The sequence below is a fragment of the Rubrivivax gelatinosus genome (assembly GCF_004340905.1).
Taxonomy (GTDB): domain Bacteria; phylum Pseudomonadota; class Gammaproteobacteria; order Burkholderiales; family Burkholderiaceae_C; genus Rubrivivax; species Rubrivivax gelatinosus.
In genome coordinates, this window is the sequence record NZ_SLXD01000006.1 from 55317 (window position 1) to 167743 (window position 112427).

At 71.8% G+C, this 112427-nt stretch carries 108 protein-coding genes and 1 pseudogene (2 of these 109 cut by a window edge); 66 read left to right on the forward strand and 43 right to left on the reverse strand.

From position 1 onward, the window contains the following. A protein-coding gene (lysS, locus tag EV684_RS10625) for a lysine--tRNA ligase (protein WP_132646999.1) crosses the window boundary here: on the reverse strand, positions 1-500 show its 5' portion. Its footprint begins 979 nt before the window's first position; the window shows 500 of its 1479 coding nt (coding positions 1-500); its start codon is at positions 498-500; its stop codon lies off the left edge, out of view. Between the two features lie 54 nt (positions 501-554). Here lysS and EV684_RS10630 point away from each other — a divergent pair, with 54 nt between their 5' ends. From EV684_RS10630 to EV684_RS10740, 22 genes and pseudogenes are all read left to right on the forward strand, one after another. Next, a complete protein-coding gene (locus EV684_RS10630) occupies positions 555-1619 on the forward strand; it encodes a Gfo/Idh/MocA family protein (RefSeq protein WP_132647001.1) in 1065 nt (354 codons plus the stop codon). A gap of 65 nt (positions 1620-1684) precedes the next feature. Continuing rightward, complete coding sequence (locus EV684_RS10635) at positions 1685-2260, forward strand: acyltransferase (RefSeq protein ID WP_132647003.1); 576 nt, start codon at positions 1685-1687, stop codon at positions 2258-2260. After that, on the forward strand, positions 2242-3327 hold the full coding sequence (locus EV684_RS10640) for a DegT/DnrJ/EryC1/StrS family aminotransferase (RefSeq protein WP_132647005.1): 1086 nt from the start codon (positions 2242-2244) through the stop codon (positions 3325-3327). Before EV684_RS10635 ends, EV684_RS10640 begins: the two co-directional genes overlap by 19 nt. A 16-nt stretch (positions 3328-3343) precedes the next feature. Continuing rightward, the gene (locus tag EV684_RS10645; RefSeq protein ID WP_132647007.1) at positions 3344-4630 is read left to right on the forward strand and encodes an MATE family efflux transporter; all 1287 of its coding nucleotides are present in this window, start codon (positions 3344-3346) and stop codon (positions 4628-4630) included. Next, on the forward strand, positions 4627-5208 hold the full coding sequence (locus EV684_RS10650) for an acyltransferase (RefSeq protein WP_132647009.1): 582 nt from the start codon (positions 4627-4629) through the stop codon (positions 5206-5208). The genes EV684_RS10645 and EV684_RS10650 overlap by 4 nt, the downstream gene beginning before the upstream one ends. A gap of 43 nt (positions 5209-5251) precedes the next feature. Continuing rightward, positions 5252-6316: a glycosyltransferase gene (locus EV684_RS10655; protein ID WP_132647011.1), complete on the forward strand. Its 1065-nt coding sequence runs from the start codon at positions 5252-5254 to the stop codon at positions 6314-6316. Then, positions 6313-7524 carry a glycosyltransferase family 4 protein gene (locus EV684_RS10660; RefSeq protein ID WP_132647013.1) on the forward strand — a complete coding sequence of 404 codons (1212 nt, stop codon included), beginning with the start codon at positions 6313-6315 and terminating at the stop codon, positions 7522-7524. Before EV684_RS10655 ends, EV684_RS10660 begins: the two co-directional genes overlap by 4 nt. Then, entirely contained in the window at positions 7524-8222 is a 699-nt protein-coding gene (locus EV684_RS10665; protein ID WP_132647015.1) for a class I SAM-dependent methyltransferase, read from the forward strand. Before EV684_RS10660 ends, EV684_RS10665 begins: the two co-directional genes overlap by 1 nt. A gap of 39 nt (positions 8223-8261) precedes the next feature. Beyond that, positions 8262-8510, forward strand: a complete 249-nt coding sequence (locus tag EV684_RS10670) for a ribbon-helix-helix domain-containing protein (RefSeq protein WP_132647017.1) — start codon at positions 8262-8264, stop codon at positions 8508-8510. A 13-nt stretch (positions 8511-8523) separates the two neighbouring features. Further along, complete coding sequence (locus EV684_RS10675) at positions 8524-8970, forward strand: TA system VapC family ribonuclease toxin (RefSeq protein WP_132647019.1); 447 nt, start codon at positions 8524-8526, stop codon at positions 8968-8970. Next, positions 8967-10127 carry a DegT/DnrJ/EryC1/StrS family aminotransferase gene (locus EV684_RS10680; RefSeq protein WP_132647021.1) on the forward strand — a complete coding sequence of 387 codons (1161 nt, stop codon included), beginning with the start codon at positions 8967-8969 and terminating at the stop codon, positions 10125-10127. Before EV684_RS10675 ends, EV684_RS10680 begins: the two co-directional genes overlap by 4 nt. Before the next feature lie 24 nt (positions 10128-10151). Then, positions 10152-10721 carry a Uma2 family endonuclease gene (locus EV684_RS10685; RefSeq protein WP_132647023.1) on the forward strand — a complete coding sequence of 190 codons (570 nt, stop codon included), beginning with the start codon at positions 10152-10154 and terminating at the stop codon, positions 10719-10721. 4 nt (positions 10722-10725) lie between these two features. After that, the gene (locus EV684_RS10690) at positions 10726-11316 is read left to right on the forward strand and encodes a sugar transferase (protein WP_132647025.1); all 591 of its coding nucleotides are present in this window, start codon (positions 10726-10728) and stop codon (positions 11314-11316) included. A 32-nt stretch (positions 11317-11348) separates the two neighbouring features. Beyond that, complete coding sequence (locus tag EV684_RS10695; protein ID WP_132647027.1) at positions 11349-11648, forward strand: nucleotidyltransferase family protein; 300 nt, start codon at positions 11349-11351, stop codon at positions 11646-11648. After that, positions 11645-11881 carry a hypothetical protein gene (locus EV684_RS10700; protein ID WP_132647029.1) on the forward strand — a complete coding sequence of 79 codons (237 nt, stop codon included), beginning with the start codon at positions 11645-11647 and terminating at the stop codon, positions 11879-11881. The genes EV684_RS10695 and EV684_RS10700 overlap by 4 nt, the downstream gene beginning before the upstream one ends. A 75-nt stretch (positions 11882-11956) precedes the next feature. After that, complete coding sequence (locus tag EV684_RS10705; protein ID WP_132647031.1) at positions 11957-13873, forward strand: polysaccharide biosynthesis protein; 1917 nt, start codon at positions 11957-11959, stop codon at positions 13871-13873. 33 nt (positions 13874-13906) lie between these two features. Beyond that, the gene (rfbB, locus tag EV684_RS10710; protein WP_132647032.1) at positions 13907-14962 is read left to right on the forward strand and encodes a dTDP-glucose 4,6-dehydratase; all 1056 of its coding nucleotides are present in this window, start codon (positions 13907-13909) and stop codon (positions 14960-14962) included. Then, the gene (rfbD, locus tag EV684_RS10715; RefSeq protein ID WP_132647034.1) at positions 14959-15867 is read left to right on the forward strand and encodes a dTDP-4-dehydrorhamnose reductase; all 909 of its coding nucleotides are present in this window, start codon (positions 14959-14961) and stop codon (positions 15865-15867) included. Before rfbB ends, rfbD begins: the two co-directional genes overlap by 4 nt. Next, entirely contained in the window at positions 15864-16424 is a 561-nt protein-coding gene (rfbC, locus tag EV684_RS10720) for a dTDP-4-dehydrorhamnose 3,5-epimerase (protein WP_132647036.1), read from the forward strand. Before rfbD ends, rfbC begins: the two co-directional genes overlap by 4 nt. A gap of 46 nt (positions 16425-16470) precedes the next feature. Further along, complete coding sequence (locus EV684_RS10725; protein ID WP_132647038.1) at positions 16471-17550, forward strand: glycosyltransferase family 4 protein; 1080 nt, start codon at positions 16471-16473, stop codon at positions 17548-17550. Next, positions 17547-18572 (forward strand): annotated as a pseudogene (locus tag EV684_RS24675) (glycosyltransferase); the annotation flags it as partial. The gene EV684_RS10725 and the pseudogene EV684_RS24675, both read left to right, overlap by 4 nt. Positions 18573-18702: 130 nt before the next feature. After that, positions 18703-20181, forward strand: coding sequence for a glycosyltransferase family 4 protein (locus EV684_RS10740; protein WP_207896856.1), 1479 nt, complete (start codon positions 18703-18705; stop codon positions 20179-20181). Between the two features lie 42 nt (positions 20182-20223). Here EV684_RS10740 and EV684_RS10745 read toward each other — a convergent pair whose 3' ends face one another. The 14 genes from EV684_RS10745 to EV684_RS24000 all read right to left on the reverse strand — a co-directional run bounded on the left by EV684_RS10745 (position 20224) and on the right by EV684_RS24000 (position 37531). Then, complete coding sequence (locus EV684_RS10745; protein ID WP_132647044.1) at positions 20224-20886, reverse strand: hypothetical protein; 663 nt, start codon at positions 20884-20886, stop codon at positions 20224-20226. Continuing rightward, complete coding sequence (locus tag EV684_RS10750; protein WP_132647046.1) at positions 20883-23522, reverse strand: right-handed parallel beta-helix repeat-containing protein; 2640 nt, start codon at positions 23520-23522, stop codon at positions 20883-20885. The genes EV684_RS10745 and EV684_RS10750 overlap by 4 nt, the downstream gene beginning before the upstream one ends. Before the next feature lie 59 nt (positions 23523-23581). Next, positions 23582-24724, reverse strand: coding sequence for a tetratricopeptide repeat protein (locus tag EV684_RS10755; RefSeq protein WP_132647048.1), 1143 nt, complete (start codon positions 24722-24724; stop codon positions 23582-23584). After that, positions 24724-25953 (reverse strand): glycosyltransferase family 2 protein, encoded by a 1230-nt coding sequence (locus EV684_RS10760; protein WP_200222363.1) that lies wholly within the window; start codon positions 25951-25953, stop codon positions 24724-24726. The genes EV684_RS10755 and EV684_RS10760 overlap by 1 nt, the downstream gene beginning before the upstream one ends. Positions 25954-26004: 51 nt before the next feature. Then, complete coding sequence (locus tag EV684_RS10765) at positions 26005-27249, reverse strand: class I SAM-dependent methyltransferase (protein WP_132647052.1); 1245 nt, start codon at positions 27247-27249, stop codon at positions 26005-26007. Next, on the reverse strand, positions 27246-28043 hold the full coding sequence (locus tag EV684_RS10770; protein ID WP_132647054.1) for a glycosyltransferase family 25 protein: 798 nt from the start codon (positions 28041-28043) through the stop codon (positions 27246-27248). The genes EV684_RS10765 and EV684_RS10770 overlap by 4 nt, the downstream gene beginning before the upstream one ends. Positions 28044-28062: 19 nt before the next feature. Beyond that, the gene (gene fcl / locus EV684_RS10775; RefSeq protein WP_132647056.1) at positions 28063-29034 is read right to left on the reverse strand and encodes a GDP-L-fucose synthase; all 972 of its coding nucleotides are present in this window, start codon (positions 29032-29034) and stop codon (positions 28063-28065) included. Further along, a complete protein-coding gene (gene gmd / locus EV684_RS10780; RefSeq protein WP_132647058.1) occupies positions 29031-30155 on the reverse strand; it encodes a GDP-mannose 4,6-dehydratase in 1125 nt (374 codons plus the stop codon). Before gmd ends, fcl begins: the two co-directional genes overlap by 4 nt. A gap of 105 nt (positions 30156-30260) precedes the next feature. Then, positions 30261-31757, reverse strand: a complete 1497-nt coding sequence (locus EV684_RS10785; protein WP_200222366.1) for a LicD family protein — start codon at positions 31755-31757, stop codon at positions 30261-30263. A gap of 158 nt (positions 31758-31915) precedes the next feature. Beyond that, complete coding sequence (locus EV684_RS23990) at positions 31916-33451, reverse strand: glycosyltransferase (RefSeq protein WP_165908464.1); 1536 nt, start codon at positions 33449-33451, stop codon at positions 31916-31918. After that, positions 33448-34419 carry a glycosyltransferase family 2 protein gene (locus tag EV684_RS10800; RefSeq protein WP_132647064.1) on the reverse strand — a complete coding sequence of 324 codons (972 nt, stop codon included), beginning with the start codon at positions 34417-34419 and terminating at the stop codon, positions 33448-33450. The genes EV684_RS23990 and EV684_RS10800 overlap by 4 nt, the downstream gene beginning before the upstream one ends. Next, positions 34416-35666: a hypothetical protein gene (locus tag EV684_RS10805; RefSeq protein ID WP_165908465.1), complete on the reverse strand. Its 1251-nt coding sequence runs from the start codon at positions 35664-35666 to the stop codon at positions 34416-34418. The genes EV684_RS10800 and EV684_RS10805 overlap by 4 nt, the downstream gene beginning before the upstream one ends. Next, positions 35663-37300 carry a hypothetical protein gene (locus tag EV684_RS23995; RefSeq protein ID WP_165908466.1) on the reverse strand — a complete coding sequence of 546 codons (1638 nt, stop codon included), beginning with the start codon at positions 37298-37300 and terminating at the stop codon, positions 35663-35665. Before EV684_RS23995 ends, EV684_RS10805 begins: the two co-directional genes overlap by 4 nt. A gap of 66 nt (positions 37301-37366) precedes the next feature. Next, positions 37367-37531 carry a hypothetical protein gene (locus EV684_RS24000; RefSeq protein ID WP_165908467.1) on the reverse strand — a complete coding sequence of 55 codons (165 nt, stop codon included), beginning with the start codon at positions 37529-37531 and terminating at the stop codon, positions 37367-37369. A gap of 58 nt (positions 37532-37589) precedes the next feature. On the opposite strand from EV684_RS24000, the gene EV684_RS10810 reads away from it, so the two are divergent. Further along, positions 37590-38420: a hypothetical protein gene (locus tag EV684_RS10810; RefSeq protein ID WP_132647068.1), complete on the forward strand. Its 831-nt coding sequence runs from the start codon at positions 37590-37592 to the stop codon at positions 38418-38420. A 206-nt stretch (positions 38421-38626) separates the two neighbouring features. Further along, on the forward strand, positions 38627-40456 hold the full coding sequence (locus EV684_RS10815; protein WP_132647070.1) for a WcbI family polysaccharide biosynthesis putative acetyltransferase: 1830 nt from the start codon (positions 38627-38629) through the stop codon (positions 40454-40456). Positions 40457-40500: 44 nt separating this feature from the next. Here EV684_RS10815 and EV684_RS10820 read toward each other — a convergent pair whose 3' ends face one another. The 10 genes from EV684_RS10820 to EV684_RS10865 all read right to left on the reverse strand — a co-directional run bounded on the left by EV684_RS10820 (position 40501) and on the right by EV684_RS10865 (position 54083). Beyond that, positions 40501-41244, reverse strand: coding sequence for a hypothetical protein (locus EV684_RS10820; protein WP_132647072.1), 744 nt, complete (start codon positions 41242-41244; stop codon positions 40501-40503). A 2-nt stretch (positions 41245-41246) separates the two neighbouring features. Next, entirely contained in the window at positions 41247-43667 is a 2421-nt protein-coding gene (locus EV684_RS10825) for a glycosyltransferase (RefSeq protein ID WP_132647074.1), read from the reverse strand. Between the two features lie 2 nt (positions 43668-43669). Further along, a complete protein-coding gene (locus EV684_RS10830) occupies positions 43670-45655 on the reverse strand; it encodes a glycosyltransferase (protein ID WP_132647076.1) in 1986 nt (661 codons plus the stop codon). Further along, a complete protein-coding gene (locus tag EV684_RS10835) occupies positions 45652-46641 on the reverse strand; it encodes a sulfotransferase (RefSeq protein WP_132647078.1) in 990 nt (329 codons plus the stop codon). The genes EV684_RS10830 and EV684_RS10835 overlap by 4 nt, the downstream gene beginning before the upstream one ends. Further along, positions 46638-47762, reverse strand: a complete 1125-nt coding sequence (locus EV684_RS10840) for a hypothetical protein (RefSeq protein ID WP_132647080.1) — start codon at positions 47760-47762, stop codon at positions 46638-46640. Before EV684_RS10840 ends, EV684_RS10835 begins: the two co-directional genes overlap by 4 nt. Next, the gene (locus EV684_RS24005; RefSeq protein WP_165908468.1) at positions 47759-49564 is read right to left on the reverse strand and encodes a coiled-coil domain-containing protein; all 1806 of its coding nucleotides are present in this window, start codon (positions 49562-49564) and stop codon (positions 47759-47761) included. Before EV684_RS24005 ends, EV684_RS10840 begins: the two co-directional genes overlap by 4 nt. Positions 49565-49680: 116 nt before the next feature. Then, positions 49681-51465, reverse strand: coding sequence for a polysaccharide biosynthesis/export family protein (locus EV684_RS10850; RefSeq protein ID WP_132647082.1), 1785 nt, complete (start codon positions 51463-51465; stop codon positions 49681-49683). 5 nt (positions 51466-51470) lie between these two features. After that, positions 51471-52580, reverse strand: coding sequence for a capsular biosynthesis protein (locus tag EV684_RS10855; RefSeq protein WP_132647084.1), 1110 nt, complete (start codon positions 52578-52580; stop codon positions 51471-51473). Continuing rightward, complete coding sequence (locus EV684_RS10860) at positions 52577-53245, reverse strand: ABC transporter ATP-binding protein (RefSeq protein WP_132647086.1); 669 nt, start codon at positions 53243-53245, stop codon at positions 52577-52579. The genes EV684_RS10855 and EV684_RS10860 overlap by 4 nt, the downstream gene beginning before the upstream one ends. Positions 53246-53255: 10 nt before the next feature. Further along, positions 53256-54083, reverse strand: coding sequence for an ABC transporter permease (locus EV684_RS10865; protein WP_132647088.1), 828 nt, complete (start codon positions 54081-54083; stop codon positions 53256-53258). 159 nt (positions 54084-54242) lie between these two features. On the opposite strand from EV684_RS10865, the gene EV684_RS10870 reads away from it, so the two are divergent. Genes EV684_RS10870 through EV684_RS10880 form a run of 3 tightly spaced genes read left to right on the forward strand, consistent with a single transcriptional unit; the run spans position 54243 to position 57776 of the window. Further along, positions 54243-55382, forward strand: a complete 1140-nt coding sequence (locus EV684_RS10870; protein WP_132647090.1) for an MraY family glycosyltransferase — start codon at positions 54243-54245, stop codon at positions 55380-55382. Then, on the forward strand, positions 55379-56818 hold the full coding sequence (locus EV684_RS10875; RefSeq protein ID WP_242478555.1) for a DEAD/DEAH box helicase: 1440 nt from the start codon (positions 55379-55381) through the stop codon (positions 56816-56818). Before EV684_RS10870 ends, EV684_RS10875 begins: the two co-directional genes overlap by 4 nt. A gap of 28 nt (positions 56819-56846) precedes the next feature. Then, complete coding sequence (locus tag EV684_RS10880; protein ID WP_132647092.1) at positions 56847-57776, forward strand: carbohydrate kinase family protein; 930 nt, start codon at positions 56847-56849, stop codon at positions 57774-57776. On the opposite strand, the gene EV684_RS10885 is transcribed toward EV684_RS10880, so the two are convergent. Genes EV684_RS10885 through EV684_RS10895 form a run of 3 tightly spaced genes read right to left on the reverse strand, consistent with a single transcriptional unit; the run spans position 57773 to position 59624 of the window. Beyond that, positions 57773-58228, reverse strand: a complete 456-nt coding sequence (locus tag EV684_RS10885; RefSeq protein WP_132647094.1) for an adenylyltransferase/cytidyltransferase family protein — start codon at positions 58226-58228, stop codon at positions 57773-57775. The two genes, EV684_RS10880 and EV684_RS10885, sit on opposite strands and share 4 nt — an antisense overlap. Before the next feature lie 41 nt (positions 58229-58269). Beyond that, positions 58270-59028 (reverse strand): SAM-dependent methyltransferase, encoded by a 759-nt coding sequence (locus tag EV684_RS10890; protein ID WP_132647096.1) that lies wholly within the window; start codon positions 59026-59028, stop codon positions 58270-58272. Further along, positions 59025-59624, reverse strand: coding sequence for a Maf family nucleotide pyrophosphatase (locus EV684_RS10895; RefSeq protein WP_132647098.1), 600 nt, complete (start codon positions 59622-59624; stop codon positions 59025-59027). The genes EV684_RS10890 and EV684_RS10895 overlap by 4 nt, the downstream gene beginning before the upstream one ends. A gap of 106 nt (positions 59625-59730) precedes the next feature. Here EV684_RS10895 and EV684_RS10900 point away from each other — a divergent pair, with 106 nt between their 5' ends. From EV684_RS10900 to nagZ, 22 genes are all read left to right on the forward strand, one after another. Next, positions 59731-60291 (forward strand): YceD family protein, encoded by a 561-nt coding sequence (locus tag EV684_RS10900; protein WP_132647393.1) that lies wholly within the window; start codon positions 59731-59733, stop codon positions 60289-60291. A 160-nt stretch (positions 60292-60451) separates the two neighbouring features. Next, a complete protein-coding gene (gene rpmF / locus EV684_RS10905) occupies positions 60452-60634 on the forward strand; it encodes a 50S ribosomal protein L32 (protein WP_009856512.1) in 183 nt (60 codons plus the stop codon). Positions 60635-60744: 110 nt separating this feature from the next. After that, entirely contained in the window at positions 60745-61797 is a 1053-nt protein-coding gene (gene plsX, locus EV684_RS10910) for a phosphate acyltransferase PlsX (protein WP_132647395.1), read from the forward strand. A 4-nt stretch (positions 61798-61801) separates the two neighbouring features. Next, on the forward strand, positions 61802-62785 hold the full coding sequence (locus EV684_RS10915) for a beta-ketoacyl-ACP synthase III (protein WP_132647100.1): 984 nt from the start codon (positions 61802-61804) through the stop codon (positions 62783-62785). A 36-nt stretch (positions 62786-62821) separates the two neighbouring features. Continuing rightward, the gene (fabD, locus tag EV684_RS10920; protein WP_132647102.1) at positions 62822-63760 is read left to right on the forward strand and encodes an ACP S-malonyltransferase; all 939 of its coding nucleotides are present in this window, start codon (positions 62822-62824) and stop codon (positions 63758-63760) included. A gap of 135 nt (positions 63761-63895) precedes the next feature. Continuing rightward, the gene (gene fabG / locus EV684_RS10925; protein WP_132647104.1) at positions 63896-64627 is read left to right on the forward strand and encodes a 3-oxoacyl-ACP reductase FabG; all 732 of its coding nucleotides are present in this window, start codon (positions 63896-63898) and stop codon (positions 64625-64627) included. Between the two features lie 87 nt (positions 64628-64714). Continuing rightward, positions 64715-64954, forward strand: coding sequence for an acyl carrier protein (gene acpP / locus EV684_RS10930; RefSeq protein WP_009856507.1), 240 nt, complete (start codon positions 64715-64717; stop codon positions 64952-64954). A 7-nt stretch (positions 64955-64961) separates the two neighbouring features. Next, on the forward strand, positions 64962-66206 hold the full coding sequence (fabF, locus tag EV684_RS10935; RefSeq protein ID WP_132647106.1) for a beta-ketoacyl-ACP synthase II: 1245 nt from the start codon (positions 64962-64964) through the stop codon (positions 66204-66206). Positions 66207-66213: 7 nt separating this feature from the next. Continuing rightward, positions 66214-66654, forward strand: coding sequence for a hypothetical protein (locus tag EV684_RS10940; RefSeq protein ID WP_132647108.1), 441 nt, complete (start codon positions 66214-66216; stop codon positions 66652-66654). Further along, positions 66651-67259: an RNA polymerase sigma factor RpoE gene (gene rpoE, locus EV684_RS10945; RefSeq protein WP_132647110.1), complete on the forward strand. Its 609-nt coding sequence runs from the start codon at positions 66651-66653 to the stop codon at positions 67257-67259. Before EV684_RS10940 ends, rpoE begins: the two co-directional genes overlap by 4 nt. Positions 67260-67298: 39 nt before the next feature. After that, positions 67299-67946, forward strand: a complete 648-nt coding sequence (locus EV684_RS10950; RefSeq protein ID WP_132647112.1) for a sigma-E factor negative regulatory protein — start codon at positions 67299-67301, stop codon at positions 67944-67946. A gap of 8 nt (positions 67947-67954) precedes the next feature. Next, a complete protein-coding gene (locus EV684_RS10955) occupies positions 67955-68947 on the forward strand; it encodes a MucB/RseB C-terminal domain-containing protein (RefSeq protein WP_132647114.1) in 993 nt (330 codons plus the stop codon). Between the two features lie 47 nt (positions 68948-68994). Next, positions 68995-70491: a DegQ family serine endoprotease gene (locus EV684_RS10960; RefSeq protein ID WP_132647116.1), complete on the forward strand. Its 1497-nt coding sequence runs from the start codon at positions 68995-68997 to the stop codon at positions 70489-70491. A 468-nt stretch (positions 70492-70959) separates the two neighbouring features. Continuing rightward, positions 70960-72768 carry a translation elongation factor 4 gene (gene lepA / locus EV684_RS10965; protein WP_132647118.1) on the forward strand — a complete coding sequence of 603 codons (1809 nt, stop codon included), beginning with the start codon at positions 70960-70962 and terminating at the stop codon, positions 72766-72768. 8 nt (positions 72769-72776) lie between these two features. Then, entirely contained in the window at positions 72777-73745 is a 969-nt protein-coding gene (lepB, locus tag EV684_RS10970; protein WP_132647120.1) for a signal peptidase I, read from the forward strand. Positions 73746-73785: 40 nt separating this feature from the next. Then, positions 73786-74163 carry a DUF4845 domain-containing protein gene (locus tag EV684_RS10975; protein ID WP_132647122.1) on the forward strand — a complete coding sequence of 126 codons (378 nt, stop codon included), beginning with the start codon at positions 73786-73788 and terminating at the stop codon, positions 74161-74163. Beyond that, positions 74163-74867 (forward strand): ribonuclease III, encoded by a 705-nt coding sequence (gene rnc / locus EV684_RS10980; protein ID WP_132647124.1) that lies wholly within the window; start codon positions 74163-74165, stop codon positions 74865-74867. Before EV684_RS10975 ends, rnc begins: the two co-directional genes overlap by 1 nt. Before the next feature lie 16 nt (positions 74868-74883). Further along, complete coding sequence (gene era / locus EV684_RS10985; RefSeq protein WP_132647126.1) at positions 74884-75873, forward strand: GTPase Era; 990 nt, start codon at positions 74884-74886, stop codon at positions 75871-75873. A 24-nt stretch (positions 75874-75897) separates the two neighbouring features. Then, positions 75898-76653 carry a DNA repair protein RecO gene (gene recO / locus EV684_RS10990; RefSeq protein WP_132647128.1) on the forward strand — a complete coding sequence of 252 codons (756 nt, stop codon included), beginning with the start codon at positions 75898-75900 and terminating at the stop codon, positions 76651-76653. Continuing rightward, a complete protein-coding gene (locus tag EV684_RS10995; protein ID WP_132647130.1) occupies positions 76650-77432 on the forward strand; it encodes a pyridoxine 5'-phosphate synthase in 783 nt (260 codons plus the stop codon). The genes recO and EV684_RS10995 overlap by 4 nt, the downstream gene beginning before the upstream one ends. Before the next feature lie 6 nt (positions 77433-77438). Then, the gene (acpS, locus tag EV684_RS11000; protein WP_132647132.1) at positions 77439-77858 is read left to right on the forward strand and encodes a holo-ACP synthase; all 420 of its coding nucleotides are present in this window, start codon (positions 77439-77441) and stop codon (positions 77856-77858) included. Next, positions 77855-78904 (forward strand): beta-N-acetylhexosaminidase, encoded by a 1050-nt coding sequence (gene nagZ, locus EV684_RS11005; RefSeq protein ID WP_132647134.1) that lies wholly within the window; start codon positions 77855-77857, stop codon positions 78902-78904. Before acpS ends, nagZ begins: the two co-directional genes overlap by 4 nt. Position 78905: 1 nt before the next feature. Here nagZ and EV684_RS11010 read toward each other — a convergent pair whose 3' ends face one another. Together EV684_RS11010 and EV684_RS11015 are read right to left on the reverse strand one after the other, a co-directional pair. Further along, the gene (locus tag EV684_RS11010; RefSeq protein ID WP_132647136.1) at positions 78906-79265 is read right to left on the reverse strand and encodes a hypothetical protein; all 360 of its coding nucleotides are present in this window, start codon (positions 79263-79265) and stop codon (positions 78906-78908) included. A gap of 122 nt (positions 79266-79387) precedes the next feature. After that, positions 79388-82279: an Rne/Rng family ribonuclease gene (locus EV684_RS11015; protein ID WP_132647138.1), complete on the reverse strand. Its 2892-nt coding sequence runs from the start codon at positions 82277-82279 to the stop codon at positions 79388-79390. 649 nt (positions 82280-82928) lie between these two features. On the opposite strand from EV684_RS11015, the gene EV684_RS11020 reads away from it, so the two are divergent. From EV684_RS11020 to EV684_RS11060, 9 genes are all read left to right on the forward strand, one after another. Then, complete coding sequence (locus EV684_RS11020; protein ID WP_132647140.1) at positions 82929-83846, forward strand: RluA family pseudouridine synthase; 918 nt, start codon at positions 82929-82931, stop codon at positions 83844-83846. Further along, on the forward strand, positions 83843-84502 hold the full coding sequence (locus EV684_RS11025; protein WP_132647142.1) for an HAD family hydrolase: 660 nt from the start codon (positions 83843-83845) through the stop codon (positions 84500-84502). Before EV684_RS11020 ends, EV684_RS11025 begins: the two co-directional genes overlap by 4 nt. Continuing rightward, a complete protein-coding gene (locus EV684_RS11030) occupies positions 84499-84897 on the forward strand; it encodes a Rieske (2Fe-2S) protein (RefSeq protein WP_132647144.1) in 399 nt (132 codons plus the stop codon). The genes EV684_RS11025 and EV684_RS11030 overlap by 4 nt, the downstream gene beginning before the upstream one ends. Beyond that, complete coding sequence (locus EV684_RS11035) at positions 84894-85889, forward strand: S49 family peptidase (RefSeq protein ID WP_132647146.1); 996 nt, start codon at positions 84894-84896, stop codon at positions 85887-85889. Before EV684_RS11030 ends, EV684_RS11035 begins: the two co-directional genes overlap by 4 nt. 38 nt (positions 85890-85927) lie before the next feature. Then, positions 85928-86779 carry an archaetidylserine decarboxylase gene (asd, locus tag EV684_RS11040; protein ID WP_132647148.1) on the forward strand — a complete coding sequence of 284 codons (852 nt, stop codon included), beginning with the start codon at positions 85928-85930 and terminating at the stop codon, positions 86777-86779. A 126-nt stretch (positions 86780-86905) separates the two neighbouring features. Then, positions 86906-87397 (forward strand): MarR family winged helix-turn-helix transcriptional regulator, encoded by a 492-nt coding sequence (locus EV684_RS11045; RefSeq protein ID WP_132647150.1) that lies wholly within the window; start codon positions 86906-86908, stop codon positions 87395-87397. Then, on the forward strand, positions 87394-88827 hold the full coding sequence (locus EV684_RS11050) for an efflux transporter outer membrane subunit (RefSeq protein ID WP_132647152.1): 1434 nt from the start codon (positions 87394-87396) through the stop codon (positions 88825-88827). The genes EV684_RS11045 and EV684_RS11050 overlap by 4 nt, the downstream gene beginning before the upstream one ends. A gap of 20 nt (positions 88828-88847) precedes the next feature. After that, positions 88848-90062 carry an HlyD family secretion protein gene (locus EV684_RS11055; protein ID WP_132647154.1) on the forward strand — a complete coding sequence of 405 codons (1215 nt, stop codon included), beginning with the start codon at positions 88848-88850 and terminating at the stop codon, positions 90060-90062. A 1-nt stretch (position 90063) separates the two neighbouring features. Further along, the gene (locus tag EV684_RS11060) at positions 90064-91683 is read left to right on the forward strand and encodes a DHA2 family efflux MFS transporter permease subunit (RefSeq protein ID WP_132647156.1); all 1620 of its coding nucleotides are present in this window, start codon (positions 90064-90066) and stop codon (positions 91681-91683) included. 13 nt (positions 91684-91696) lie between these two features. Here EV684_RS11060 and EV684_RS11065 read toward each other — a convergent pair whose 3' ends face one another. Next, positions 91697-91915 carry a cysteine-rich CWC family protein gene (locus tag EV684_RS11065; RefSeq protein WP_132647158.1) on the reverse strand — a complete coding sequence of 73 codons (219 nt, stop codon included), beginning with the start codon at positions 91913-91915 and terminating at the stop codon, positions 91697-91699. Beyond that, a complete protein-coding gene (locus EV684_RS11070) occupies positions 91906-92874 on the reverse strand; it encodes a magnesium and cobalt transport protein CorA (protein ID WP_132647160.1) in 969 nt (322 codons plus the stop codon). Before EV684_RS11070 ends, EV684_RS11065 begins: the two co-directional genes overlap by 10 nt. Positions 92875-93050: 176 nt before the next feature. Between EV684_RS11070 and EV684_RS11075 the strand changes: the two genes are divergently transcribed. Together EV684_RS11075 and feoB are read left to right on the forward strand one after the other, a co-directional pair. Continuing rightward, positions 93051-93386, forward strand: coding sequence for a FeoA family protein (locus EV684_RS11075; protein WP_242478469.1), 336 nt, complete (start codon positions 93051-93053; stop codon positions 93384-93386). Beyond that, the gene (gene feoB, locus EV684_RS11080) at positions 93383-95266 is read left to right on the forward strand and encodes a ferrous iron transporter B (RefSeq protein WP_132647162.1); all 1884 of its coding nucleotides are present in this window, start codon (positions 93383-93385) and stop codon (positions 95264-95266) included. The genes EV684_RS11075 and feoB overlap by 4 nt, the downstream gene beginning before the upstream one ends. Positions 95267-95331: 65 nt before the next feature. On the opposite strand, the gene EV684_RS11085 is transcribed toward feoB, so the two are convergent. From EV684_RS11085 to EV684_RS11135, 11 genes are all read right to left on the reverse strand, one after another. Further along, positions 95332-95817, reverse strand: a complete 486-nt coding sequence (locus tag EV684_RS11085; protein ID WP_132647164.1) for a hypothetical protein — start codon at positions 95815-95817, stop codon at positions 95332-95334. A gap of 92 nt (positions 95818-95909) precedes the next feature. After that, on the reverse strand, positions 95910-96557 hold the full coding sequence (gene ureG / locus EV684_RS11090; RefSeq protein WP_132647166.1) for an urease accessory protein UreG: 648 nt from the start codon (positions 96555-96557) through the stop codon (positions 95910-95912). Between the two features lie 31 nt (positions 96558-96588). After that, on the reverse strand, positions 96589-97272 hold the full coding sequence (locus EV684_RS11095; RefSeq protein ID WP_132647168.1) for an urease accessory protein UreF: 684 nt from the start codon (positions 97270-97272) through the stop codon (positions 96589-96591). Between the two features lies 1 nt (position 97273). Continuing rightward, complete coding sequence (gene ureE, locus EV684_RS11100) at positions 97274-98041, reverse strand: urease accessory protein UreE (RefSeq protein WP_132647170.1); 768 nt, start codon at positions 98039-98041, stop codon at positions 97274-97276. A gap of 65 nt (positions 98042-98106) precedes the next feature. Next, positions 98107-99834 carry a sensor histidine kinase gene (locus EV684_RS11105; protein WP_132647172.1) on the reverse strand — a complete coding sequence of 576 codons (1728 nt, stop codon included), beginning with the start codon at positions 99832-99834 and terminating at the stop codon, positions 98107-98109. 143 nt (positions 99835-99977) lie between these two features. After that, the gene (locus tag EV684_RS11110; protein WP_132647174.1) at positions 99978-102245 is read right to left on the reverse strand and encodes a TonB-dependent receptor; all 2268 of its coding nucleotides are present in this window, start codon (positions 102243-102245) and stop codon (positions 99978-99980) included. A gap of 141 nt (positions 102246-102386) precedes the next feature. Further along, on the reverse strand, positions 102387-103028 hold the full coding sequence (locus EV684_RS11115; protein ID WP_132647176.1) for a response regulator transcription factor: 642 nt from the start codon (positions 103026-103028) through the stop codon (positions 102387-102389). Beyond that, complete coding sequence (locus EV684_RS11120) at positions 103025-103999, reverse strand: sensor histidine kinase (RefSeq protein ID WP_132647178.1); 975 nt, start codon at positions 103997-103999, stop codon at positions 103025-103027. Before EV684_RS11120 ends, EV684_RS11115 begins: the two co-directional genes overlap by 4 nt. Position 104000: 1 nt before the next feature. Continuing rightward, positions 104001-104984, reverse strand: coding sequence for a tripartite tricarboxylate transporter substrate binding protein (locus EV684_RS11125; protein WP_132647180.1), 984 nt, complete (start codon positions 104982-104984; stop codon positions 104001-104003). Continuing rightward, positions 104966-106126 carry a type 1 periplasmic-binding domain-containing protein gene (locus tag EV684_RS11130; RefSeq protein WP_132647182.1) on the reverse strand — a complete coding sequence of 387 codons (1161 nt, stop codon included), beginning with the start codon at positions 106124-106126 and terminating at the stop codon, positions 104966-104968. The genes EV684_RS11125 and EV684_RS11130 overlap by 19 nt, the downstream gene beginning before the upstream one ends. Then, entirely contained in the window at positions 106123-107088 is a 966-nt protein-coding gene (locus tag EV684_RS11135) for a PQQ-dependent catabolism-associated beta-propeller protein (RefSeq protein ID WP_132647184.1), read from the reverse strand. Before EV684_RS11135 ends, EV684_RS11130 begins: the two co-directional genes overlap by 4 nt. A 531-nt stretch (positions 107089-107619) precedes the next feature. Between EV684_RS11135 and EV684_RS11140 the strand changes: the two genes are divergently transcribed. The 6 genes from EV684_RS11140 to EV684_RS11165 form a co-directional block, all read left to right on the forward strand. Then, the gene (locus tag EV684_RS11140) at positions 107620-109437 is read left to right on the forward strand and encodes a methanol/ethanol family PQQ-dependent dehydrogenase (RefSeq protein ID WP_132647186.1); all 1818 of its coding nucleotides are present in this window, start codon (positions 107620-107622) and stop codon (positions 109435-109437) included. A gap of 100 nt (positions 109438-109537) precedes the next feature. Beyond that, positions 109538-109927, forward strand: coding sequence for a c-type cytochrome (locus EV684_RS11145; protein ID WP_132647188.1), 390 nt, complete (start codon positions 109538-109540; stop codon positions 109925-109927). Beyond that, positions 109924-110763, forward strand: coding sequence for a substrate-binding domain-containing protein (locus EV684_RS11150; RefSeq protein ID WP_132647190.1), 840 nt, complete (start codon positions 109924-109926; stop codon positions 110761-110763). Before EV684_RS11145 ends, EV684_RS11150 begins: the two co-directional genes overlap by 4 nt. Next, positions 110760-111485, forward strand: a complete 726-nt coding sequence (locus EV684_RS11155; protein WP_132647192.1) for a hypothetical protein — start codon at positions 110760-110762, stop codon at positions 111483-111485. Before EV684_RS11150 ends, EV684_RS11155 begins: the two co-directional genes overlap by 4 nt. A 7-nt stretch (positions 111486-111492) precedes the next feature. Then, on the forward strand, positions 111493-111870 hold the full coding sequence (locus EV684_RS11160) for a hypothetical protein (protein ID WP_132647194.1): 378 nt from the start codon (positions 111493-111495) through the stop codon (positions 111868-111870). Beyond that, a protein-coding gene (locus EV684_RS11165) for a quinoprotein dehydrogenase-associated SoxYZ-like carrier (RefSeq protein ID WP_132647196.1) crosses the window boundary here: on the forward strand, positions 111867-112427 show its 5' portion. The gene runs 279 nt beyond the window's last position; the window shows 561 of its 840 coding nt (coding positions 1-561); the start codon lies at positions 111867-111869; its stop codon lies beyond the right edge, outside the window. The genes EV684_RS11160 and EV684_RS11165 overlap by 4 nt, the downstream gene beginning before the upstream one ends.

Consider the following 112427-nt stretch of genomic DNA (forward strand, 5'->3'; position numbering starts at 1 on the left):
GTGTCGTCGGTCATCAGGTCGACGTAGCGCTGGCGGTACTTCTGTTCCTGGTCGGTCATGCCGTGGAACTTGTCCGGCAGCGGCCGCAGGCTCTTGGTCAGCAGGCGAACGCTGGTCGCCTTGATCGACAGCTCGCCGGTCTTGGTGCGGAACAGCGTGCCTTCGCAGCCGAGGATGTCGCCCAGGTCCCAGCGCTTGAATGCGGCCAGGGTCTCGGGCCCGACGGCGTCCTGCGTGACGTAGAGCTGGATGCGGCCGGTGGCGTCCTGCAGCGTCGCGAAGCAGGCCTTGCCCATCACGCGCTTGAGCATCATGCGACCGGCCACCGACACCGTGACGGCCTGGGGCTCGAGCTCCTCGTTGGGCACCTGGCCGTGTTTGTGGTGCAGGTCCGCGGCGTGGTGGCGGGGCTTGAAGTCGTTCGGGAAAGCCACGCCTGCGGCGCGGATGGCTTGCAGCTTCTCGCGGCGTTCGGCGATCAGTTGGTTGTCGTCGGTCATGGGGGGCCCGGTGATGTGCCGCAATTTTAGGCGCAGCCTAGAATGCCCGGTTCGATGAAAGTCAGCCCCTGCCTGCCGATCGTGCAGCGCCCGATCCGCTTCGCGCTGGTCGGATGCGGCCGCATCTCGGCCAATCATGTCGAGGCGCTGCGCCAGCACGCCGAACGCGCCCAACTCGTCGCCGTCTGCGACAACCGCCCCGAAGCGCTCGCCGCCGCGGTCGCCAAGACCGGCGCCGCCGGCTACGCCAGCCTCGACGAACTGCTCGAGGCCAGCGACTGCGACATCGTCACGCTGGCCACGCCCAGCGGCCTGCACCCGCGCCAGGCGATGAAGGCCGCGCGCGCCGGCCGCCACGTGCTCACCGAGAAGCCGATGGCGACCAAGTGGGACGAAGGCATGGAGATGGTGCGCGTCTGCCGCGAGGAGGGCGTCAAGCTCTTCGTCGTCAAGCAGAACCGGCTCAACCCGACGATGCAGCTGTTGAAGCACGCGGTCGACGCCGGGCGTTTCGGCCGCATCCACTGCGTCGTCGTCAACGTCTTCTGGACCCGCCCGCAGAGCTACTACGACGACGCGCCCTGGCGCGGCCGCTGGGACCTCGACGGCGGTGCCTTCCTGAACCAGGCCAGCCATTACGTCGACATGGTCGACTGGCTGGTCGGCCCGGTCGACAACGTGCACGCCTACACCGCGACGCTGGGCCGCGACATCGAGGCCGAGGACACCGGCGTGATGTCGCTGCGCCTGCGCAAGGGCGGCCTGGCCTCGATCAACGTGACGATGCTCACCCACGGCAAGAACTTCGAGGGCAGCATCACCATCCTCGGCGAGCGCGGCACGGTGCGCATCGGCGGCGTTGCCGTCAACCAGATCCAGCACTGGCAGTTCGACACCCCGGCGCCCGAGGACGAGGCGGTGAAGAACACCAGCTACGCCGCGCCCTCGGTCTACGGCCCCGGCCACCCGCTGTACTACGACAACGTGATCGGCACGCTGCGCGGCGAGAAGAGCGCCGAGGTCGACGGCTACGAAGGCCTGCGCTCGCTCGAAGTGATCATCGCCGCCTACCGCAGCGCGCGCGACGGCTGCCGCGTCGGGTTGCCGCTGGTGTTCTGATGCAACCGCCCGCCGACTCTCGCGGTCAGGCCCCCTCTCCCGCGAGCGGGAGAGGGGGCGAGGCGGTGCACCACAGCGCGATCATCGACGACGGCGCGACGCTGGGCGAGGGCACGCGCGTCTGGCACTTCGCCCATGTCTGCGGTGGTGCGCGCGTCGGCGCCGGCTGCTCGCTGGGGCAGGGCGTCTACGTCGGCAACGACGTCGTCATCGGCGACAACGTCAAGATCCAGAACAACGTCTCGGTCTACGACGCCGTCACGCTCGAGGACGACGTCTTCTGCGGCCCGAGCATGGTCTTCACCAACGTCTTCAACCCGCGCTCCGCCGTGCCGCGCAAGCACGAGTACCGGCGCACGCTGGTGCGCCGCGGCGCGACGCTGGGCGCCAACTGCACCATCGTCTGCGGCACGACGATCGGCGAATACGCCTTCGTCGGCGCCGGCGCCGTGGTCAGCCGCGACGTGCCGCCGTACGCGCTGGTCGTCGGCGTGCCGGCGCGCCGCATCGGCTGGATGAGCCGCCACGGCGAACGCCTGGCGCTGCCGCCCAGCGGCCACGGCGAGGCCGAATGTCCGGCCACCGGCGAACGCTACCGCCTCGACGGCGACACCCTCATTCCATGCAGTTCACCGACCTGAAGTCGCAGTACGCGGCGCTGAAGGGCTCGATCGACGCGCGCATCCAGCGTGTGCTCGACCACGGCCAGTACATCATGGGCCCCGAAGTCGCCGAGCTCGAGACCGCGCTCGCCACCTTCGCCGGCACGAAACACTGCATCACGGTGGCCAGCGGCACCGAGGCGCTGCTGATCGCCTTGATGGCGCTGGACCTGCAGCCCGGCGACGAGGTCGTCACGACGCCGTTCAGCTTCGCCGCGACGGCCGAGACCATCGTGCTCGCCGGCGCGCGCCCGGTCTTCGTCGACGTCGAGCCCGACACCGCCAACCTCGACGTCGCGCGGCTGGAGGCGGCGATCGGCCCGCGCACCAAGGCCATCGTGCCGGTGAGCCTGTACGGCCAGGTCGCCGACCTCGACGAGATCAACACCATCGCCGCGCGCCACGGGCTGGCGGTGATCGAGGACGCGGCGCAGAGCTTCGGCGCCGTCTACCGCGGCCGGCGCTCGTGCGCGCTGTCGACCTTCGGCGCCACCAGCTTCTTCCCGAGCAAGCCGCTGGGCTGCTACGGCGACGGCGGCGCGCTGTTCACCAGCGACGACCGGCTGGCGCAGGCGGCGCGCGAGATCCGCGTGCACGGCCAGAGCGCACGTTACCGCCACACCCGGCTGGGCGTCGGCGGCCGCATGGACACGCTGCAGTGCGCCGTCGTGCTCGCCAAGCTGGAGCGTTTCGACTGGGAGCTGGAGCGCCGTGCGGCGATCGGCGCGCGTTACCGCGAGGGGCTGGCCGGCGTCGAGCAGGTCACGGTGCGGCCCGACCGCAACTCGGTCTACGCCCAGTACACGGTGATGGTCGACGGACGTGAAGCCGTGCAGGCGGCGCTGAAAGCCGCCGGCGTGCCGACCGCCGTGCACTACCCGGTGCCGCTGCACCACCAGCCGGCCTACGCCGCCTACGCCACGCCCGACGCCTGCCCGGTGGCCGCGCGCCTGGCGCAGCGGGTGCTGAGCCTGCCGATGAGCGCTGACCTCAGCGAGGCCGACCAGGACACCGTCGTCGCGGCGCTGCGCCGCGCGCTGGCCTGAACTCCCGCACACCCCGATGAGCCGCGCCGTCGCCCGCGGCACCGCGATCAACCTCGTGGCCCGGCTGGCCGCCGTCGGCCTGGTGCTGGCGCTGACGACGGTCGCCGCGCGCCTGGGCACCGAGCAGCAGGGTGTGTTCGCGCTGTTCACCAGCGTCGAAGGCCTGCTGCTGGCGCTGATGTCCGGGTTCGGCATCGCGCTGGCGCGGCGTGTCTCGCACCACGGCCAATCCTCGCCGGCGCTGCTGGGCGCGGTGGTCCTGGCCTGCGTCGCCGCCGGCGCCGTGGCCGGGTTGGGGCTGTGGCTGTTCTCGCGTGTCGGCCCGCCGGCTTACGCCTCGCTGTGGATGCTGGCGCTGGCCGCGCCGCTGCTGCTGCTGGCACCCAACGTCGCCGGGCTCTGGCTGGGGCAAGGGCGCATGGCGCCGATGGCGCTGGTCTCGGTGGCGCCGCCGGCCATCGCGCTGGCCGCGCTGGGTGCCGTCGCGCTGGCCCAGGCGCTGGCGCTGCCGGCGCTGCTGGCCTGCTGGGTGGCGGCCAAGGTCACGGTCGGGCTCGTGCTGCTGGGGCTGCTGGCGCGCCGCGGCCGGCTGGCCTCGCCCGACCTCGGCGCCTTGCGCGCCGAGCTGCCTTTCGTCGCGACGATCGCGCTGTCCAACCTCGTCTCGCTGGCCAACTACCGCGTCGGCCTGTTCGTCGTCGAGCGCACGCTGGGGCTGTCGGCCACCGGCGTCTATTCGATCGCGGTGATGGTCGCCGAGCTGCTGTGGTTCGTCTCGGGCTCGTTGACCCAGGCCGTCTACGGCCGCATCGGCACGCCCGACCGCGAGCGCGCGGCCCAGACGACGCTGCGGGCGCTGCACCTCAGCTGGCTGGCGCTGCTGGTGGCCGCGCCGCTGCTCTGGGCGGCGGCGGCGCTGATCCTGCCGCGCGCGCTGGGGCCGGCCTATGCCGACAGCCTGCTGCCGCTGGCGCTGCTGCTGCCCGGCGTGCTGGCCTTCGGCGGCGCGTCGGCGATGTCGGCCTTCTTCACCAACCACGCCGGCCAGCCCCAGGTGCCGGCGCGCATCGCCGCCGGCTCGCTGGCGTTGAACGCGGCGCTGGCCGTGCTGCTGGTGCCGCAGTGGGGTGCGGCCGGGGCGGCGCTGGCGGCGTCGGTCGCCTACGGGATCTCGGTGCTGCTGCTGGCGCGGCGTTTCGCCGCCGCCGCCGGCTGGCCGCTGGCGACGGTGCTGCGCCCGGGCCGCCACTGGGCCGACGGCCTGCGGGCGCTAGCATCCCGCACCGGAGGTCCAGGGCGATGAAGGAGACGCTGCAGCGCTGGTGGCGCACGCTGTTCGGCCCGCGCATGTTCTACGGCTGGCGCCGCGGCGACGGCGTCTGGCTGGCGCACACGCGCATCAGCGGGGCTTCGCGGCTGGAGGCGCCCGAGCGCCTGCAGATCGAGGACCACGTCTACATCGGCCCGTTCAACTTCATCGACGCCTCGGGCGGGCTGACGATCGGCGAGGGCTGCCAGATCTCCACCCACTGCGTCGTGCTGAGCCATTCCAGCCACCAGGCGGTGCGCCTGGCCGGCCGCAGCTACTGGGGCGAGGCCGACCCGCCCGGCTACCGGCGTGCGCCGACCTCGATCGGCGCCTACAGCTTCCTCGGCTCGCACAGCGTTGTCGCGCCGGGCAGCCGCATCGGCCGCGGCGCGCTGGTGCGCGCCTTCAGCTACGTCAGCGGCGAGGTGCCCGACTTCGCGATCGTCGCCGGCCAGCCGGCGCGGGTGATCGGTGACACGCGCGAAGCCGACGAAGCCTGGTTCGCGGCGCATCCCGACGCACGCGCCGACTACGACGAGTGGGTGCGGCGCACCGGCGCGGGCGGTTCCTGAGGGCGGCGGTCCTCCAGCCGCGCGCCCGAGCGTTCAATCTTCGATGACTTCTCCCATCCGTTATGCGCTGATCGGCGACGCCGAGAGCCCGCACCTGCTGAAGTGGGCGCGTGCGCTGGCGGCGTTGCCCGAGCTGGAGCTCTGGGTCGCGTCCAGCCGTGGTTTCCTGTCCGGTTTCGACACCATCGTGCCGCCCGCGCGGCGGCTGGCGCTGGCCACGCGCCCCGACGCCGGCGGCGGCAACATCGGCCTGTTGAAGCAGCTGCCGCGGCTGGCGCGCTGGCTGCACCGCGTGCACCCCGAGTGGCTGCACGCGCACTACCTCACCTCGCACGGCACGCTGGCCTGGCTGGCGCAGCGGCTGTACGGCGTGCGCGGCCGGCTCGTCGGCTCGGCCTGGGGCAGCGACATCCTCGTCGCGCCGCAGAAGAGCACCGCGCTGCGCGCGCTGACGCGCCGCGTGCTGCGTGCCTGCGTGCTGACGACCAGCGACTCGCAGGCGATGGCCGAGAAGATGCGGGCCCTGGGTGCCTTCGACATCATGGTCTTCCCGTTCGGGCTGGAGGCCATGCCGCCGGCACCGGCGGCCAAGGACCCGGCGCTGTTCTTCGCCAACCGCGGGCTGGAGCCGATCTACGCCCCCGAGCGTGTGCTGCAGGCTTTCGCCGCGCTGCCGGGCGACGAGCTGCGCCTGGTCGTCGCCAACGACGGCTCGCTGCGCGCCGAGCTGCAGGCGATGGCCGATGAACGCACCGCCTTCGTCGGCCGGCTCGACGCCGACACCCAGGCCGGCTGGTACGCACGCGCGCTCTGGTATCTGAGCCTGCCGACCAGCGACTCGGTCTCGGTCTCGGTGCTGGAGGCGATGGCCCACGGCTGCATCCCCGTCGTCTCGGACCTGCCGGCCAACCGCGAGCTGGTGCGCGACGGCGACAACGGCATCGTGCTCGCCGCCGGAGAACGCCTGACGCCCGAGCGCCTGGCGCCGCTGGCCGCACGCGCCGGGGCGATCGCCGCCGCCAACCGCGCCTGGGTCGAACGCGAGGCCTTGTTCGCGCCGCGTGTGCGCGCCTTCGTCGACCGCCTGCTGGCGATGGAGCCGCGATGAGACTGCTGGTGCTGAACCACTACGTCGGCTCGCCGGCGCTGGGCATGGAGTACCGGCCCTACTACCTGGCGCGCGAATGGGTGCGTGCCGGCCACGAGGCGCTGCTGCTGGGCGCCGACTTCTCGCACGTGCGCACGCGCCAGCCGCCGCCCGGCGACCAGACCGTCGACGGCATCGGCTACCGCTTCTACGAGACGCCGCCGTACCAGGGCAACGGCCTGGGGCGGGTGAAGAACATCTGGGCCTATCTGCGCGCCGTCTGGGCCGACACGCCGCGCCTGGTGCGCGAGTTCCGCCCCGAGGTCGTCGTCGCGTCCAGCACCTACCCGATGGACATCTGGGTGGCGCAGCGCATCGCGCGCCGCGCCGGCGCGAAGCTCGTCTACGAGGTGCACGACCTCTGGCCGCTGAGCCCGATCGAGCTGTCGGGCATGTCGCGCCGGCACCCGTTCATCCTGCTGTGCCAGGCGGCCGAGGACCACGCCTACCGCCACGCCGACCGCGTGATCTCGATGCTGCCCAAGGTGCACGGCTACATGGCCTCGCGCGGGCTGGATCTCGCCCGGCTGCACGTCGTGCCCAACGGCATCACGCTCGACGAGTGGGAGGCCGAGCCGCCGCCGCTGCGCGAGGACGTCGCCGCCGCGCTGGACGCCGCGGCCGCCGCCGGCACGGTGGTCGGCTATGCCGGGTCGATGGGGCTGCCGAACGCGCTGGACACGCTGCTCGACGCGGCCAAGCTGGTGCAGCACGAGCCGCTGCGCTTCGTGCTCGTCGGCAGCGGCCACGAGCAGTCGCGGCTGGCGCGGCGTGTCGCCGACGAAGGGCTGGCGAACGTGGCGATGCTGCCGCCGATCCCCAAGGCCCAGGTGCCGGCCTTCCTGGCGCGCTGCGACATCGCCTACATCGGCTGGCAGCGGGTGCCGATCTACCGCTTCGGCATCGCGCCGAACAAGCTGATGGACTACATGATGGCGCGCCGCGCCGTGCTGCATTCGGTCGAAGCCGGCAACGACCCGGTGGCCGAAGCCGGCTGCGGGCTCACGGTCGCGCCGCAGGACCCGGCGGCCGTCGCCGACGGCCTGCGCCGGCTGGCGGCGCTGCCGGCCGACGAGCGCCGCGCGATGGGCGAACGCGGCCGCGCCTTCGTGCTCGCGGAGCACACCTACCCGGTGCTGGCGCGGCGTTTCCTCGAGGCCCTGCGCTGATGGGCGGCGCCGACGACGAGCCCGCCGCCGTCGCCGCGCGCTACGCCCGCCGCCACGACGGCGACCGTTATTCGCCGCTGCGCCCCGAGGTCTGGCAGACGGTGCAGGAGCGCGACCGGGCGCTGCTGCGCCGCCTGGCCGCGCAAGGCCTGCGCAGCCTGGCGCCGCTGGCCATCACCGAGGTCGGCTGCGGCGGCGGCGGCAACCTGCTGGGGTTGCTGCGCCTGGGCGCCTCGCCCGAGCGCCTGATCGGACTGGAGCTGATCCCCGAGCGCCACGCCCAGGCCAGGCGCGTGCTGCCGCCCGCCGTCGCGCTGCACCTGGGCGACGCCTGCGCCGCGCCGCTGGCGCCGGCCAGCCAGGACCTGGTGCTGCAGTACACGGTCTTCTCCTCGCTGCTCGACGACGATTTCCAGCAGCGCCTGGCCGGCGCGATGTGGCGCTGGCTGAAACCCGGCGGCGCCGTGCTCTGGTACGACTTCACCGTCGACAACCCCGGCAACCGCGACGTGCGCGGCGTGCCGCTGGCGCGGGTGCGTGCGCTGTTCCCCGAAGGCCGCGTGCGTGCCGAACGCGTGACGCTGGCGCCGCCGCTGGCGCGCGCCGCCTGCGCGCTGCACCCGGCGCTGTACCGGCCGCTGGCGGCGCTGCCGGGGCTGCGCACCCACCTGCTGGCCTGGATCGGCAGGCCGGCGTGAGACAATGATGCGACTGCATCAACGCATCAAGGTGCTGCCATGCGCACGACCCTGGACATCGACGACGACCTGCTGGCGGCAGCCAAGGAGCTGGCGCGCCGTGAAGGCCTTTCGGCCGGCCAGGTCGTGTCGCGGCTGATGCGCCAGTCGCTCAGCGGTGCCACCACGGCCGGTGCGCGGTCGGCCGAGGGTCGCAGCGTCGCCGGTTTCCGGCCCTTCGGCGCGCGCGAAGGGGTGGTCGCGACCAACGCCCAGGTCGACACGCTGCGGGATGGCGAAGCGCTCTGAGCCTGTGTCGGCCATGCCCGGGCGCGCGCTGCTCGACGTCAACGTGCTCGTCGCGTTGCTGGACGCCGGTCATCTGCACCATCACGCGGCGATGGACTGGATGGCCACCCACGAAGCCGCCGGCTGGGCCTCGTGCCCGCTGACGCAGAACGGCTGCCTGCGCATCCTGTCGCTGCCGTCCTACCCGAACCCGCAGCCGCCCGCGTTGGTGGCGCAGCGCCTGGCCGAAGCCGTCGTGCACGAGTCGCACGCCTTCTGGCCCGACGACCTGAGCCTGCTGCAGCCCGGCCTGCTGCGCTGGGACCGCGTGCTCAGTTCGCGCCACATCACCGACCTCTACCTGCTCGCCCTGGCCGTGCGCCACGGCGGGCGCCTCGTGACGCTGGACCGCTCGATCGCCCTCGAGGCCGTGCCCGGCGCCACCCCTGAACATCTCACCGTCATCGGAGCCTCGGCGTGAGCCAGCCCTTTCTTCCCTTCGCCTTGCCGGACATCGGTGAGGACGAGATCGCCGAAGTCGTCGACACCTTGCGCTCCGGCTGGGTGACCACCGGCCCCAAGGCGCGGCGTTTCGAGAACGATTTCGCCGCCTTCCTGGGCGGCGACGAGTACCAGTGCATCGCCGTCAACTCGGCCACCGCCGGCCTGCACCTGGCGCTGGAGGCGCTGGGCATCGGCCCCGGCGACGAGGTCATCACGACCACCTGGACCTTCACCGCCACCGCCGAGGTCGTGCGCTACCTGGGCGCCGACGTGAAGCTGGTCGACATGGACCCGGCGACGCTGAACATAGACCCGGCGGCGATCGAGGCCGCGATCGGCCCGCGCACCAAGGCCATCCTGCCGGTGCACTACGGCGGCCTGGCGGCCGACATGGCGGCGATCCACGACATCGCGCGCCGCCACGGGCTGAAGGTCGTCGAGGATGCGGCGCACGCGCTGCCCACCACCTGCGGCGGCGCGCTCGTCGGCACGCTGGCCAGCGACGCCACGGTCTTCAGCTTCTACGCCAACAAGACCATGACCACCGGCGAAGGCGGCATGCTGGTCACGCGCGACGCCGAACTCGCCAGGCGCGCGCGTGTGATGCGCCTGCACGGCATGAGCCGCGACGCCTTCGACCGTTTCACCGCGACCGTGCCGAGCTGGTACTACGAGATCGTCGCGCCGGGTTTCAAGTACAACCTGACCGACATCGCGGCGGCGCTCGGCATCCACCAGCTGAAGCGCGCCCACGCCTTCCAGCAGCGGCGCGAGCAGATCGCCGCGCTCTACGACGAGGCCTTGTGCGGCCTGCCGCTGATCACGCCGCCGCAGCCCGCCGCCGGCGACCGCCACGCGTGGCACCTGTACCCGGTGCGGCTGACCGACGACGCCGGCGTCACGCGCGAACGGTTCATCGAACGCATGTTCGAGCAGGGCATAGGCTGCAGCGTGCACTACATCCCGCTGCACCTGCACCCCTACTGGCGCGAGCGCTACCAGCTCGACGCCGCCGACTTCCCGCAGGCCCAGCATGCGTTCGAGCGCATCGCCAGCCTGCCGATCTACACGCGCATGACGGACGCCGACGTCGAGCGTGTCGTCGCCGCCGTGCGGGCCGCGCTGGGGCGCTAGGATGACGCGACGGAGGTGCGCGCGATGAACGTCCTGCCCAAGCCGAAGCTGAGCTTCGAGGCCTATCTGGCCTGGGAGAACCAGCAGCCCGAGCGCCACGAGTTCCACCGCGGCGAGGTGTTCGCGATGGTCGGTGCGCGGCGCGTGCATGCCGTCGTCGTCCACAACCTCGCGCGCGAGATCGGCAACCGCCTGAAGGGCTCCGGCTGCCGCGCCTTCTCCGAGTCGGCGAAAGTCCAGATCGGCGACGACACCGTGCTTTATCCCGACGTCTTCGTCACCTGCGACAAGATCGACCTGGCGACCGACATCGTCTTTCGCTCGCCGCTGCTGGTCATCGAAGTGCTGTCGCCGGCGACCGAGAGTTATGACCGCAGCCGCAAGTTCGCGCTCTACCGCCGCATCCCGTCGCTGCGTGAGTACCTGCTCGTCGACCCGGACTCGCGCCGCGTCGAAGCTTTCCGCCGCGACGCTGCCGGCCAGTGGTTCATCCACGACATGAGCGAGTCCGACACGCTGGAAGCCGCCAGCCTCGACTGCCGCATCACGATGGCCGAGGTCTTCGACGGCGTCGAAGCGCCGCCTGCCGCCTGATCCGTTGATCAAACGCCTCTTCGACCTCGCCGGTGCCGCCGTCGCGCTGCTGCTGCTCGCGCCGCTGCTGCTGCTGGCGGCTGCCGCCGTCAAGCTGGACTCGCCGGGGCCGGTGTTCTTCCGCCAGCAGCGTGTGGGCCGCGGCGGCGTGCCGTTTCGCATCCACAAGTTCCGCACGATGCGCGACGGCGCGCCGGGGCTGCAGATCACCGTCGGCGAGGACCCGCGCATCACGCGTGTCGGCCGCTGGCTGCGGCGCACGCGCATCGACGAGCTGCCGCAGTTCATCGACGTGCTGCAGGGCACGATGAGCCTCGTCGGCCCGCGCCCCGAGGTGCCGCGCTACGTCGAGTTCTACCCGCCCGAGCTGCGCGAGCGGGTGCTGTCGGTGCGCCCGGGCATCACCGACCCGGTGTCGCTGGCCTATGCCGACGAGAGCGAGCTGCTGGCGCGTGCCGCCGACCCCGAGCGCGAATACGTCGAGGTGCTGCTGCCGCGCAAGCTGCAGGCCGCCGCCGCGTATGCCGAACGCGCCACGCTGTGGACCGACCTGGGCGTGCTGCTGCGCAGCGTCGGCGTGCTGCTGGGGCGATAGCCGCGCCTGCGGCACGCGGCTAGGATGGCCCCATGCGCCTGACCGAAGAGCAACGCCGCCTGATCCGCGACACCGTGGCCTGCGCCCTGGGGCCGCAGGCGCGTGTGTGCCTGTTCGGCTCGCGCCTCGACGACGCCCGCCGGGGTGGCGACATCGACCTGCTCGTGGAGGTTCCGGCGCCCTTGTCTGACCGGCTGCGGCGTGAACTCGAACTCGGTGCCCGCCTGGAGCGCCAGCTCGGCGGCCGGCGCATCGACCTGCTGCTGCTCGACCCGGCCACGCCGCGCCAGCCGGTGCACGAGGCGGCCCTGGCCCACGGAGTGCCGCTGTGAACGCGGCCGACCCGTCCGGGCTGGCCCGCCTGCGTTTCCTGGGCGAGACGGTCGCAGCCGAGGCCGCGCATCTCGCCAGCACTGACGGCCGTCTTTTCGCCACGCCATTCGCCGAGACGCGTGCGCGCTCGCTGGCCGCCGCGCTGGAGGCCGGACACGCCTTCGTGCCGTTGTTGCTGCAGACGGCCGCCGCCCTGGGGGCCGAACTGAAGCGCCGTTTCAGTGGCGCCTGAGCGCCCAGGGCCCGGCGGGCCGCCTCATAGAATTGCAGCCACTTTCGCTTTCGAAGAACGCCGTCCGCGCCTCCCGTGACGCCCCCTGATCACCCGCGGACCCCGCGGCCCGCCGCAGCGGGCGGCCCTCCGACGATCTGGCACCGCCTGGACCTCGTGCTGGCGCGCATCCGCCCGCACCGCGAGCCGCTGTCGCTGCTGGCCGACGCGCTGGTCATCGCCTTCTGCTGGAACGTCACCTACCTGTTCCGCCTGGGCTTCGAGCGCTGGATCGAGGCCCGGCCGAGTTACGACCCCTGGGTGATGCTGGGCGTCGTCGGCGCCTACCTCGCCGCGTTCGCGGCGCTGCGTGTGCCGCAGGCGATGTGGCGCTTCTCCGGCTTCGGCGAGGTCAAGCGGCTGACGCTGGCCTGCGTGCTGGCCGGCAGCGTCTCGGCGGCCGTCGTCATGGGCCTGGGGCTGGTGAAGGTGCCGCGTGCGGTGCTGGCCCTGCACCCCTTCGTCGCGCTGATGGGCGTGTGCGTCGTGCGCGTGGCCTACCGCATGCTCTACGAACACGCGCGCCAGCGCATCACCGGCAGCGAACGCGAGATCCGGCGCGCCGTCGTGATGGGTGCCGGCGCCGCGGCACGGCTGCTGCTGGCCGGCATCCACGAGCAGGGCTGGATCGTGCTGGGCCTGCTCGACGACGATCCGGCCAAACACGGCGCACGCATCGCCGGCGTGCCGGTGCTGGGGCCGCTGGACGCGATCACCGACAAGGCCGTGCGCGGTGCGGCCACCCACGTCGTCGTCGCGCTGCCGTCGGCGACGCGCGCGCAGCGCCGACGCGCGCTGGACCTGGCCGCGGCCACCGGGCTGCCGGTCGTCACCGTGCCCGGCGTCGACGAGCTGCGCACCGGCCAGAGCCGCATCGAACGCCTGCGCGAGATCGAGCCCGAGGACCTGCTGGGCCGCGAGCCGGTGCGGCTGGACGACAGCGGCGTGGCCGCGGTGATCGCCGGGCGCACGGTGCTGATCACCGGTGCCGGCGGCAGCATCGGCAGCGAACTCTGCCGGCAGGTGGCGCGTTTCGCGCCGGCGCGCATCGTGCTGTACGAGCTCAGCGAGTTCAACCTCTACACGATCGAGCAGGAACTGTCGCTGGCCTTCCCGAACGTCGCGCTCGTGCGCCTGATCGGCGACGTCAAGGACCTCGCGCACCTGCGTGCGGCCTGCGCCGCCTGGCGGCCCGACATCGTCTTCCACGCCGCCGCGTTCAAGCACGTGCCGCTGATGGAAGAAGAGCACAACGCGCTCGCCGCGCTGCGCAACAACACGCTGGGCACCTACCACGCGGCGCTGGCCGCGGCCGAGGCCGGCTGCGGCCGCTTCGTGCTGATCAGCACCGACAAGGCCGTCAATCCGACCAACGTGATGGGGGCCACCAAACGCGCCGCCGAGATGGTGGTCAGCATGATGGCCGCCCGCCACCCGGGCACGCGTTTCATGGCCGTGCGTTTCGGCAACGTGCTGGGCTCCAGCGGCAGCGTGATCCCGAAGTTCAAGGAGCAGATCGCACGCGGCGGCCCGGTGACGGTGACGCACCCGGACATCATCCGCTACTTCATGACCATCCCCGAGGCCGCGCGCCTGGTGCTGCAGGCCGCGGCGGTGGGCGAGAGCGGCCAGGTGCTGGTGCTGGACATGGGCGAGCCGGTGAAGATCGTGGACCTGGCGCGCGACCTGATCCGCCTGGCCGGCCAGACGCAGGACATCCGCATCGAGTTCACCGGCCTGCGGCCCGGCGAGAAGCTCTACGAGGAGCTGCTGGCCGACGCCGACGACACCCTGCCGACGGCGGTGCCGCGGCTGCGCATCGCGCGGCTGGCGGCCGAATCGGGCGAGATCGGCGCGCTGCTGCACTGGGCCGCGGCCGCGCAAGGCGCGCGCGACATCGATGTGAGGGAGATGCTGCGTCAGGTGGTGGCCGAGTACCGGCCCGCGGCGTGAAACAATCCGCGCCGGCTTTCTTCGTGACGGACCATGACGATTCTCGTGACCGGCGGTGCCGGCTTCATCGGCAGCAACTTCGTTCTGGAGTGGCTGGCCGGAGGCGACGAGACGGTGGTCGATCTCGATGCGCTCAGCTACGCCGGCAATCTGGACAACCTCGCGGCGCTCGATGGCGACCCGCGGCACGTCTTCGTGCACGGCGACATCCGCGACCGTGCGCTCGTCGATTCGCTGCTGGCGACCCACCGGCCGCGCGCCGTCGTGCACTTCGCCGCCGAAACCCACGTCGACCGCTCGATCGCCCGGCCGCAGGACTTCCTGCAGGCCAACGTCGAGGGTACTTTCGTGCTGCTCGAGGCGGCGCGCGCCTACTGGAAGACGCTGGCGCAGCCGGAGGCGTTCCGCTTCCACCACGTCAGCACCGAGGAGGTCTACGGCAGCCTTGCGCCCGACGCGCCGGCCTTCACCGAGACCCATGCCTACGAGCCCAGCAGCCCGTACAGCGCCACCAAGGCCGCCAGCGACCACCTCGTCAACGCCTGGTTCCGCACCTACGGGCTGCCGGTCACGACGACCAACTGCAGCAACAACTACGGCGCCTTCCAGTTCCCGGAGAAGCTGATCCCGCTGATGATCGTCAACGCGCTGGCCGGCCAGCCGCTGCCGATCTACGGCGACGGCCTGCAGGTCCGCGACTGGCTCTACGTCGGTGACCACTGCAGTGCCATCCGCGCCGTGCTCGAACGCGGCCGCCCGGGCGAGACCTACAACGTCGGCGGCTGGAACGAGAAGCCCAATCTCGAGGTCGTGCGCAGCGTCTGCGCTCTGCTCGACGAACTGCGGCCCGACCCCGCCGGCCCGCACGCGCGCCTGATCACGCACGTGCAGGACCGCCCGGGCCACGACCGCCGCTACGCGATCGACGCGCACCGCATCGAGCGTGAACTCGGCTGGCGGCCGAGCGAGACCTTCGAGTCCGGTCTGCGCAAGACGGTCGCCTGGTACCTGGAGCACGCCCACTGGGTCGAACGCGTGCGCAGCGGCGCCGGCCGCGGCCCGTGCGCCCAGGGCGGGGAGCGCGCATGAAGCTGCTGCTGCTGGGCTGCGGGGGCCAGCTGGGCTGGGAGCTGCAGCGCTCGCTCGCGCCGCTGGGCGAGTTGGTCGCGCTCGACCGCGACACCGGCGCCGACTTCGCCGACCCCGGCGCGCTGCCCGCGCTGCTGCACGAACACGCGCCCGACGTGATCGTCAACGCCGCGGCGCACACCGAGATCGACCGTGCCGAGCGTGAACCCGAGCTGGCGCACGTGATCAACGCCGTCGCCCCGGGGCTGCTGGCGCGCGAGGCGGCGGCACGCGGCGCCTGGCTCGTGCACTACTCGACCGACTACGTCTTCGACGGCAGCGGCGAGCTCGCGCGCGACGAGGACGCGCCGGCCGCGCCGCTGTCGGTCTACGGCCGCAGCAAGTTCGAAGGCGAGCAGCAGGTGCGCGCCAGCGGCTGCCGCCACCTGATCCTGCGCACCAGCTGGCTGCATGCGGCACGCGGTGCCAACTTCGCCAAGACCATGCTTGCGCTAGCCGCCGAGCGCGACCGGCTGCGTGTCGTCGCCGACCAGGTGGGCGCGCCCACCGGCGCCGACCTGCTGGCCGACGTCAGCGCCCATGTGCTGCGCCGGGCGATGCACGACAGCACGCTGGCCGGCACCTACCACTGCGCGGCCGCCGGCGAGACCAGCTGGCACGGCTACGCGCGTTTCGTCGTCGAGCATGCGCGCGCCGCCGGCCTGCCGCTGCGGCTCGTGCCCGAGGCGATCGAGCCGGTGCCCAGCTGCGACTACCCGAGCGTGGCGCGCCGGCCGCTGAACTCGCGCCTGGACACGCGCCGGCTGCGCCAGCGTTTCGGCCTGCACCTGCCGCACTGGCAGGACGGCGTGCTGAGGCTGCTCGACGAACTGCTGGCCGGCGCCATGGGGCGTCCCGAACGATGAAGCTGCAACACACGCCGCTGCCGGGGGTGCTGCTCGTCGAGCCCACCGTGTTCGCCGACGAACGCGGCTGGTTCATGGAGAGCTTCAGCGAACCGCGCTGGCGCCAGGCGCTGCAGGCGCTGGGCGAGCCGCTGCCGCGGCCTTTCGTGCAGGACAACCACTCGTGCAGCCGGGCCGGCGTGCTGCGCGGCCTGCATTTCCAGCGTGCGCCCCGCGCCCAGGGCAAGCTCGTGCGCGTGGCGCGCGGGCGGACTTTCGACGTCGCCGTCGACATCCGGCGTGCGTCGCCGCACTTCGGCCGCTGGTTCGGCACCGAGTTGAGCGCGCACAACCGGCGCCAGCTGTGGATCCCGGAAGGTTTCGCGCACGGCTTCGTCGCGCTCGAGGACGACACCGACGTCCTCTACAAGACGACCGACACCTACGCCCGCGACTGCGAAGGCGCGCTGCGCTGGGACGACCCCACGATCGGCATCGTCTGGCCGCTGCCGCACGGGCGGCCGCCGCTGCTGGCCGAGCGCGACGCGCTCGCGCCCGGACTGGAGGCCGTGCCCTGATCCCCCGCAACCCGACGGCGACCGCCTGAACCTGTCCCGGATCCCGATGTCGACCGTCTATCTCAACGGCAAGTTCATTGCACAGCGCACCACCGGCGTGCAGCGTTTCGCCGCGCGTGTGGTGCTCGCGCTGGACCGGCAGCTCGCGCCGGGCGGCCGGCGCTGGGTGCTGCTGTGCCCGCCCGGGGGGCAGGCGCCGGCGCTGGCGCACATCGAGCTGCGCCGCGTCGCCGGGCCCGGGCGCTCGCTGCATGCCTGGGAGCAGCTGGCGCTGCCGCGGGCGGCGCACGACGGCCTGCTCGTCAACCTCGCCGGCTCGGCGCCGTGGTTCGCGCGCCGGCAGATCGCCACGCTGCACGACGCCGCGGTCTTCGACCACCCCGAGGCCTACACGCCGGCCTTCGTGGCCTGGTACCGCCGCCTGTTCCGGCGCCTGGGGCGGCGTGCCGAGCGGCTGCTGACGGTGTCGTCGTTCTCGCGCCAGCGTCTGGCCCAGGCGCTGGGCATCGCGGCGGAGCGTTTCGCCGTCGTGCCCTGCGGCGCCGACCACCTCGACGAGGTCGTGGCCGACGATGCCGTGATCGCCCACCTGGGTCTCGAGGGGCGGCGTTTCGTGCTCGCCGTCGGCAGCGAGAACCCGACCAAGAACCAGGCCGGGCTGCTGGAGGCCTGGCGCCGGCTGCGGCCCGACGCCGACTGCCGGCTGGTGCTGGTGGGCGGACGCAACCAGCGCGTGTTCCAGGACGAAGGGGCCGGCGACGACCCGCCGGGCGTGGTGCGCACCGGCTGGCTGCCCGACGCGCCGCTGGTGGCGCTGTACCGCCGCGCCGAGGCGCTGGCCTTCCCCTCGCACTACGAGGGTTTCGGGCTGCCGCCGGTCGAGGCGATGCGCTGCGGCTGCCCGGTGCTCGTCGCGCGTGCGGCCTCGATGCCCGAGGTCTGCGGCGACGCCGCGCTCTACGTCGACCCGGCCGACCCGGCCGCCATCGCCGCCGGGCTGCAGCGTCTGCTCGGCGACGAGGCGCTGCGTGCACGCCTGCGTGCCGCCGGGCGCGAGCGTGCCGCCGGCTGCACCTGGGCGGCGAGTGCCGCCGCGCTGCAGGCGGCCGTGGAGGCGGCGGCATGAAGATCCTGCAGGTTTCGAAGTTCTACCCGCCCGACCATGGCGGCATCGAGGCCGTCGCGCGAGACCTGAGCACCGGCTTCGTGCGCCAGGGCCTGGACGTCGAGGTGCTGTGCGCCAGCAAGAGCCGCGAGCACGTCGACGAACGCGACGCGCTGGGCGTGCGCATCACGCGTGCCGGCTCCTGGGGCATGTGGCTGTCGACCTCGATGGCGCCGGCGCTGGTGCGCGAGCTCGTCGCGCGCCGCGCCGACCACGACATCGTGCACGTGCACATGCCCGACCCGCTGGCCGCGCTCGCGGTCTGGATGGCGCGGCCGCGCGGCAAGGTCGTGCTGCACTGGCACAGCGACGTCGTGCGCCAGCGTGTCGCACGCCACGTCTACGGGCCGCTGGAGCGCTGGCTGCTCGCCCGCGCCGACGCCATCATCGCCACCAGCGTGCCCTACGCCGAGAGCTCCCCGCGGCTGCGCCAGATGCGCCCGAAGGTGCACGTGATCCCGATCGGCGCGCCCGCGCCGCACCCGCCCGATCCGAAGCGCGTGGCGCGGCTGCGTGCGCGCCATCCGGGCCGGCGCATCGTCTTCGCGCTCGGCCGCATGACCTACTACAAGGGCTGGGAGGTGCTGATCGAGGCCGCCCGCGCGCTGCCCGAGGACGTGCTGGTCGTCGTCGGCGGCGGCGGCAAGGTCGGCCTGGCGCAGTACCGCGGCCAGGTGCGGGCCGCCGGGCTGGAGTCGCGCGTGTTCTTCACCGGGCCGCTGTCGTCCGAGGACGTCGAGGCCTGGTTCGAGCTCGCCGAGGTGTTCTGCATGCCCTCGACGGTGCGCGCCGAGGCCTTCGGCGTCGCGGCGCTGGAGGCCATGGCGCGCGGCGTGCCGGTGGTCGCGGCCGACATCCCCGGCTCCGGCCTGGGCTGGGTGGTGCGCCACGAACGCTCGGGGCTGAAGGTGCCGGTGCGCGACCCGGCCGCGCTGGCCGCCGCGCTGCGGCGGTTGCTCGACGACGCCGAGCTGCGCGCGCGCCTGGGCGCCGGCGGCCACGAGCGCTGGGCCGCGCACTTCAGCGCTGAGACAATGGCGGACCACACCGTCGCCCTGTACCGCCGGCTGCTCGACTTGCCGGCGGCCCTCCCCCCGACCCCTCATCGACGCCTTGAGAATCCTTCTCGAAATGCGACCGGCGCTGGATGGCCACGCCGGCATCCCGCAGGAAACCCGTCTGCTGTTCCGCGGCCTCTCGACGATCGAGGGCCTGGACGTCGAAGGGCTGCTGCAGAGCAGCAACCGCGTCATCGCGCGCGGCCTGCCGCACCCGGACAGCGGCGCCTACCGCCGCATGAGCCTGGACAAGCGCATCCACCGCCTGTCGCGTGTCGTGCTGTCGCTGCGTGCCAGCGAGCGCCAGCGCATCACCGAGCACGTGAGCGACCTGCTGCGGCTGGCCGTCGCGCCCATCGGCATGACGGCGCGCGCCGCGCTCGGCATGTCCGAGACGCTGGGCGTGTTCGACGGCGCGCAGTTCCGCGACTTCGTCTGGCGCGACCTGTTCGCGCGCACGCTGCCGGTGTCCGACCTGGACACCGTGGCCGGGGCGCGCATGCGCGTGGCCCGTGTGCCCTGGAACCTGACGCACGCCACCGCGCTGGCGACGCGGCGTTTCGGTGGCCCGCTGTACCCGCGGCTGGACACGCGCGACTTCGACATCCTGCTGGCCGAGACGCCGTTCCCGGGGCGGGTGTCGCGGCGCACGCGCATGGTCGTGCGCTACCACGACGCGATCCCGATCCTGATGCCGCACACCATCACGGACAAGTCCTTCCACCAGGCCTCGCACTACCACGCGCTGGCGCGCAACGTGAAGGACGGCGCCTGGTTCGCCTGCGTCTCCGAAGCCACGCGGCGCGACCTGCTGTCGATCTTCCCCGAGGTCGAGCCGCGCACACGGACCATCCACAACATGGTCTCGCACCACTACCACGAGGAAGCGACGAGCGCCGGGCGGCTCTACGAGATCATCCGCACGCGGCGCAACGAGAAGGTCAAGGGCAGCGAGCCCGACCCGATGCGCTGGATGGGCGCCGACCACCAGTACCTGCTGATGGTCTCGACGCTGGAGCCGCGCAAGAACCACGTCACGCTGCTGTCGGCCTGGGAGATGCTGCGCCAGGAGCGTTTCCCCGACCTGAAGCTGCTGATCGTCGGCTCGCTGGGCTGGGACCACTCGGCCATCGTCAAGCGCTTCAAGCCCTGGCTGGCCAACGGCGACGTGCAGATGCTCGAGGAGGTGCCGGCCTCCGAGCTGCGCCTGCTCTACCACCACGCCGCGGCCACCGTCTGCCCGAGCCTGGGCGAGGGCTTCGACTTCTCCGGCGTCGAGGCCATGCGCTGCGGCGGCGCGGTCGTCGCCTCCGACATCCCGGTGCACCGCGAGGTCTTCGGCGACGCCGCCGAGTACTTCCACACCTACGCCCCGGCCGACCTGGCACGCGCCGTCGGCGCGGTCATCGACGGCGAGCATGCGGCCTACCGCTCGGAGCTGATCGAGCGCGGCCGCGTCGTCTCGCAGGCCTACCTGCCCGATCGCGTGCTGCCGCAGTGGCGGGAGTTCCTGCTCGGGCTGGCCGGCGGCTGATGCCGCGGGCTCGCGGGTGCCAGGACGGCGCCCGCGTGGTCTTCAGCGGCCGCGGGCGAGCGCCGGGTTGGGGTGCGACATCAGCGCCTCGCACAGCGCGATGTCGTCTTGCAGCCGCTCGCGCAGCGCCTCGTGCTTGCCGCCCCCTGGCCCGCGGTTCAGCCACGCGGGCGGCGCCGGGCGCAGCCCCAGCAGCGAACCCACGGCAGCCATCGTGACGTCGAGCCGCTCGGCCGGCAGCACGACGAGCCGTTCGTCGACGCGCAGGTCCGCCAGGTAGCAGCGGCCGTAGAAGTGGCGCACGTGCTCCAGTTCGACGAACTCCTCGATCGTCATGCGGCCGTCCTTGATCGCCCGCACCTCGGGATGCCGGCGCACCGTGACCTCGTTGTCGGGCAGCACGTCCCGGACGTAGCCGTAGTGCGACACCACCCGCGCCAGCGGCTCGCGCAGCACGAGGATCTGGCAGTCGAAGTCCAGCCCGTAGTACTCCCGGGGCGCGAAGTGGCCGAACACGATCCACGACGCCTCGTCGCGCAAGCGGGCAATCAGGCGCGCCTGCGCCTCGCGTCCGGCGCGCAGGTCGGCCTCGCACTGCCAGGTCGGATGGTGGTGATAGTCGGCGCGGTACCGGGTGTCGGATTCCAGCGCGGCACGGATCGACGTGCCGGCGCACTTGGGCAGGTGGGGGAAGAGGACTCTCATGACGGATATCGCAGGCGCACGCCGGCGAGGCAGGCGTTGGTCTTCACGGCGGCGTACGAGATGAAGCCGAACCAGTCGAGCGAGCGCCATGCCGGGCTCGCGAAGGGCAGGTCGCGCAGTTCGACCCGGGCCCGCGGCGGCGCGTGCACGCGCAGCGTCCAGCGCCCGCGAGCGGCGTCGCTGTCGATCTCGAAGCGTGTCCAGACGCCCGGTGTCATCGGTGCGACGACCCGCCCGGCGGCCTCGACGCCGCCGGCGGTGATGCGCAGCCGCGGGCCGGTGGCGAACGGGCGCGCCGCGTCGCGCCATTCGTGCACCACGTCGCCGTCGGCGTCGATGACGAGCTCGAAGCGCGCCAGGACCTGCCCGCCCTCGCGTTTCGGGTCGACGGACAGGTAGGGCTGCACGCGCGAGGCCAGCGACGGCGAGTCGGCGAGCTGCAGGCAGCGACCGTCGGGTGCGTCGGCGCGGGCGACGACGCCGACCGTGTCGGGTGCGTTCGGCGGCTGGATGTTCCAGCCCGGCGGCTGGCCACCCAGCGGCAGCGCGGCGGCGTCCAGGCTCCATTCGACGGCCGGCGGCACCATCACGGGCCCGGTGGTCGCCGGGTCGGGGCGGGGCTGCAATCCGTCCGCCGGCTCGCGCAAGGCTGCCGGGCGCGGGCCGGCCGCAGCGACGATGGCCGCCCAGGGACCGTCGTCGCCGACGACCTCCAGCGCACGCAGCGTCGCGCCGCGGCGCAGCGAGGCCGGGACCGGCCGGCAGCCGTCGGCGCAGGCCGCGCGAAGCGCTGCCAGGCCGGTCTGCGGCAGGGCGACGCGGTTGCCGGCGGCGCTCATCTCACCCGGCGCGGCGTCGCGGCGCAGCGCCGGGCCGGTGCCGGCGAGGATCAGGTTGTCCTCCAGCACCAGCCGCGTGCGGCCGGGATCGCTGCGCACGGCGACGATCTCGCCCGCGTCGGCGCCGGCGAACAGGTTGCCGCGCACGCGCAGGTCGCGGCCGCGGTGCAGGAAGTAGCCCCCGCCGTCGGTGCCGACGACGACGTTGCGCTCCACGCTCAGCTCGCTGGAGCCTTCGTCGTTGTAGATGCCGAAGGCGGGTGAGCCGTAGCCGCGCAGGCCGCGCACCTCGCGGATCAGGTTGCCGACGATGCGCGTGCCCGGCGCGCGCCCCAGCGTGTAGATCCCTCCCAGGTCCGACAGCGAGCCGTTGCCGATGTTCAGCAGCGCGTTGGCCTCGATGCGGTTGTCGCCCGACGAGGGCTCGCCGTAGCCCCATTGCCAGCCGACGCTGATGCCGGAGTAGGTGGTGTTGGCGACGAGGTTGTGCTCGACGACGTTGCCGAAGCTGTTGCCGATCCAGATGCCGACCCCGGTGGGCAGGCGCCGCCCGGTGCCGTCGATGCGGTTGTCGGCGACGCGGTTGCCGCCGGTGGCGCCCGGGTCGTCGCGGGGCGTGCGCGCCGCGGTGCCGATCTTGATGCCGCCGCCGCCCAGGTCCTGCAGGTCGCAGCGTTCGACGGTGCTGGCGCGCACGCCCTCGCGCAGCCAGACGGCGTAGTTGCCGGTGGCGACGATGCGGCAGTCCGCCAGCGTGAAGTCGCGCGCGAAGTCGACCTCGACCGCCGCGCCGATGTCGGGGCCGGCCTGGGGGTCGATGCGGCCGGCCGCCGGCGTCGCGTCCAGCGTGTGCGCGAGATCCAGTCCCTGCAGCCGCAGGTGCTCGACGTACGGGCCGCCCGGGCCGGCGCCGCGCACGACCACCAGGCGCTCGGCCACCGGCAGCTCGGCGTACGCCGGCGCGGCCTCGCCGGGCCGCAGCCGGTAGCGCACGCCCTCGGGCCCGCCGATCCACTCGCCCGCAGCGTCGTAGGCCGCGGCGGCGTTCTCGACCCACAGGCGCTGCAGCGTCCCGAAGTGGAGGAAAGCCCAGCGCGCCGGCGGCTGCAGCTGCAGCGTCTGCGGCCGCGCCGGCGTGGCCAGCCGATGGCGCGAGCCGGTCCAGGACTGCATCAGCTGCACGACGGCGCGTGCGCGGTCGGCGGCATCGAGCCGCGCGACCCAGTCCAGCATCTGCGGCGTCGCCCCGAAGGCCTGGCGGCCGGCGGCCTTCGGGTCTTCGCCCGGCACCGCGGCTGGCGCTCCGGCGGTCCAGAACCGGCCCGCATCCGGCTGGCGCGCCAGCACCGCCCGGTGTCCGTCGACGAAGAGCTGGGGCGCGGCGGCCCAGAACGCGGGTGCCAGCCCGGGGGCGTCGAACACCGCTTCGCCGGCCGCGGCGCGAGCGGCGCGCGCTGGGAGCCGGCGCGCGCCGCTCAACAGCACCGTGCCCGGCGTCGCCGCGCGCCAGACCGTGGGCGCGTCGGCGCTGCCGGAGTCCTCGGGCGTGAAGACCAGCGGCGCCTCGAGTTCGTAGCGCCCCGGCTGCAGCACGAGCTCGACGCCTTCGCGGCGGCCGGCCCCCGCCCGCAGCGTGGCGAGCGCCTTGCGTGCCTCCTGCTGGGCCTGGGCGAGCCCGACGACGCGTCCCGGCTCGCGCGTGTCGGCCTGAGGCCAGACCTGGATCGTCAGGGCCGAGGCCGGCAGTGCGGCCAGCAGCACGATGAGGATCGGCAGGCTTCGGACGGTCGGCCTCATGGCGCATTCCTCGAAGTGGACGACGACGCCCGCGAGGTTCCCGCCTCGCCGGGCTGCGGTCAACGGCTGCCGGGGGGCGGCGGGTCCAGGCCCAGCACACGCCGCAGCCGGCGCCAGGCGCGCCGCAGGGGGTCGGGTGGCGCCGAGGGGGGCGGCGTCGGTGCCGCCGCCGGCGGCGGCGCGTCGCCGCGGCGCGCGCGCTTGAGCAGCACGAGCGAACTCGTGTCCTTCGGGTCGATCGCCAGCGCCTGCTCCAGCGCCGTGATCGCCGCCGGCCAGTCGCGGCGTTCGAGCTTGACCATGGCGCGTGTGCGGTGCGCCAGCATGTTTCTCGGGTTGAGCTTGAGTGCGCTGTCCAGCAGCGACTCGGCCCAGCCCAGGTGGCCGTGGTGCAGGCAGGCCGAGGCCAGCACCTGGTGGTAGGTCGTCGAGACGCGGCGCTTGCCGCGCCGATCGAGCTTCGGGCGTGCCGCCGTCTCGCTGGTGAGCACCGCGCGCACGAAGGGCGCGATGAAGCCGATCTCGTGCAGGAACTGGTTCGACGGATGCCCGGAATAGGGCACGCGCACGAGCTCCGCGGCGCTGAACTGCGGCAGCACCTCGCCGTCGAGGTAACGCCGGTCCATCGGGTCGCAGGGGTCGTAGAGGATGATCGCGCGGCAGCGCACCGGCCGGGCCGGGTCCAGGCGCTCGTGCAGGAAACGCTGGCGTTCCTGCCAGTGGTCGACGCCGAAGACCGGGTGCGTCGAGTTGCGCGGCGAGCTCGCGATCACCGTCCAGGGTTCGTCCCGGCCGTAGTACAGGGCCGCATAGGCGCCCAGGCTGGAGCCGTAGCTGACGACGCGCGCATAGCGTGCGCTCACCGGCCCGACGACGGCGTCGAACTGCTCACGGCTCAGCGGCTGGTAGAAGTTCTCGGTCTTCTTGCGCACCGCGACCACGTCCAGCGCCTGCTTGCGCAGGAACTCCTGGCCGAACGGCGGGCGGTCGGCGAGGTAGAGGATGGGGTCGAAGGTGACGACCAGCGTGCCGCCTTCGCCGCCGCGGCGGAAGTGCTCGATGCGGATGTCCGCGGTCTCCAGCAGCACCGTCACCGCGCTGGCGTTCTGGCGCAGGTGGTCCACCTGGGCCTTGGCGGGAGCGGGCGTGCCTGGCGTGCCGTCGGCCGGGCGCGGCGACGGGGGGCTTGCGTCGGCGCTCATCAGCAGGGCTCCGCGGCTGCCAGCTGGAAGGCCATCGGCCGCGTGTCGCGCGAGCCGGGAATCGAGTCGGCCGGCACGAAGGAGGCGTTGGCGACGACCGTCAGATGCAGTTGCGCCCCGGGTTCGGGCGGCAGCGGGATCGAGACCTCGAAAGGCCCCGGGCGCGAGGTGCCGCCCTGCCAGGCGTCGCCCTCGGGGCCGAGCCCGCGCACGCCGAGCACCAGGCGGCCGCCGCGGGGCGAGTCGTGGCGGCCCCACAGCCGCAGGCGGCGGTACGGGCGCGCCGGCTGCCGAAGGCGGATCTTGAGCTGCGGCGGCACCCAGCCGTCGGGGTAGACGTCGGCGACCAGGTCGGGCCGGGCGATCTGCCAGGCGCGGTGGCGGCGCATCTGCATCTTCAACTGCTCCACGCCGCCCGGCACCAGCCAGGGTGCGGCGCGTTCGGCGAGTTCGTTCAGGTGCGCGCGCACCGTCTCGACCTGGGCCTCGAACGGGCAGGCGGCGAGCGCCTCGCCGGCGTGCGTGACGAGCCAGTGCAGCGGCGCCTTGCCGAGGTGGCGGTGCACGACCTCCATGCCTTCGAGCGCCACCTGTTCGCGCATGCGCAGCGTGATGCCGCCTTCGTGCAGACGCGACAGCGCCTGCAGCGCGTCGACGTGGCCGACGCGGCCCGGGTAGGCCTTGAACAGGCGCAGCCAGAACTCGTAGTCGAAGGCCGTGCGCAGGCCGCGGTCCAGCCCGCCGAGCGCCTCGAAGGCGTCGCGGCGGAAGAAGGCCGTGGGCTGGCAGATCCAGCAGCCGTCGACCCAGGCCGACAGCGGGGTTTCGGGGCCGCGTGTCGGGTAGCGGCCCAGGTCGCGGCCGTCGAGGTCGACATGGTCGCCCTCGCCGTAGACCATGACGAGTTCGGGCCGGGCGGCGAAGGCCTCGAGCGCACGCGCTGCGGCGCCGCGCACGTACAGGTCGTCGGAGTTGAGCCAGCCGACGATCTCGCCGCGCGCGCGCGAGACCGCCTTGTTGACGGCGTCGGCCGGGCCGGCATCGGGTTCGGAGCACCAGCGGATGCGGCCCGGATGGCGTGCCTCGAGTTCGGCCAGCAGCGCCGGCGTGCCGTCGGTGGAGGCGCCGTCGGCGATCACCAGCTCCAGGTCGGCCGCCGCGCCTTCGGCCTGCATCAGCACGCTGTCGACCGCCGAGGGGAGGAACTCGGCCTGGTTGCGCGTGGGCATGACCACGCTGAGCGCGGGAACCCGCTCGGTTACTGCCATGGGAATGGTTCGTCAGCCCGCCTGATCCGTCGGCACCGGTCGGTCGAACTTGATCAGCGCCACACCGCTGCCGAGCTGGTCGAGGTTCACGACCTCGAAGCCCATCTTGCGGATCTCCTCGACACCTTGCCAGCAGGTCACCGACTCGTGGGCGTGCGGGCGGGTGTCGTGGAAGGTGATCAGCGCGCCGCGGCGCATCAGTGGCAAGTAGTTGCGGAAGTCCGCCATCGCGCCTTCCAGCGAGTGGTCGGCGTCGATGTGCAGGTAGTCGATGCCGACGCCCTCGTCGGCCAGCCGCCGGGCGCCGTCGGCGGTGTCGGCGATGAGGACCTCGACGTCGGGGTAGGCCTGGCGGAAGAAGGATTGATCATCGGCCCAGTTCGGGCGCCCGTATCCTCCCTTGTTGCCGTCCACGAGGATCGTCCGCGAACTTCCTGCCATGCCGATGTCGCGCTGCGCCTGGCGCATCATGCGCGGGACGAAGGCGCCGCCGGAGCCCAGGCACACGCACACGCGCGAGCGCTGCATGTAGGGGATCATGTAGTACAGCAGGCCGCCGCCCAGGTAGTTTTTGTCCTTGTTGGCGCCGTGACTGAACTCGTAGGCTGCCTCCGGGAAGACCTTCTCGGCAAGGAAGCTGGTGTTGAGCAGCGCGCTGCCGCGCGTGTCGATCTCCGCCAGCGGCTCGACGAAGGGATTGAGGCTTCCGGTCTCGTTCATGGTCTTGTGCCGTGCGCTGAGGATTCGGACGTAGCGCTGGGTGCGCGGCGGCCATTCGTTCTCGTTGCCGAAACGGCTGAAATCATTGCCGTCGAGGTCGAAATGCACCTGCAGCAGCACGTTCAGCGACAGCCGCTCGACCAGTTGATCGTAGGTCTGCCGGCTGCGCTTCCACTGCTGGTCCTCGGGATACTCGACGACCACGATCTCGGCCTCACGGATCAGTCGCTCGAGCTTGGCCGTCAGCGGGATGTCCAACCCGAGCATCACGAGCGCGTACGGCCGGCCGCCGAACACCGGCAGCGACAGGCAACGGTAGTCCATCGTCTCGCTGCGCTGGGTTGGCGAGGCCTCGGCCTCGAAGACCAGCGGGTCGACCGCGAGGATGTGCTTGGACGGGTCGTCGACGAAGCGGAACAGCGGCGTCTTGTACGAGCCCAGTTCCAGGATGTGCTCGAAGCGTCGCAGCAGCCCGGCCACCAGGAGGTAGCGAGCCTGGAACGGTTCGGACGCGAGGTAATTCCACTGTTTGCTCACGGCAAGACACCCCAGGAGGCCAGCAGTTCGGTGTAATCGGCGTCGGACGTTGCGCGCATGCGGTGCGTGGCCTGCCGTGCACGATCGGATTCGTCGATGCCCTTTGGATGGATGCGCGACTTGAATCGGGCGAAGTCGCGGTTGTAGGACAGGTCGGTGGCGAGCAGCGGCTCCAGCGTGAAGGCGTCGATGGTCGGGTCCGCTGCGACGACGGCATGCAACCAGACGTCCGAGGTGTGCTCGATCCTGCCGAACGAGCGGGCGAGGAAGGCCGCCATGGCGCCGTTCACGATGTAGGCGGCATTGCTCATCGCCACCCGCTGCGTGCGTTCCAGCGCCTGGTCGACCACCGGTCCGGGATCTTCGCCGGACTGTGCCAGGCGGATCAGCACTCGCTGAGAACGCGGTGTGTACGCGCAAAGGAACGCTTCCAGACGATCGAGGGCTCCGTCGCGGAAGTGAACGTCGTCCTCGCAGATCAGGTGGAATGCGGCCGGGTCGTCCGGCAACGAGCGCCACAGCGTGACGAACGACAGCCAGTTGGCGACCTGCGGCGGGATGAGCACGTTGTTCCGGCAGTCGCAGGCCGGCTTGCCGCAACGGAAGCACGGCGGCCAGCGCTTGACGGTGCCATCGCGAAAGGCCACGGCGACGCGCGGGTCGTCGTGGCGCACGGCGGGCCAGAACCGATAGCGTTCGAGCCCGATCGTGGCGAAGTGCTCGACGATGTGATGGCGTCTCTGGACGTCATCGCGAAGCGAGACGACATGCGTATCGGCGAGCACCATCGGCATGGTCGGCGGCCTCCCGCGTTCAGCGTCGGGCGACGGCGTGATGCTCCAGGAACCACGCGTAGGCGTCGCGCAGCCCGTCCTCCAGCCCGATGCCCGCGCGCCAGCCCAGCGCCGCCAGGCGCGAGACGTCCATCAGCTTGCGCGGCGTGCCGTCGGGCTTGCTGGCGTCGAAGGTCAGCCGGCCCTGGAAGCCGGTGACGCGGGCCACCGTCTCGGCGAGCTCGCGGATCGTGCAGTCGACGCCGGTGCCGACGTTGATATGGCTGAGCATCGGCTCGGTGTGGGCGCGGTAGGTCGCGTCGTCCAGCCCCATGACGAAGACGCTGGCCGCGGCCATGTCGTCGACGTGCAGGAACTCGCGCATCGGCGTGCCGCTGCCCCAGATGACGACCTCTTGCTGGCCGCTGCGCACGGCCTCGTGGAAGCGGCGCAGCAGCGCCGGGATCACGTGCGAGTTCTCGGGGTGGTAGTTGTCGCCCGGGCCGTAGAGGTTGGTCGGCATGACGCTGCGGTAGTCGCGCCCGTACTGCCGGTTATAGCTTTCGCAGAGCTTGATGCCGGCGATCTTGGCGACGGCGTACGGCTCGTTGGTGCTTTCCAGCGTGCCGGTGAGCAGCGCGTCCTCGCGCATCGGCTGCGGCGCCATGCGCGGGTAGATGCAGCTCGAACCCAGGAAGAGCAGGCGCTGCACGCCGGCCACGTGGGCCGCGTGCACGACGTTGCACTCCATCATCAGGTTCTCGTAGATGAACTCGGCCGGGTAGGTGTTGTTGGCGTGGATGCCGCCCACCTTGGCCGCTGCGAGCACGACGTGGCCGATGCGGTGGTCGCCGAAGAACTGGCGCACGCGCGCCTGGTCGGTCAGGTCGAGTTCGGCGTGCGTCGCCGTCAGGATGTCGGTGTGGCCGAGCGCCTGCAGACGGCGCACGATGGCCGAGCCGACCATGCCGCGGTGGCCGGCGACGAAGATCGCCTCGCCGGACTGGATCATCGGCTGTCCTCGCGCGACACGGGCATCGCGTGGCCGTGGGCGCGCAGCAGCGCCGTGCGCTGCGCGGCCTTCAGGTCCTCGGCCACCATCTCGGCGCACATCTGCTGCACGGTGATCTCGGGCACCCAGCCGAGCCGGGTCTTGGCCTTGGACGGGTCGCCCAGCAGGGTCTCGACCTCGGCGGGGCGGAAGTAGCGCGGGTCGACCGCGACGATGCAGTCGCCGGGCTTGATGGCCGGGGCCTTGTCGCCGCTGACCGCCTCGACGATGCCGCGCTCGTCGACGCCGCTGCCCTCGAAGCGCAGCGTGATGCCGAGCTCGGCCGCCGACCAGACGATGAACTGACGCACCGAGTACTGCACGCCGGTGGCGATGACGAAGTCCTCGGGCTTGTCCTGCTGCAGCATCATCCACTGCATGCGCACGTAGTCCTTGGCGTGGCCCCAGTCGCGCAGCGCGTCGAGGTTGCCCATGTACAGGCGCTGCTCCAGGCCCTGGGCGATGTTCGCCAGGCCGCGCGTGATCTTGCGCGTGACGAAGGTCTCGCCGCGGCGCGGGCTCTCGTGGTTGAACAGGATGCCGTTGCAGGCGTACAGGCCGTAGGCCTCGCGGTAGTTGACGGTGATCCAGTAGGCGTAGAGCTTGGCCACCGCGTACGGGCTGCGCGGGTAGAAGGGCGTGGTCTCCTTCTGCGGGATCTCCTGCACCAGGCCGTAGAGCTCGGAGGTCGAGGCCTGGTAGAAGCGCGTCTTCTTCTCGAGGCCCAGGAAGCGGATCGCCTCGAGCAGGCGCAGCGTGCCCATCGCGTCGACGTCGGCCGTGTACTCGGGCGCCTCGAAGCTCACCGCGACATGGCTCTGCGCGCCGAGGTTGTAAACCTCGTCGGGCTGCACCTCCTGCAGGATGCGCGTCAGGTTGGAGCTGTCGGTGAGGTCACCGTAGTGCAGCACGAAGCGCTGGTGCTCGACGTGCGGGTCCTCGTAGAGGTGATCCACGCGCTGGGTGTTGAAAAGCGACGCGCGGCGCTTGATGCCGTGGACCTCGTAGCCCTTCTCCAGCAGGAACTCGGCGAGATAGCTGCCGTCCTGCCCCGTGATGCCTGTGATGAGCGCTTTCTTCATGTGGCGGATTGTGTCTCAAGCCCTGTCGCGGGCCGGTGTCAGCCGGTGTCGGGGCGGCCGTCGGCGCCCCCCGGTGCGGGGATGCGGTTCCGGCCGCGGCACGCTTCAGTCGCTCAAGGCCCAGGGCCACTCGAAGAACTGGTTCGATACCGTCCAGCCCTCGCCGTAACGCGCGAGCAGGAAGTCCGCAGGGCGCGCCGGCGTGGGCAGCGTGCGCCCGTAGAGCTCGATCGACGCCGGCGGGTAGACGATGTCGGCGTCGATCGCGCGCACCGTCATGCGCTCCATGTGGAGGTGCGCCTTGCCGTCGACCACCCAGCACGGGAAGACGTCGACCAGCAGGCCGCCGCGGCGCGGGTCGAACACGTGCAGGTTCAGGTACGGCGGCACCTGGCGCACCGTGAAGCCGGCGTCGGTGAGCGTCTTGGTGACGGCCTTCATCTCCTGCTCGACCTCGGCGCGCGACTGGCCGCGGCAGCGGTACAGCATGTCGACGTCGTCGTCGTGTGCGATGAAGCCGCCGTCGCGCACCGCGCCGAGCAGCGTGCCGTAGCAGATCATCGGCTCGCGGCCCTCGCGCTGCAGCACCTCGGCCACCTCGGCCATCGCGTCGACGTGCTCGCGGGTGCGCGACAGCAGCTTGGAGCGCTGCACGCCGTGGCGCGTCAGCACGTAGGTGCCTTCGCCGTGGACGGCCGAGATCTCGTTCATGCGCGCCTGCAGCCGCAGCACCTGGGCACGGTCCTGCAGCTTGGCCGTGAAGGCCATCAGCGGATCGAGCACGTGGGTGTACATCAGCCGCGCCGCCAGCACGGTGAGTTCGTCGTCACCCAGCGGCGCGGCGCCGTAGAGGTCGACGATCGGCAGGATGCGCTGCCAGGGCAGGTCCTTCAGCGGCAGGGCGCCGCGCATGATGGCCGCGGCGCAGGCGGCGAGCAGGCGCTGGCGCAGCTGCGCGGCCGGCTCGTCGGCGCGGAACTCGATCGGCCCGCAGATCGACAGCACCGCGAACAGCGACTGCAGCGCCGCGTCGGCCGAGCTGCCGTCGTGGCGCAGCGTCCAGTTGCCGTCCGCGGCGCGCGTGAACACGCGCAACGGGCGGGCGCGCCGGCTCCAGGTGTCGCGCAGGTTGAAGATGCGCACCTCGTCGGCGTCGACCGGCTCGGTGAACTCCACCGCCCACCAGGGCCGCATCTCGGACTTGGTGTGCATGCCTTTGGACGCCAGCAGCGTGTCCGGGCCGAAGCGCGCCTCGTCGCGGTGGGCGCTGCTCTGGCGTGCACGCCCCTTGCCCGCGACGTCCAGCGCGCGGCCGCCCTTCAGCAGCGTGATGCCGTGCAGGTGCAGCAGGCAGGGCCCGGTCGGGTCCTCGATCTGCACGCGCAGGCCGGTGATCGGCGCGTCCAGGCGCAGCTTCAGGGCATCCGCGGGGGTGAAAGCGAAGTAGCCCAGCGACGGCAGCAGCGTGGCCGTGTCGGTGAGGGCTGACGCGTGGCGGGCCAGCGTCGGAGCAGCGGCGGCCGGCCTGTTCGTCGCGGGCGGCGGCGGGGGCGCCGGAGCCTTGGGCGGCTCGGCGGGCGCCGGTGCCGCGGGCGGCGGCATGGGGGCTGCGGGCGCGGTTTCATCCGCCGCGGGGCCGCTGCGGCCCCGAATCCAGTTCGCGAGGCGCCCCATCGCGCCAGGCTGGTCACCAGTGGCCATGTCGTTTTGTCGTTCTGTTCGTGTCAGGGGGACGCGGTTGCCAAGCTGCCCGGGGCCGTTCAGTCCGGGGCGTCGCCGTCGATGCGGCAGCCGAGTTGCGAGACACCATAGTCGTTGGCCTCGGCGGCAAAGACGTGGCGCAGCCGGCCACCATTATGGTGAACCGGCACGCGTGCCTCGCCGCGCTCGGGCTGGAACGGCACCGGCACGGGACCCGCAGCACCGTCGTAGACCGCGCTGAGGGCGAGCGTGCCGCTCGATGTCGCGGCGCGCCGCCGCGTGACCACCAGGTCGCCGGCCTCCGCACCACGCGCCGCCGGCGCGACCAGCATCTCGCGCGTGGCGGCTCCGAGGTAGTTGGACGACCACAGACCGCCGAGGCGCTCGCGCGGATCTTCGGCCGGTTCGCTGCCGACGATGCACGCGAAGGCGTCGTTGAAGTCGGCTGCGATGCGGTCAGGGGCGTGGTCGGCGATCACGCGGGCGGCGAGCTCCTCGCGCCAGAGCTCGCGCTCGTCAGCGGGCATGGCGGCGATGCCGCTCAGCGCGTCGGCGAACGCGGTGGCCGAGTACTCCGTGCATACCGTGCCGGCGTCGTAGGCGCGCGCGAACTCCTCGCAGCCGTGGCCCGGCCCGACGATCGCCAGGCAGCCATAGGCCGCCGCCTCGACGAGCACGTTGGGCCAGTTGTCCTCGTGTGACGGGCAGATCTGCAGGTCGCTGGTGCGGTAGACCTCGACGAGCCAGCGGTGGTTCGTCAGCCGGCCGTGGGCCAGCAGTTCCGCTCCGGTCGCGCGCAGCGACCTCAGCAGCGACTCGTCGGCATTGCCCGCGACGTGGATGCGCACCGGGTTGTCTCGCCCCTGCCGCATGCAGAACAGCAGCAGCGCCTCGGCCGCCAGGCGCGCGCCTTTGCGGCGCTCTGTCAGGCTGTCGGCGACCAGCAGGACAGTGAACGGACGTGGCGGGACCGCGGTCTCGATCTCCAGCGGTGCGTACGGATTGCGCAGCAGATGCAGGCGCTGCTGCGGCACCGGCGCGGCGTGAGCCGCCTGCTCCAGCATGTAGCGGCTGGGCGCGGACAGGTGGACGTTGGGCCGTGCGAGCAGCGCGTCCTTGCGCGCCTTCACGCGCTGCACTTCGGCACGCGCGAACACCTCGGTGTTGACCTGGGGGCAGGCATGGCAACCCGAGAACAGACCGGTGCAGCCTGCCGCGTAGTGGCAGCCGCCGGTCACGTAGTTGGCGTCGTGCAAGGTCAGCAGCAGCGGCACGCCGGTGGCCGCCAGGGCCTCCAGGTCGGCGATGGACTGCAGGTAGGTCGTCCAGTGCGCGTTGACCAGGTCGTAGCCGGCCAGCGTTCGCACCAGCCAGGCGCGGTGCGCGGTGCCGTAGTCGGCGGTGAACTGGGTGTTCGACAGCCGCCCGTTGGTCACCGAGCGCTGCGGCGAGACCTCCTGGGAGACCGGGCCGGCGGTTTCGATGTCGAAGATGTCGACGCTGTGGCCGCCGTGCTCGCGCAGGGCGTGCGCCACGCGGCTGGCGGCGATGCCGGCACCGCCCGCCGAGGCGCTGGTCAGGATGGCGATCTTCACGCCGACTCCAGCGCGTCGATCTCGACGAAGGCGTCGGCCAGCACTGCCAGGCGGCGCTCCAGCTCGGCCACGCGCGCGAGCAGCGCCTGCTCTCGCAGCGACGGCCCGGAGGCGGGCGCCTCCTCGAGATCGCCGATCCGCCGTTCGAGCTGGTGGTGCAGGTCCAGCAGCAGTTGCATCGTCGCCGTCGCCTCGGCCTGGCCGCCGTGGCCGGCCTGAACCAGCGCCAGCTCGCTGATCGACTCGGCGCGTGCCGAGCGCGTCTTGCAGTCCTCGTGATAGACGCTGTAGGCGATGTCCAGCGGCAGGTGGTGCAGCGTGAACTGGCCCGCCATGCGCAGGAACAGATCCGCGTCCATGGAGTAGTGCAGGTCCAGCTTCACCGGCCCGGCGGCGTCCCAGGCGCGGCGCGAGAAGAACACGCTGGGCTGCACCAGGTGGTTGCGCGCGTAGTCCAGCAGCACCGCCTGTGTCAGTCTCTCGGGGCCGTAGACGAAGTGGCGGATCGGGCGAAGGTCCAGCTCGGTCATGTAGGCGTCGCCGACGACGACCTCGCAGCCCGGCGTGTCGCGAAAGCGCGCGCGCACCGCGTTCAGCACGTTGGGCAGGAACAGGTCGTCGCCGTTGAGCCAGCACAGGATGCGCCCGGTGGCGCGCGCCATGCCCTTGTTGATGGCGTCGGACTGGCCCTTGTCGCGCTCGGACTGCACGTGCGCGAACATGTCACGGTAGTGCGCCAGGATGGCGGGCGTCTCGTCCTTGCTGCCGCCGTCCATCATGATGATCTCGACGCCGGCGAGGTCGTTGCACAGCAGGCTTCGCAGCGTCTTCTCGAGGTACTTGCCGGCGTTGTACACGGGCATGACGACCGACAGCGTCGGCAGGTCTGCGGTCGCCGGCTCGACGTGGAGGTCGGCCTCCCACGGCAGCGTTGCCGCGGGGTCCAGGGGCATGGGGAGTCGGTTCATGTCAGGGCGCCGCGCAGGTCGTGCATCAGGGCGGCGAAGAGCCGCTCCTCCTGCTCGTGGCGGCAGTGCACGCGCAGGTACTTCAGCAGGTGGAGGTTGAGCACCGCGTGCTCGTAGAGATCGATCGCGAGCAGATCCAGGATGCGTTCGCGGCGCTGGACGGCATCGGCCTCGCCCAGGAAGCTCTGCAACTGCTCGGCGTGCGCGGAGCCCTTGGGGTAGTGAGTCGTCCAGCCGGTGCGGCCCTGCTCGCGCATCAGCGCCAGCGCCGCGCGCAGGGCGACCAGGTAGACGCTCAGCCGCGTGCCCCGCGTAGCGAGGTACTCGTGCGACAGGTGCAGCGTGCGCCAGTCCGGCCGCGCCTTCTGCGCCTGCACCAGCGAGCCCGGCAGCGTCTGCTGTTCAGGCGCGCGGCCGTCGGTGTCCGCACGCACGGCGGGCGGCACGGGGTCGGCCAGCGCGCTCTGCATCATCCTGGTGTCGGCCAGATGGCGGAGGCACTGGGCCCGGATGCGGGCGACGAATTCGGCGGCCAGTTCGACGTGGTCGTTCGCGGCGTAGCGGCCGCTGGCGAGCATCGCCGCAGCCTGTTCGGCGAACGGGTCGATCGACGCGTAGCCGGCGGCGTGCCGCGGATGGAGCAGGAAGCGCGCCTCCAGCAGGCGGCCGCCGATGGCCAGCACCTCGTGGCCCACGTACAAGTCCCAGCCGGGAACGCCGAAGGCCATGCGTTCGGCGGCCGGCTCCTGGCGCAGCCGCGCGACGAGGTCGGCCAGGCCTTCGGTGCGGAAGCAGAAGGCGTCCAGGCCGCCGTGGTAGGGCGCCTTCGGGGTGCCGGCCGGCTCGTCGACGGCGCTGCAGTCGCTGCGCACGTAGCCCGAGGCTGCGGCCTGCGCGGCCATCAGCGGCAGCGGGTTGCGGCTGACGGCAGGGAAGAGGTCCGAGTTGACGACGAGCACCACCTCGGCCTGGCCTGCCAGCAGCCGTTCGAGCAGCGGCACGATGCGCGGCATCGGCCGGCCGCCGAAGGGCAGCATCGTGTCCTCGTCGCCGATCTCCACCAGGGCCTCGGCCGGCAGCCCGGCCTCGATCAGGCGTTCGCGTTCGGCCGCGTGGTTGAAGCTCAGCGCCTCGACGCCCAGCGCGCGCCAGCGCTCGAAGCAGGCCCGCTGATGGGCGATGCGGTCATGCGGATTCAGGCTGGTTGCGACGACGGCCCGCCGCGTGGCTGGCGTTGCGACGCTCATGCCGCGAACAGCCGTCCGAGCAGCGGCAGCCGTGCCAGGCGCCGCCCGCGGCGGCCCGCGGCGGCGGCCTGCGCCTGGCGAAGCCAGCGCGGGGCGAGCTCGGCGAGCTCCGCGCGGCGCGCGGCGGGCGCGCCGAACGCGGCACCCTCGAGCATGGTCGCGGCCGGCATCGCGTCGAGCACCGCGACGACCATCGCCTTGTCGTTGTCGGTCAGGGCCTGCCAGGCTGCGGCGCGTTCGGCGGCGCCGCGACTGTCGGCCACCGGGATCTGCCATTCGACGGTCGGCAGGCCCTGGGCGTCTACCGGCCAGCCGGCCAGCGGCGGCTCGGTCACCTTGTCATCGCGCCGCCAGCGCAGTCCGGCGGCAGACCACAGCAGGCGGATCCTGCCGAGCTCGACAGGCCCGAAGCTGGCCCCGGAGAACTGGATCACGGTGACGTCGCCGGCCTCGGCGCCCACCGACACGCCGTCGTAGCGAAGGCGGTGTGGCAGCTCGGCGACCTGGCGCCGCAGCCGCCGTGCGGCCAGCGTGACCGCCGTGGAGGTGGCCTCGCCGAGCTCCGGCAGCTGGCGCCCGAGCAGCGTCGTCACGCCGGTCACCACGTACCAGTCGGCCGAGCCGAGGAACTGCAGGCGCTGGCGGTCGGCGGCGTCGGCCGGCCGGAACTGCATGTAGTCCAGTCCCTGTTCGGCGCCGTCGGGCTTCCAGGCCTGCACGACCTCGGGGGATTCGCCGGTGGCGTACAGGCGCAGCGCCGGTTGGCCGTCGACCAGCAGCAGGCGAGCGTCGACCCGGGGCAGGCGTCGCAGGCCGACGATGTCCAGCGGGCGCAGTTCGACGCGCACGCTGGTCGGCGTGACCTCGGTGAGGCGCATGTGGCCGGCGCGCGCGGCGAAGCGGCCGGAGACCGCGCCGCCCCGCATCTGGCTTTCCAGGTCACGCAGGCGCAGGTAGGTGTCCTCGAGCTCCTGCTGCGCGTCGGCGAGGCAGCCGCGCAGAGCCTGCTCGCGGTCCTCGGGGAGGGCGGGCAGAACCGCCGGCGGCGCGGCGGGCTCGGGGCTGCCAACGGCGGTGGGCGCGGCGGCGGGCGTGGCCTCGGGGCCGGCGACGATGCCTGACATTCGGAGTCGTTCCTTGAGGTGTTGGACGCCCGGGTGCGCCCGGGTCAGGCGCAGGGCGGCCTGCCAGAGGGCGGGGTCGGTGACCTGCGGGATGGGCTGGTGTCGCACGCGGATCCGGGACAGGCTCGGTGCCCAGGCTTGCAGGCGCTGCGCGAGAGCGCTGCTCTCGAGTGCGGCCGACTCTATCAGCACGACATCCAGCGGGTTCTGCTCGGCGGCCACCACAGCCTGTTCGGCCCGGGTCAGCCAGTGTTCGAGCGCCTCGCGAGGCGCTCGGCCGGCCGCCATCAGCCTGCAGATGGACGCCTCGGCAGATTCGATCAGGTAGAGAGCCCGGCTGCTGGCAGTCGGGGCGAGCGCCGACTCCCGCGGGACGGCCGCGATGTCTGCGTCCGCTTCCTTGATCGCCGCGGCCACGGCCGCGGCCTCCGCGCCGTCGCGGCGCCAGCTGACGATCTGGATGAGCGTGACTTGGGCGAGGGACTGGAGCGCAGGGGCGGAGGGGGTCATCAGATCGGTAGTGGGCGCGGACCCGGTCGAAGCAAATCCGCGGTGAACAAGGCGTTTGGCGCGCCGTCAACTGCCGCCGGACGCAAACCGGCAATGATAGTCGCGCAGGCTTGCGCTGTCGAAGTCCGTCGCCCTCTCCACGGTTGATCGTGTAGTATCGTCCGGTTGCTCGTGTTTTTTCTTTTTTCGCTTGTCGGTGATTTTCGAGGGGATGATCGGATTCGTCGGCATTTGTTTTCGTGGCGCTCGCCCGTTTTCGCACTCCGATGTCAACTGAAGAATTCGAGTCATGAGTCTGGTCGTTCTTTCGTTTGCCCGCTCCGGTAGCACCCATCTCATGTCGCTCTTGCGTCTCGTGGCGCCGCTGCGGGTTTACATGGAGATCTTTCACTACCGCCTGGAAATCATGAAGCAGGGCCTCGGGGTGGATGCTGAACGGATATTCCAGGATCTTCCGTGGGCTGTTTCCGGGGATGATTCGGATTCTCTTCGAAAGAGGATTGTCGATAATCCCGTGGAATATATTCGACGCCTTCGCGCGATCGACGAGGCTACTGTCCCGACGTTCAAGATATTTCCCGACCACCTGTCGTCCGAAGGCCTCCGGGCGGTGATTGCCGACGCGCACGGTGTCGTGCTGCTGACGCGCAACCTGTTGCAGTCGTTTATTTCCAACGAAGTCGCCATGCAGGTCGGGGTGTTCGGCGGGATCGACACCTCGGCGCAGCGCGTCGCCTTCGAACCCGAACGTTTCATCGGTTTCGTTGACTTCACGTTGAAGCACCTGCAATCCGGCTTGGCGGCTGCCCGCGACGCTTCCCGCTGCGTGGCCCCCATCGCCTACGAGGACCTCGTCGACGCGAGCCGCGATGACCAGGCCCGGCAGGTACTCGACCGGGTCCGGTGCATCGTGCCGGCGGCGACCTTGCCGGCCGAACCGCTGCACGACGGCCCCACCGTGCAGGACCGGCGCCGTGATGCCTACGACAAGGTCAGCAACCCGGAGCGCATGCGTGCCTTCCTGCGTGCCGTCGGCGCCGAGGCGGCCGCCGACGGGCGTCGGGATCTGACGCTGGACGAGTGGGCGGAGGTGGTGCGCATCGGTGTTCGCCTCTGCTGAGGGCAAGCGTGCTTGTGGGGGTGGCCGCCCTTTGGCATGCTGCACGGTCTTCGCAGCGATGTCCTCGACGATTCGCCGATCGTGCGTCTGCCAGTTGATCGGGCTCGACCTCGGGTTTATCTCGCGATGGCTGTCGGCGATTTCCCCAGGCGAGGTCCTACAGGGATGACTCGCCGCCTTTACCCGCTGCCCGTCCCGTTACCGCCATGAAGCATCCTTACCTCGATTTGCTGCACGACTTACGCGCTGCCATCCCGGTCTTTCGCCAGTACATCCAATTGCGCACAGGCGTCGGCGGCGGGATGCATCCCAAGGCTGCGGCCCTATGGAGCTATCTTCTGGCGGTGCAGAAGAGCTGTCGCGTGCAGGGCGATCTCGTCGAGATCGGCGTCTTCCAGGGCTGGGGCTCGTATCTTCCGGCGCATGCTCTCGCGCCCCGCGAGAAGCTGGTCCTGGTCGATATCGCCGCCCACTACCTGGACGCGGCCAAGAACTTCGTCACCAGCCATACCCCGGCGACCGCCGAGAGCATCGTCCAGGTCCAGGTCGACAGCGCCGCGGGGAACTTCTCCAACGCCATCGACAAGCACACCAGCCGGGCGCGCTGGATCCACATCGACGGCGAACACTCCTACCCCGCGGTGATCCGCGACCTCGACACCGCGGCCCGCGTCGCGACATCCGATGCGATCATCGTCGTCGACGACGTCGACCACGCGCTCGCGCCCTGCATCAACGATGCGCTGCTCGACTGGTTGCGCGGCAACCAGGGCTGGCGCCTGCTGATCCGCGGCTACAACAAGGCCTATCTCGTCAGCACGCGTGCCAGGGTCAACTGGAGGGAGTTCGTCGAGATCGTGCCCGAGGTCTTCGACCGCGAGTTCGAACTGAAGACGGTTCTGGCTTCGCAGACCTCGAGTGCCGACTCCCCCTATCTCTCGTACGGTGAGGGCTTCAACGACGCGAAGTACCTCCGCGTCAACCACACCAGCACCTCGCTCGAGGACTACGAGGGCCAGGACCCGCGCACTTTCTTCGTCGGCGTGCAACGGCGTCCCACCGTGCTGCTGTTCGGCAACTGCCAGATGCAGGTGCTGCACCACGCGTTGAATGCGGCTTTCGACGCCTGCGGGATGAACCTGCAGTCCTGCTACGTCGCCGATGTCCACGAACTCACGTCCGAGGGCGCGGACCAGCTCCGGGCGCTCGCCGCGAGCAGTCTGATGCTGATCACGCAGGTCGTGCGCAACGAGCGCTTCGCCGTCGGCAGCGAGGAACTGGAAGCCATCGCCGGCCCTGGCGCCTGCCTGCGCGTGCCGTCGATGCACTTCAACGCCTACTGGCCGAACCAGGGCGATCTGCGCACCCAGCCGGACAGCGACATGGCTGGTCCGGCCGACGCCATCGCCTACCTGATGCTCCAGGCCGGCCATGCGCCCGAGGCGATCAACTCCCTGCTGCTAGACCCCGGCCTGTACACGCCGGAAGAGCTGCAGCAGTGGGTCGCGGCGGCCACGACGCGCCTGCGCGAACGCGAGCACTACCACAAGCTCGACGTGAGCCTGTCCGACATCGTCTGCGCGGCGGACTTCGGCGAGCGTCCGTTCTACACCTTCAATCACCCGCGCAAGGTCATCCTGGACCGCATCACGGCCCGCGTCCTGGCGCTGCTGGCCCAGCGCTTCGCTCCGCGGGACCGGGCGGCGTTCGAGCGCCTCGTGTCCGGCCAACTGCGCGTGAGCTACGACATGTCGTCGATCGACTTCCTGGATTTCCCGTCGCTGCCTTCGGTTGCCAAGGGCCTGGGAATCGCCGAGGACGGCGCGCATGCGGGCGTCTACCGATACTTCCGCACGCGCGGCTCTGGTGCCGTCCACCGGCCGCTCTCGTTGGCGGCGGAGATCGCCGGCTTGGCCGCGCGCATGGCCAAGCTCAGCGAGGAACAGCATCGGTTCAACGCCGAGCAGATCCGATCGACGGTCCTCGTCCCGCAGCGTGTGGTGGCGCTCCTACCGCAGGCGCAGCCCGCGACCTGAGCCTCGCGCGCTTCAGTGGCCCGGCGCTTCGGCGCCGGATCGGCTCACGCCAAGTCGAAGCGGTAGCCGAACCGCGTGATGTCGTCGCGGTAGCGCATCGCAACGTAGTCGGCCGTCTCGTCGGTGTAGTACAGGCGATAGTCGTCGCGCCGCGAGCGGTTCTTGTGTGGCGGTGAGCAGCAGGGGATCCCGAGATGTGCGCAGACGCGCCCCAGGTCTTCGTTCAACCGTTCGAAGCGGATGACGTGGTCCGCGCTGACGTTGCCGTCGAGCGTCAGGTAGTCCACCTGCCGCCGTGGCAGGCGCAACTCGTCCGGGCGAAGGGTCCGGCCGACCGCCAGACCTCCGGGCGTGCCGAACGCGGTGTACGAGATCACCCGGTCCCACGGGTTGCGGACCGAGCAGAGCACGCGGTAGTCGCCCAGCGAACGGCCCAGGGCCGCGGCGTAGTCGGAAATGGCGGCGTGCTTGTGCGAGCCCGTGACGAAGCCGAGTTCCTCGTTGATGACGTCCAGTCCCTGCGTGCCGTCCTCCTCGAGCACCTGGCCGACGCTCGGGCGGTACACCAGGCGGTCGCTCGAATGCGGCCCGAGCACGGTCTGGATCGAGTTGCCTCCCGTCTTCGGGATGTGGACGTAGATGAACTTCAGGTGATGCGAGATCAAGGCGCACGCCAGCCGGAAGAACCGGCCGGGTTCAAGATGAAAAGTGAGGGCCTGCGCGCGCGCTCTGGCCGCCGGACCGAGGTCCGGTGGGCAGAAGTGCCGGGACGGCACCCGGGCAGGCAAGCCTAGGCTTCGTACAACTCCGCGTCCATGCGTTCGGCCACGCACGGCCAGCTCAAGTCGGCTGCTACCGAACGCGAGCGTGCGGCCTGCGGGTCGCCGCGAGCGCCGTCCAGTCGGCGCAGCATGCGCCCGACGCCCTGGGCGTACTCCGCCGGACGGTGGGCGCAGTACTCGGCCAGCCCGCGCGTGTAGAAACGCGTCGCCGGCAGGTCGGTGGTGACGATGGGCAACCCGTGTGCCAGCGACTCCAGGATCGCGTTGTTGGCCGCAGCCGCCGACAGCGGCAGCAGCAGCAGCGAGGCCCGGCGGTACAGGGCGTGCAGGGTCTCGTCGCTGACGCCGCGGTTGAGCACGACGAGGTTCGGGCGCCCGGCCGCATCGAGCGACAGGCCCTTGCTGACGGCGACGAAGACGCAGTCGGTGCGCTCGCGCATCAGGTCGGCCGTCGCGACGAAGGCCGGGTAGTCGCGCAGCCAGCCGCCCACGCACAGGATCACGGTGCGGGTACCGAAACGCGCCAGCGCTTCCTCCAGCTCCACGTCGGCCGGCTCGTCCAGCGGCGCGCTGCCGAAGTCCAGCAGTTCCGGCGCCAGGCCGTGGGGCACGATGCGCAGCCTGGACTCGTCCACGTGCGCCGCGAAGAAGTCGCGCTGGTCGGGAGCCATCAGGTGCAGGCGGTCGAAGCCGGACAGGAAGTCGGGCCGCTGCACGAGGTCGGCGCAGATCGCGCTCGGCTGGTGGAAGGTCGCCACCAGCCGCGGGCCCTGCAGCCCGTTCAGGCGTGCCAGCGCCGTCAGCAGCCCCGCGTGCTCGCCGTCGACGAAGTGCACGACGTCGTAGTCGCCGAGCACGCCCTGCAGCCGGGTCTCGTACGGCATCGCGTTGCCTTGATAGGACCGTACCCGGGCCTGGCAGCGCCTGAGCATCGTCTCGCCCAGGCCGCCCGGCCGCAGGTCCCAGGCGCTCTGGTGGCCCAGCGGGATCAGCCACTCGTCGACCAAGTGGCCCATGTCGCGCAGGGGCTGGACGAAGCCACCCGGGCCGCTGAGCGGGCTGAAGTGGCCGTAGCCGGTGCGCACGACGAGGATCCGCCGGCGATGTGCTGCCGCGCCGACGGCGTGGCGCAGCACCCGCGGCAGCACGCCACGCGGCGCCGGCATCGTTGCCGGGGGACGGGCCGTCTGCTCTAGCAGCCACTCGCCGTAAGGACGGCGCAGCAGTTGCAGGTAGCCGTCGTCGGCGCCCCCCGAAGCCGGCTTGGCGGCCGGTTGGAGCGCAGCGATCGCCTGCACGGCCGCCTCGGAGTTGCCGAAGCGCACTTCCTCGCGGGGCAGGCCGAGCTCGGCCAGTTCGTCGGCCAGCCAGGTGCCGCCGCTGACGACCCAGCGCAGGCCCGGCACGCCGAGCAGGTCCCAGAGCACGCCGGATGTCTTGAACCGGTACTCCTGCGGGTCATAGAAGAGGCAGGCCGCGTCGCAGCTGGCGACCAAGTCGCGGTAGGCGTCGCCTTCCAGCCGTTGCTCGATCACGCTGACGTTGCCGTGCGTCTCGCCGGCGGCGCGCAGGCGCGCCACGGCGGCGCGGAATGCCGCCGAGCCGGGAAAGCCGGTGTTGAAGTGGAAGACGAACTCGAGGTCGGGGAAGCGCGGGGCGGCCAGCGCGCCGACCTGGGCCGAGAACGACAGGCCCTTGTTCTCCTTGGGGCCGCCGAGGTAGAGCAGGACACGCTGGCGGCGGCCGCGTGGCGCGCCGCGCCCGGCGGATGCGCCGTCGAGCACGATGGCCGGATGCACGCGGACCGGCCCGCGTGTCCACAGCCCGCCGTAGGCGCGCTGATAGGCGCGGCACGAGGTGGCCAGCCGCAGCTCGACCGCCGTGGTCCCGGCCAGCGTGTCCAGCGCGCGGCGGTAGCGCGAGTGCTCGCGGGCGTCGAGCATCTCGGGTTCGCCGTCGGCCCGCCCGGCGTAGAGCCCCGGATGGAACATCAGCGACACGACGACCCGCCCGCGCAGGACGGAGGCCAGGCGCGCGAGCGCACGTGCCAGCCCTTCCAGGTGGAAGGAGTAGCCGGTATGCAGGTGCAGGTCGTCGTCGGGGCCGACGTAGCCGCTGTCGAGCAGCGCCTCGATCTCTGCTGCGAAGAGTTCGGCCAGGCGTTCGTGCTCGTCGGTGGCCAGCCGGTCGGCGTCCTGCGGGTAGCCGGGCGTGCGCCAGTACGGCGTGACCTGGGCGCCGGCCTGGGCGCACACGCGCCGCGCCTCGGGGGTCAAGCGGCGGCCGGCGACGATGAGCACCTCGCGCCCGGCGGCGGCGCCGGCCCGGGCGATGCCGGCGTTGACCGTGGCGTGATGTGCGTGGAGGTGCTCGAAGCCCGGATCCAGGACGACGAGGCGGCGGCGGTCTTGGAGGGTTGCGTCGTTCACGGTCATGCTTGGAGCAGGTCGATCCAGGTCCGCGCCTGGTCCGGCGGGCCGGCCGGCCGCTCGTCGGCCAGCGGGGCGGTCGAGCAGGACGGCCCGCTGGCCAGCAGCGAGGTCGCGCAGCGGGCGATGTCCCAGCGCTCCTCGTCCTGCCCGTGCCCGGCGGTGGTGCTCTGAACCCCCGCGTGGCTGACGAGCAGGCTGAGCATGCGCGGGTCGCGCTCCGGGCTGACGCCCAGCGATGCGAACTGCAGTTCCAGTGTGTGGATGGCGGCCCCGTCGTCCGCGGCGGTTGCGCCGACGACGAGGTAGGCGTGCTGGCCGTCCGGCCCGGGGTGCACCGCTTGCACGTCGGCCGGCCGGCCGTCCAGCCTAGCCTGCAGCGAGTCGGCCGCGCGTTCCAGCAGCGACATCGGGAAGCCGGCCACTGGCACCTGCATCACCAGCGTGCAGCGGCTGCCCGCCGGGGCGCGGAAATGCACGGCCGCCTCGCGTGCCAGCCATTGCACCCGGCCCCACTGCGCGTGGACCTCGGGGGCGTAGAAGCCGCTGTACAGCGCCTGGCGGGCCGGTTGGCGCACCAGGCTGCGAAGCTGCTGCAGCAGGAAGGCGCTACGTGTCGCCACCGCCCCCGCGTCGCCGCACAGCGATGCCCAGTGCCCTGCCGGTGACGGCGCGACGGGTTCGGACGCCGGCTGCACGGGCAGCCGGTAGAGGGTCTCCAGCTCGTCGGCGATCGTCTCGGGCGCGAAGCGCCGGGCGTGTCGCTCGGCCCAGCCCAGCGTGCTCGCCCGCAGTTCGGACAGCCGGCCCGGCTGCAGCAGCGCGGTCACGGCCGTCGCGAACCCGGGGCCGTCGACCTCGGGCACGAGCACGCCGTTGACGCCGTCCTCGACCGCCTCGGGTACGCCGCCGATGCCGAAGGCGGCGACCGGGCAGCCGCACAGCAGGGCCTCGAGGATGGTGTTCGCGAAGTTCTCCTCGCGTGAGGGAAACAGCAGCAGGTCGGCGGCGCGGAACAGCGCCATCAGCCCGGTCTCGTCCTGCGGACCCAGGTAGACATGTTCCAGCCATGGCGACGTCGAGCTCACGGCCGGCTCCTCGTGGCCGAAGGTGACGATGACGACGCGGCGGCCGCCGGTCAGCGCCGGCAGTTGCCGGTCCGCGGCGGCCAGCGCCTGCACCATCAGGTCGAAGCCCTTGCGCCGCTCCTTGTTGTTGTGCGCGCCGGCGACCAGCACCAAGTCGTCGTCGCCGAAGCCGTGCGCCGTGCGCAGCTCGCCGCGCTCCGGTGGCGCCGCCGGGCGCCACTGGTGGATGTCCAGGCAGTTGCGGATCACGTGCGCCTTGCCGCAGGCCGCGCCGATCGTCGAGCGGTCGAACTCGTCGGCCAGCCATCGGCTGGGGAACACCCACGAGGCGGCCAGCCCCGAGACGGCCTGCAGCTTGGTCCGGAACGAGGCCGCGGCCAGCTCCAGCGGGTCACGCTGCAGCTGCGCGCACCCCTGGCAGCCCAGCCGATGCCGCTCGCACCCGGCGGTGTAGTGGCAGAAGCCGGTGAACGGGTTCATGTCGTGACCCGTGAACACCAGCCTCACGCCACGCTCGGCCAGCTGCGCCAGGCTGGCCGACGACACCAGGTGCGCGATCCAGTGCAGGTGCACGACGTCGAACTCGGCCGCGATATCCACGAACGCCTCGTCGAACGGCAGCTCGGTTGCCCACAGCGACATCCATGTGTCGCTGAGCTCGCTGCGGTTGCCGTGCGCGTAAGCCGACGCCAGCGCACTGTTGAAGGAGGCCGGCGATCCCGGCACGCGCAGCCGGATCTGCCAGCCGTCGTGCTCGACGCCGATGTCCTGGCGCTTCCAGTCGTTCACCAGGTACAGCAGCCGCGCGTCGTGGCCGATGGTGCGAAGGGCTTCGACCTGGCGCCGCGCGGCGATCCCGGCGCCGCCTCCGAGCGAGGTGTTGCAGTGCAATATCTTCATCGGTCACCCGTCGAGGCCGGCGGAGGCTCCAGGCCTTCTTGAAGAGTCGAGGGCGCGTAGCCCAGGCGGGCGCACAGCGGCCCGACCTCGTGCGACGCGAGCAATTCGGCGCACAGAGGCGGCGGCGGCCGGCGGCGCGGGCGCTCGGCGATCTGCTCGCCGCCGCGGCCACTGTCGCCGGTCAGGCGGATCGCCGGGAACAGCTGCACGAAGTCCTCGCGGAACGGCAGTTGCAGCAGTTCGCACAGGGCCCGCATCGTCGGCTCGGGCCGCTCGACGAAGTCCTCGTACCGAACCGTCGGCAGAGCGTCGTGGCGGTCCAGGAAGGCCTGGTAGCGGCGGCAGTACTCGTCGAAGGTCCCCGGCGCGTGGTGGATCCAGCCGTTGCCGCTCAGCGCGATGTAGCTGTCGATCGGGTGTCGCACGGTCACCACCGAGAGCACCGGCAGGTCCGGCGGCAGCATCTCGCGCAGCGTCGGCCGCTCGGGGACCGAGTCGCCGACGCAGAAGTGGCTGTGGGCGTGGTCACGCAGCACCAGGTGCTGGCCCAGAGCGGCGCATTCGGCCTGGATCGCCAGCAGGTTCTGCGCGAACAGCCGCACCAGGAGCTCGGGGCTCACGCCGCGCGGGCTCTGGCGCAGCTGCAGCGTGGTGTCGGTCGGCGCGAACTGCGGTTGGATGCGGTTCCAGCGCAGCGTGCTCAGCGGGTCCACCTCGCTGAGCAGCTGCACGTTGGGCAGGGCCGCGAGGCACTTGCAGATCAACGTGCCGCCGGTGCAGGCGAAGTGATGCACCGTGCGCACCGGCTCGGCCGGGACGGCCGGCGCGTCGCGGCAGAGCTGCAGGCAGCGCTCGATCAGGTCGCAGGCCTCGCGTTCCGCCTGCTCCCCCGCCGGCGCACGCGGCGTGGCCACCAGGCCCGCCGTCTCGGCGAGCGCAAGCACCAGGGCGCGCGCCGTGTCTGCCGACGGCAGCGTGCCGCTCACGGCGTCGCCTCGAGCCTGCCGCGCGACCGTCCCAGGCACTCGTTGGCCAGGCGAAGGCCGTCGAGGACGCGTCCCAGCAACGCCTCGAGCTCCTGCACCCGACGGCAGGACTCGCCGTAGCGCTGCTGCAGCTCGCCCAGGTCGTTCTCGCGCAGGGACAGCAGCCTGGATGACTGGGCCTTGGCGCTGCGTTCGGCCTGGAGTTCGGCCTCCAGCCGGCTTGTGCGCTGCTCGATCTCGGCTTCGCGCTGAGCGCGCGCGCTGGCCTCGGTGTGTGCCTCGGCCAGCCGCGCCTCGGTATCGCGCAGTGTTTCCCGGGCCTGCTCGGCGGCCGCTTCGAGCTCGGCTGAGCGCTGTGCATGGGCCCGGGCGGCGGCATCGGCCGCGGCCTCGAAGGCCGCGAGCCTGGCGCTTAGCTCGGCGAGACGCGCCTCGCCGGCGGCGATCTCCTCGCGAGCGCGGCGCAGCGGCTCGCTGTGACGGTCGCGCTCGAAGAGCCATACCGGCCACAGCGGCTCGGATTCGGGGTCGCTGAGCAGCAGCCGGTAGCCCCGTCCGGCCAGATGCCGTGCCGCCGCGTCGGCGCCCAGCCGTTCGCAGCCGCGCAGCACGATCCAGTCGAAACGCGCCAGCGCCTCGTCAGACAGGCTGGACAGCAGTGTCGCCTCCTGCCCTGGCAGGTCGACGAGCAGCAGGTCCGGGTGCGAGGTCTCGTCGGTCCGCGGCGCCAGCTGTCGCAGCAGCGTGCCCAGGGCGACGGTGGCGACGGGGCGCGCTGCGGGTGACGCCAGCCGCGGATACAGCGCGCCTAGCGCGGCGTAGTCGACGATGCCGTCAAAGCGGGAGATCGGGTACTCGTGCCAGGTCGCGTCGGCGCCGTCCGCGCTCACGCAGCCGAGCACGATGCGCGGGTCGTGTGCCGGCCCCACGCGGCCCGGCGCCTCGTCGGCCAACCGCGGGTCGCCGTCGACGAGCACCAACTGCCCGGCGCGCAGCCGGCGATACACGGACAGGTCGGTGCCGCGGCGGGCGCCCAGGTGCAGCACCAGACCCATCTCCAGGTGGGACAGGCGCGACAGCAGGGCCGCGACACCTTCCAGGTGACCGGGGGTCGCGCTCATCGGCCGTTCCCCCCGCTGCGCCGGCGCAGCAGGCCGGCGGCCACCTGGCGCTGCTGTTCACGCCGGTCGTGCCTGAGCGCCTGGGCGAGCATCGAGCGTGCGGCCTGCGCCGCCGAGACGGCGCGGGTCGGGTCGGGAGCGCCGGCGTCACCGACGGCGGGCAGGGCATCGAGGATGGCCATCAGGGTGTGTCGGTCTTGCGGTCCCAGCCGTTGCCAGGCCGCGGGATGGGTCTGCTGCAGCGGCACGCGCAGCAACGCGGGGCCGCCGTCCGCGTCGGGCGTGACGGCGCCGAGAACCGGCCGGCCTTCGCGTGCCCCGGCGGGCGTCGACATCCAGGCTTCGGTCGGTCGGGCCAGCACGTCGACCCACTCGATGTCCACGTGCGGCCAGTGCCGCGGCCCCCAGACGACGTTGGCGAAGCGCACGCGCAGGCCTCCGGACTGCAGCGGCGTCGCGCAAACCGCGTCGTAGCGCCAGCGCCGGGGCGTCGCCTCCAGCAGGCCGCGCAGCGCGGTGGCCACCGCCGGCCAGCGGCCGCTGACGGCGCTCTGGTGCAGCGCCTGTTCGACCGCGCCCACGTACAGCAGGAGCCGGCCCCAGTCGCTGCTGCCCATGTGCGCCAGCCGCTGCGAAGAGGCGCCGTCCTCGGGAACCAGAAGCACGAAGGCGCGTCCGCCTTCTTCACCGTCGGGCTCCCAGCGGGCCAGGGGCCGGTGGCCGTCGGCGGTGTCGAACAGCGCCAGGCCCGGGCGGGCGTGATGCTCCACGAGTCGCAGCGACACGTCGGCGGCAGTACCTGCGCCGAGGCGGACGCCCGACAGCAGCAGGTTCAGCCCGAGGTGGGGGGCGACTCCGGTCGCCTGCCCGATGCGCACGGTGTCCACCGCGCCGCCCAGGGCACGCACGACGGCGCCGGCTTCGCCGCGGAAGTCCGGCATGGCGCTGGCGCTGCAGGGCTCGCCGTCGGTGTCGAGGAAGCGGATGCGCGTGTCCAGGGGTTCGAGCTCGCGCACCCGGCTTTCGAGGGCGTTAACACGCTGGCGCAGCGTCTCGCATTCGGTGCGGGCCGCGGCCAGGTCGCGGCCTGCGCGCTCACGGTCCGACTCGGCCTGGCGCTGCAGTTCGGCCGAGACGCGGCGCTGCTCGGCATGCAGGCGCTCGGAGGTCTCGGCACGCTCGCGCATGGCGGCAAGATCGCTGGTGGCGGCCCCCAGTTCACGCTGCCGGGCCTGGCCGACGTCCAGCGCAACGTCGAGTTCGGCGGTCATGCGCTGCAGCCGTTCGTGCCGCCAGCCCGCGTCGCGCAGCCGTCGCGCCTGGTCGCGCGCGGCCGCGCGCATCGTGTTCCAGCGCGCCGCAGCAGCCTGCACCGGGGCCTGTGTCCCGGCGATGCCACCGCCATCGGCCGGCTCGCAGCTCGCGAGCAGCAGGTCGTGCAGGCGCTGCGCCTCCGGGGCCTGCGACAGCATGGCCTGGACGATGGTCAGCAGCACCGGGTCGTCGCAGGTCCGCGGGGCGGGGGCGAGCCCCGAGGCCGGCGGTTCGACGCCGGCACGACGGAACGCGGCGCCCAGGTCGGCGCGCAGGTCGTCGGCGTGCAGCAGCACCGTGCGGTCGCGGTGCCCGCGCAGGTGCTGCAGCAGGCCACGCGCGCCGGCCGTCCACTGGGCCAGCACCTCGTCGACCTCGTCGCGACCCGACGCGATGGCGGTGGCCAGGGCTTCGGCCGGGCTCTGGACGAGCACCGTCACAGCCCCGCCGGGCGCCGGTGCCGCGGCGAACTCGCGTGCCGTCAACACCGTGACGCCGCCCAGCAATGGCCGGGCTGCCAGCAGCCAGGCCTCAAGATCGCTGTCGCCTGGGCCCGGGTCTGGGGTGCTGCCTCTTGGCGTCTCCGTCGATTTGGTCGGCACGGTCAAAGCCCCAGCGCGATGCGCGCCGCCACGGCGATCTGGTAGACGATCTGCGTGATGCCGCGCGCCACCTCGACGTTCTTGCTCTGCACCTTCGGCAGCACGAGGATCTCGTCGCCCGGGCGCAGCTCCGTCGCCGCCGGCTTGTCGCCGACGCGCGTGGCATCGGCAATGCTGCCGTCCTGGCGCACGACGAGCACGCGCGCGTCGTCGGCGGCCTGCGTGTAGCCGCCGGCACGGCGCACGTAGGTCTCGGCGTCGGCCTCGGTGTCATAGACCAGCGCGTTCGGCACCATGACCTCGCCGCTGACGAGCACGACGTTGCTGCGCTCCGGGATGCGCAGCACGTCGCCGTCTTCGAGCAGGGTCTCGCCCGCGCCCGCGCTCTGGCCGATCACGACCTGGCCGCGCGGCTGGATGTTGCGTGCCCGGTCGATGAACTGCAGGATCTGGTCGCCTTCCTTCTGGCGCAGCGCCGCCTCCTCGCTGGTGGCCGAGCGCCCGGTGAGGGCGTAGGTCTCCAGGCTGCGCAGCGAACCGTCGAGCAGTTCCTTCTGGCGCAGCGCGACCGACTTGCGGAACAGCTGCAGCGCCTCGACGTTGGCCTGCGGCGCGGGCTTGAGCCGCGCGATCGCGTCCTTCAGCCGCGAGCCGTAGGGCATGACCAGCGAGCGCTCGCCGAGGTTGGCCCCCTCGATGCGCACGAGGATCGTGCCCGGGTACTTGTCGGAGGTGATGGTCACCTCGTCGCCGTCCTGGATCGTGACCGAGGCCGCCTCCGACAGCGGGTGGTACTCGCTGCGCAGCTCGGCGCCGATCTTGCGCACCACGCTCATGTGCGTGGCGCTCGGGCGCGGACGCGCCAGCGCCAGCAGCTCCGCGCCGCTGACCGCCGGCCGGGAGAACTCGAACACGTAGGGGTTCAGCGCCTCGCCCGTGACCTGCACCGTGTGGCGGCGCGGCGTGACGACGACGGTGTCGCCGTCCTGCAGCTGCATCGGCTCGATGCGGCCGTCGAGCAGGAAGCTGTAGAGGTTGACCTTGGCGCGCGGCTTGCCGCCGCGCAGCACGTCGACTTCGAGGAAGCTGCCGCGCGCCGGGTCGATGCCGCCGGCGCGGTCCAGGTAGTACAGCACCGAGTCCGAGGACAGGCCGCCGTACAGCCCCGGCGCGCGCACGAAGCCGGTGACGTAGACCTTCACCGGCTGCGCCGCCTCCAGCGTGGCGTACACGCCCACGCTGGCGCGGAAGGTGCGCTTGATCTGGCTTTCGACCTGGGCGTTGAGGTCGGCGTTGCGCACGCCGAGCACGCTGATCGGGCCGACGTTCGGGATGAACAGGTTGCCCTGCGCGTCGACCGCCTGCGTGGCCTCGTAGCTGAAGCCGCCCCACATGCGCACCGTGACACGGTCGCCGACGGCGATCTGGTACTCGGGGTTGAAGCCGCTGAAGCCCTGGTTGGCGAAGCGGCCGCTGAACATCTGCTGGCCGAACATCACCGGCACCGGCGACAGCGACGGGTCCAGCGGCAGCGGCGGCAGCGGCGAGGCCACGCCCGGGGTCGGCAGGGCGCCGGGCGGCAGGCCGGGCACCTGCGGCATGGCCAGCGGCGCCGTCGCCTGGGACGGGTCGGTGCCCGTCAAGGCCGAGGTGGTCGTGCGCCGGGTGCCCGAGTCGGTCAGGCCGCGCGGGCCGCCGCTGAGCTGGTTCTGCGCCGCGACCGGCAGGGCGGCGGCTGCGAGAGCACTCGCCGCCAGCAGGCAGGAAATGGAACGGGCGATCGGCATGGCGTTCAGTCGTGGTGCTCGCGGATGGTGGCCAGCACCAGCCGCGCGATGGCGTAAAGCAGGATCGAGGCGGCGAGGACCGTGGCGAGGTCGTAGCCGACGTTCGGGTATTCGGCGGTCTGCGGGCGCGACGGCGGCTCGATGACGACCAGGCTCTTGATCTTGCGCGTCGCGTCGATGCGTGCGTTCTCGACGGCTGCCAGTGCCAGCTTGTAGGCGTCACGTGCGAACTCGGCCTGCAGCTGCAGCGCCTGGAAGTCCAGCGCCTGCTTGTTCAGCCGCGGGCCCTTGCTGTCGGCGTCGGTGGCGCGCTTGCGCTCGGCGTCGATCTGGCGGTCCAGCGCGTCGATGCGGCTCTTGAGCGCCTGCACCTGGTAGGCGTCCTCGTTGAGGAAGCCGCGCAGGCCGCCGAGCTCGGCCTCCAGCCGCGCCCGCATGCCTTCGAGTTCGACCGTGAGGGCGCCGGTGGCCTGCGCCTGCACGGTGGGGTCCAGCAGCTTGTTCTTGCTCTGGAAGCTGAGCACGGCATTGGCCGCGTCCTGAACACGCCGGCCGGCGAGCTGCAGCTCCGTCTCGGCGAACTGCAGCTGCTCGCGCGCGATGCGGTGCGAGGTCTCGTTGACGAAGCGCTCGCTGGCTTCGAGCACGGCGGCGTTGAAGCGCTGCGAGAACTCCGGGTCCAGGCCCTGGGTGCGCACCTTCAGCAGGGCCGAACGTTCGTCGTACTGGACTTCCACGTGGTCGCGGAAGTAGCGCACGTAGTCCTCGATCGTGGCGTCCGAGGGCAGCCGGTGCATCGGGTCGAGACGCACGCGCCCGAAGTGCTCGCGCAGCTTGAGCTTCTGGTCGAGCTGCAGCGCCAGCGCCTGCGAGTGCACGAACTCGCGCAGGTGCATCGTGTCTTCGTGCGCCGGCGGGTTGATGCCCGCCAGCAGCAGCGCGGCGCCAGGGATCGCCGAACTCGCGTTGCTGCCGGCCTGACGGACCGTCACCACCGACTCGCTGACGTAGCGGTCGGAGGCGAAGATGGCGAAATACAGCGCGAACAGCAGGAAGGGCACCGCGACGATCGCGATCTTCAGCGTCCGGGGGGTCAGCAATAGGAGTCGGTTCATTTGTCCTCGGGCTTGCCCTGGTAGGCGAGGATGCCCTGCTCGATGTCCTCGTACACGGTGACGCGCCCGGCGTCGACGTGGACCACGATGTTGCAGTACTGGCGGATGTCGCCCATGCTGTGCGTCGTCATGATGACGTTGGCCTTCCTCAGGCGCTGCATCATGACTTCGCGGCTCTTGCTCTTGAATTGCGCGTCGCCGACGGCCATCACCTCGTCGATGAGGTAGTAGTCGAACTCGAACGCCATGCTCAGCCCGAAGGCCACGCGTGAGCGCATGCCCGACGAGAAGGACTTCATCGGCAGGTCGAAGTAGTCGCCGATCTCGGCAAACGCCTCGACGAAGGCCACGCGCTCGCGCAGTTCGGCGCCGTGCGCGCCATGCACGCGGCAGACGAACTGCACGTTCTCGCGTGCGCTCAGGGTGCTGCTGAACCCGCCGGAAAGCCCGACCGGCCAGGAGATCCGCTTGTCGGTCATGACGGCGCCCTCGTCGGGCTGGTCGATGCCGCCGAGCAGCCTGAGCAGCGTCGACTTGCCGGCACCGTTGCGGCCGATGAGGCCGATGTTGGCGCCCGGCGGGAACGTGAAGTTGACGTTGCGGAAGACGTAACGCCGGCCGTTGAGCGTCGGATACGACTTGCTGAGGTTGCGTAGTTCGATCATCGCGGCGGCGTCAACTCGTCATCAGCCGGTTGCGCTCGACGCGATAGAGCAGCAGCGCCGCGGCGGCCATGGCCAGCGTGAACATCGTCGGGTAGTGCCAGTTCACCTGGGCCAGCGGCACATAGGCGGTGATGAAGGCGTGCCGCGACAGTTCCACCAGATGCAGCAGCGGGTTCAGCAGCAGCCAGTGCAGCACGTCGGGCGGCGCGAAATCCACAGGGAAGACGACGCCGCTGAGCAGATACAGCGGCATCATCAGCAGCTTGACGAACGTCTTCACCCGCGGCCTGCGGTTGGTGAGCACCGCACACAGCAACCCGTACGCGACGCCGAGACAGAACATCACGCATTGCACGCTGATCAGTTCCAGCGGCCCCGTGGGCAGCACGTGGAACCCGAGCCACCCCAGCAGGCCGAGCGTGAACGCGTAGACCACCATGTTCATCAGCGCCTCGACGACGGCGCGCGCCACCAGCGTGTCCAGCGGCTTGACCTGCCGGTACGCGAACAGCCCGCGGTTGGCTTCGATGCCGTCCATCAGGCGGTTGGCGAGGTTCTGAAACAGGAAGTACGGCAGCATCCCCGTGACCAGAAACACCGCGTATTCGACTCCGGCCACCGGGGCCTGGCGGTTCACGAACAGCGTGAACATCGCCACCAGCACCAGCACGTGCGACAGCGGCTCGAACAGCGTCCAGACCGCGCCGATCCACTGGCCTCCGACCCGCGCCTTCATCTCCCGCTGCAGCAGAGCGAAGACCACGGCGCGCTGCACCTCCCAGGCGTTGCGCGGCCTTCCGGCGGTGGCCATGCGCTGCGGCAGTCGGGGGGCGCTCATCGTTGGGTGTGCAGGAGAACTCGTCAGGAGGGCAGGGCGGCGCCGTCAGGCAGCCTCGCTGCCGCCATGCCGTCGTTGCGGCGCGCGATTCTAGTCCTCGGACGTGAAGGTCCCGCGCCGTTTCGTCCCCGGTCCAAATGCTGCTTGTAGACTCCTGAAATGATCGATCTGCTCCTGCCGTTTGCCATCTCGGCGGCCGTGACGCTGCTGCTGGTGCACTCGGCGCATCTGCACGGGGCGCACAGCGGCGACCACGACTTCTCCAAGCCGCAGAAGGTGCACGTGGTGCCGGTGCCGCGCATCGGCGGCCTGGGCATCGTGCTTGCGATGGCCGCGATGGTGCTGTGGTGGCGCCTGGTCGGCGAGCCGGATGCGTTCTGGACCCTGCTCATCCTGCTGGGGTGCGCCGCGCCGGCCTTTCTTTCGGGCTTCATCCAGGACTTCACCGAAGCCGTCACGCCGCGCGGCCGCCTGCTCGCCACGGCGGCGTCGGCGGTGGCGGCGTTCTACTGGCTGGATACCGGGCTGGTGCAGACCGACATCCCGGGGCTGGACTGGGTCGTGGGCTTCACGCTCGGATCTCTGGCGCTGACGGTGCTCACCGTGGCCGGCATCGCCAACGCGATCAACATCATCGACGGCTTCAACGGCCTGGCCTCGATGTGCGTGATGCTGATGCTGGGCGCCGTGGCCTACGTCGCCTTCCAGGCCGGCGACACGCTGGTCGGCTCGCTGGCGCTGGCGGCCATCGGCGCCGTGGCTGGTTTCTTCCTCTGGAACTTTCCCGCCGGGCTGATCTTCCTCGGCGATGGCGGTGCCTACTTCATCGGCTTCGTGCTCGCCGAGCTGTCGCTGCTGCTGCTCAAGCGCAACCCCGAGGAGGTCTCGCCGCTGTTCCCGCTGCTGGTGTGCATCTACCCGGTGTTCGAGACGCTGTTCTCGATCTACCGCCGGCGTTTCCTGCGCGCCAAGCCGCCGAGCCTGCCCGACGGCATCCACCTGCACTCGCTGATCTATCGCCGGCTGATGCGCTGGGCGGTCGGCAACCGCAGCGCCAAGGCGCTGACGCGGCGCAATTCGATGACCTCCCCTTATTTATGGATGCTGTGCAGCGTTCCGATCATCCCGGCCGTGTTGGTCTGGGACAACAGCGTCGCACTGTCGGTCTTCCTGGGCGGCTTCGGCGTCCTGTACGTCGCGCTGTACTGGCGCATCGTGCGCTTCAAGTCGCCGCGCTGGATGCGCTTTCCCCCGACACGGCCGCGCTGGGAGGCGACGGGAGATAATCGGCGTACATGACCGAATCCGAAACTCCCGCGGCGCCCGAGGCGCTGGCAGCCGCACCGCTGTTCGACACCCTCCCTCTCGACCCCAAGCTCCTGCGCGCGGTGGCCGATGCCGGCTATCGTGCGATGACCCCGATCCAGGCCAAGGCGATCCCCATCGTCCTGGCCGGCCGTGACGTGATGGGCGCGGCCCAGACCGGCACCGGCAAGACCGCCGCCTTCACGATCCCGCTGCTGCAGAAGATGCTGCGGCACGAGACCACCAGCATGTCCCCGGCGCGCCACCCGGTGCGTGCACTGGTCCTGGCGCCCACCCGCGAGCTCGCCGACCAGGTGGCCAACAACGTCAAGACCTACGCCAAGCACACCAAGCTGCGCTCGGCGGTGGTCTTCGGCGGCATCGACATGAAGCCGCAGACGCTCGAGCTGAAGGCCGGCGTCGAGGTGCTGATCGCCACGCCGGGCCGGCTGCTCGACCACATCGAAGCCAAGAACGCGGTGCTCAACCAGGTCGAGTACGTCGTGCTCGACGAAGCCGACCGCATGCTCGACATCGGCTTCCTGCCCGACCTGCAGCGCATCCTGTCCTACCTGCCCAAGACGCGGCAGACGCTGCTGTTCTCGGCCACCTTCTCGCCCGAGATCAAGCGCCTGGCCGGCAGCTACCTGCAGGACCCGGTGACGGTCGAGGTCGCGCGGCCCAACGCCACCGCGACCAACGTCGAGCAGCGCTTCTACGGCGTCAGCGACGACGACAAACGCGCCACCGTGCGCCAGCTGCTGCGCCAGCGCGAGCTGTCGCAGGCCATCATCTTCGTCAACAGCAAGCTGGGCGCCGCGCGCCTGGCACGTTCGTTCGAGCGCGACGGCCTGAAGACCCAGGCGCTGCACGGCGACAAGAGCCAGGACGAACGCCTGAAGGCGCTGGCCGCGTTCAAGGCCGGCGAGGTCGACCTGCTCGTGGCCACCGACGTCGCCGCGCGCGGCCTGGACATCGCCGACCTGCCGGCGGTCTTCAACTTCGACGTGCCCTTCAACGCTGAGGACTACGTGCACCGCATCGGCCGCACCGGCCGCGCCGGCGCCTCGGGCCTGGCGGTCACGCTGGTCACGCGCAACGACACGCGGCTCATCGGCGACATCGAGCACCTGATCAAGAAGAAGATCGAGATCGAGCCCTTCGAGATCGAGGACGACCGTGCGCGCCGGCCGCGCCGCCGCTTCGACGAGGAGCGCGAGGAGGCGCCGCGCGCCGAGGCCGCGCCGCGCCGCGCGCCGTCGCCGCCGTCGGACCCGATCTTCGACCGGCCGTACGAGCCTTCGCCGTCGGCCGCCGCCGCGCCTGCGCCGGCGCCTTCGGCCAGCGCCGCTCAAACGCCTTCGCGTGGGCTGGCGCCCGGCATCCGTCCCAAGCGCAAGGTCGCCGCGCTGCTCGGCGGCGGCCGCTGAAGCGCGCCCGCCGCGGCGCGCCGACGCCGTGATCGTCGTCTGCGGCGAGGCGCTGATGGACGTCTTCGCCGCCGGCGAGACGGCGTCTGGCCTGCAGCTGGACGCACGCTGCGGCGGCTCCCCCTTCAACGTCGCGATTGGCCTGGCACGGCTGGGCCAGCCGGTCGCCTACCTCGGCGGGCTGTCGGCTGACGCCGCCGGCCGCCGCCTTCGGGCCGCGCTCGCCGGCGAGGGGGTCGACACGCGCCTGGCGCCCGAACTCGATGCGCCGACGACGCTGGTGATGGTCGACGTCGGGGCCGACGCACGGCCCTGCTACCGCTTTCTCGGGGCCGGCGCCGCCGACCGGCTGCTGCCGCCGTCGGCCGCCGCGGCCTTGCCGGCGGACGTCCGGGCGCTTCAGCTCGGCTCGTACGCGCTGGTGGTCGCGCCGGTCGCCTCGGTGCTGCGTGCGCTGGTCGAACGCGAGCACCGGCGGCTCGTCGTGGCCTACGACCCCAACGTGCGCGCCGGCGTCGAGCCCGACGTTGCGCGCTGGCGCGAGGCGCTGCAATGGATGGCGCCACGCTGCCGGCTGTTGAAGGCCAGCGACGAGGACCTGGCCTGGCTGTATCCCGGTGTCGACCCGGCGGACATCGCGCGCGGCTGGCTGGCCGCGGGTGTCGAACTCGCCGTCGTCACGCGCGCCGCGCGCGGCGCCAGCGCCTGGACCGCGGTTGCCGAGTCGCACCGTGGCGCGCCGGCGGTCGAGCTGGTCGACACCGTGGGCGCCGGCGACACGGTGCAGGCGGCTCTGCTGTCCTGGCTGGCCGAACGCGGCCGGCTCGCGCCCGGCGGCCTGAGGCTCGGGCGCGAGGACCTGGCCGCCGCCCTGGGCTTCGCGCTGCAGGCTGCGGCCTGCACCTGCGCGCGCCGCGGGGCGGACCTGCCGCGCCGCGCCGAGCTGCCGCCGGCCTAGAGCTTGGCGATGACCTGCTGCAGGTGGTTGGCCGCCGCCTTCAGCTCGGCGAGCTTGTCGGCGTGCAGCGCGGCCACGAGCTGGCGGATCTCGGTCGTCGACACGTCCTGCGTGCGCGGCAGGTAGACGACCTCGCAGAGGTCGGCGAGGTCGTCGAACTTGCCGACCCAGTCGTCGCCCATCGCGAAGATCGTCGCGCCTTCGCGCACGATGTCGTGGCGCTTCTGCTCCCAGCTCTGCTCGGGGAAGGCGGCGTCGACGTAGCGCACCGAGCGCACGATCTCGACGCGATGCTCGTAGGAGACCACGGTCTTCTTGCCCTTGAGCGCGTTGAACTCGTCGGTGGACACGCCCACGACCAGCCGGTCGCCGAGCGCACGCAGGCGCTGCAGCAGCTTCAGGTGGCCGATGTGGAAGAGGTCGAAGGTGCCGTAGGTGATGACGGTGGACATGGGTGGAGCCGCGGGGTGAGGCGGGCAGGGACGGTTGAAATCTAGCCGGCGAGGAACGAGAACACTGCCGGCAGCCGCTCGGGCATCTCATGTGGCTTGGCGCGCCAGTCGGCGACCGGGCCGCTGCGCGACCAGCCGGCGCCCAGCGTCAGCCCGCAGGACACGGCCAGGCGGGTCGTCGGCGCCAGCGTTGCGGTCAGCGCCGCCAGCATCGCCGCGTTGCGGTACGGCGTCTCGATCAGGATCTGCGTCTGGCCGAGGCGGCGCGAGACGGCTTCGAGTTCGCGGATGCGGGTGCTGCGCGCGCCGGCTTCCTGTGGCAGGTAGCCGACGAAGGCGAAGTGCTGGCCCTCGAGGCCGCTGGCGGCCAGCGCCAGCATCAGCGAGCTCGGGCCGGCGAGCGGCCGCACCGGCACCCCGGCGCGGTGCGCGGCGGCCACCAGCGCCGAGCCCGGGTCGGCGACGGCCGGCAACCCGGCCTCGGACACCAGGCCCAGGTCGTGGCCCGCCAGCGCAGGCGCCAGCAGCGCCTGCCACTCGGCAGCGGGCACCGCTTCGCGGCTGCCCTTGCGCGGGCGCGGCAGCTCGACGATGGCGATCTCCTGCAGCGCACGCGCCAGCGGCACCACGGCGCCGATGCGCTTGAGCAGCGCACGCGCGCTGCGTGCGTCCTCGGCGGCCCAGTGCGTCAGCGCGGCGGCGCGGCGCAGCACGCCCAGCGGCAGCACCTCCTGCAGGTCGACGGTCTCGGTGCCCAGGTCCAGCGTGTTGGGCACCAGCAGCAGCGTGCCGGTCGTCATGCCGGTCGGGCGGCGAGCGGGTCCAGCCCGGCCTCGCGCAGCAGCGCACAGGTGCGGATCAGCGGCAGGCCGACGAGCGCGGTCGGGTCGTCGGACTCGATGGCGTCGAGCAGCGCGATGCCCAGGCCTTCGCTCTTGGCGCTGCCGGCGCAGTCGTAGGGGCGTTCGGCGTTCAGGTAGCGCTCGATCTCGTCGTCGCCCAGCGCGCGAAAGCGCACGCGCACCGGCGCCAGCAGCACGCGCGCGAAACCGGTGTCGGCGCGAGCGACGGCCACCGCGGTCTGGAACACGACCTCGTTGCCGCTCATGCGGCGCAGCTGACCGAGGGCGCGTTCGTGCGTGCCGGGTTTGCCGATCGGCTCGCCGCCGAGGTCGGCCACCTGGTCCGAGCCGATGACGATCGCCTGCGGATGCGCCGCTGCCACCGCCTGCGCCTTCGCCAGCGCGAGCCGCAGCGCGAGCGCTGCCGGGGTTTCGCCCGGGTTGGGCGTCTCGTCGACCTGGGGTGCGACGACGGAGAACGGCAGGCGCAGGCGCTCGAGCAGCTCGCGCCGGTAGCGCGAGGTCGAGCCGAGGATCAGCGGCGGAGTGTCCATGTCCCGGATTGTCCCATCCGTGGCTGGTGCGCCCGGCGGCTACACTCGGCGCCCCCGGATCGACATGTGGCTGTCACATGACACACGATCCGGCATCCCCTTGAACATGGCCCGCGAGAAGACCCAAGACCCCCGACGCCTGGACGTGCGTGCGTTTGCTGCCGCCGGTGCAGCGCTTTCCGGCGCCTGGCCGCAGGCCGGGTTCGAGCGCCTGGGCGCTTCGCTGATGCCCGGCGCGGCCGACGCGCCGCCCGGGGTCGAATGGTCGGTGCAGGGCGAGCAGCGCCCGGTGACGGGCGGCGCGCCGCAGACCTGGCTGCAGCTGACGGCCTCGACGACGGTCGCGCTGCAGTGCCAGCGCTGCCTGCAGCCGGTGGCCGAGACCCTGCTCGTCGAGCGCTGGTTCCGTTTTGCCGAAGACGAGCGCGAGGCCGAGCGCCTGGACGAGGAGCTGGAGGACGACGTGCTCGTCGCCTCGCGTGCCTTCGACCTGCACGAGCTGGTGGAAGACGAGCTGATCCTCGCGCTGCCGCTGGTGCCGCGTCACGAGTCGTGCCCCGAGCCGCTGCCGCTGCCGGCCGGCGACACGGGCGGCGACGCGCCCGAAGAGGCGGCGCCCAACCCCTTCGCCGCGCTCGCGGCGCTCAAGCGCCAGACGCCCGGTTGATCCGTGATGCATTGCGGCGAAAGGTGCGTGCTATACTGGCGGGCTTTGCGACGGCTGCGGTTGAGCGGTCGGCGCAGCATCAGCTTTGCCGCCGGCCGGATCGAGCATGTTGCTCGGCTCGCGAGGACCGCAGTTCCGGCGCCGACCCCAGGAGAGTTACATGGCCGTCCAGCAGAACAAGAAGTCGCCGTCCAAGCGCGGCATGCATCGCTCGCACAACGCGATCGCCGCTCCCGGTACGGCCGTCGAGCCGACGACCGGCGAGGTGCACCTGCGTCACCACATCAGCCCGACCGGCTTCTACCGTGGCCGCAAGGTCCTGAAGACCAAGGCCGACGCCTGACGTCCGGCCGGGTGCCTCGGCGCCCGCAGTTCCACGTGTCCGCGCCGGATTCGGCGCGTGTGCCGGGCTGATCCCTCGTGTCTGTGCATCCCGCCCTGGAGCCGCTCCCGCTGGTCCGCATCGCCGTGGACTGCATGGGGGGTGACCACGGTCCTTCGGTCACCCTGCCGGCCTGCCGCGCGTTCCTGGAACGGCATCCGGCAGCCGAGCTCGTGCTCGTCGGCACCGCCGAAGCGCTCGCTGCCGCGTCCGGTCTGCCGCGTACGCGCTGTGTCGTCGCGTCCGAGGTCGTCACGATGGACGACCCGGTCGAGGTTGCGCTGCGCAGGAAGCGCGACTCGTCGATGCGCGTGGCCATCGGCCAGATCAAGCTCGCCGATGCGGCGACGGCTGCGCACGCCTGCGTCAGCGCCGGCAACACCGGTGCGCTGATGGCGGTGTCGCGCTATCTGCTGAAGACCTTCGACGGCATCGACCGCCCGGCGATCGCCGCGCTGCTGCCCAACGCCCGCGGCCGCTTCACCAAGGTGCTGGACCTCGGCGCCAACGTCGACTGCTCGGCCGAACACCTGCTGCAGTTCGCGGTGATGGGCAGCGCGCTGGTCTCGGCGCTGGACGGCGTCGAGGAGCCCACGGTCGGCCTGCTCAACATCGGCGAAGAGGCGATCAAGGGCAGCGAGACGATCAAGCGCGCCGGCGAACTGCTGCGCCTGGCGCATGCCGGCGGCCACATCAACTTCCACGGCAACGTGGAAGGCAACGACATCTTCAAGGGCACCACCGACCTCGTCGTCTGCGACGGCTTCGTCGGCAACGTCGCGCTCAAGACCTCCGAAGGTCTGGCGGGCATGCTCTCGCAGATGATCAAGGAGGAGTTCACGCGCAGCGCGTGGACGAAACTGGCCGCGATCGTCGCGATGCCGGTGCTCAACCGCTTCAAGGCCCGCGTGGACCACCGCCGCTACAGCGGCGGCGCTTTGCTGGGCCTGCGCGGACTCGTTTTCAAGGCGCACGGTTCCTCGGACGCGCTGGCGTTCGAGACGGCGCTGGCGCGGGCTTACGACGCCGCGCGCAACCGCCTGCTCGACCGCGTGCATGACCGCATCGCGGAGACGCTGCAGGCCATGCCCTCCGGCGATACCGCGGCCCCGCAGGCCGCCTGAACGCGTGACCGCAGTACCGTACTCCCGCATCACCGGCACCGGTGGCTACCTGCCCCCGCGCCGCGTCAGCAACGACGACTTCGTGCAGCTGCTGGCCGCGCGCGGCCTCGAGACCAGCGACGCCTGGATCGTCGAGCGCACCGGCATCCGTGCCCGCCACTTCGTCGACGACGGCGTCAACTCGAGCGACCTGGCGCTGGAAGCCTCGCGCCGCGCGCTCGAAGCCGCCGGCCGCTCGGCCGCCGAGGTCGACCTGATCATCGTCGCGACCTCGACGCCGGACATGGTGTTCCCGTCGACGGCGACGATCCTGCAGGCCAAGCTCGGCGTGCACGGCTGCCCGGCCTTCGACGTGCAGGCGGTGTGCTCGGGCTTCGTCTACGCGCTCAGCGTGGCCGACGCGATGATCCGCGCCGGCAGCGCGCGCTGCGCGCTGGTGGTCGGCGCCGAGGTGTTCTCGCGCCTGCTCGACTTCGACGATCGCACGACCTGCGTGCTCTTCGGCGACGGTGCCGGCGCCGTGGTGCTGGAAGCCAGCGACGAGCCCGGCATCCTGGCCACCGAGCTGCACGCCGACGGCCGCCACGCCGGCATCCTGTGCGTGCCGGGCACGGTCTCCGGCGGCCAGGTGCTCGGTCATCCGCTGTTGCGCATGGACGGGCAGGCGGTGTTCAAACTCGCCGTCGGCGTGCTGGAGAATGCTGCCCGCGCGGTGCTCGCCAAGGCGGGCCGCACCGAGGCCGACGTCGACTGGCTGATCCCGCACCAGGCCAACATCCGCATCATGAACGGCACCGCGCGCAAGCTGAAGCTGGCGCCCGAGCGTCTCGTCGTCACCGTCGACGAGCACGGCAACACGTCGGCGGCCTCGGTGCCGCTGGCGCTGGACGTCGCGGTGCGAAGCGGCCGCGTGCAGCGCGGCGAGACCGTGCTGCTCGAGGGCGTCGGCGGCGGTTTCACCTGGGGCGCGGTGCTGCTCGACTTCTGAGCCGCAGCACCCGCCCGACGACAGGAGACAGACAACATGGCTGAGTTCGCATTCGTCTTTCCCGGACAGGGATCGCAATCCGTCGGCATGCTCGACGCCTGGGGCGATCACCCCGCCGTGCGCGCGACGCTCGAAGAGGCGTCGGCCGCCGCCGGTCTGGACGTCGGCGCGCTGATCCACGCCGGCCCGAAGGAGGCGCTGGACCTGACGGTCAACACGCAGATGGTGATGCTGGTCGCCGGCGTCGCCAACTACCGCGCCTGGCTGGCCGAGGGTGGCGCCGTGCCGTCGGCCGTCGCCGGGCATTCGCTGGGCGAGTACGCCGCGCTGGTGGCCGCCGGTGCGCTGACCCTGGCCGACGCCGTGCCGCTGGTGCGTTTCCGTGCCCAGGCGATGCAGGAGGCGGTGCCCGTCGGTGCCGGCGCGATGGTCGCCGTGCTCGGCCTGGACGGCGACGTCGTGCGCCGCTGCTGCGAGCAGGCCGCGCGTGACGCCGGCGAGTGCGTCGCCGCCGCCAACTTCAACGACCCCAAGCAGACCGTCATCGCCGGCACCAAGGCCGCCGTCGAGCTGGCCGCCCAGGCGCTGAAGGCCGCAGGCGCCAAGCGCACGCTGCCGCTGCCGGTGTCCGCGCCCTTCCATTCGGCGCTGATGCGGCCGGCCGCCGAGCGCCTGAAGGAAAAACTGGCGTCGACGCCGGTGGCGGCGCCGACCATCGCCGTCGTCAACAACATCGACGTCGCCGTCGAGACCGACCCCGAGCGCATCCGCGACGCGCTGTACCGCCAGGCCTTCGGCCCGGTGCGCTGGGTCGAGGTCGTGCAGGCGCTGCGTGCGCGCGGCTGCACCGCCGTGGTCGAATGCGGCCCGGGCAAGGTACTGTCGGGCCTGGTGCGCCGCATCGACGCCGAGATCGCGTCGACGACCCTCCTCGACCCGCAATCGCTGGCCGCTGCCAAGGATCTTCTGGGATGACCCACCCCCGTAGCGGCTGCGCCGCTCCCCCTCGAGGGGGCGACGCCAGCGGCCCGGCAAAGCCGGATCCGCGGCGTCCGCTTGAAGCGCCCGTTCCCCTCGCCAGCCAAGCCGACTTCCAGTACGGTGGATTCAATGACTGACACCCAACGCATCGCCCTCGTCACCGGCGCCTCGCGCGGCATCGGCCGCGCCATCGCCGCCGCGCTGGCGGCCGACGGCTTGCGCGTCATCGGCACCGCCACCAGCGAAGCCGGTGCCGCCGCCATCGAAGCCGCGCTGCCCGGCGTGCAGGGCCGGGTGCTGAACGTCACCGATGCCGCAGCCTCCGACGCGCTGATCGACGCGCTGGTCAAGGAGCATGGCGCGCTGCACGTGCTCGTCAACAACGCCGGCATCACGCGCGACACGCTGGCGATGCGCATGAAGGACGAGGACTGGGACGCGGTGCTGGACACCAACCTGAAGGCCGTCTTCCGCCTCAGCCGTGCCGTGATGCGGCCGATGATGAAGCAGCGCTGGGGCCGCATCGTCAACATCACCTCGGTGGTGGGCGCCTCGGGCAACGCCGGCCAGGCCAACTACGCCGCCGCCAAGGCGGGTGTCGCCGGCATGACGCGTGCCCTGGCGCGGGAGTTGGGCAGCCGCAACATCACCGTCAACTGTGTCGCGCCCGGTTTCATCGCCACCGACATGACCGATACGCTGCCCGAGGCCCAGAAGGCGGCGTTGCTGGCGCAGATCCCGCTGGGCCGCCTGGGTGCCGCCGACGAGGTGGCGCACGCGGTCGCTTTCCTGTGCAGCGAGAAGGCCGGTTACGTCACCGGCACCGAGCTGCACGTCAATGGCGGCATGTACATGGCCTGACGAGGCCGCCGTTTCGTCAAAAATCCGGCCCCTGCCCCACCGGTAGAATCGTGGGCTGTTTACCGATACCCCCCTCCTGGAGGAGTCATGAGCGATATTGAAGCCCGTGTCAAGAAGATCATCGCCGAGCAGCTCGGCGTGCCCGAGTCCGACGTCACCAACGAGAAGGCCTTCGTGGCCGACCTCGGCGCCGACTCGCTCGACACGGTGGAGCTGGTGATGGCGCTCGAAGACGAGTTCGGCATCGAGATCCCGGACGAGGAAGCCGAGAAGATCACCACGGTGCAGCTCGCGATCGACTACGCGGTCGCGCACCAGAAGGCCTGACCTGCGCATGACCAGGCGCAGAGTCGTCGTCACCGGCCTCGGGCTCGTCAGCCCGGTCGGCAACTCGGTGGCCGAAGGCTGGGCGAACATCGTCGCCGGCAGAAGTGGCATCGGACCGATCACGAAGTTCGATGCCTCGGCTTTCGCCTGCCGGATCGCCGGCGAGGTGAAGGGTTTCAACGTCGAGGACTACATCCCGGCGAAGGAAGCCCGTCACATGGACACCTTCATCCACTTCGGCATGGCCGCGGCGGTCCAGGCCGTCCAGGACGCCGGCCTGCCCCCGGGCAGCGAGCTGGACGAAGCCGCGGCCGAACGCATCGGCGTGATCGTCGGCTCGGGTATCGGCGGCCTGCCGATGATCGAGCAGACGCAGGCCGAGTACGGTGAACGCGGCCCGCGCCGCATCTCGCCGTTCTTCGTGCCGTCCTCGATCATCAACATGATCTCGGGGCACGTCTCGATCCGCTTCGGCTACACCGGCCCGAACCTGTCGATCGTCACCGCCTGCACGACCGGTCTGCACTGCATCGGCGAAGCCGGGCGTCTGATCGAGTACGGCGATGCGGACGTGATGATCGCCGGCGGTGCCGAGTCGACCGTCTCGCCGCTGGGCATCGGTGGTTTTGCCTCCGCGCGTGCGCTGTCGACCCGCAACGATGACCCGCAGGCCGCATCCCGCCCCTGGGACAAGGACCGCGACGGCTTCGTGCTGGGCGAGGGCGCTGGCGTGCTCGTGCTCGAGGAGTACGAACACGCGAAGAAGCGCGGCGCCAGGATCTACGCCGAGCTCGCCGGTTTCGGCATGGGTGCCGACGCGTACCACATGACCGCGCCCAACGTCGACGGCCCCAAGCGCTCGATGAAGGCGGCGCTGCGCAACGCCGGCATCAACGCCGACGAGGTGCAGTACCTCAACGCGCACGGCACCTCGACGCCGCTGGGCGACCTGAACGAGACCAACGCGATCAAGCTGGCCTTCGGTGAGCACGCGAAGAAGCTGGTCGTGAACTCGACCAAGTCGATGACCGGCCACCTGCTGGGTGGCGCCGGCGGCATCGAGTCGCTGTTCACCGTGCTGGCGCTGCATCACCAGGTCTCGCCGCCGACGATCAACCTCGTCAACCCCGATCCGGAGTGCGACCTCGACTACTGCGCCAACCAGGCGCGGGAGATGAAGATCGACGTCGCGGTGAAGAACAACTTCGGTTTCGGCGGCACCAACGGCACGCTGGTCTTCCGCCGCGTGTGACGAGCGCGTGCGCCATCCGCCGCCGGTCGCCGTGACCTGCTCGGGTGGCGCGCCCTGGCGCGCGTGCCAGGCCCTGCTGGCGGCTCTCGCGGCCGCCGCGCTGGCGGCCTGGGCACACGGCTGGCTGGCCGACGGGTACCCGTCGGCCTTTTTCTCCCTGGCCGCGGCGCTGGCCGCGGGCGCCTTCGCCTGGCGCCTCGCCGTGCCGCGGGCGGTCGATCTGCGCTGGGACGGCAGCAGCTGGAGCGCCGACGGCGCCGGCTGCAGGGCCGAGATCGTGATCGACCTGGGCCGCTGGATGCTGCTGCGCCTGGACGCGCCGCGGCGCTGGCTCGCGCTCGACGCGCGCGAGGCCGGCGGCCGCCTCCACCTGCTGAGGGCGGCGCTATATTCGCCCGCCGCCACCACCCCGCCATCGCCACCGGCCGCGCCGGCGCCCTTGCCATGACCGACGCCGATGCCGACGCCCTGCTGGTCGAGCGCGCCAAGCGCGGCGACGTGCGGGCGTTCGAGATGCTCGTCGTCAAGTACCAGCGTCGCATCGAGCGCCTGGTGGCGCGCATGGTGCGCGACGACGGTCTGGTGCAGGACATCGCGCAGGAGACCTTCATCCGCGCCTATCGCGCGCTGCCGCAGTTCCGCGGCGACAGCGCCTTCTACACCTGGCTGTATCGCATCGCCGTCAACACCGCGAAGAAGGCACTGGTCGAGTTGCGCCGTGATCCCCTGGTCACGGAGGGCTCGCTGGCATCGTCCGACGATGGCGATGAAACTTCTCGTGTCGAAAACGAACTAAGCGATGGCGCGACCCCGGACGCCCTGTTGGCGAGCCGTGAGATCGCGGCAGCCGTGAACGCGGCGATCGAGGCCTTGTCGGAAGATCTCCGGCAGGCGATCACGCTTCGCGAGATCGAAGGTTTGAGCTACGAAGAGATCGCCGACGTGATGAACTGCCCGATCGGAACCGTGCGTTCGCGCATCTTCCGCGCGCGAGAGGCCATCGCGACACGGCTGCGCCCGCTTCTCGACACGCGCGAAGGCGAACGCTGGTAACCCGGCCCACGCTTGCGCGACGAACCCACCGTTGACCCGATGAACCCGAACCGCACCAGCGCCACGTCTCCCGCGGATTCCACTGCCTTCCTGTTGTCGGCCCTGGCCGATGGCGACCCCTCGGCGCTGGACGAGGGCTGTTCGCGCTGGCGTGACGACCCCGAGGCCCGGCGCACCTGGCACGCCTACCAGCTGATCGGCGACGTGATGCGCTCCGAGGATCTGGCCAACACCGCGACGCACGACTCGGCCTTTCTGGCCGGCTTCCGGGCGCGTCTGGCTGACGAGCCGGTGGTTCTCGCGCCCCAGCCGCTCGAGCGCCCGGCGCCGTCGGCCGCTCGGGTGTCGCCCCGCCGACGCCACGCCTGGCTGGCGCCGGCCGCCGTGGCCGCCGGCTTCGTCGCCGTGGCCGGGGTCGTCGTCGTCACCCGCATGTCCAGCCTGGCGCCCTCGGGGGGGGCGGTGCTCGCCGATGCGCCGCCGGCCCAGCCCGGGCTCAGCCTGGCCACGACCGGCGCCGCGGCCCCGCGTGCGCTGGTCGTCGAGGGACGGCTGATCCGCGATGCCCGTCTGGACGCCTACCTGCGTGCGCACCGCGACGCGATGGCCGGTGGCCCGGCGGCGCTGCCCGGTGGCGGGCCGCGCAACGTCGAGGTGATGGCCCCCGAAGCCGCGGCGTCCCGCTGAGCCCGCCGATGCGTTCCGTCGTCCGGAGCTGGCTGCCGATCGCCTCGCTCGCCTCCCTGTTCGCCCCGCTCGCGTTCGTCTCGTCCTCCGCCGTCGCGGCGCCGCCCGACGCGCGCACCTGGCTGACGCGCATCCACACCGCCGCCTACGAACGCAACTACCAGGGCACCCTGGTCGTCAGTGCCAACGGCGTGGTGTCCAGTTCGCGAATCGCCCACTTTGCCGTCGGTGACCAGTCCTACGAACGGGTGGAGGCGCTCGACGGGCGCCAGCAGCGCGTCTACCGCGTCAACGACTCGGTGCACACCGTGTGGCCGCAGGCCGGCGTCGCGATCGTCGAGAACCGCCCCGCGGCGTCGCGGCTGCCGGGGTCGCGGCGCAGCGTCGATCCGCGTGCCCTCGACTTCTACGATGCCCGGCTCGAAGGGGTCGAACGTGTCGCCGGCCGCGACGCCCAGGTGCTGCTGCTTCAGCCCCGGGACGGCTGGCGCTACGCCCAGCGCCTGTGGGCCGACAAGGCCACCGGTCTGATGCTGCGTGCCGACATCGTCGGCCCCAACCGCACCGTGCTCGAGTCGACCGCGTTCTCCGCCGTCGAGCTCGGCGTGCGGCCACAGCCCGAGTCGGTGACCCAGCCGCTGCGCAAGCTCGAGGGCTACCGCGTCGTGCGCGCCCAGCAGTCGCCGACGGAGCTCGAGGCCGAGGGCTGGCAGCTGGAGCACCCGGTGACGGGCTTTCGGCTCGTCGGTGCGGTCAAGCGGCCGCTGGAGGCGGCGGCCAAGGACGAGGTGCTGCAGGCCGTGTTCACCGACGGCCTGACGCACGTCTCGATCTTCGTCGAGCCGCTGGAGGCCCGGCGCGACTACGCCGACCTCGCCGGCCAGGTCGGCGCCACCGGCACGCTGCGCCAGCGCCGCGGCCTGCACTGGATCACCGTGATGGGCGACGTGCCGCCTCTCACGCTCAAGGCCTTCGCCGAAGCGCTGCAACGCCGGCGCTGAAGCGGCGTTCGCCGCCCCGTCTTCTTCGCAACCGTCGCATCCGCTGCATGAACGACCGAACGATTCCCGCCGTTTCCTCTGCCGGCCGCGCTGCGCCGGTGCTGGGCGCGCTCGCGCTTGCCGCCGCCCTTGCCGGGCCGGGTGCCGCCGTCGCCCAGGCCGCCGCCGTGCCGGTGGCGGCCCCGACGGTCGCCCCGATGGCCGCGCTGCCGGACTTCAGCGCACTCGTCGAGCGCGTCGGCCCGGCCGTCGTCAACATCCGCACCACCGAGCGCGTGCGCTCGCGCGGCGCGCAGGACCTGGACCCCGGCATCGAGGAGTTCCTGCGCCGCTTCGGCATCCCGCTGCCGCGTTCGACGCCGCGTGGCGGCGGCGAGGACGAGGACGACAGCAACCCGCAGACCCAGCCGCGTGGCGTCGGCTCCGGCTTCATCATCAGCGCCGACGGCTACGTGCTGACCAACGCCCACGTTGTCGACGGCGCCGAGGAGGTCATCGTCACGCTGACCGACCAGCGCGAGCTGAAGGCGCGCCTCGTCGGCGCCGACGCGCGCACCGACGTGGCCGTCGTCAAGATCGACGCCACGGGACTGCCGGCGGTGAAGATCGGCGACACCGGCCGGCTGAAGGTCGGCGAGTGGGTCGTCGCGATCGGCTCGCCCTTCGGGCTGGACAACACCGTGACCGCCGGCATCGTCAGCGCCAAGCAGCGCGACACCGGCGACTACCTGAACTTCATCCAGACCGACGTCGCGATCAACCCGGGCAACTCCGGCGGCCCGCTGCTGAACCTGCGCGGCGAGGTCATCGGCATCAACTCGCAGATCTACAGCCGCTCGGGCGGTTTCATGGGCATCAGCTTCGCGATCCCGATCGACGACGCGATCCGGGTGGCCGACCAGCTGCGCGCCACCGGCCGCGTCGTGCGTGGGCGCATCGGCGTGCAGATCGCGCCGGTGACCAAGGACGTGGCCGAGTCGATCGGGCTGGGCAAGCCGGCGGGCGCGCTGGTGCGCAACGTCGAGAAGGGCGGCCCGGCGGAGAAGGCGGGCGTCGAGGCGGGCGACATCATCACGCGCGTGGACGGCAAGGCGATCGACCGTTCCGGCGAGCTGCCGCGCATCGTCGGCGCGATCAAGCCGGGTACCGAAAGCACGCTGACGGTGTTCCGCCGCGGCGCGACACGCGATCTGAAGGTCACGGTGGCCGAGTTCGAGGACGAACGGGCCGCGCGGCCTGTGACGCCCGACGGCAAGGCACCGGCGGCCAAGACGGCGCTCGGGCTGACCGTGGCCGACCTGAGCGAGGCGCAAAAACGCCAGCTCGGCGTTCGCGGCGGCGTGCGCGTGGACGCTGCCGACGGGGCGGCCGCACGTGCCGGCCTCCGTGCCGGCGACGTGATCCTGGCGCTGGACAACACCGACGTCGCCGACGCGCGCCAGTTCCAGGCGCTGGCGGCCAAGGCCGAGAAGTCGCGTGTCGTCAGCGTGCTGGTGCGCCGCGGCGACGCGGTGAACTACCTCGTCATCCGGCCCACGCGTTGAGCGGCGCCGGGCCCTCCCCGCGGGTGAGGGGCGCAGCTGAAAGACGTCATCGACGTGAGCGAACCCTCACTTCTTCTTGGCGTCGCGGGTGCCCGGGGTTCGCCTGCGTCTAGAATCCCCCCGCTTTCCGCGCCGCGTCGATGCGCCGGCCGCATGCTGCGGCGGTTCCTGCTGACGTGCCCCGCGGGAGGTGTCGCGCCTTGTGGACAACGTGTGGACATGTCGAGCCGATGACCGGGCCCGAAGCCCCGGGAAACGGTCGGCGGAGGGCTTGCCGGCGGGGCCTTTTGGCTACAATGGACGCCCAACAAGCAGTTGCCATACGTTCTGTTGGAAGGCGCGTCACCTCTTGGACGTGCCTTTTTTTTGTTTCCGGCACGGCATGACGCGAGGGCGGTTTGCGCCCCTGCGATGCCGGGTCCGGCCCTGGTGACAAGACCGCGCCGCGACCGCCGGCTGGTGAGCCGCATGAACCACATCCGCAACTTCTCGATCATCGCCCACATCGACCACGGCAAGAGCACGCTGGCCGACCGCATCATCCAGCGCTGCGGCGGGCTCTCCGACCGGGAGATGGAGGCGCAGGTGCTCGACTCGATGGACATCGAGCGCGAGCGCGGCATCACGATCAAGGCCCAGACCGCGGCGCTCGAATACAAGGCACGCGACGGCCAGGTCTACAACCTGAACCTGATCGACACCCCGGGGCACGTCGACTTCTCGTACGAAGTGAGCCGCTCGCTGTCGGCCTGCGAAGGTGCGCTGCTGGTCGTCGACGCCAGCCAGGGCGTCGAGGCGCAGACGGTGGCCAACTGCTACACCGCGCTCGACCTGGGTGTCGAGGTCATCCCGGTCCTCAACAAGATGGACCTGCCGCAGGCCGACCCGGAGAACGCGAAGTCCGAGATCGAGGACGTCATCGGCATCGACGCCGCCGACGCCATTCCCTGTTCGGCCAAGACCGGCCTGGGCATCGACGACATCCTCGAGGCCGTCGTGCACCGCATGCCGGCGCCGCGCGGCAAGCCCGACGCCGCGCCGCGCGCGATGATCATCGACAGCTGGTTCGACAACTACGTCGGCGTCGTGATGCTGGTGCGTGTCGTCGACGGCGTGCTGAAGAAGGGCGACCGCATCCGCATGATGGCGACCAACACCGTCTATCCGCTGGAGCAGATCGGTGTCTTCACGCCCAAGTCGATGCCGCGCGAGCAGCTCAACGCCGGCGAGGTGGGCTTCCTGATCGCCGGCATCAAGGAACTGCAGGCGGCCAAGGTCGGCGACACGATCACGCTCGAGAAGAAGCTGCCGAACAACGCCGGCCCGGCGAGCGAGGCGCTGCCCGGCTTCAAGGAGATCCAGCCGCAGGTCTTCGCAGGGCTTTACCCGACCGAGGCCAGCGAATACGACCAGCTGCGCGACGCGCTGGAGAAGTTGAAGCTCAACGACAGCTCGCTGCGTTACGAGCCCGAGGTCAGCCAGGCGCTGGGCTTCGGCTTCCGCTGCGGCTTCCTCGGCCTGCTGCACATGGAGATCGTGCAGGAGCGCCTGGAGCGCGAGTTCGACCAGGATCTGGTGACCACCGCGCCCAGCGTGGTCTACGAGGTCGAGCTCAACGACGGCACCGTGCTGCAGGTCGAGAACCCCAGCAAGATGCCCGACATGGGCCGCATCCGCGAGATCCGCGAGCCCATCGTCACGGTGCACCTGTACATGCCGCAGGACGCGGTCGGCCCGGTGATGACGCTGGCCAACCAGAAGCGCGGCATCCAGCTGAACATGGCCTACCACGGCAAGCAGGTCATGCTGACCTACGAGCTGCCGCTGGCCGAGATCGTGCTGGACTTCTTCGACAAGCTGAAGTCGGTGAGCCGCGGCTACGCCTCGATGGACTACGAGTTCAAGGAGTACCGCGCCGCCGACGTCGTCAAGGTCGACATCCTGATCAACGGCGACCGCGTCGACCCGCTGGCGATGATCGTGCACCGCGCCCAGAGCCAGTTCCGCGGCCGCGCGGTGGCCGCCAAGATGCGCGAGCAGATCCCGCGCCAGATGTACGACGTCGCGATCCAGGCCGCGATCGGCGCGAACATCATCGCGCGCGAGAACATCAAGGCGCTGCGCAAGAACGTGCTGGCAAAATGCTACGGCGGCGACATCACGCGCAAGCGGAAGCTGCTCGAAAAGCAGAAGGCGGGCAAGAAGCGCATGAAGCAGATCGGCTCGGTCGAGGTGCCTCAGGAAGCCTTCCTCGCGATCCTCCAAGTGGACGACTAAACACCTTGATGAGCACTCTGACCGCCGTCCTGTACGGCGCCCTGGTCGTCTATCTCGGCGGCTGGTTCCTCGGGCAGTGGACGGGCAACTTCTCGCTGCTGCTGTTCCTCCTCAGCGCCGTCACCCTCTGCTACTGGCTGGCCGAGCGTTTCCACTTCCGCCCGGCACGCGAAGCCGCGGCCGCGGAGCTGGAGCGCCAGGACGCGGCGCGCCGCGAGGATCTGGCGCGCCAGGGCATCGCCAAGGTCGACGGCGACGTCGGTGCGGCCAAGGAGAAGATCCTCGAGCAGCCCTGGTGGCTGGACTGGACCGCCGGGCTGTTCCCGGTGATCGTCGTCATCTTCCTGCTGCGCTCGTTCATGTTCGAGCCGTTCAAGATCCCGTCGGGTTCGATGATCCCGACGCTGCTCGTCGGCGACCTCATCCTCGTCAACAAGTACCACTACGGCATCCGGCTGCCGGTGATCAACAAGAAGATCATCGCCAACCACGACCCGGAGCGCGGCGACGTCGTCGTCTTCCGCTACCCCGTGGACCCGCGCGTGGACTACATCAAGCGTGTCGTCGGCGTGCCCGGCGACGAGATCCGCTACGTCGACCAGAAGCTCTTCGTCAACGGCCAGCCGGTGCCGGTGGCGCCGCTGGGCGACTTCTACAACGAGGACCGGCTGCGTTATTCGCCGATGTTCTCGGAGAAGCTGGGCGCCGTGGAGCACCGCATCCTCGTCGACCCGAACCGCCCGGCCTTCTATGGCCCGGAGCCCAAGACCTTCCCGATGCACGAGAATTGCCAGTACAGCGCCGAGGGCGTGACGTGCAAAGTGCCGCCCGGGCACTACTTCATGATGGGCGACAACCGCGACGACTCGCAGGACTCGCGCTTCTGGGGCTTCGTTCCGGACCAGAACATCGTCGGCAAGGCATTCTTCGTCTGGATGAACCTGGGCGACCTGGGGCGCATCGGCGCCTTCCACTGAGCGGGCGGGTGTTGCGGGCAAAGTACAACGAGAGGCGAACATGACTCCGGTTTCGCGCGGGCCGCGCGCCAACCAACGCGGCATCACCCTGTTCGGGCTGATGTTCTGGGCCTTGATCGTCGGCTTCACCGGCTACGTGCTGGTGCGTGCGGTGCCGACGGTCAACGAGTACCTGACGATCAAGCGTGCCGTCGAGAAGGTCGCGGCCAGCCAGCCGGCGACGGTGGCCGACGCGCGCACCGCCTTCGACCGCCAGAAGGAGGTCGAGTACTCGATCACCTCGATCGACAGCAAGGATCTCGAGATCACGAAGGAGAACGACAAGGTCGTCATCGCCTTCGCCTACGACAAGGAAGTGCCGCTGCTCGGCCCGGTCTACCTGCTCCTGAAGTACGAGGGGCGCGCGAAGGCGCCGTGATGGACAGCCGGCACGACGCCCTGCAGCAGCGCCTGGGTCACCGCTTCGAGCGCACCGGGCTGCTGACGCGTGCGCTGACGCACCGCAGCTGGGGCGCGGACCACAACGAGCGCCTGGAGTTCCTCGGCGACTCGGTGCTCAACTGCACCGTCTCGGCGCTGCTCTACGAGCGTTTCTCGGGCAGCGACGAAGGCGACCTGACGCGTGTGCGCGCCCACCTCGTGCGCGAGGACAGCCTGCACCGCGTCGCGCTGACGCTCGGCCTGCCCGAGGTGCTGCGCATGTCCGAAGGCGAGATGCGCGGCGGCGGCGCCCAGCGGCCGTCGATCCTCGCCGACGCCGTCGAAGCGCTGATCGGCGCGATCTTCCTCGACGGCGGCTACGAGCCGGCGCTGGCCGCCGTGCGCCGCCTCTTCGGCGAGGTCATCGCCGCTACCGAAGCCGATGCCTGGAGCAAGGACGCCAAGACCGAGCTGCAGGAATGGCTGCAGGCGCGACGCCTGCCGGTGCCGGCCTACCGCATCGTCGCCACGCGCGGCGAGAAACACGCCCAGACCTTCGAGGTCGAGTGCGCCGTCGCCACGCTGGGCCTCGCCGAACGCGGCGAAGGCCGCTCCCGCCGCACCGCCGAGCAGGAGGCCGCGCGCCGCCTGCTCGAAGGCTTGAAAGCCGACGACAAACCCGGCGGCCCCCTGCGCTCCTGAAGCGCCCGCCCACGCGATGAACACCACACCCTCCCCGGGCGACGAAGCGCCGGACGACTCGTCGTCCCAGGCTTACGAACTGCCCCCGATCCCGCCCGCACCGGCTGCCGTCGAGGGCCAGCGCTGCGGCCTGATCGCCATCGTCGGCCGGCCCAACGTCGGCAAGTCGACGCTGCTCAACGCGCTCGTCGGCCAGAAGATCAGCATCACCTCGCGCAAGGCGCAGACCACGCGCCACCGCATCACCGGCATCCGCACGGTGGGCGCGACGCAGTTCGTCTTCGTCGACACGCCGGGCTTCCAGACCACGCACCTCAAGCGCCACAGCGGCGCGATGAACAAGACGCTCAACCGCACCGTCACCGCCTCGGTGGCCGACGTCGACGCGGTGCTGTTCATGGTCGAGGCCGGGCGTTTCGGCCTCGATGACGCCAAGGTGCTGGCCCTGCTGCCGCCGGACAAGCCGGTGATCCTGGTCGCCAACAAGCTCGACGCCGTGCGCCGCCGCACCGACATCCTGCCCTGGCTCAAGAGCATGCAGGAGCGCCACGCCTTCGCCGAGTACGTGCCGATGTCGGCCACCACGGCCGCCGACGTCGAGCGCCTGTTCGCGATCGTCGAGCCGCATCTGCCCGAGCAGCCCTGGTTCTACGAGGAAGACGCGCTGACCGACCGCAGCGACCGTTTCCTGGCCAGCGAGATCGTGCGCGAGAAGCTGTTCCGCCTGACCGGCGACGAGCTGCCGTACTCGTCGACGGTGGTCATCGACAAGTTCGAGGAAGAAGGCAACCTGCGCCGCATCGCCGCGACCATCGTCGTCGAGCGCGACGCGCACAAGGGCATGGTGATCGGCGAGGGCGGCGAGCGCTTGAAGCGCATCGGCACCGAGTCGCGCCAGGAGCTCGAGCGCCTGCTCGACGCCAAGGTCTTCCTCGAGCTCTGGGTCAAGGTGCGTTCGGGCTGGGCCGACGACGAGGCGCACCTGCGCAGCTACGGCTACGAGTGATCCGGTGACCCAGGAGGCGCGCCGATGAGCCGCGCGGCCGCCGCGCCGCTGGCCGCCTACGTGCTGCACAGCTGGGACTGGAGCGAGACCAGTCTGATCGTCGAGCTGTTCACGCGCGAGCGCGGCCGTGTCGTCGTCGCCGCCAAGGGTGCCAAGCGCCCGACCTCGCAGCTGCGCCCGGTCCTGCTGCCGTTCCAGCGCATCGCCGTGCAGCTGGGCCGCACGCCGGCCGACGAAGCCGCCGAGATCCACACGCTGCGCACGGCGGAGTGGGGCGGCGGCGTGCCGCCGGTGCCGGCGGCGGCGATGTTCTCGGCCTTCTACTGCAACGAGCTGCTGATGAAGCTGCTGGCGCGCCAGGACGCGTTCCCGCAGCTGTTCGATGCCTACGCGGGGACGCTGGGCGCGCTCGCCGCCGACGAGGCGGCGGCGCTGCGCGCCTTCGAGCTCGTGCTGCTGCGCGAGACCGGCCTGCTGCCCGAACTGGGCAGCGAGACGCTGACGCTCGCGCCGCTGGCGGCCGCCCGCCGCTACACCCTGCATCCCGAGGCCGGCCTCGTCGCCGACGCCGACGGCCTGCCCGGCGCCGACTGGGTGCGGCTCGAGGCGGCCCTGATCGCGCAGCACGCAGACGCCCTGCGCGCCGCCTGCGCCCCGGTGAGCACCCCGCTGCGCGCCGCGCTGCGCGGGGTGCTTCACTATCATCTCGGCCATTCCCGGCTGCGCTCGCGCCAGGTCTTCCAGGACGTGCAAAAGCTCGTCGACACCGCTTCCCGATGAACCCTCTCGTCGCTCCCGAGGCCGCCGCCGGCGGCCTGACCAAGCTTTCGGTCAACGTCAACAAGGTCGCGCTGCTGCGCAACACCCGCCACCTCGGCATCCCGAGCGTGGTGCGCGCCGCCACGCTGTGCCTGCAGGCCGGCGCCGACGGCATCACCGTGCACCCGCGCCCCGACGAACGCCACATCCGCGGCCACGACGTGCACGAGCTGGCCGCGCTGCTGCGCGAGTGGCCGCAGGCCGAATACAACATCGAGGGCAACCCCTTCCACAACCTGATGGCCTACGTGCGCGAGCTGCGCCCGCAGCAGGTGACCTTCGTGCCCGACAGCGAGGTGCAGTTCACCTCCGACCACGGCTGGAACCTGCCGGCCGACATCGAGCGCCTGCGCCCGGTGATCGCCGAGGCGCATTCCTTTGGCGTGCGGGTGAGCCTGTTCATGGACCCGATCCCCGAGGCGATGGCCATCGCGCGCGAGATCGGCGCCGACCGCGTCGAGCTCTACACCGAGCCCTATGCCGCCGCCTGGGGCACGCCCCGGCAGGACGAGATGCTCGAGCGTTTCGCCGCCGCCGGCCGCGCCGCACTCGCCGCCGGGCTGCAACTCAACGCCGGCCACGACCTGAACTGCGACAACCTGCCCGACTTCCTGCGCGCCGTGCCCGGCGTGCAGGAGGTGTCGATCGGCCATGCGCTGATCGCCGACGCGCTGGAGCTGGGCCTGCCCGAGACGGTGCGCGCCTACCAGCGTTCGATCCGGTCGGCCTCGCAGGGCTAGCAGCGCGTGATCTACGGCATCGGCACCGACGTCTGCGACATCCGCCGCATCGAGGCGACGCTGGTGCGCCGTGGTGAGCGTTTCGCCGAGAAGGTGCTGGGCGACGACGAGCTGCGCATCTTCCAGGCCCGGCGCGCGCGCGTCGAGTCGCGCGGCATCGCCTTCCTGGCGACACGTTTCTCGGCCAAGGAAGCCTTCTCCAAGGCCATCGGCCTGGGCCTGCACATGCCGATGACCTGGCGCGCCTGCCAGATCCTCAACGAACCCAGCGGCAAGCCCTTCATCCGGCTGTCGGGGGACCTGGCCGCCTGGTTCGCCGCGCGCGGCCTCGTCGCCCACGTCACCGTCAGCGACGAGAGCGACTACGCCGCTTCCTTCGTCGTCGTCGAACACGCCGCGCCCAGCATTTCCAAGGACCTCCCGTGAGCCTTCATGCCCCCGTCGTGCTGGACATCGCCGGCACCTCGCTCAACGACGACGACCGCCGCCGCATCCGCCATCCGCTGGCCGGCGGCCTGATCCTCTTCGCGCGCAACTGGGTCGACCGGCGCCAGCTCGTCGAGCTGACGGCCGAGATCAAGTCGCTGCGGCCGGACCTGCTGATCTGCGTCGACCACGAGGGCGGGCGTGTGCAGCGTTTGCGCACCGACGGCTTCACCCACCTGCCGCCGATGCGCGCCTTCGGCGAGCTGTGGATGGCCGACGCGATGCGCGCCACCGCCGCGGCCACCGCCGCCGGCTACGTGCTGGCGAGCGAGCTGCGCGCCTGCGGCGTCGACTTCAGCTTCACGCCGGTGCTCGACCTGGACCACGGCCCCAGCCAGGTCATCGGCGACCGTGCCTTCCACCGCGACGCGCGCGTCGCGGCACTGCTGGCGAAGAGCCTGATGCACGGCCTGCTGCAGGCCGGCATGGCGTCCTGCGGCAAACACTTCCCCGGCCACGGCTTCGTCGAGGCCGACTCGCACCTGGCGCTGCCGGTGGACCGGCGTTCGCTGAAGGCCATCCTCGCGGACGACGCCAAGCCCTACGAATGGCTCGCCGGGACCCTGGACGCGGTGATGCCGGCGCATGTCGTCTACCCGAAAGTCGACGCGCTGCCGGCGGGTTTCTCGCGGCGCTGGCTGCAGGACATCCTGCGAGAGCGCCTGGGTTTCGACGGCGCCGTCTTCAGCGACGACCTCAGCATGGAGGGCGCCAAGGGCGTCGGCTCGACGCTGGACGCGGCGCTGCTGGCGCTGGCCGCGGGCTGTGACCTGGTGCTGCTGTGCAACCAGTCGACGGTGGACGGCGGCGCGCCGGTCAACGCGCTGCTCGACGGCCTGGAGCAGGCGGCCGCCGACGGCCGCTGGACGCCCGACGAGGCCTCCGAGGCGCGGCGCAGGGCGCTGCTGCCGCAGACCGAGCCGCTGGCCTGGGACGACCTGATGCACGCGCCGGCCTACCAGCGCGCGCTCGAGCGCCTGCCCTGAGTCAGGCGGCCGCGGCTTCGCGGCGTTTGGCGGCGCCGGCCAGGCGTTCGGCCTGGGCCATCGCGCTCAGGCCGATCAGCAGGTGCAGCAGCTGCATCGTCCAGTGGTACTCGCCCGGCACCAGCCGCAGCTGGAAGATGCCGAAGGCGACCACGATGACGCCCCAGTTGAAGGCCAGCACGGCCAGCTTGGGCGCGGCGCGGAAGCCGGCGAAAGCCAGCACCCACAGCGCGAGCACGAACACCGTGCCGCAGATCATGTGCAGCTGCAGCACCGTGCCCAGACCGAAGGCATGGGCGGCGCCGAGCGCCAGCGTCAGGGCGCCCGCGAGGCGGGCGAGCATCAGGGCGATCTTGGTCATCTGAGGCAACTCGGAAAGAACGGGAAGACGAGGGCGGCGGCAGCCTGCACGCCGCGTGCGGCCCCGCCACGAAAGAGGGCCGCGGGCCTCGCGGCCGGCGGCCCTCGTCCGGGGACGGCGGGTCAGGCGCCGAGTTCGAACGGCAGCTTCAGCTGCGACAGGTCCTTGCGCGTCTCGACGAGCACCAGCGGGCCTTCGTCGGCGACGACGACCGGCTTGGGTTCACGCGGCACGTGCACCGGCTTCGGCTCGGCGGCGATGGCTTCCTGGGCCGCGCGCACCTTGTCGGCGTCGGACTGCACCCACTGCAGGCCGGCGTCGGCGGCCAGCGCGCTCAGTGCCTCGGTCGGCAGCGCGTAGGGCTCGATGCGCGGTGCAGCCGGCGGCTGCGGTGCCGGCACCGCTTCGGCGACCGGGATCTCCGGCAGCTCGGCAACGGCTTCGGCCGGCGCCGGCGGCGTCAGCACGGCCTCGTCTGCGGTCTCGGTGTCAGCCGTCGTGTCGCTCGCCGTGGCCTCGCCTTCACGGCGCTCGCGGCGATAGCGGTCGCGGCCGCGGCCGCGGCGGCGGCCGGTCTCGCGTTCACCTTCGGGCTCGCCTTCACGCTCGTTGGCTTCGGGGAACACGCCTTCGGGTGCCGAGGCTTCGTCGACGGCCGGGGCGGCGGCGTCGGCGGCCGCGGGGACAGCGTCCTCGGCCGGCGCGCTGCTGCCTTCGACCAGCGTGCCTTCCTCGACACGGCCTTCACCGTTGCCGCGGCCACCACGGCGGCGGCGGCGGCGGCCACCTTCACGCGTCTCGCCGTTCTCGGCGACCGGCGCACCGTCGACCGGCGCCAGCGCCTCGGCGGTGGCCGGTGCCAGCGTGGCGGCTGCCGTGCTCTCCTCGGCACGCGGGGCGCGGTCGGTGCGCGGGCCGCGGTTGCCGCGTTCGCTGCGTTCTCCGCGTTCGGCGCGCGGCTCGCGGGTCTCGCTGCCGGCTTCGGCGGCGTCGCGACGGCCGTCGCGGCGGTTCTCGCCGCGGCCTTCACGCCCTTCGCGGGCTTCCTGGCGGGCTTCCGGTCGGCCGTTGCGGCTGCGTTCGCCGCGCTCGCCACGTTCACCGCGCTCGCCGCGCTCACCCCGTTCGCCACGCTCACCGCGCTCGCCACGGCCACCGCGGCGGCCGCCTTCACGCTTGTCCTGCGTCGCCGGTGCCGCTTCGGCGGCCGCGGCCGGCGCAGCCGGTGCCGCGGCCGGCGTCGGCTCGGGCATCGTGAACATGCGCTTGATCCAGCCGAAGAAGCCGCCGCTCGCGGGTGCCGCGGCCGGTGCGGCCGGCGCCGGGGCGGCGGCCGCCGGCTGCGGCGCGGGCTGCGCTGCCACCGGCTTGACCGGCGCCGGTGCGGGGGCGGGCGGTGCGGGCTGGTCGGGCAGCACGCCCTTGATCACCGGCTCCTGCTTGCTGCGGCCCTTGTCGTTGGCGTCGCGACGGCGGGTGATGCCGACTTCCTCGTCGGGCTCCTCGACCATCGTGTAGCTGGCCTGCAGGTTCTCCAGGCGCGGGTCGTCGTGGCGCAGGCGCTCGAGCTTGTAGTTCGGCGTCTCCAGGTGCTTGTTGGGCACCAGAATGACGGTGACGCGCTGCTTGAGCTCGATCTTGGTGATCTCGGTGCGCTTCTCGTTGAGCAGGAAGGAGGTCACTTCCACCGGCACCTGCACGTGCACGGCGGCGGTGTTCTCCTTCATCGCCTCTTCCTGCACCATGCGCAGGATCTGCAGCGCCGAGCTTTCGGTGTCGCGGATGTGGCCGGTGCCGTTGCAGCGCGGGCAGGTGATGTGGTTGCCTTCGGACAGCGCCGGGCGCAGCCGCTGGCGGGAGAGCTCCAGCAGGCCGAACTTGCTGATCGAGCTGAACTGCACGCGTGCACGGTCGGTGCGCAGCGCGTCGCGCAGGCGCTGTTCGACCTCGCGGCGGTTCTTGCTCTCCTCCATGTCGATGAAGTCGACGACGATCAGGCCGCCCAGGTCACGCAGCCGCATCTGGCGCGCGATCTCGTCGGCGGCCTCGAGGTTGGTGCGGAACGCGGTTTCCTCGATGTCGCTGCCGCGCGTCGAGCGCGCCGAGTTCACGTCCACCGAGACCAGGGCCTCGGTGTGGTCGATGACGATCGCGCCGCCCGACGGCAGGTTCACCGTGCGGCTGAACGCGGTCTCGATCTGGTGTTCGATCTGGAAGCGGCTGAACAGCGGCGCGTCGTCGCGGTAGCGCTTCACACGCGAGGCCGACTCCGGCATCACGTGGTTCATGAACTGCTGCGCCTGATCGTAGATGTCGTCGGTGTCGATCAGGATCTCGCCGATGTCCGCGGTGAAGTAGTCGCGGATCGCGCGGATGACGAGCGAGCTCTCCTGGTAGATCAGGAACGCGCCCTTGCCGGCCTTGGAGGCGCCGTCGATGGCGTCCCAGAGCTTGAGCATGTAGTTCAGGTCCCACTGCAGCTCGGCCGCCGAGCGGCCGATGCCGGCGGTGCGGGCGATCAGGCTCATGCCCTTGGGGTACTGCAGCTGCTCGAGGTTTTCCTTCAGCTCCTCGCGGTCCTCGCCCTCGATGCGCCGGCTGACGCCGCCGCCCTTCGGGTTGTTGGGCATCAGCACGAGGTAACGGCCGGCCAGGCTGACGAAGGTCGTCAGCGCCGCGCCCTTGTTGCCGCGTTCTTCCTTCTCGACCTGCACCAGCAGGTTGTCGCCTTCCTTGACGACGTCCTGGATGCGCGCGTTCTTCAGGTCGACGCCGTCCTTGAAGTAATTGCGCGAGATTTCCTTGAACGGCAGGAAACCGTGGCGATCCTCGCCGTAGTCGACGAAGCAGGCTTCGAGCGACGGTTCGACGCGGGTGATCACCGCCTTGTAGATGTTGCCCTTGCGCTGTTCGCGGCCTTCGAGTTCGGTCTCGAAGTCGAGCAGTTTCTGCCCGTCCACGATCGCCAGGCGCCGCTCTTCGGGCTGCGTGGCGTTGATCAGCATGCGTTTCATCGATTCTCCCGGCGCGCAGTCCGCCATGGCGGGACGCACGCGACTACCGCGTGCCGCTCAAGCGGCACGCGCTGCCTCGTTCGATGCAGGAGAAACGCGGAAGAACCGACTGGCGCGAAGTGCCCTGGACTGCGTTCGAACCGCGCTGAGAGAAACAGCGACGGATCAGCGGCGCAGCGTTGGCGCGTGCGTTCCGAAGGCGGCTGCCCGGGCCGGCGACGCTCCGTCGCACCGCATGTGGCGCGGCGACGCCATCGCGCCGGCCGCGCCGGCGTCTTGCCGGGGCCTCGGGGCGATAGCGAGGAGGATTGTCATGAACGGCACGTCAGCGCTGGGGTCCTGTCGGACGCGGGGTCGAGCTGGAGTGTCTCCGGGTCTCGACCCTCGGGATTTCGGGTGCCTCCCAAACGAGGCGGGTTCTTCTTCGAATCTCGTTCGCCCGCCGCCACGCGCCGCCGACGCGCTCTGGCGGCCGGCCCGCGCGCCCGCGGCCGGGCGCTGCATCACCTGTACCGTGGCGGCTTCTGCCACCACGGCGCTCCCGTCGTGTTTCTGTAAGCGCCGGGTAAACTCCGGAAAATCAATCACTTACCGCACGAACGTGGAGCGCCGGATTATAGGGGCCAAAGCCGGCGATGCAGCGCCGGCGGTGCAGAGAATCACCGTCGACGAGGAATCCGCCGGCCAGCGCCTGGACAACTTCCTGCTGCGCCATCTGAAAGGCGTGCCGAAAACCCACGTCTACCGTGTCATCCGCTCCGGCGAGGTGCGGGTCAACAAGGGCCGCGCCAGCGCCGACACGCGGGTGGCCGCCGGTGACGAGATCCGCGTGCCGCCGATGCGCATGGCCGAGAAACCCGCCGCCGCCGCGGTGCCGGCGCGCGAGTTCCCGATCCTCTTCGAGGACGAGCACCTGCTGGCGATCGCCAAACCCGCCGGCGTCGCGGTGCACGGCGGCAGCGGCGTGTCCTCGGGCGTCATCGAGCAGCTGCGCCGCGCGCGCCCCGACGCGCGTTTCCTGGAGCTGGTGCACCGGCTCGACAAGGAGACCTCGGGCGTGCTGCTGCTGGCCAAGAAACGCAGCGCGCTGACCGCGCTGCAGGACCAGTTCCGCGCCCGCGACACCGGCAAGAACTACCTGGCGCTGGTCGTCGGCGCCTGGCCGAAGCGGCTGAAGGTCATCGACCTGGCGCTGCACAAGGGCACCGACGCCGCCGGCGAGCGCCACGTGCGTGTCGTCGCCGCCGACGCGCCGGACGCGCGGCGCTCGATCACCATTGTTCGTTCGGTGCGCGCCGTCGGGCCTTGCTCGCTGCTGGAGATCGGCCTGAAGACCGGGCGCACGCACCAGATCCGCGTGCATCTGGCGCATTCGGGCCACCCGATCGTCGGCGACCCGAAGTACGGCGACTTCACGCTGAACAAGACCGTCGCGCGCGAGAAGCGTTTCGCGCGCATGTTCCTGCACGCCGTCGAGCTGGCCTTCGACCATCCGGCCAGCGGCGAGCGCATCACCTTGCACGCGCCGCTGCCGCCGGAGTGCGAGACACTGCTGGCCGCAATATGAGACCACGCCGCTTCGACCTCATCGTCTTCGACTGGGACGGCACCCTGTTCGATTCCACCGCGCTGATCGTGCGCTGCATCCAGGACGCCTGCCGCGACGTCGGTGCCACCGTGCCCAGCGACACCGACGCCGCCTACGTCATCGGCCTGGGCCTGGCCGACGCGCTGCAGCACGCCGCGCCCGGCCTGCCGCCCGAACGCTACCCCGAGCTCGCCAACCGCTACCGCCACCACTGGTTCGCGCGCCAGGACGCGGTCGTGCTGTTCCCCGGCACGCTGGCGCTGCTTCAGGACCTGCGTGCACGCAACCACTGGATCGCCGTGGCCACCGGCAAGAGCCGCCGCGGCCTGGACGAGGCACTGCGCACGTCCGACCTGAAGGCCATGTTCGACGGCACGCGCACTGCCGACGAGACGGCGAGCAAACCCAACCCGCTGATGCTCGAGCAGCTGATGCGCGAGTTCGGCACCGAGCCCGAGCGCACGCTGATGATCGGCGACACGACGCACGATCTGCTGATGGCGCAGAACGCGCGCGTGCCCGGCATCGGCGTCAGCTACGGCGCGCACGAGCCCGAGGCCTTCGCCGAGTACGCGCCGCTGCACGTGGCGCACAGCACGCGCGAACTGCACGACTGGCTGCTGGAGAACGCGTGAACGGCGCCGGCCCCGGCGTGCCGCTGTGCCCGTCGGCCGCGCTCGCCGAGCGCGGCGAGGCCCATGTCTGGGACGTGCTCGACGAACGCGGCCAGCCGGCACGCGCCTTCGCGCTGCGTTTCGACGGCCGCGTTGTCGCCTACCTGAACCGCTGCGCCCACCTGCCGGCCGAGCTCGACTGGCAGCCCGGGCGTTTCCTCGACGCCGACGGCCGTTTCGTCGTCTGCGCGATGCACGGCGCGGTCTACGAGCCCGAGGACGGGCGCTGCCTGGCCGGCCCCGGCGCCGGCGGGCGGCTCGTGCCGCTGGACGTCGCCGAGCTTGATGGCACGGTGACTTGGTATCCTTCCCGCGAGATCCGCCCGGCCCCGCCGGCCGACGAAAGCGCGACATGACCCCCACCGACGACAACCCGACGCCGGCGCAGCCGTCCGGCGCGCTTCCCCCTGCGCCCGCTCCCGCCCTCGCCGGGCTGGAGACCAGCCTCGAGAAGATCGCCCGCGAGCTGATGATCCAGCAGCGCGCCGACCGGCGCTGGCGCCTGTTCTTCCGTTTCATCTGGCTGGCGCTGGCCGTGGCCATCGTCTGGGGTGCGATGTCCGAGCGCTTCACGCCGACGGCGCCGAGCCGGCCGCACACCGCGCTCGTCGAGGTGCGCGGCGAGATCGCCCCGGACAGCGAGGCCAGCGCCGAGCTGCTGGTCTCCGCGCTGCGCACCGCCTTCGAGGACCAGGGCGCGCAGGCCGTCGTGCTGCGCATCAACTCGCCGGGCGGCAGCCCGGTGCAGGCCGGCATCGTCAACGACGAGATCCGGCGCCTGAAGGTGCTGCACAAGAAGAAGGTCTACGCCGTGGTCGAGGAGATGTGCGCCTCGGGGGCGTACTACATCGCCGTGGCTGCCGACGAGATCTACGTCGACAAGGCCAGCCTCGTGGGCAGCATCGGGGTGCTGATGGACGGCTTCGGCTTCACCGGGCTGATGGAGAAGCTGGGCGTCGAACGCCGGCTGCTCACCGCCGGCGAGAACAAGGGCATGCTCGACCCGTACAGCCCGCAGAACGAGCGTCAGACCGCCTACGCCCAGGCGATGATCGACCAGATCCACCAGCAGTTCATCGCCGTCGTGCGTGAAGGCCGCGGCAAGCGGCTGCAGGAGACGCCGGAAACCTTCTCCGGCCTGTTCTGGAACGGCGAGGAGGCGGTGCGCCTGGGCCTGGCCGACAAGATGGGCAACCTGGACTACGTCGCACGCGAGGTCGTCAAGGCCGAGGACGTCGTCGACTACACGCCGCGCGATAACGTCGCCGAGCGCCTGGCCAAACGTTTCGGTGCCGCGATGGGCGAGGGCGCCGTCAAGGCGATGCGCCAGATGTCGCCGATGCGCTGATCCCCCGCCTCCCCGTTTCCTGTTCCCCGAGGTTGCCGATGTCCGACCGGCTCGCGGTCCTGCCCCAGTACGTCCTGCCCAAGCAGGCGCTCACGCGCCTGGCCGGCGCCTTCGCCTCGGCGCGTGCCGGCGGCCTGACGACCGCGGCGATCCGCTGGTTCGCCGGCCGCTACGGCGTCGACCTGTCCGAGGCCGCGAATCCCGACCCGGCCAGCTATGCCAGCTTCAACGAGTTCTTCACCCGGGCGCTGAAGCCCGGCGCGCGGCCGCTCGCCGACGCGCCGCTGCTGTGCCCGGTCGACGGCGCGATCAGCCAGTTCGGCGCGATCGAGCAGGGCCGCATCTTCCAGGCCAAGGGCCACGACTACAGCGCCACCGCGCTGCTCGGCGGTGACGCCGAACTGGCCGCGCACTTCGCCGACGGCACCTTCGCCACCCTCTACCTCAGCCCCAAGGACTACCACCGCATCCACATGCCCTGCGACGGCCGGCTGCTGCGCATGGTGCACGTGCCGGGCGAGCTGTTCTCGGTGAACCCGCTGACGGCGCGTGGCGTGCCGGGGCTGTTCGCGCGCAACGAGCGCGTGGTCTGCGTCTTCGACGGCGGCCCGCTCGCCGGGCCCTGGGTGCTGGTGCTGGTCGGCGCGACCATCGTCGGCAGCATGGCCACCACCTGGCACGGCGTCGTCAACCCGCCGCGGCCGGGCGTCGTGCGCACCTGGAGCTACGACGGCCAGGACATCCGCCTCGCACGCGGCGCCGAGATGGGGCGTTTCCTGCTCGGCTCGACCGTCGTGCTGCTGTTCCCGAAGGCGCCGCTGCGCTTCAACCCGAGCTGGGCGCCGGGGCGCCTCGTGCGCATGGGCCAGGGCATGGCCGACCTCGGCTGAGGACGCCGGCGACGGTCTTCCCGCCCGAGTCCACGCCGCCGTCAGGGCGGACAGGCCGCGCCGCCCTGCAGGCAAATTGATGTTGTGGCAAACTTTGCCCAAGCAATTATTGCGAGGGCAATTGGATTGAGCGCAAAGCCAGCCAAGGCGTCGTTCTACAGCGGCGACAGCTACGACCCCGGCAGCAGCGTCGGCTACCAGATCCTGCAGCTGGGCACGCTGATCCGGCGCGAGGTCGACGTGCGCATGGCCCTGCACGACCTGACCGACGCGCAGTGGAAGCCGCTGTTCATGCTGAGCGCCGGCCGCGCCGAGACCGCGCACGAACTGGCGCGGGTGCTCGACTGCGACGCCGGCGCCATCACCCGCATGCTCGACCGGCTCGAGACCAAGGGCCTGCTCGAACGCGTGCGTTCCGAGACCGACCGCCGCGTCGTGCACCTGCGCCTGACCGAGGCCGGCCGTGCCGCCGCCGAGATCGTGCCGCACGTGCTGGCCGACGCCCACAACGACCTCTTCGCCGGCTTCAGCCGCGAGGAATGGATGCAGCTGCGCGACTTCATCACGCGCCTGATCACCAACACCAACCGCTTCGATCCGGGGAGACCCGCCGCATGATCCGCTTCAAACCCGCCGCGGCCGCCCTGGCCGCGGCGCTTGCCGCCGCGGGTTGCGCCAGCCCGGGCGACCTGCCGGCGGCGCACACGCTGGCCTCCGCTTCGGCCGCCGGTGCCAACGACACCGCCACGCCCTGGCCGGCCGAACGCTGGTGGACCGGCTTCGGCGACACCAGGCTCGACGGCCTCGTCGAGCGGGCGCTGGCCGGCCAGCCCAGCCTGCTGGTCGCCGCCGCGCGGCTGCGCCAGGCCGATGCCGCCGTCGGCGTCGCCGCCGCCGGCCGCCTGCCGCAGGTGCAGGGCACGCTCGACATGACGCGCCAGCGTTTCACCGAGAACGGCCCGTACCCGCCGCCGCTGGCCGGTTCCTACGAATGGAACAACGGCGTGCAGATCGGCGCCAGCTGGGAACTGGACCTGTTCGGCCGCGAACGCGCGACGATCGCCGCCGCGCTGGGCCAGCGCCGCGCGGCCGAGGCCGAGCTGCAGGCCGCGCGTGTGCTGCTGGCGGCCAACGTCGTCACTGCCTACGTCAACCTCGGCCGGCTGGCCGAAAGCCGCGAGGTCGCGCGCCAGTCGCTCGCCCAGCGCGAGCAGATCCTGGCGCTGGTGCGCCAGCGCATCGCCGCCGGGCTGGACACGACGGTCGAGCTGCGCCAGGCCGAAGGGCTGATCGCGCAGTCGCGTGTCGAGCTCGAGGCGCTGGAGGAGTCGACCGCGCGTGCCCGGCACGCGCTGGCCGAGCTGACCGGCCAGGGCCCGGGCGCGCTCGACGGTCTGACGCCGGCGCTCGCGCCGCTGCGTTCGACGCCGCTGCCCGCCGGGCTGCCGGCCGACCTGCTGGGCCGCCGCGCCGACCTCGTCGCCCAGCGCTGGCGTGTCGAGTCGGCGATGCGCGAGGTCGACGCCGCGCGGGCGCTCTTCTATCCCAACGTCAGCCTCACCGCGTTTGCCGGCTTCTCCAGCCTGGGGCTGGACGAGTTCGTGAAGGCCGGCTCGCGCAACCTGGGCGTCGGCCCGGCGCTGTCGCTGCCGATCTTCGAAGGCGGCCGGCTGCGCGCCAACCTGGGCGCCCGGGCGGCCGAGGTCGACGCCGCGGTCGAGGGCTACAACGGCGCGCTGCTGCGTGCGCTGCGCGAGGTGGCCGACGAGGTCGCCGGGCTGCAGTCGCTGGAGCGCCAGCAGCGTGCCCAGGCCGAGGCCGGCGCCGCCGCCGACGCCGCCTACGCGCTGGCGATCCAGCGTTACCAGGCCGGCCTCGGCAACTTCCTCACCGTGCTGAGCGCCCAGACCAACGTGCTCGCGCAGTCGCGCGCCGCCACCGAGCTGAAGGCCCGCCACCTGGCCAGCGAGGTGGCGCTGACACGCGCGCTCGGCGGCGGCTGGGCCGCTGCCGCCGACACGCTGCCCGCGCCCGTCGCCACCCGCTGAACCCCGAATCCGACCTCATCATGAGCGAACCGACTTCCACTCCCGTCGCCGACCCGGGTGCCAAGCGCAAGCCCGCGCTGCTCGCCGTCACCGCCATCACGCTGGCCGCCGCGGTGCTGTACGGCGGCTGGTGGCTGCTGACCCAGCGCCACCACGAGAGCACCGACAACGCCTACGTCCAGGGCCAGGTCGTGCAGATCACGCCGCAGGTCGCCGGCACCGTGCTCGCGGTGCTGGCCGACGACACCGACCTCGTGAAGGCCGGCCAGCCGCTGGTCCGGCTCGACGCCGCCGACGCCCGGCTGGCGCTGGCGCGTGCCGAGGCCCAGCTCGCGCAGACCGTGCGCGAGGTGCGCACCGTCTACGCCAACGACGCGACCTACGCCGCCAACGTGCGCCTGCGCGAGGCCGAGGTCGCGCGCGCCGAGGCCGAGGCCCGGCGTGCCGCCGACGACCTCGAGCGCCGCCGCCCGCTGCTGGCCAGCGGCGCCGTCGGCGGCGAGGAACTCCAACACGCCGAGACCACGCTCGCTTCGGCCAAGAGCGCGCTGGCCGCCGCCCGCTCGGCGCTCGCCGCGGCGCAGGAGCAGGCCACGTCCAACCGTGCGCTGACCGACGGCACGACGCCCGAGCACCACCCGAATGTCGAACGTGCCGCCGCCGCGGTGCGCGAGGCCTGGCTGGCGCTGCAGCGCACCGAGCTGCCGGCGCCGATCGCCGGGCAGGTGGCGCGGCGTTCGGTGCAGGTCGGTCAGCGTGTCGCGCCGGGCACGCCGCTGATGTCGGTGGTGCCGCTGGAGCAGGTCTGGGTCGAGGCCAACTTCAAGGAAGGCCAGCTGCGCGACATGCGCATCGGCCAGCCGGTCAGGCTGAGCGCGGACCTCTACGGCAGCCGCGTCGAGTACGAGGGCCGCGTCGTCGGCGTCGGTGCCGGCACCGGCGCCGCCTTCGCGCTGCTGCCGGCGCAGAACGCGACCGGCAACTGGATCAAGGTCGTGCAGCGTGTGCCGGTGCGCATCGAGCTCGACGCCCGCCAGCTTGCCGAGCACCCGCTGCGTGTCGGCCTGTCGATGCAGGCCAGCGTCGACACCGCCGACACGCACGGCGAGCCGGTGCTCGCCGCCGTGACGCGGCCGACCAACCGCACCGCCGTCTTCGACGCCGCCGGCGAAGCCGCCGAGCGCCGCGTGCACGAGATCATCGCCCGCAACCTGGGTCGCCCGGCCAAGGGCTGAGATGAGCGCCACCACCGCTTCCGCGCCGGACGAGGGCCCGGCGCCGCGGCCGGCCGCGCCGCCGCGGGCGCCGGCCTTCCCGCCGCTGCAGGGCGGCGCGCGCGTCGCCGGCACGCTGGCGCTGTCGCTGGCGACCTTCATGACGGTGCTCGACACCTCGATCGCCAACGTCTCGATCCCGGCGATCTCGGGCGACCTGGGCGTCAGCCCGCAGCAGGGCACCTGGGTCATCACCTCGTTCGGCGTCGCCAACGCGATCGCGGTGCCGCTGACCGGCTGGCTGACGCAGCGTTTCGGCCAGGTGCGGCTGTTCACCGCCAGCGTGCTGCTGTTCGTCATCGCGTCCTGGCTCTGCGGCCTGGCGCCGAACATCGAGTCGCTGATCGCCTTCCGCGTCTTCCAGGGGCTGGTGTCGGGGCCGATGATCCCGCTGTCGCAGACCCTGCTGCTGGCCAGCTACCCGCCGGCCAAGGCCGGCATGGCGATGGCCTTGTGGGCGATGACGACGATGGTCGCGCCGGTCGTCGGGCCGCTGCTCGGCGGCTGGCTGACCGACAACCTGTCGTGGCCCTGGATCTTCTACATCAACGTGCCGGTGGGGCTGTTCGCCGCGGCGCTGACCTGGTCGATCTACCGCACGCGCGACCCCGGGCCGCGCAAGGTGCCGGTCGACGCCATCGGCCTCGGGCTGCTGGTGCTGTGGGTCGGCGCGATGCAGATCATGGTCGACAAGGGCAAGGAGCTGGACTGGTTCGCGTCGACCGAGATCGTCGTGCTGGCCGTCGTGGCGGTGGTCGGCTTCCTGTTCTTCCTCGCCTGGGAGCTGACCGACCGGCACCCGATCGTCGACCTGCGGCTGTTCGGCCGGCGCAACTTCCTGTTCGGCACGACGGCGCTGTCGGTGGCCTACGGCGTGTTCTTCGGCAACGTCGTGCTGCTGCCTCTATGGCTGCAGCAGTGGATGGGCTACACGGCCACCTGGGCCGGCATGGTGACGGCGCCGGTCGGCATCCTGGCGATCGCACTGTCGCCCTGGGTCGGCAAGAACGTCGGCCGCATGGACCCGCGCAAGCTGGCGACCGTCGCCTTCCTCGGCTTCGGCCTGGTGCTGTGGATGCGCTCCTGGTTCAGCACCGAGGTCACGCCGGGCGTGATCCTGCTGCCCATCGTGCTGCAGGGCGCGGCGATGGCCTTCTTCTTCGTGCCGCTGCAGGCGATCATCTTCAGCGGCCTGAAGCCCGAGCAGATGCCGGCGGCCTCGGGGCTGTCGAACTTCGTGCGCATCACCGCCGGCGCGGTCGGCACCTCGCTGTTCACGACGCTGTGGGACCACCGCGCCTCGATGCACCATGCCCACCTCGTCGAGGCGATCAGCAGCGGCGCGCGCGACGCGACGACGCAGCAGGTGCTGGCGCAGCTGGCTGCCGCCGGCCAGAGCGCCGAGCAGGCCGGCGCGACGCTGAACCGGCTGATCGACCAGCAGGCCTACACGATGGCCGTCACCGACGTGTTCTACATGTCGGGGCTGCTGTTCCTGGCGCTGGTTGCGCTGGTCTGGATGACCTCGCCGCGGCGTGCGGCCGCCGGCGCCACCCCGGCCGACGCCGGGGGCGCGCACTGAACGCAGCGCGGACTCAGGTCCGCGCCGGCGCCTGCACCGGCGCGCCGGCGGCGATGGCGCGCAGGCAGTCGGGGCACAGGCAGCTCGGGTACAGCGACATCATCGCGCGCAGCGGCCGCGTGTCGAGCTTGACCTGGGTGCAGGCGCAGGGGCCTGGGCCGGCGATGCCGCAGTGGAAGGTCGCGCCGCAGCGCGGGCAGGTGTCGGTCTTGTCGTCGTTGCTCACAGCCATCCCAGTTTCTTGAAGCGCCGGTACATCAGCGCGCAGACGCCGCCGATCAAGGCCAGCGCCGCCGGATAACCCCAGCGCCAGTCGAGCTCGGGCATGTACCTGAAGTTCATGCCCCAGACGCCGACGAAGGCGGTGGCCACGGCGAAGATGCCGGCCCAGGCCGCCAGGCGCTTGGTGGTCTCGCTCTCCTCGATCGTCACCATCGACAGGTTGACCTGGATCGCGGTGCCCACCGTCTCGCGCAGCGCGTCGAGCGTGCCGTTGATGCGCATGAGGTGGTCCGAGACGTCGCGGAAGTACTCCTGCGTGCCGGCGCAGGCCGCCGGCGTGCGCCCGCCGTGCAGGCGCAGCACCGGATCGACGAGCGGCAGCACCGCGTGGCGCAGCACCGCCAGCCGGCGTTTGACGTCGTAGAGCTGCTCGATGCTGCGGCGTGCCGCGCCGGGCTCGAAGATCTGCGTCTCGATGCCGTCGACCTGGTTCTCCAACTCCTCGACGAGCGGGAAGTAGCGGTCCACCGCCGCGTCCAGCAGCGCGTAGAAGACGAAGCCCGGGCCCTGCGCCAGCAGTTCGGGGGACTGTTCGCAGCGCGCGCGCACGCCGACGAAACCCTGGCTGCTGCGGTTGCGCACCGAGACCACGTAGTTCGGGCCGGCGAAGATCGCCAGCTCGCCGAGCTGCAGCTCGTCGGTGGGGCCGTACTCGAGCAGGTGCACGACGGTGAACAGCATGTCGCCGTACTCCTCGATCTTCGGCCGCTGGTGGCCGTGGCGTGCATCCTCGACGGCGAGTTCGTGCAGCCCGAACTCCTGCTGCAGCGTCGCCAGTTCCTCGTCGCTCGCGTCGCGCAGCGCAACCCAGACCAGGGCGCCGGGTTCGGCGAGGTGATCGCTGATCGCCTCGACCGCGATGTCGGCGAGCTTGACGCCGTGGCGGTAGGCGACGCAGTTGATCAGCATGGGCGGGCAGGGCGGGCGGCAGCGGAGTGTCGCATGGCGCGTGGCCGTGCCGAGGCCGCACGCTGGCGGCGCGAGCAGAAGGCTGGATTGAAAGATGTCAAGACCACAGGTGGTTTTGCTTGTGCAAGGGTTTTGTCCAGGTCCATAATGAGAAATATTCGCATTTGACGCCGATCATGGGTTTTGGCAAATTCTTCAGCACCCCTTCGCCGGCACTGATGCCGGTGGCGAGTTCGCCGGCTCCGGCGCCCGGCCCCGGTGCGTCCCCCGCTGCCCAGTCCCTCGACGCCGCCGCCACCGGCCTGCCGTTGCGCGTGCTGTCGGTGGCCGCGCCTGCGCTGGCGCCCGACTGGGCGCGCTGGCTGGCCGAGATCGGCTTCCTGCCCGGTGAACGTGTCACCGTGACCACGCGCAGCGTCTGGGGCGGCGACCCGCTGGTCGTGCGCGTCGGCCAGTCGACCTTCGCGCTGCGCCGCGCCGAGGCCGCCTGTGTGCGCGTGGAGCCGCTATGAGCGGCTGCCACGAGACCGTCGTCCACTTTCATCCCGGCGGCCAGTTGGTCGCCCTCGTGGGCAACCCGAACTGCGGCAAGACGGCGCTGTTCAACCTGCTGACCGGCAGCCGCCAGAAGGTGGCCAACTACGCCGGCGTCACCGTCGAGCGCAAGGAAGGCGTTCTGCGCACCGCCGCCGGCAAGACGCTGCGTGTGCTCGACCTGCCGGGCGCCTACAGCCTGCACCCGCGTTCGCCCGACGAGCGCGTGACGGTCGACGTGCTCTACGGCCGCGCCGAGGGCGAACGCCGCCCGGACGTCGTCGTCTGCGTCGTCGACGCCACCAACCTGCGCCGCAACCTGCGCCTGGTGCTCGCGGTGCAGCGCCTGGGCCTGCCCTGCGTCGTCGCGCTGAACATGGCCGACATGGCCGCGCGCCGCGGCATCGCGGTCGACGCCGAGGCGCTGTCGCGTGAACTCGGCGTGCCGGTCGTGCCGACGGTCGGCATCAAGGCCGACGGCGACCGCGCGCTGCGTGCGCTGCTCGAGGACAAGAGCCTGTGGCGCGCGCCGCAGAAGGCGCACGAGACCCTGCACCACGACGGCGACCACCACGCGGTGCAGCGCATCCTGGAGCGCCTGGATCTCGACAAGGCGATGCCCGAGACCGCCAGCGACCGCATCGACCGCGTCGTGCTGCATCCGGTGGCCGGGCCGGCGATCCTGGCGCTGCTGCTGTTCCTCGTCTTCCAGGCGGTGTTCGCCTGGGCCGAGGCGCCGATGGGCTGGATCGAGGACGCCACGACCGCGGCCGGTGAAGCCGTCGGCAGCTTCATCCCCGAGGGCGTGCTGCACAGCTTCGTCGTCGACGGGCTGATCGCCGGCCTGGGCGGCGTCGTCGTCTTCCTGCCGCAGATCCTGATCCTGTTCTTCTTCATCCTGCTGCTGGAGGAGTCGGGCTACCTGCCGCGTGCGGCCTTCCTGCTCGACCGGCTGATGGGCGGCGTGGGGCTGTCGGGGCGGTCGTTCATCCCGCTGCTGTCGAGCTTCGCCTGCGCGATCCCCGGCATCATGGCCACGCGCACGATCGCCGACCCGCGCGACCGCATCGTCACCATCCTGCTCGCGCCGATGATGACCTGCTCGGCGCGGCTGCCGGTGTACGCGCTGCTGATCGCGGCCTTCATCCCCGCGCGCCAGGTGGCCGGCGGGCTGGAACTGCAGGGGCTGGTGCTGTTCGCGCTGTACATGGCGGGCATCGCCGGCGCCTTCGCGATCGCCTGGGTGCTCAAGCGCTTCGGCAGCGGCAAGAGCCAGGTGCGCACGCTGATGATGGAGCTGCCGGCCTACCACTGGCCGACGGTGCGCTCGGTGGCGCTGGGCCTGTGGCAGCGCGCGACGATCTTCCTGCGCCGCGTCGGTGGCGTGATCCTGGTGCTGACGGTCGTGCTCTGGGCGCTGTCGAGCTTCCCGGCGCCGCCGGAAGGCGCCACCGGGCCGGCGATCGAATACAGCCTGGCCGGGCGCATCGGCCAGGCGCTGGCGGTGGTCTTCGCGCCGGTGGGCTTCAACTGGCAGATCAGCATCGCGCTGGTGCCGGCGATGGGCGCACGCGAGGTCGCGGTCGCGGCGCTGGCCACGGTCTACGCGGTGGGTGACGCCGGCGACGAAGCCGGCAGCGCGCTGGCGCCGCTGCTGGCGCAGGACTGGTCGATGGCCACCGCGCTGGCGCTGATGGCCTGGTTCGTGTTCGCGCCGCAGTGCCTGTCGACGCTGGCGACGATCAAACGCGAGACCGGCGGCTGGAAGTGGGCGCTGATCACCGCCGGCTACCTGTTCGTGCTCGCCTACGTGGCGGCCTTGATCACCTACCGCGTCGCGCTCGCGTTCGGGCTCTGAGGCCTGCACGAGCACACGGGGCCCGCCGTCGCCGGCGGGCCCCGTGTCGTTTCGGGCCCGCGTGTTCAGCGCATCGAGTAGCCGCGCCCGTCCATGCAGGCCTCGACGGCGCGCTGGAACACCGAAGCGTCTTCCAGCGCCGCCTTCTGCGTCGTGGCCCAGCGGTTGCAGGCCTGGCGGTCGGCTTCGGTCTGGCGCTCGTCCTGGCCGTTGCGCGGGTAGATGATGGGCTCGGGCTTTCTCGGCGGCACCGACTCCGAGCCGCTGGGGCGCACCGGCTCGACGACGACCGGCGTCGTGTAGATCACCGGCGGCGCATAGATGACGGGCGGCGGCGGCACCGCGATCCACGGGCGGTAGACCGGCGGCCCCCAGTAGCGGGGGCCGTGCCAGTACGGGTCGCCGGTGACGACGCGGCCGTAGACCGGCACGCCGACCCAGCCCAGGTCGACGCCGACCGAGACCGAGGTGCGCGCCCCGGCCGCGCCGGCGGCGACCAGCACCAGCAGCGCGGCGGCGCACTTCAGCGGGGTGGAGATCGTTCTGCGCATGCGAGGCTCCTGGCGGAGGGGATGTCCGATCATCGCGCCGCGCCCGCCCGGCGTTGACGCCGACGCTGCAAAGAATCGTGAACCGGCGCCACTCAGGCCGTCAGCAGGCCCTTGCGCTCGATGAAGGCCACGACCTCGGCCAGGCCGGCCTGGGTCTTCAGGTTGGTCATCACGAAGGGCCTGGCACCGCGCATGCGGCGCGTGTCCTCGGCCATCACCTCCAGCGAGGCGCCGACGTGCGGCGCGAGGTCGGTCTTGTTGATGACGAAGAGGTCGCTCTTGGTGATGCCCGGGCCGCCCTTGCGCGGGATCTTCTCGCCGGCGGCGACGTCGATGACGTAGATCGTCAGGTCCGACAGCTCGGGGCTGAAGGTGGCGGCGAGGTTGTCGCCACCGGACTCGATGAACACGATGTCGGCGTCGGGGTACTTCTCCAGCAGCCGGTCCACCGCCTCGAGGTTGATCGACGCGTCCTCGCGGATCGCGGTGTGCGGGCAGCCGCCGGTCTCGACGCCGACGATGCGCTCGGGCTCCAGCGCCCCGGCCACCGTCAGCAGGCGCTGGTCTTCCTTGGTGTAGATGTCGTTGGTGACGACGACGAGGTCCCAGCGCTCGCGCATCGTCTTGCAGAGCATCTCGAGCAGCGTCGTCTTGCCCGAGCCGACCGGCCCGCCGACGCCGACGCGCAGCGGCGGCAGCCGGCGCGTGCGGCCGGGGATGGAGTGCAGTGCATTCGTCATGCCGCAGATGATGCAGCAACCGTGCCCGCGCTCAGGACCTGAACAGCCGCGAGTACTGCGCCTCGTGCCGCGCCGACAGCACGGCCAGCATCGGCGCGAAGGCGACGCGGCCGGCGTCGTCGGTGGCCAGCGCACGCTCGACGGCCGGTGGCAGTGCCGCGGCCAGTGCGGCCAGGATGCGCTGCGCCGCGGCCTGGCCCAGCGGCACGGCCTTCATCGCCGCCTGCACCAGGTTCTCGGCCCAGCCGAAGCCGAAGGCCAGCAGCGCCTCGCGTTCGGCGGCGCCGGCCAGCACTGCGGCGAGCGCGAAGCCGACCGGCCAGGTCGGCGCCGGCGGCAGCGCGGCCAGCGCGGCGATGCGCGCATCGCCGGCCTGCTCGCCGTTCTTCAGCCACTCGACCAGTGAACGCCCCATCTGCTCGGCCTGCAGCCGGAACTCGGCGCTCTCGCGGCTGGCCTGCACCCAGTCGTTGAGCTCGTGCACGCGCGCCGTGTCGCCATCGCGCCAGGCGCGCATGGCCTGCACCAGCACGGGGCCGTCGGCCCGCGCCAGCGTCAGCTCCAGCTGCGCCAGCAGCCAGTCGCGCGCGCCGGCCTCGCCCTGCAGCCGGCCGGCCTCGACCGCGGCCTCCAGGCCCTCGGAGTAGCTGAAGCCACCGACGGGCAGTGCCGGCGAGGCCAGCCAGATCAGGCGCAGCAGCGTCGGCGCCTGCACCTCAGCGTGGGCCGTGGTGGCCGCCGCCGCCGCAGCCGCCGTGGCCACCGCAGCCGCCGTGCCCCCCGCAGCCGCCGTGTGCATGAGCGTGGGCATGCTCGTGGGCATGGCCGTGCGCCTGCGGGTGTGCAGCCTCGTGCTCGTGGCCGCAGCAGCCGCCGGCGGGGGCGTGCCCGTGGTCGTGGCCATGGTCGTGGCCGCAGGCCGCCGCCGTGTCCTGTGCCGGGGCCTTCGTGTGGCCGTGATCGTGGCCGCAGCCGCCCGTCGCGTGCTCGTGGCCGCAGCCGCCGTGGTCGTGGGCATGTTCATGGCCATGACCGTGTCCCTCCGCGGCGTAGGCGCCGCCCTCGGGCTCGAAAGATTCGTGCGCCTCGGCGACGTCCAGCCCCATGCGGCGCAGCATCTCGGCGAGCACGTGGTCGGGCTCGAGTTTCAGGTGCTCGTGGCGCAGTTCCAGCGCGACGTGGCGGTTGCCCAGGTGGTAGGCGGCGCGCATCAACTCGAACGGCGAGGCGGCGCGCACGACGAGCACCGGCTGCGCCGCCGCGCCCACGCGCAGCAGCGAGCCGTCCTCGGCGACCAGCACGTCGCCGCCTCGCACCACGCTGCCGCGCGGCAGGAACACGCCGAGCGTGCGCCCGGCGCTGTCGGTGGCATCGAAGCGGCTCTTCTGGCGCGTGTCCCAGTCCAGCTCGACGGCCGGGGCGCGTTTGAGCAGCGCGCCGGCGAGGCCGCGACCCTGGGGGATGAGCTTGTTGACGGTGAGCATCGGGAGCGATCCTGTTCGGGGCGGCCGGGCCGCCCGGGGGCACACAGTCTAGCCTTCGCCGGGCATCAGGCCGGCTGCGCCAGCGTGCCGTCCTCGGGCTCGGGCAGCGTGAAGCTGAAGGCCGCGCCGGCGCCCGGCGCGCCGTCGGCCCAGACGCGCCCGCCGTGGCGGCGCACGACCCGTGCCACCGTCGCCAGGCCGACGCCGGTGCCGGGGAACTCGCGGCTGCTGTGCAGCCGCTGGAAGGGCTGGAACAGCCGGTGTGCGTGCGCGGCGTCGAAACCGGCGCCGTTGTCGCGCACGATGAAGACGCGCTCGCCGTTGAAGACCTCGGACGACACCTCGACCACCGGCTCCTCGGCGCGCGAGGAGTACTTCCAGGCGTTGGCCAGCAGGTTGTGCAGCGCGATGCGCAGCAGCCCGGGGTCACCGACGACGCTCATGCCGGCTTCGACCCGCAGGTCGACGTGGTACTCCGGGTCGGCGTCGGCCAGCTCGGCGGCGATCTCGTAGGCCATGGCGCTCAGGTCCACCGGCTGCGGCTCGAGTGCGCGCCGGCCCACGCCCGACAGCGTCAGCAGGTCTTCGGTGAGCCGCACCATGTTGGCGACGCTGTTCTCGGCGTGGTGAAGGATCTCCAGCGCCGGATCGGGCAGCGTGTGGCCGTGTTTCTGGCGCAGCAGCTGCATCACGCCGTGAATGCCGTGGAGCGGGCCGCGCAGGTCGTGCGAGGCCGAGTAGGTGAAGGCGCGCAGCTCCTCGTTGGCATGCTCGAGTTCGGCGGTGCGTTCGCGCACCTTGTGTTCCAGCGTCTCGCGGTGGCGGCGTTCGGCCTCGGCGCTGCGGCGGATCTGCGCCATCGCCACCCACAGCAGCACCGACAGCGCGGCGACGACGCCGGCGACGCCGAAGGCCAGCGTCAGCACCCGCTGGCGCCAGGGTGCCAGCAGCGGGTCCAGGTCCTGGCCGATGCCCACCAGCAGCGACGGCTGGCCGATCTCGCGGTAGGTCAGCAGGCGTTCGACGCCGTCGATCATGCTGGCCGCCTGCAGCGTGACCGGGCCGGTCAGCGGACGAGGCTGGCGAAAGACCGGCGACAGCACCGACATGTCCAGCCCGGGCGGCATCGAGGCGTAGTGCGGGTGCCGCAGCAGCAGCGTGCCGTCGTCGCGTGCGAGCACCAGGCTCTGCGCCGCGGAGAGCTGCAGCTCGCGGTAGAAACGTTCCAGATGCTCGGTGTCGAGCACCGCGACCGCGATGCCCGTCACGGCGCCGTCGGCGCCGAGCATGCGTCGCATCACCGGGATCGCCGGCGCCTGCGGGCTGCCGAGCGGCTGGCCGACCCGCAGGCGTTCGTCGGGGTCGGCCAGCCGCCGCGCCAGGGCCGCGCGCAGCGCCGTCGACATGCGCAGCACGTCGTCGTCGCCGCTGCTGGCCTGCAGATCGAGTTCGGGGCCGAAGACCGCGAGCCAGCGCACCTGCGGCAGCAGGGCCCGCTTGCGCGCCAGATCGCGCTGGATCGCCTCCGGGGCGCGCCCCGCCGCGGCGTCCAGCGCCATCGTCCCGAGCGCCGCGTCCACCGCGTCCAGACTGCGTCGCACGTGCTCCTCGAGCGCGCGCGTCAGCGTCGCGGCCTGTTCCGTGGCGGTGGCGAGGCGGTCGTGCCGCTCCTGGCGCCCGTAGAGGATCGCCGCCGTGCACAGCAGCAACACCGTCAGCAGGAAGGCGGCCAGCAGGCTCTGTTCGAGCCGCCGGTGGAAGAGATCCCGCGCCATGGCGGGCGATAGATTCATGGGCTGCCTGTTCCGCGCGGTACTACTGCGCGCCTTCGTGCATCCCCCCGGCAGATGAGGGGTTCCTGCGGGCGCGATTCTGCCCGGCCGGCCAGCAGTCTAGCGAGCCCGAGCGGGCGTTGCCGAGCGGACCATGCGGGATTTCATTGGTCGAAGTTCACGCGCAGCCCGATCCAGAACGCGCGCGGTGCGCCCGGGCCGACGAAACGTTCGTCGGTCCAGTCGTCGGGCGCGAGCAGCCTGCCCTGGGCGTCGAAGGCGTTTTCGCCCAGCGCGCCGGCGCTCGCCACCTCGCGGTCGAAGACGTTGGCGACGCGGCCGAAGAGTTCCACGCCGTGGGCGACGCGCCAGGTGGCCGTCAGGTCCAGCAGCGCGTAGCCGCCCAGCCGGCCGCTGCCGATGAACTCCTCGCCGTCGGCGCGGTGGCGTCCGTTCTCGTTGCCGCGCACGGTCTGGCTGGACAGCGCACGCCAGGTCGCGCCCACGCTCCAGGCCTGCGACGGCGCCCACTGCGCCGAGGCCTTGAGCTGGTGCGCCGGCAGCCCCGGCAGCCGGTCCCCGGGGCGCACCGCGATCTCGTCGTCGGCCGGGCAGGCCGGGTCGCTGCCGGCGCTGCTGTTGGCCTCGGACACCAGGCAGGCCGGCGACTCGAAGGTCGCGCGCAGCCAGTTGTAGGCCAGGCTCCACGACAGCGGGCCGGCCGCGCGCGAGGCGCCGAGCTCCAGGCCCTGGCGCCGCGTCTTGCCGAAGTTCTTGAAGTAGCCGGCCGATCGCCCGTTGCTGATGAACAGCAGGTCGTCGCGGTTCTCGGTGGCGAACAGCGAGGCGTTCCAGCGCCAGCCGTCGGCGCGCCCGCGCACGCCGGCCTCGGCGGTGCGCGAGACGACCTGCTCGAGCGGCGGGTCCGATTGCAGCGCGTTGGGCAGCACGCAGGCGTTGTCCGGGTCCGAACAGCCGAGTTCGATCGGGCTGGGCGCGCGTGTGCCCTGGCTGAGCTGGCCGTAGACCGTCAGCGCCGGGTTCGCCTGCCAGGTCAGGCCGGCGGCGGGGTTGAGCTTGCGGTAGCGCGCGTCGGCGTCGAGTTCGGTGTCCAGGCCGAGCTCGGCGCGCCCGCGGTCGACCGTCGTCACCTGCGTCTGCTGCCAGCGGGCCGACAGCGTCAGCTGCAGGGTCGGCGCCAGCGCGATCTGGTCGAGTGCCCAGACGCTGGTCGTGCGCGTGCGGCCGCGGATCCAGGCGTCGACCTCGGCCTCCTCGGCGTCGACCACGGCCCGTGTGGCATCGAGCAGGCCTTCGGCCTCGGTCTGGCGGAAATGGCTGCGCGAACGGTCGTAGGCGGCGCCGACGCTGACGCGGTGCGTCGCGCCGGCCCAGGTCGACTGCAGTGCCAGGCCTTCGCCGCGCTGTTCGGTCGCGGTGCGGTTCTCGACGCCGGTCTCCTCGATCTCGGGCGGGTCGTAGTCGTCGTTCAGGTCGCCGTTGAGCGTGCGCGCGTCGAGCCGGCGCAGGTAGGCGGTGGCCGCCAGGCGCTGCGTCGCGGAGACGTCCCAGCGGCCGTTGAAGGCCAGCATCGTCATGCGGTTGTCGGTGCGATCAGGGCGGGTGTAGATCTGCTCGCGGTCGGCCGCCAGCAGCGTCTCGGGCAGCAGGCCGTTGCCGATCAGCGAGTTGTCGGCATGCGTCAGCGCGAGGTCCCAGTCCAGGGCGCCGCTGCGGGCGCCGGCCTTGGCGAAGACCTGGCGCACGCGGGACGGCGAATGGTCGCGCCAGCCGTCCTCGTTCATCGCGTTGGCGGCCAGGAACAGGTGGCCGCTCTCGCCCAGCCTGCGGCCGTGCGCCAGCCCGGTCTCGATGCGGCCGAAGGAGCCGCCTTCGAGGCTGACCTCGGTGCCGGGGTGGGTGTCGCCGCGTTTGGTCTCCAGCACCAGCGCGCCGCCCAGCGTGTTCAGCCCGAACAGCGGGTTGGCGCCAGGCAGCAGCGTCAGCGACGCGATCGCGCCTTGCGGGATCAGGTCCCAGGAGACGATGTCGCCGAAGGCCTCGTTGACCCGCACGCCGTCCTGGTAGACCGACAGCCCCTGCGGCGTTCCCAGCAGCGGGCTGGCGGTGAAGCCGCGGAAGTTCAGGTCCACCTGGTACGGGTTGCCCTGGATCTCGTTGGCGCTGACGCCGGGCAGCGAGCTCGCGAGGAAGTCGGCGAGGTTGCGGCTCTGAGTGCGCCGCAGGTCCTGGTCGTCGGCGGTCTGCACGTTGGCCGGAACGCGGTCACGGGCGACACCGCTGCCGGGCAGCGGCGAGATGCCGATGATCTCGATGCGTTCGACGACCGGCTGGACCTGCGCATGGGCACAGGTCGCCAGGCAGGCGAGGGCGGCTAGGGCGGGTGCGCTCAGGCGCAGCGGGGCGGGCATGTTCTCTCCTGTCGTGGGTGCTCGGGCTCCTTGTCTCGAGTGGATGGGCGGGTCGGGATCGGGTACGGCCACGTTAAGCGGGTGCCTGGCCGGCGTCCCAGGGAAGAATTCCCGGCCTGCGGGTTCACCCTGTCGGGGATGTCACGCCCCCGCCGGGGCGATGACGCCGTGGCGCCAGGCCAGGTGGGCGAGCGCCGCGGTGGTCGCCACGCCGAGCTTGTCCTTGATCGCGCTCTGATGGTTGGACACCGTCTTGGCCGACAGGCCCAGCGCCTGCGCGCATTCGGCCGCCGAGCGGCCGGCGGCCAGCAGCCGGAAGACCTCGAACTCGCGCGAGCTCAGGCTGGACAGGCGCCCGCCTTCGGACAGCGGGTCGCGCCGGCGCCAGGTCTGTGGCAGGCCGGGGTCCAGCCAGCCCTGGCCGGCGTGCAGCGCACGCACCGCATCGACCAGCAGCTCGGGCGCGGCCGCCTTGCTGAGGTAGCCGCGGGCGCCGCTGTCGAAGGCGCGGCGTACCATGGCCTCGCTGTCGTGCATGCTGAAGACCAGCACCGCGGCGTCGGCGCGGCGCTGGCGCACGCGCGCCAGCAACGCCAGGCCGCCGCCGGGCATCGCCAGGTCGGTGACGAGCACGTCGGGCGCCAGCGCCAGCCAGGCGCGCTCGGCGCTGTCGGCGTCGCCGGCCTCGCCGACGACGTGCAGGCCGCCGGCGGCGTCGAGCAGGCGCCGGTAGCCTTCGCGCACCACCGGGTGGTCATCGGCGACGAGCACGCGGATCGTCATGCCGAGGCCTCCAGCGCCCGCGGCGCGTGGGCGGCGTGCCGCGGCAGCGTCAGCACCACGCGCGTGCCGGCGCCCGGCGCACCGTGCAGCGCCAGCGTGCCGCCCAGCGCCGCCGCCCGTTCGTGCGCGCCCAGCAGGCCGAGCCCGCGGCGCTGGCCTTCGGGCGGCAGGCCGATGCCGTCGTCCTCGACGACCAGCGCCAGCATCGGGCCTTCGTGCGCCAGCAGCACGCCCACGCTGCGGGCCTGCGCATGGCGCATCACGTTGGTCAGCGCTTCCTGGGCGACGCGGAAGACGACCAGCTCGACCTCGTCGTCCAGCTCGAGGGCGGCCGTGCGGGCGTCGTGGAAGCGGCACTGGACGCCGCTGCGGGCCTGCCAGCCCTCGCACAGCTCCTGCAGCGAGGCGGCCAGCCCCAGCGTGTCCAGATGCAGCGGCCGCAGGCGCTGCAGCAGCGAGCGCACGGCATGCAGCAGCGTCTCGGCCTGGCGGTCGGCGCGTGTCGCGGCGGCCCGTGCGGCGGCGGTGTCGTCGCAGGCGGCGGCGCGGCGCAGCAGCGCGGTCTCCATGCGCAGCGCGGTGCAGGCCTGGCCCATCTCGTCGTGCAGCTCGCGTGCGATCGCCGCGCGTTCGGCCTCCTGCAGCGCGATCAGGCCGCGGGCGAGCTCGCCGTTGCGTTCGGCCAGCCGTGCCGCGTCGGCCAGCGCGCGCTGTTCGGCCACCAGCGCCTGCTCGGCCTCGCGGCGGCGACGCAGGGCGTGCAGCGCCAGGCCGGCGGCCAGCACGCCCAGCGCGATCGCCAGTTCGTCGGCCTGCCAGGATTCGTGGCGCGCCAGGAAGGCCGACAGCGACTCGTGCAGGTCCAGCACCGACGCCAGCACCCAGGTCGCCAGCGCGGTGCCGACGACGGCGGCGAGTTCCAGCGCCGAGCGGCGGCGCAGGTGGGTGGTGGCGCGCGGGGCGGGTGTCATCTCAGCTGCGGCTCATGCCCATGCGGGCGGCGGCCTGCCGCTCGCGTTCGTACTCCTCGCGCAGCCAGCGGCCGTAATCGGCCGGGCCGAGGTAGGCGAGGTCCTGGTCGTAGCGCGCCAGTTCGGCGCCGAAGGCGGGTTCGAACATCGCCCGCCTGAAGGCCTCGTGCAGCGTGGCGACGACCGCCGGCGCCATCCCGCGCGGGCCGCCCAGGCCGTAGGGCGAGGTGGCGACGATCGGGAAGCCGAGTTCGCTGAGCGTCGGCACCTGGGGCCAGCGCGGCGAGCGCCGGGCGGCGAAGGTGGCGAGCAGCCGCAGCCGCCCGCCGTCGACCGCCGGAGCGAAACCGCTGGAGTTGACGCCAGCCATCACCTGGCCCGACTCGATGGCCAGCAGCTGCTCGCTGGTGCCGCGGTAGGGCACATGGATGTAGCGCAGGCCGCGCGCGGTGAACAGTTCCTCCAGCACCACGTGCGGCGTGGTGCCGACACCGTTGGTGGCGACGGTCAGCTCGCCGGGGCGGGCGCGCGCGAACGAGAACAGGTCCTCCAGCGAGCGCCAGGGGCTGGTGGCGCGCACCAGCACGCCGAAGCTCACGCCCGAGATCTGGAGGATCGGCGTGACGTCGCGGATCGGGTCCCAGAGCACGCGCTGGGTGTGCGGCACACGCAGCACCGGCTGCGGGATCTGGGCGATCGTGTGGCCGTCGGGCTCGGCCTGCTGCAGCACCGGCATCGCCAGCGTGCCGCCGGCGCCGCTGCGGTTCTCGATCAGCACGCGCTGGCCCAGGTGCGGCGCGGCGAGTTCGGCCAGCAGCCGCATCGTCAGATCGGTCGCCCCGCCGGGCGGCCAGGGCACCCACAGCGTCACCGGGCGGCTCGGGAACGCGGCCGCGCCGGCGCTGGCAGCGGCCGCGCCGGCTGCCGCCAGCGCGACGGCGGCCAGCAGCCGGCGCCGTGCCGGATTCAGCGCGCGACCCGGCACAGCTTCTCCGGTGCGTCGGCGCCCAGCGTGTCGAGCACGTTGCCCGGGTGCAGCAGGCCCTCGACCGGCGCCTGCGCGATCACGCCCTGGCCGTCGCTCAGCAGGATCGGCTGGCGCAGCTGGCCGTCCCAGGCGCGAAAGCTCATCGGCGTGCCCTTGGAGCCATCCAGCGTGCCGGCGGCCAGGGCCCTGGCCCAGGCCGCGGCCGGGCCCTTGGGGGCGGTGACGGCGGCGCCGACCAGCGCCTTGCCGGCCATCCACGCGGCCCAGTCCTGGGCCGTCATCGGCCGCTTGACGGCCTTGGCGAAGCGGCGCGAGACCTGCGGCGCGCCATAGCGTTCGAATTGCGCATGCCAGGCCAGCGGCACCAGCCCGGCGTCGCCGACCACCGGCCGCGGCAGCGCCGTGCGGTAGGGCAGGGCGCGGCCGAACTCGCCGTCGCCGTCGACGACCCAGACCACGTCGTAGGCGGCGTTGCCGGTCAAGAGCAGCGGGTTGGCGAGCTCGCGCTCGCGCGGGTCGGCCGAGAGCTTGAACGGCCGCTCGGCGACGAGCTTCAGGCCGTAGCGCTTGATCGAGGCCTGCGCGGTGGCCGCGCGCGCGCGGTCCTCGGGCGCCGGGCCGACGAGCATCAGCACCTGGCTCCACTTGCGCGCCACCAGCGTCTGCGCCAGCGCGTCGCTGCGCATGCGATCGCTGGGCAGCAGGTGGTACAGGCGCGGCCGGCAGTCGCTGGCGCGCAGGCGGTCGGCGGCGTCGCCGACGTTGAGCACCGGGATCTTCACCGCGTCGGCGACGGCCAGCGTCCAGTCGGCCGGCAGGTCGACGACGAGCGCCGCGGCGCCCGCCTTCTCGGCGGCGGCCGCGGCGGCACGCGCGGCGTCGCGCGAGGCGGCCTCCCGGGTGTCGACGGCGACGGTGACGCCGGCCGCGTCGAGCTCGAACTGCGCGTCGGTGACCGCCAGCGCCAGGCCGTCGCCGGCCGGGCCGCCGGGCTGGCCGAGGTAGGCGCGTTCGAGCCGCGAGCGCTCCAGCCGGGCATCGTCGGCCGGCAGCAGCAGCGTGGCCTTCAGCGTTGCCGCCGGCGCGGCCGTGCCGGCCAGCGCCAGGGCGGCGCAGGCCGCCAGCGCACGCGGCTTCATTCGACCAGCAGCACGCCGTAGGGCACGCGGCCCACCGGGATGCTCTTGATCGCCTTGGCGCTGGCGACGTCGACGACGGTGACGTCGTCGCTCAGGCCGTTGACGACCCACAGCCGCTGCCCGGCCTTGTCCAGCGCCACGTTCCAGGCGCGCCGGCCGACGAGCGCCAGTGCCGTCACCTTGCGTGTGCCGACGTCGACGAAGGCCACGTGGTTGGCCTTGCCCAGCGCGACGAAGGCCCGGCGGCCGTCGGGCGTCATCGTGATGCCCACCGGCGTGATGTCCTCGGCGCGTGCGCCGCGCACCTCGAACTTCAGCGTCGCGATCACCTCGTGCGTCGCGGTCGAGACGATGCTCACGCTGGCGTCCATCTCGTTGGTCACCCACAGCTCGCGGCCGTCGGGCGTGATCGCCATGCGCCGCGGGCGCTTGCCGACCAAGACGTTCTTCACCACCTTGCCCTGGGCGACGTCGATGACGTGCACCATGCTCGCGACCTCGGAGGTCACGTACAGCGTGCGGCCGTCGGCCGAGACCTTGACGCCCTCGGGCTCCTGGCCGACCTTGACCGTCCGGGTCACCTTGCCGCTTTGCGCGTCGACGAAGCTGGCCTCGCCCTCGTCCTCGTTGGAGACGTAGATCGTGCGCCCGTCGGGCGAGACGTCGAAGGCCTCGGGCTCGTCTCCCAGCGGCACGCGGCGCAGCGACCGGGCCGTCGCCGGGTCGAACACGTCGGCGGCATTGCTCTCGGTGCAGGCCAGCATCACGTGGCCGTCGGGCAGGCGCTGGATGTGGCGTCCGCGCTTGCAGGTCGGCACGGTGCCCTTGACGGCGAGCGTCGCCATGTCGATCAGCGTGACCGCGTCGTCCTTCTCGCTGGACACCCAGGCGGTCCCCTGGGCGAAGGTGGCGGTGGCGGCGGCGGCCAGGATGGCCGCGGCGATGCGGGGGAAACCTCGCACGGTCTGTCTCCTTGTGGTTCGGTTCTGACGGGGCCTCTTGGCGGGCCTCGGGCTGTGGCGATTCAACCAGATGTCGCGGCGCCGCGCCTTCCGCACGAACCAGCAAGGAACCCGCCAGCCCCGTGGCGCCCAAGGTGGCCGCAGGCGCCGCGCCGGCCGCCGGGCCGCGCCGATGACACTCTGTGCCGCAGGCGATGACACGGTTTCGGCGCAGCCTGTCCGCGTGCGGGCCGGCGCGGCGGGACGCGGCTTGTGCGCCCCGCGCCGCGGTGCCGGTGCTTTCCCTATCCGGGTCGTTGCGGAGGCCGGGCCGGGTGGTGGCCGCGACGGCGCCGGCCTTCGTAGGCCGTCGGTGCCCGCAGGCCACGGCGCCGCGCCGCCCGGCCTGCGGCGCGGCGCCGCGGCGGCCTCGAGCCGGCAAGGAACTTGCGGTCGGCCGCCCCGCCGTGTTCTCGACGTCGGGCGGCGGGTCGGTCATCGGGTGACTGGCCGCAGGCGTGAAGACCGGTCCATCAAAGCAAGGAGACAACGATGCGGATTTCGTGGCTTTCACGCCTGCCCTGGTCCGGGCTGGGTCTGGCGTTGGCGGCGCTTCCGGGACTGGCGCTGGCCAACGCGGACGTCGAGAAACTGACCGCCAACCCCAAGAACTGGGCGATGCAGGCGGGCGACATGTACAACCAGCGGCACAGCCAGCTCAAGCAGATCCATGCCGGCAACGTCGGCAAGCTGCAGGTCGCGTGGACCTTCTCCACCGGCGTGCTGCGCGGCCACGAAGGCTCGCCGCTGGTCATCGACGGCACGATGTACCTGCACTCGCCCTTCCCCAACAAGGTCTGGGCGCTGGACCTCGAGACCCAGAAGATCCTCTGGAAGTACGAGCCCAAGCAGGACCCGGCGGTGATCCCGCAGATGTGCTGCGACACCGTCAACCGCGGCCTGGCCTACGCCGAGGGCAAGATCTTCCTGCAGCAGGCCGACAGCAACCTCGTCGCGCTCGACGCCAAGTCGGGCAAGCTGATCTGGACGGTGAAGAACGGCGACCCCAAGCTGGGCGCCGTCAACACCAACGCGCCGCACGTCTTCAAGGACAAGGTCATCACCGGCATCTCCGGCGGCGAGTGGGGCGTGCGCGGCTTCCTCGCGGCCTACGACATCAACACCGGCAAGCAGGTCTGGAAGGGCTACAGCGTCGGCCCCGACGCCGAGATGCTGATCGACCCGGCGAAGACGACGACCTGGATGGACGGCGCCGTCAGGCCCGTCGGCCCCGACTCGTCGCTCAAGACCTGGAAGGGCGACCAGTGGAAGATCGGCGGCGGCACCACCTGGGGCTGGTTCAGCTACGACAAGGCGCTCAACAGCGTCTTCTACGGCAGCGGCAACCCGTCGACCTGGAACCCGGCGCAGCGCCCCGGCGACAACAAGTGGACGATGTCCATCTGGTCGCGTGACGTCGACACCGGCAAGGTCAACTGGGTCTACCAGATGACGCCCTACGACGAGTGGGACTTCGACGGTGTCAACGAGATGATCCTCGCGGACATCAACGTCAAGGGCAAGCCGACCAAGGCCCTGGTGCACTTCGACCGCAACGGCTTCGCCTACACGCTGGACCGCACCAACGGCGCGCTGCTCGTGGCCGAGAAGTACGACCCGGTGGTCAACTGGGCGACGCACGTCGACATGAAGACCGGCCGCCCGCAGGTCGTGTCCAAGTACTCGACGGCGCAGAACGGGCCCGACGTCAACACCAAGGGCATCTGCCCGGCGGCGCTGGGCACCAAGGACCAGCAGCCCGCGGCCTTCGACCCCGACACCAAGCTCTTCTACGTGCCGACGAACCACGTCTGCATGGACTACGAGCCCTTCCAGGTCGAATACACCGCCGGCCAGCCCTACGTCGGGGCGACGCTGTCGATGTACCCGGCGCCGGGCAGCCACGGCGGCATGGGCAACTTCATCACCTGGGACGCCAGCGCCGGCAAGATCGTGCAGTCCAAGGCCGAGAAGTTCTCGGTGTGGAGCGGCGTGCTGACCACCGCCGGCGGCATCGCCTGCTACGGCACGCTCGAGGGTTACCTGAAGTGCGTGGACAAGAAGAACATCTCCAAGGAGCTGTTCCGCTTCAAGACGCCCTCCGGGATCATCGGCAACGTGTTCAGCTACGAGCACAAGGGCAGGCAGTACCTGGGCGTCTTCTCGGGCATCGGCGGCTGGGCCGGCATCGGCATGGCCGCGGGCCTGGAGAAGGACCAGGACGGCCTGGGCGCCGTCGGCGGCTACAAGGAACTGTCCCAGTACACCGAGCTGGGCGGTTCGCTGACGGTGTTCGCGCTGCCGAACTGACGCGCGCTCCCCGGGCCGGCTCCCACCGGGGGGGCCGGCCTTTCCCGAGGGGGCGGCGTCCGACGCGGCGACGCCTCCTTTCCCACGAGGACCTCCGCACATGCTTCGGAAACTGCTGCTGGGTGTCGTGCTGTTCGCGGCCGGCGCGTCGTACGGCCAGAACCAGACCCCGCTCTACACCGTCGTCGACGGCTACAAGGTCGACGCGTTCACGATGAAGGGCTTCCGCACCTGGCGCGCCGCGGCCTGCGACCGCTGCCACGGTGCCAACCAGGAGGGCATGGTCGGCCCGTCGCTGGTCAACAGCCTGAAGGTGCTGAGCAAGGAAGAGTTCGTCAAGACGGTGCGCGACGGCCGCCTGGACAAGGGCATGCAGAGCTTCGGCAGCAGCCAGCAGGTGATGGACAACATCGACGCGCTCTACGCCTACCTGAAGGGGCGTTCCGACGGCGCCATCACGCGCGCCAAGGTGGAGCCGATCCCGCAATGAACACGCCACGAGTCTTCGCCGCCGCCGTGCTGGCCATGGCCTGCGGCGCCGCCTCAGCGCAGGACGCGCCGCGCCAGGCGCTCAAGGTCTGCCAGGACCCGAACAACCTGCCCTTCTCCAACGAGCGCGGCGAAGGCATCGAGAACCGCATCGCCGAGGTCTTCGGCAAGGCCCTGGGCCTGCCGGTGAGCTACTACGCCTTCCCGCAGCGCATGAACTTCATCCGCAACACGCTGCGCTACAAGCTGCCGGGGCAGGACTACCCCTGCGACGTCGTGCTCGGCGTGCCCGCCGGCTTCGAGCAGGTGTCGGCGACCAAACCCTATTACCGCTCGACCTACGCGCTGGTCTACGCCAGCGGCCGCGGCCTGGACGGCGTGACCAGCGGCGAGCAGTTCCTCGCGCTCGACCGCGAGCGCCTGGCCAGGCTGCGCATCGGCCTGTACGACCGTTCGCCGGCCTCGGCCTGGCTGGCCAAACACGGCCTCGTCGACAGCGGCGTGCCGTATCCGATCCTGAGCCCCGACCCCGACAACAACCCCGGCCAGATGCTCGAACGCGACCTCGCCGGCGGCAAGCTCGACGCGGCCATCGTCTGGGGCCCGATCGCCGGCTTCGTCGCCCAGCGCGTGAAGAGCCCGAAGCTCGTCGTCGTGCCGCTGGCCAGCGAGCCCGGCGTCAAGTTCGACTACGCGATCGCGATGGGCGTGCGCTACGGCGAACCCGAGTGGAAGCGGCAGATCGAGCAGCTGATCGACAGCCACCGCGGCGAGATCCGCCAGATCCTGCAGTCCTACGGCGTGCCGCTCCTCGAGACGGACGCCGGCACCAGATGAGCGCCGCCGCCCTCCAGACCCGCCGGCGGTGGCTGCGGCTGGCGGCCGCATGGCCGGCGCTCGCCGCCTGGCCCGTGCGGGCCGCCGACGCCTCGGCGCCGGTCGAGTACTCGGCCGCCGAACGTGCGCTGTTCGTCGAAGCCCATCTCGCCGGGCTGGAGCCGCCGCTGGAACTGGCCTACCGCTTCAGCCGCCGCGGCAGCCTGGAGCCCGCGCTCGACGACCGCGTCACGCTGGCGCTGGCCGCCAAGGACAGCGGCGGCTGCTGCCGGGCGCAGGCGCGTTTCCTCTCCGGCGCCGAGCAGCTCGAGCTGCCCGAGGTCGAGGACGCCCAGGGCAACCCGGTGATCCTGTACTTCCTCGAACGCGACGTGCGCGAGATGCAGCGCCGCACCCGGGGCCAGTCGGGCTACTTCCGCAAGCGCATCCGCATGGCGGTGGCGCAGTCGGCCACGCTGCGCGAGACCACGCTGCCCTACGCCGGGCGCCGCGTGCCGGCGCGCGAGGTCGAGATCGCACCCTACGTCGACGACCCGCTGCGCGCGCGTTTCCAGGGCCTGGCCGACAAACGCTACCTGTTCACGCTGTCGCCGGCCGTGCCCGGCGGCGTCTACGCCATCGCCACCCGCGCTGCCGGCCCGGCCGTCGGCGCGCCCCCGCTCGTCGCCGAGGAGTTGCTGGCCGACGGCGCCACCACGACGCTCGCGCGCCTCGCAGGCTGATGACCCCATGAAGCTGCTTCCTCTGCTCGCCGCCCTGATCGCCACGACCGCCGCCGTCGCCGCGCCGCCGAAGAAGGGCCACGACTACCCCACCGTCGAACGCGTGCTCTACGTGCAGCAGTGCATGCGCGAGCACCCCGGGCCGTTCTACGAGATGGCCAACAAGTGCTCCTGCGCGCTGGACCGCATCGCCGCCGAGGTCAGCCTGGACGATTTCGTCGAGATGAACACCGTCGTCAACGCGATGACGATCGGCGGCGAACGCGGCAGCGAGCTGCGCGACAACGCCGGCGCGAAGGAGCAGGTCAAGCGCTGGAAGGCGCTGCAGGCGCGCGTGCAGCCGGCCTGCTTCATCGGCGCCGGCCCGGGAGCCGCGGCACGATGAACACCCTGGGGCGCGCCGTCGCCGCCGTCGTGCTCGCGCTGGGGGCCGCCGTGGCGGCTGCCGCCGAGCCGGCGCCGCGCGGCTTCGCGCCCGATGCCGATCCGGCCGCCAGCCCGATCTGGCAGAAGGTGCGTGCCAGCCTGTTCGGCACGCGCGAGATCGCCCCCGCCGGCGCCGAGGTGCTGGAGCTGCAGGCGCCGCTGCGCGCCGTCGATGCCGGCGTCGTGCCGGTGTCGGTGCGCAGCCGCCTGCCGCAGACCGGCGCGTCCTACGTCAGCACGATCTACCTCGTCGTCGACGCCAACCCGTCGCCGATCTCGGCAATCCTGCGTTTCGCGCCCGAGAGCGGCCGCGCCGAGCTGCAGACCCGGCTGCGCATCGACCAGTACAGCCACCTGCGCGCGATCGCCGAAACCAGCGACGGGCGGCTCTTCATGGCGACACGTTTCGTCAAGGCCTCGGGCGGCTGCTCGGCCGCGCCCGGCGCCGACGCGGCCGCGGCGCTGGCGACGATCGGCCAGATGCGGCTGCGCCTGGTCGGCGACCCCGCCGGACGC

Excerpts from the sequence above, each read along its gene's own strand:
- EV684_RS10630 (WP_132647001.1), top strand. The coding sequence starts at position 555 with ATGAAAGTCAGCCCCTGCCTGCCGATCGTGCAGCGCCCGATCCGCTTC.
- EV684_RS10640 (WP_132647005.1), top strand. The coding sequence starts at position 2,242 with ATGCAGTTCACCGACCTGAAGTCGCAGTACGCGGCGCTGAAGGGCTCG.
- EV684_RS10645 (WP_132647007.1), top strand. The coding sequence starts at position 3,344 with ATGAGCCGCGCCGTCGCCCGCGGCACCGCGATCAACCTCGTGGCCCGG.
- EV684_RS10650 (WP_132647009.1), top strand. The coding sequence starts at position 4,627 with ATGAAGGAGACGCTGCAGCGCTGGTGGCGCACGCTGTTCGGCCCGCGC.
- EV684_RS10655 (WP_132647011.1), top strand. The coding sequence starts at position 5,252 with ATGACTTCTCCCATCCGTTATGCGCTGATCGGCGACGCCGAGAGCCCG.
- EV684_RS10660 (WP_132647013.1), top strand. The coding sequence starts at position 6,313 with ATGAGACTGCTGGTGCTGAACCACTACGTCGGCTCGCCGGCGCTGGGC.
- EV684_RS10665 (WP_132647015.1), top strand. The coding sequence starts at position 7,524 with ATGGGCGGCGCCGACGACGAGCCCGCCGCCGTCGCCGCGCGCTACGCC.
- EV684_RS10670 (WP_132647017.1), top strand. The coding sequence starts at position 8,262 with ATGCGCACGACCCTGGACATCGACGACGACCTGCTGGCGGCAGCCAAG.
- EV684_RS10675 (WP_132647019.1), top strand. The coding sequence starts at position 8,524 with ATGCCCGGGCGCGCGCTGCTCGACGTCAACGTGCTCGTCGCGTTGCTG.
- EV684_RS10685 (WP_132647023.1), top strand. The coding sequence starts at position 10,152 with ATGAACGTCCTGCCCAAGCCGAAGCTGAGCTTCGAGGCCTATCTGGCC.
- EV684_RS10695 (WP_132647027.1), top strand. The coding sequence starts at position 11,349 with ATGCGCCTGACCGAAGAGCAACGCCGCCTGATCCGCGACACCGTGGCC.
- rfbB (WP_132647032.1), top strand. The coding sequence starts at position 13,907 with ATGACGATTCTCGTGACCGGCGGTGCCGGCTTCATCGGCAGCAACTTC.
- rfbD (WP_132647034.1), top strand. The coding sequence starts at position 14,959 with ATGAAGCTGCTGCTGCTGGGCTGCGGGGGCCAGCTGGGCTGGGAGCTG.
- rfbC (WP_132647036.1), top strand. The coding sequence starts at position 15,864 with ATGAAGCTGCAACACACGCCGCTGCCGGGGGTGCTGCTCGTCGAGCCC.
- EV684_RS10725 (WP_132647038.1), top strand. The coding sequence starts at position 16,471 with ATGTCGACCGTCTATCTCAACGGCAAGTTCATTGCACAGCGCACCACC.
- EV684_RS10745 (WP_132647044.1), bottom strand. The coding sequence starts at position 20,886 with ATGAGAGTCCTCTTCCCCCACCTGCCCAAGTGCGCCGGCACGTCGATC.
- EV684_RS10750 (WP_132647046.1), bottom strand. The coding sequence starts at position 23,522 with ATGAGGCCGACCGTCCGAAGCCTGCCGATCCTCATCGTGCTGCTGGCC.
- EV684_RS10755 (WP_132647048.1), bottom strand. The coding sequence starts at position 24,724 with ATGAGCGCCGACGCAAGCCCCCCGTCGCCGCGCCCGGCCGACGGCACG.
- EV684_RS10760 (WP_200222363.1), bottom strand. The coding sequence starts at position 25,953 with ATGCCCACGCGCAACCAGGCCGAGTTCCTCCCCTCGGCGGTCGACAGC.
- EV684_RS10770 (WP_132647054.1), bottom strand. The coding sequence starts at position 28,043 with ATGCCGATGGTGCTCGCCGATACGCATGTCGTCTCGCTTCGCGATGAC.
- fcl (WP_132647056.1), bottom strand. The coding sequence starts at position 29,034 with ATGATCCAGTCCGGCGAGGCGATCTTCGTCGCCGGCCACCGCGGCATG.
- gmd (WP_132647058.1), bottom strand. The coding sequence starts at position 30,155 with ATGAAGAAAGCGCTCATCACAGGCATCACGGGGCAGGACGGCAGCTAT.
- EV684_RS10785 (WP_200222366.1), bottom strand. The coding sequence starts at position 31,757 with ATGCCGCCGCCCGCGGCACCGGCGCCCGCCGAGCCGCCCAAGGCTCCG.
- EV684_RS10800 (WP_132647064.1), bottom strand. The coding sequence starts at position 34,419 with ATGAACCGACTCCCCATGCCCCTGGACCCCGCGGCAACGCTGCCGTGG.
- EV684_RS10805 (WP_165908465.1), bottom strand. The coding sequence starts at position 35,666 with ATGAGCGTCGCAACGCCAGCCACGCGGCGGGCCGTCGTCGCAACCAGC.
- EV684_RS23995 (WP_165908466.1), bottom strand. The coding sequence starts at position 37,300 with ATGACCCCCTCCGCCCCTGCGCTCCAGTCCCTCGCCCAAGTCACGCTC.
- EV684_RS24000 (WP_165908467.1), bottom strand. The coding sequence starts at position 37,531 with ATGCCGACGAATCCGATCATCCCCTCGAAAATCACCGACAAGCGAAAA.
- EV684_RS10810 (WP_132647068.1), top strand. The coding sequence starts at position 37,590 with ATGAGTCTGGTCGTTCTTTCGTTTGCCCGCTCCGGTAGCACCCATCTC.
- EV684_RS10815 (WP_132647070.1), top strand. The coding sequence starts at position 38,627 with ATGAAGCATCCTTACCTCGATTTGCTGCACGACTTACGCGCTGCCATC.
- EV684_RS10830 (WP_132647076.1), bottom strand. The coding sequence starts at position 45,655 with ATGAAGATATTGCACTGCAACACCTCGCTCGGAGGCGGCGCCGGGATC.
- EV684_RS10840 (WP_132647080.1), bottom strand. The coding sequence starts at position 47,762 with ATGAGCGCGACCCCCGGTCACCTGGAAGGTGTCGCGGCCCTGCTGTCG.
- EV684_RS10850 (WP_132647082.1), bottom strand. The coding sequence starts at position 51,465 with ATGCCGATCGCCCGTTCCATTTCCTGCCTGCTGGCGGCGAGTGCTCTC.
- EV684_RS10855 (WP_132647084.1), bottom strand. The coding sequence starts at position 52,580 with ATGAACCGACTCCTATTGCTGACCCCCCGGACGCTGAAGATCGCGATC.
- EV684_RS10860 (WP_132647086.1), bottom strand. The coding sequence starts at position 53,245 with ATGATCGAACTACGCAACCTCAGCAAGTCGTATCCGACGCTCAACGGC.
- EV684_RS10865 (WP_132647088.1), bottom strand. The coding sequence starts at position 54,083 with ATGAGCGCCCCCCGACTGCCGCAGCGCATGGCCACCGCCGGAAGGCCG.
- EV684_RS10870 (WP_132647090.1), top strand. The coding sequence starts at position 54,243 with ATGATCGATCTGCTCCTGCCGTTTGCCATCTCGGCGGCCGTGACGCTG.
- EV684_RS10875 (WP_242478555.1), top strand. The coding sequence starts at position 55,379 with ATGACCGAATCCGAAACTCCCGCGGCGCCCGAGGCGCTGGCAGCCGCA.
- EV684_RS10885 (WP_132647094.1), bottom strand. The coding sequence starts at position 58,228 with ATGTCCACCGTCATCACCTACGGCACCTTCGACCTCTTCCACATCGGC.
- EV684_RS10890 (WP_132647096.1), bottom strand. The coding sequence starts at position 59,028 with ATGACGACCGGCACGCTGCTGCTGGTGCCCAACACGCTGGACCTGGGC.
- EV684_RS10895 (WP_132647098.1), bottom strand. The coding sequence starts at position 59,624 with ATGGACACTCCGCCGCTGATCCTCGGCTCGACCTCGCGCTACCGGCGC.
- EV684_RS10900 (WP_132647393.1), top strand. The coding sequence starts at position 59,731 with ATGGCCCGCGAGAAGACCCAAGACCCCCGACGCCTGGACGTGCGTGCG.
- rpmF (WP_009856512.1), top strand. The coding sequence starts at position 60,452 with ATGGCCGTCCAGCAGAACAAGAAGTCGCCGTCCAAGCGCGGCATGCAT.
- fabD (WP_132647102.1), top strand. The coding sequence starts at position 62,822 with ATGGCTGAGTTCGCATTCGTCTTTCCCGGACAGGGATCGCAATCCGTC.
- fabG (WP_132647104.1), top strand. The coding sequence starts at position 63,896 with ATGACTGACACCCAACGCATCGCCCTCGTCACCGGCGCCTCGCGCGGC.
- acpP (WP_009856507.1), top strand. The coding sequence starts at position 64,715 with ATGAGCGATATTGAAGCCCGTGTCAAGAAGATCATCGCCGAGCAGCTC.
- fabF (WP_132647106.1), top strand. The coding sequence starts at position 64,962 with ATGACCAGGCGCAGAGTCGTCGTCACCGGCCTCGGGCTCGTCAGCCCG.
- rpoE (WP_132647110.1), top strand. The coding sequence starts at position 66,651 with ATGACCGACGCCGATGCCGACGCCCTGCTGGTCGAGCGCGCCAAGCGC.
- EV684_RS10950 (WP_132647112.1), top strand. The coding sequence starts at position 67,299 with ATGAACCCGAACCGCACCAGCGCCACGTCTCCCGCGGATTCCACTGCC.
- EV684_RS10955 (WP_132647114.1), top strand. The coding sequence starts at position 67,955 with ATGCGTTCCGTCGTCCGGAGCTGGCTGCCGATCGCCTCGCTCGCCTCC.
- EV684_RS10960 (WP_132647116.1), top strand. The coding sequence starts at position 68,995 with ATGAACGACCGAACGATTCCCGCCGTTTCCTCTGCCGGCCGCGCTGCG.
- lepA (WP_132647118.1), top strand. The coding sequence starts at position 70,960 with ATGAACCACATCCGCAACTTCTCGATCATCGCCCACATCGACCACGGC.
- lepB (WP_132647120.1), top strand. The coding sequence starts at position 72,777 with ATGAGCACTCTGACCGCCGTCCTGTACGGCGCCCTGGTCGTCTATCTC.
- EV684_RS10975 (WP_132647122.1), top strand. The coding sequence starts at position 73,786 with ATGACTCCGGTTTCGCGCGGGCCGCGCGCCAACCAACGCGGCATCACC.
- rnc (WP_132647124.1), top strand. The coding sequence starts at position 74,163 with ATGGACAGCCGGCACGACGCCCTGCAGCAGCGCCTGGGTCACCGCTTC.
- era (WP_132647126.1), top strand. The coding sequence starts at position 74,884 with ATGAACACCACACCCTCCCCGGGCGACGAAGCGCCGGACGACTCGTCG.
- recO (WP_132647128.1), top strand. The coding sequence starts at position 75,898 with ATGAGCCGCGCGGCCGCCGCGCCGCTGGCCGCCTACGTGCTGCACAGC.
- EV684_RS10995 (WP_132647130.1), top strand. The coding sequence starts at position 76,650 with ATGAACCCTCTCGTCGCTCCCGAGGCCGCCGCCGGCGGCCTGACCAAG.
- EV684_RS11010 (WP_132647136.1), bottom strand. The coding sequence starts at position 79,265 with ATGACCAAGATCGCCCTGATGCTCGCCCGCCTCGCGGGCGCCCTGACG.
- EV684_RS11015 (WP_132647138.1), bottom strand. The coding sequence starts at position 82,279 with ATGAAACGCATGCTGATCAACGCCACGCAGCCCGAAGAGCGGCGCCTG.
- EV684_RS11025 (WP_132647142.1), top strand. The coding sequence starts at position 83,843 with ATGAGACCACGCCGCTTCGACCTCATCGTCTTCGACTGGGACGGCACC.
- EV684_RS11035 (WP_132647146.1), top strand. The coding sequence starts at position 84,894 with ATGACCCCCACCGACGACAACCCGACGCCGGCGCAGCCGTCCGGCGCG.
- asd (WP_132647148.1), top strand. The coding sequence starts at position 85,928 with ATGTCCGACCGGCTCGCGGTCCTGCCCCAGTACGTCCTGCCCAAGCAG.
- EV684_RS11050 (WP_132647152.1), top strand. The coding sequence starts at position 87,394 with ATGATCCGCTTCAAACCCGCCGCGGCCGCCCTGGCCGCGGCGCTTGCC.
- EV684_RS11055 (WP_132647154.1), top strand. The coding sequence starts at position 88,848 with ATGAGCGAACCGACTTCCACTCCCGTCGCCGACCCGGGTGCCAAGCGC.
- EV684_RS11060 (WP_132647156.1), top strand. The coding sequence starts at position 90,064 with ATGAGCGCCACCACCGCTTCCGCGCCGGACGAGGGCCCGGCGCCGCGG.
- EV684_RS11065 (WP_132647158.1), bottom strand. The coding sequence starts at position 91,915 with ATGGCTGTGAGCAACGACGACAAGACCGACACCTGCCCGCGCTGCGGC.
- EV684_RS11070 (WP_132647160.1), bottom strand. The coding sequence starts at position 92,874 with ATGCTGATCAACTGCGTCGCCTACCGCCACGGCGTCAAGCTCGCCGAC.
- EV684_RS11075 (WP_242478469.1), top strand. The coding sequence starts at position 93,051 with ATGGGTTTTGGCAAATTCTTCAGCACCCCTTCGCCGGCACTGATGCCG.
- feoB (WP_132647162.1), top strand. The coding sequence starts at position 93,383 with ATGAGCGGCTGCCACGAGACCGTCGTCCACTTTCATCCCGGCGGCCAG.
- EV684_RS11085 (WP_132647164.1), bottom strand. The coding sequence starts at position 95,817 with ATGCGCAGAACGATCTCCACCCCGCTGAAGTGCGCCGCCGCGCTGCTG.
- ureG (WP_132647166.1), bottom strand. The coding sequence starts at position 96,557 with ATGACGAATGCACTGCACTCCATCCCCGGCCGCACGCGCCGGCTGCCG.
- ureE (WP_132647170.1), bottom strand. The coding sequence starts at position 98,041 with ATGCTCACCGTCAACAAGCTCATCCCCCAGGGTCGCGGCCTCGCCGGC.
- EV684_RS11105 (WP_132647172.1), bottom strand. The coding sequence starts at position 99,834 with ATGAATCTATCGCCCGCCATGGCGCGGGATCTCTTCCACCGGCGGCTC.
- EV684_RS11110 (WP_132647174.1), bottom strand. The coding sequence starts at position 102,245 with ATGCCCGCCCCGCTGCGCCTGAGCGCACCCGCCCTAGCCGCCCTCGCC.
- EV684_RS11115 (WP_132647176.1), bottom strand. The coding sequence starts at position 103,028 with ATGACGATCCGCGTGCTCGTCGCCGATGACCACCCGGTGGTGCGCGAA.
- EV684_RS11120 (WP_132647178.1), bottom strand. The coding sequence starts at position 103,999 with ATGACACCCGCCCCGCGCGCCACCACCCACCTGCGCCGCCGCTCGGCG.
- EV684_RS11130 (WP_132647182.1), bottom strand. The coding sequence starts at position 106,126 with ATGAAGCCGCGTGCGCTGGCGGCCTGCGCCGCCCTGGCGCTGGCCGGC.
- EV684_RS11140 (WP_132647186.1), top strand. The coding sequence starts at position 107,620 with ATGCGGATTTCGTGGCTTTCACGCCTGCCCTGGTCCGGGCTGGGTCTG.
- EV684_RS11145 (WP_132647188.1), top strand. The coding sequence starts at position 109,538 with ATGCTTCGGAAACTGCTGCTGGGTGTCGTGCTGTTCGCGGCCGGCGCG.
- EV684_RS11150 (WP_132647190.1), top strand. The coding sequence starts at position 109,924 with ATGAACACGCCACGAGTCTTCGCCGCCGCCGTGCTGGCCATGGCCTGC.
- EV684_RS11155 (WP_132647192.1), top strand. The coding sequence starts at position 110,760 with ATGAGCGCCGCCGCCCTCCAGACCCGCCGGCGGTGGCTGCGGCTGGCG.
- EV684_RS11160 (WP_132647194.1), top strand. The coding sequence starts at position 111,493 with ATGAAGCTGCTTCCTCTGCTCGCCGCCCTGATCGCCACGACCGCCGCC.